At 56.4% G+C, this 96,483-nt stretch carries 87 protein-coding genes; 33 read left to right on the forward strand and 54 right to left on the reverse strand.

The window, feature by feature from the left end; genetic code table 11:
• Positions 1 to 99: 99 nt before the first annotated feature.
• The 5 genes from amtB to BEI65_RS04270 all read right to left on the reverse strand — a co-directional run bounded on the left by amtB (position 100) and on the right by BEI65_RS04270 (position 6,154).
• Positions 100 to 1,386 carry an ammonium transporter AmtB gene (gene amtB, locus BEI65_RS04250; protein WP_157765418.1) on the reverse strand — a complete coding sequence of 429 codons (1,287 nt, stop codon included), beginning with the start codon at positions 1,384 to 1,386 and terminating at the stop codon, positions 100 to 102.
• A gap of 36 nt (positions 1,387 to 1,422) precedes the next feature.
• A complete protein-coding gene (gene glnK / locus BEI65_RS04255) occupies positions 1,423 to 1,761 on the reverse strand; it encodes a P-II family nitrogen regulator (RefSeq protein ID WP_012005549.1) in 339 nt (112 codons plus the stop codon).
• A gap of 293 nt (positions 1,762 to 2,054) precedes the next feature.
• Positions 2,055 to 3,833, reverse strand: coding sequence for a multidrug efflux ABC transporter permease/ATP-binding subunit SmdB (gene smdB, locus BEI65_RS04260; RefSeq protein ID WP_099062274.1), 1,779 nt, complete (start codon positions 3,831 to 3,833; stop codon positions 2,055 to 2,057).
• On the reverse strand, positions 3,826 to 5,601 hold the full coding sequence (locus tag BEI65_RS04265) for a SmdA family multidrug ABC transporter permease/ATP-binding protein (protein WP_099062275.1): 1,776 nt from the start codon (positions 5,599 to 5,601) through the stop codon (positions 3,826 to 3,828). The genes smdB and BEI65_RS04265 overlap by 8 nt, the downstream gene beginning before the upstream one ends.
• A 91-nt stretch (positions 5,602 to 5,692) precedes the next feature.
• Positions 5,693 to 6,154: an Lrp/AsnC family transcriptional regulator gene (locus tag BEI65_RS04270; RefSeq protein WP_085115469.1), complete on the reverse strand. Its 462-nt coding sequence runs from the start codon at positions 6,152 to 6,154 to the stop codon at positions 5,693 to 5,695.
• 122 nt (positions 6,155 to 6,276) lie between these two features.
• Here BEI65_RS04270 and BEI65_RS04275 point away from each other — a divergent pair, with 122 nt between their 5' ends.
• On the forward strand, positions 6,277 to 7,317 hold the full coding sequence (locus tag BEI65_RS04275) for a PLP-dependent cysteine synthase family protein (RefSeq protein ID WP_085115535.1): 1,041 nt from the start codon (positions 6,277 to 6,279) through the stop codon (positions 7,315 to 7,317).
• A 60-nt stretch (positions 7,318 to 7,377) separates the two neighbouring features.
• On the opposite strand, the gene cof is transcribed toward BEI65_RS04275, so the two are convergent.
• Positions 7,378 to 8,202 (reverse strand): HMP-PP phosphatase, encoded by an 825-nt coding sequence (cof, locus tag BEI65_RS04280; protein WP_099062276.1) that lies wholly within the window; start codon positions 8,200 to 8,202, stop codon positions 7,378 to 7,380.
• 104 nt (positions 8,203 to 8,306) lie between these two features.
• On the opposite strand from cof, the gene BEI65_RS04285 reads away from it, so the two are divergent.
• Both BEI65_RS04285 and queC read left to right on the forward strand, forming a co-directional pair.
• Positions 8,307 to 10,034 (forward strand): SgrR family transcriptional regulator, encoded by a 1,728-nt coding sequence (locus tag BEI65_RS04285; protein ID WP_099062277.1) that lies wholly within the window; start codon positions 8,307 to 8,309, stop codon positions 10,032 to 10,034.
• 118 nt (positions 10,035 to 10,152) lie between these two features.
• Positions 10,153 to 10,851 (forward strand): 7-cyano-7-deazaguanine synthase QueC, encoded by a 699-nt coding sequence (gene queC / locus BEI65_RS04290; RefSeq protein ID WP_099062278.1) that lies wholly within the window; start codon positions 10,153 to 10,155, stop codon positions 10,849 to 10,851.
• Between the two features lie 35 nt (positions 10,852 to 10,886).
• On the opposite strand, the gene BEI65_RS04295 is transcribed toward queC, so the two are convergent.
• The 10 genes from BEI65_RS04295 to bolA form a co-directional block, all read right to left on the reverse strand.
• Positions 10,887 to 11,300: a thioesterase family protein gene (locus BEI65_RS04295; RefSeq protein ID WP_099062279.1), complete on the reverse strand. Its 414-nt coding sequence runs from the start codon at positions 11,298 to 11,300 to the stop codon at positions 10,887 to 10,889.
• A 155-nt stretch (positions 11,301 to 11,455) separates the two neighbouring features.
• Positions 11,456 to 11,839, reverse strand: a complete 384-nt coding sequence (locus BEI65_RS04300; RefSeq protein WP_099062280.1) for a ComEA family DNA-binding protein — start codon at positions 11,837 to 11,839, stop codon at positions 11,456 to 11,458.
• A gap of 139 nt (positions 11,840 to 11,978) precedes the next feature.
• Positions 11,979 to 13,865, reverse strand: coding sequence for a peptidylprolyl isomerase (gene ppiD, locus BEI65_RS04305; protein WP_099062281.1), 1,887 nt, complete (start codon positions 13,863 to 13,865; stop codon positions 11,979 to 11,981).
• 182 nt (positions 13,866 to 14,047) lie between these two features.
• Entirely contained in the window at positions 14,048 to 14,320 is a 273-nt protein-coding gene (hupB, locus tag BEI65_RS04310; protein ID WP_085115462.1) for a nucleoid-associated protein HU-beta, read from the reverse strand.
• Between the two features lie 215 nt (positions 14,321 to 14,535).
• The gene (gene lon, locus BEI65_RS04315) at positions 14,536 to 16,890 is read right to left on the reverse strand and encodes an endopeptidase La (protein ID WP_099062282.1); all 2,355 of its coding nucleotides are present in this window, start codon (positions 16,888 to 16,890) and stop codon (positions 14,536 to 14,538) included.
• A gap of 194 nt (positions 16,891 to 17,084) precedes the next feature.
• The gene (gene clpX / locus BEI65_RS04320) at positions 17,085 to 18,356 is read right to left on the reverse strand and encodes an ATP-dependent protease ATP-binding subunit ClpX (protein ID WP_085115460.1); all 1,272 of its coding nucleotides are present in this window, start codon (positions 18,354 to 18,356) and stop codon (positions 17,085 to 17,087) included.
• A gap of 162 nt (positions 18,357 to 18,518) precedes the next feature.
• Positions 18,519 to 19,142 carry an ATP-dependent Clp endopeptidase proteolytic subunit ClpP gene (clpP, locus tag BEI65_RS04325; RefSeq protein ID WP_012005535.1) on the reverse strand — a complete coding sequence of 208 codons (624 nt, stop codon included), beginning with the start codon at positions 19,140 to 19,142 and terminating at the stop codon, positions 18,519 to 18,521.
• Between the two features lie 561 nt (positions 19,143 to 19,703).
• Positions 19,704 to 21,008, reverse strand: coding sequence for a trigger factor (gene tig / locus BEI65_RS04335; protein ID WP_099062283.1), 1,305 nt, complete (start codon positions 21,006 to 21,008; stop codon positions 19,704 to 19,706).
• Between the two features lie 188 nt (positions 21,009 to 21,196).
• Positions 21,197 to 21,346, reverse strand: coding sequence for a hypothetical protein (locus BEI65_RS26945; protein WP_153857822.1), 150 nt, complete (start codon positions 21,344 to 21,346; stop codon positions 21,197 to 21,199).
• 28 nt (positions 21,347 to 21,374) lie between these two features.
• Complete coding sequence (gene bolA, locus BEI65_RS04345; RefSeq protein ID WP_099062284.1) at positions 21,375 to 21,689, reverse strand: transcriptional regulator BolA; 315 nt, start codon at positions 21,687 to 21,689, stop codon at positions 21,375 to 21,377.
• Positions 21,690 to 22,054: 365 nt separating this feature from the next.
• Between bolA and BEI65_RS04350 the strand changes: the two genes are divergently transcribed.
• The 8 genes from BEI65_RS04350 (at position 22,055) to BEI65_RS04385 (ending at position 30,969) form a co-directional block, all read left to right on the forward strand.
• The gene (locus tag BEI65_RS04350; RefSeq protein ID WP_099062285.1) at positions 22,055 to 22,633 is read left to right on the forward strand and encodes a lipoprotein; all 579 of its coding nucleotides are present in this window, start codon (positions 22,055 to 22,057) and stop codon (positions 22,631 to 22,633) included.
• Between the two features lie 53 nt (positions 22,634 to 22,686).
• Positions 22,687 to 24,165, forward strand: a complete 1,479-nt coding sequence (ampG, locus tag BEI65_RS04355; RefSeq protein ID WP_099062286.1) for a muropeptide MFS transporter AmpG — start codon at positions 22,687 to 22,689, stop codon at positions 24,163 to 24,165.
• A gap of 443 nt (positions 24,166 to 24,608) precedes the next feature.
• A complete protein-coding gene (gene cyoA / locus BEI65_RS04360; RefSeq protein ID WP_037424327.1) occupies positions 24,609 to 25,559 on the forward strand; it encodes a cytochrome o ubiquinol oxidase subunit II in 951 nt (316 codons plus the stop codon).
• Between the two features lie 4 nt (positions 25,560 to 25,563).
• Positions 25,564 to 27,555, forward strand: a complete 1,992-nt coding sequence (gene cyoB, locus BEI65_RS04365) for a cytochrome o ubiquinol oxidase subunit I (protein ID WP_085115455.1) — start codon at positions 25,564 to 25,566, stop codon at positions 27,553 to 27,555.
• The gene (locus BEI65_RS04370; RefSeq protein ID WP_012005528.1) at positions 27,545 to 28,162 is read left to right on the forward strand and encodes a cytochrome o ubiquinol oxidase subunit III; all 618 of its coding nucleotides are present in this window, start codon (positions 27,545 to 27,547) and stop codon (positions 28,160 to 28,162) included. The genes cyoB and BEI65_RS04370 overlap by 11 nt, the downstream gene beginning before the upstream one ends.
• Positions 28,159 to 28,497: a cytochrome o ubiquinol oxidase subunit IV gene (locus tag BEI65_RS04375; protein WP_012005527.1), complete on the forward strand. Its 339-nt coding sequence runs from the start codon at positions 28,159 to 28,161 to the stop codon at positions 28,495 to 28,497. The genes BEI65_RS04370 and BEI65_RS04375 overlap by 4 nt, the downstream gene beginning before the upstream one ends.
• 17 nt (positions 28,498 to 28,514) lie before the next feature.
• Entirely contained in the window at positions 28,515 to 29,405 is an 891-nt protein-coding gene (cyoE, locus tag BEI65_RS04380) for a heme o synthase (protein WP_012005526.1), read from the forward strand.
• A gap of 199 nt (positions 29,406 to 29,604) precedes the next feature.
• Positions 29,605 to 30,969 carry an MFS transporter gene (locus tag BEI65_RS04385; protein ID WP_099062335.1) on the forward strand — a complete coding sequence of 455 codons (1,365 nt, stop codon included), beginning with the start codon at positions 29,605 to 29,607 and terminating at the stop codon, positions 30,967 to 30,969.
• A 161-nt stretch (positions 30,970 to 31,130) separates the two neighbouring features.
• Here the strand turns inward: BEI65_RS04385 and BEI65_RS04390 are convergent, their stop codons facing one another.
• A complete protein-coding gene (locus BEI65_RS04390) occupies positions 31,131 to 31,622 on the reverse strand; it encodes a YajQ family cyclic di-GMP-binding protein (RefSeq protein WP_085115451.1) in 492 nt (163 codons plus the stop codon).
• A gap of 183 nt (positions 31,623 to 31,805) precedes the next feature.
• Between BEI65_RS04390 and panE the strand changes: the two genes are divergently transcribed.
• Positions 31,806 to 32,717: a 2-dehydropantoate 2-reductase gene (gene panE / locus BEI65_RS04395; RefSeq protein ID WP_099062287.1), complete on the forward strand. Its 912-nt coding sequence runs from the start codon at positions 31,806 to 31,808 to the stop codon at positions 32,715 to 32,717.
• Complete coding sequence (gene yajL, locus BEI65_RS04400; protein WP_099062288.1) at positions 32,680 to 33,270, forward strand: protein deglycase YajL; 591 nt, start codon at positions 32,680 to 32,682, stop codon at positions 33,268 to 33,270. Before panE ends, yajL begins: the two co-directional genes overlap by 38 nt.
• Positions 33,271 to 33,304: 34 nt before the next feature.
• Here the strand turns inward: yajL and thiI are convergent, their stop codons facing one another.
• Positions 33,305 to 34,753 (reverse strand): tRNA uracil 4-sulfurtransferase ThiI, encoded by a 1,449-nt coding sequence (gene thiI / locus BEI65_RS04405; RefSeq protein WP_099062289.1) that lies wholly within the window; start codon positions 34,751 to 34,753, stop codon positions 33,305 to 33,307.
• Between the two features lie 232 nt (positions 34,754 to 34,985).
• On the opposite strand from thiI, the gene xseB reads away from it, so the two are divergent.
• The 4 genes from xseB (at position 34,986) to BEI65_RS04425 (ending at position 39,157) form a co-directional block, all read left to right on the forward strand.
• Positions 34,986 to 35,249, forward strand: a complete 264-nt coding sequence (gene xseB, locus BEI65_RS04410) for an exodeoxyribonuclease VII small subunit (protein ID WP_099062290.1) — start codon at positions 34,986 to 34,988, stop codon at positions 35,247 to 35,249.
• A gap of 5 nt (positions 35,250 to 35,254) precedes the next feature.
• Complete coding sequence (gene ispA, locus BEI65_RS04415; protein ID WP_099062291.1) at positions 35,255 to 36,175, forward strand: (2E,6E)-farnesyl diphosphate synthase; 921 nt, start codon at positions 35,255 to 35,257, stop codon at positions 36,173 to 36,175.
• A 34-nt stretch (positions 36,176 to 36,209) separates the two neighbouring features.
• The gene (dxs, locus tag BEI65_RS04420) at positions 36,210 to 38,075 is read left to right on the forward strand and encodes a 1-deoxy-D-xylulose-5-phosphate synthase (protein WP_099062292.1); all 1,866 of its coding nucleotides are present in this window, start codon (positions 36,210 to 36,212) and stop codon (positions 38,073 to 38,075) included.
• Positions 38,076 to 38,182: 107 nt separating this feature from the next.
• Entirely contained in the window at positions 38,183 to 39,157 is a 975-nt protein-coding gene (locus BEI65_RS04425; RefSeq protein ID WP_099062293.1) for an aldo/keto reductase, read from the forward strand.
• A gap of 43 nt (positions 39,158 to 39,200) precedes the next feature.
• Here the strand turns inward: BEI65_RS04425 and pgpA are convergent, their stop codons facing one another.
• The 6 genes from pgpA to nrdR all read right to left on the reverse strand — a co-directional run bounded on the left by pgpA (position 39,201) and on the right by nrdR (position 43,329).
• On the reverse strand, positions 39,201 to 39,755 hold the full coding sequence (pgpA, locus tag BEI65_RS04430) for a phosphatidylglycerophosphatase A (RefSeq protein ID WP_198404400.1): 555 nt from the start codon (positions 39,753 to 39,755) through the stop codon (positions 39,201 to 39,203).
• Positions 39,697 to 40,680 (reverse strand): thiamine-phosphate kinase, encoded by a 984-nt coding sequence (gene thiL, locus BEI65_RS04435; RefSeq protein WP_099062295.1) that lies wholly within the window; start codon positions 40,678 to 40,680, stop codon positions 39,697 to 39,699. Before thiL ends, pgpA begins: the two co-directional genes overlap by 59 nt.
• Before the next feature lie 52 nt (positions 40,681 to 40,732).
• Positions 40,733 to 41,149 (reverse strand): transcription antitermination factor NusB, encoded by a 417-nt coding sequence (gene nusB, locus BEI65_RS04440; RefSeq protein ID WP_085115442.1) that lies wholly within the window; start codon positions 41,147 to 41,149, stop codon positions 40,733 to 40,735.
• 20 nt (positions 41,150 to 41,169) lie between these two features.
• A complete protein-coding gene (gene ribE, locus BEI65_RS04445) occupies positions 41,170 to 41,640 on the reverse strand; it encodes a 6,7-dimethyl-8-ribityllumazine synthase (RefSeq protein ID WP_099062296.1) in 471 nt (156 codons plus the stop codon).
• Positions 41,641 to 41,759: 119 nt separating this feature from the next.
• Positions 41,760 to 42,869: a bifunctional diaminohydroxyphosphoribosylaminopyrimidine deaminase/5-amino-6-(5-phosphoribosylamino)uracil reductase RibD gene (gene ribD / locus BEI65_RS04450; protein WP_099062297.1), complete on the reverse strand. Its 1,110-nt coding sequence runs from the start codon at positions 42,867 to 42,869 to the stop codon at positions 41,760 to 41,762.
• Positions 42,870 to 42,879: 10 nt separating this feature from the next.
• A complete protein-coding gene (nrdR, locus tag BEI65_RS04455) occupies positions 42,880 to 43,329 on the reverse strand; it encodes a transcriptional regulator NrdR (protein WP_004949256.1) in 450 nt (149 codons plus the stop codon).
• A 186-nt stretch (positions 43,330 to 43,515) separates the two neighbouring features.
• Between nrdR and BEI65_RS04460 the strand changes: the two genes are divergently transcribed.
• Positions 43,516 to 44,070, forward strand: coding sequence for a DUF3251 domain-containing protein (locus BEI65_RS04460; RefSeq protein ID WP_099062298.1), 555 nt, complete (start codon positions 43,516 to 43,518; stop codon positions 44,068 to 44,070).
• Positions 44,071 to 44,116: 46 nt separating this feature from the next.
• Here BEI65_RS04460 and ttrA read toward each other — a convergent pair whose 3' ends face one another.
• From ttrA to ttrB, 3 genes are read right to left on the reverse strand one after another with little or no spacing between them, the layout of a single operon-like run.
• Complete coding sequence (ttrA, locus tag BEI65_RS04465; protein ID WP_099062299.1) at positions 44,117 to 47,200, reverse strand: tetrathionate reductase subunit TtrA; 3,084 nt, start codon at positions 47,198 to 47,200, stop codon at positions 44,117 to 44,119.
• Positions 47,193 to 48,251 carry a tetrathionate reductase subunit TtrC gene (ttrC, locus tag BEI65_RS04470; protein WP_099062300.1) on the reverse strand — a complete coding sequence of 353 codons (1,059 nt, stop codon included), beginning with the start codon at positions 48,249 to 48,251 and terminating at the stop codon, positions 47,193 to 47,195. Before ttrC ends, ttrA begins: the two co-directional genes overlap by 8 nt.
• Positions 48,248 to 48,982, reverse strand: coding sequence for a tetrathionate reductase subunit TtrB (ttrB, locus tag BEI65_RS04475; protein WP_099062301.1), 735 nt, complete (start codon positions 48,980 to 48,982; stop codon positions 48,248 to 48,250). Before ttrB ends, ttrC begins: the two co-directional genes overlap by 4 nt.
• A 153-nt stretch (positions 48,983 to 49,135) precedes the next feature.
• Between ttrB and ttrS the strand changes: the two genes are divergently transcribed.
• Positions 49,136 to 50,893, forward strand: a complete 1,758-nt coding sequence (gene ttrS, locus BEI65_RS04480; protein ID WP_099062336.1) for a tetrathionate respiration histidine kinase TtrS — start codon at positions 49,136 to 49,138, stop codon at positions 50,891 to 50,893.
• Positions 50,868 to 51,488: a tetrathionate respiration response regulator TtrR gene (gene ttrR / locus BEI65_RS04485; protein WP_099062302.1), complete on the forward strand. Its 621-nt coding sequence runs from the start codon at positions 50,868 to 50,870 to the stop codon at positions 51,486 to 51,488. Before ttrS ends, ttrR begins: the two co-directional genes overlap by 26 nt.
• A 60-nt stretch (positions 51,489 to 51,548) precedes the next feature.
• Here ttrR and secF read toward each other — a convergent pair whose 3' ends face one another.
• The 5 genes from secF to queA all read right to left on the reverse strand — a co-directional run bounded on the left by secF (position 51,549) and on the right by queA (position 57,034).
• Entirely contained in the window at positions 51,549 to 52,517 is a 969-nt protein-coding gene (gene secF, locus BEI65_RS04490; RefSeq protein WP_099062303.1) for a protein translocase subunit SecF, read from the reverse strand.
• Positions 52,518 to 52,527: 10 nt separating this feature from the next.
• Positions 52,528 to 54,375: a protein translocase subunit SecD gene (gene secD / locus BEI65_RS04495; RefSeq protein WP_099062304.1), complete on the reverse strand. Its 1,848-nt coding sequence runs from the start codon at positions 54,373 to 54,375 to the stop codon at positions 52,528 to 52,530.
• Positions 54,376 to 54,400: 25 nt separating this feature from the next.
• Positions 54,401 to 54,733 carry a preprotein translocase subunit YajC gene (gene yajC / locus BEI65_RS04500; protein WP_012005503.1) on the reverse strand — a complete coding sequence of 111 codons (333 nt, stop codon included), beginning with the start codon at positions 54,731 to 54,733 and terminating at the stop codon, positions 54,401 to 54,403.
• Between the two features lie 33 nt (positions 54,734 to 54,766).
• Positions 54,767 to 55,891 carry a tRNA guanosine(34) transglycosylase Tgt gene (gene tgt, locus BEI65_RS04505; RefSeq protein ID WP_085115431.1) on the reverse strand — a complete coding sequence of 375 codons (1,125 nt, stop codon included), beginning with the start codon at positions 55,889 to 55,891 and terminating at the stop codon, positions 54,767 to 54,769.
• A gap of 72 nt (positions 55,892 to 55,963) precedes the next feature.
• A complete protein-coding gene (gene queA, locus BEI65_RS04510; protein ID WP_085115430.1) occupies positions 55,964 to 57,034 on the reverse strand; it encodes a tRNA preQ1(34) S-adenosylmethionine ribosyltransferase-isomerase QueA in 1,071 nt (356 codons plus the stop codon).
• 122 nt (positions 57,035 to 57,156) lie between these two features.
• Here queA and BEI65_RS04515 point away from each other — a divergent pair, with 122 nt between their 5' ends.
• The 3 genes from BEI65_RS04515 (at position 57,157) to ggt (ending at position 60,564) form a co-directional block, all read left to right on the forward strand.
• The gene (locus BEI65_RS04515; RefSeq protein ID WP_099062305.1) at positions 57,157 to 57,738 is read left to right on the forward strand and encodes an ACP phosphodiesterase; all 582 of its coding nucleotides are present in this window, start codon (positions 57,157 to 57,159) and stop codon (positions 57,736 to 57,738) included.
• A gap of 229 nt (positions 57,739 to 57,967) precedes the next feature.
• Positions 57,968 to 58,570 carry a peroxiredoxin C gene (locus BEI65_RS04520; protein WP_012005499.1) on the forward strand — a complete coding sequence of 201 codons (603 nt, stop codon included), beginning with the start codon at positions 57,968 to 57,970 and terminating at the stop codon, positions 58,568 to 58,570.
• A gap of 230 nt (positions 58,571 to 58,800) precedes the next feature.
• Positions 58,801 to 60,564 (forward strand): gamma-glutamyltransferase, encoded by a 1,764-nt coding sequence (ggt, locus tag BEI65_RS04525; protein WP_099062306.1) that lies wholly within the window; start codon positions 58,801 to 58,803, stop codon positions 60,562 to 60,564.
• A gap of 64 nt (positions 60,565 to 60,628) precedes the next feature.
• Here ggt and malZ read toward each other — a convergent pair whose 3' ends face one another.
• Positions 60,629 to 62,452 (reverse strand): maltodextrin glucosidase, encoded by a 1,824-nt coding sequence (gene malZ, locus BEI65_RS04530; protein WP_099062307.1) that lies wholly within the window; start codon positions 62,450 to 62,452, stop codon positions 60,629 to 60,631.
• 249 nt (positions 62,453 to 62,701) lie between these two features.
• Between malZ and BEI65_RS04540 the strand changes: the two genes are divergently transcribed.
• From BEI65_RS04540 to BEI65_RS04555, 4 genes are all read left to right on the forward strand, one after another.
• A complete protein-coding gene (locus BEI65_RS04540; protein WP_099062309.1) occupies positions 62,702 to 63,967 on the forward strand; it encodes a mechanosensitive ion channel family protein in 1,266 nt (421 codons plus the stop codon).
• Positions 63,968 to 64,098: 131 nt separating this feature from the next.
• Positions 64,099 to 64,362, forward strand: a complete 264-nt coding sequence (locus tag BEI65_RS04545) for a hypothetical protein (protein ID WP_099062310.1) — start codon at positions 64,099 to 64,101, stop codon at positions 64,360 to 64,362.
• A 91-nt stretch (positions 64,363 to 64,453) separates the two neighbouring features.
• Positions 64,454 to 64,732 (forward strand): type II toxin-antitoxin system RelE/ParE family toxin, encoded by a 279-nt coding sequence (locus tag BEI65_RS04550; RefSeq protein ID WP_099062311.1) that lies wholly within the window; start codon positions 64,454 to 64,456, stop codon positions 64,730 to 64,732.
• Complete coding sequence (locus BEI65_RS04555) at positions 64,732 to 65,019, forward strand: HigA family addiction module antitoxin (RefSeq protein ID WP_099062312.1); 288 nt, start codon at positions 64,732 to 64,734, stop codon at positions 65,017 to 65,019. The genes BEI65_RS04550 and BEI65_RS04555 overlap by 1 nt, the downstream gene beginning before the upstream one ends.
• Before the next feature lie 57 nt (positions 65,020 to 65,076).
• Here BEI65_RS04555 and proY read toward each other — a convergent pair whose 3' ends face one another.
• The 6 genes from proY to phoB form a co-directional block, all read right to left on the reverse strand.
• Positions 65,077 to 66,483: a proline-specific permease ProY gene (gene proY / locus BEI65_RS04560; RefSeq protein WP_099062313.1), complete on the reverse strand. Its 1,407-nt coding sequence runs from the start codon at positions 66,481 to 66,483 to the stop codon at positions 65,077 to 65,079.
• A 71-nt stretch (positions 66,484 to 66,554) separates the two neighbouring features.
• Positions 66,555 to 67,874: a branched-chain amino acid transport system II carrier protein gene (gene brnQ / locus BEI65_RS04565; RefSeq protein WP_099062314.1), complete on the reverse strand. Its 1,320-nt coding sequence runs from the start codon at positions 67,872 to 67,874 to the stop codon at positions 66,555 to 66,557.
• Positions 67,875 to 68,320: 446 nt separating this feature from the next.
• Positions 68,321 to 69,427, reverse strand: coding sequence for a cobalamin-independent methionine synthase II family protein (locus tag BEI65_RS04570; protein WP_099062315.1), 1,107 nt, complete (start codon positions 69,425 to 69,427; stop codon positions 68,321 to 68,323).
• 211 nt (positions 69,428 to 69,638) lie between these two features.
• Positions 69,639 to 70,577, reverse strand: a complete 939-nt coding sequence (locus BEI65_RS04575) for a PstS family phosphate ABC transporter substrate-binding protein (protein ID WP_099062316.1) — start codon at positions 70,575 to 70,577, stop codon at positions 69,639 to 69,641.
• A gap of 15 nt (positions 70,578 to 70,592) precedes the next feature.
• On the reverse strand, positions 70,593 to 71,909 hold the full coding sequence (phoR, locus tag BEI65_RS04580; RefSeq protein WP_085115417.1) for a phosphate regulon sensor histidine kinase PhoR: 1,317 nt from the start codon (positions 71,907 to 71,909) through the stop codon (positions 70,593 to 70,595).
• 24 nt (positions 71,910 to 71,933) lie between these two features.
• Positions 71,934 to 72,623 carry a phosphate response regulator transcription factor PhoB gene (gene phoB, locus BEI65_RS04585; protein WP_020825449.1) on the reverse strand — a complete coding sequence of 230 codons (690 nt, stop codon included), beginning with the start codon at positions 72,621 to 72,623 and terminating at the stop codon, positions 71,934 to 71,936.
• A 201-nt stretch (positions 72,624 to 72,824) separates the two neighbouring features.
• Here phoB and sbcD point away from each other — a divergent pair, with 201 nt between their 5' ends.
• From sbcD to licT, 3 genes are all read left to right on the forward strand, one after another.
• Positions 72,825 to 74,057: an exonuclease subunit SbcD gene (gene sbcD, locus BEI65_RS04590; RefSeq protein ID WP_099062317.1), complete on the forward strand. Its 1,233-nt coding sequence runs from the start codon at positions 72,825 to 72,827 to the stop codon at positions 74,055 to 74,057.
• Entirely contained in the window at positions 74,054 to 77,305 is a 3,252-nt protein-coding gene (sbcC, locus tag BEI65_RS04595) for an exonuclease subunit SbcC (RefSeq protein ID WP_099062318.1), read from the forward strand. The genes sbcD and sbcC overlap by 4 nt, the downstream gene beginning before the upstream one ends.
• Positions 77,306 to 77,505: 200 nt before the next feature.
• The gene (gene licT / locus BEI65_RS04600) at positions 77,506 to 78,348 is read left to right on the forward strand and encodes a BglG family transcription antiterminator LicT (protein ID WP_099062319.1); all 843 of its coding nucleotides are present in this window, start codon (positions 77,506 to 77,508) and stop codon (positions 78,346 to 78,348) included.
• Between the two features lie 2 nt (positions 78,349 to 78,350).
• On the opposite strand, the gene BEI65_RS04605 is transcribed toward licT, so the two are convergent.
• The 3 genes from BEI65_RS04605 to mak form a co-directional block, all read right to left on the reverse strand.
• Entirely contained in the window at positions 78,351 to 78,737 is a 387-nt protein-coding gene (locus tag BEI65_RS04605; RefSeq protein WP_085115413.1) for a type II toxin-antitoxin system VapC family toxin, read from the reverse strand.
• A complete protein-coding gene (locus tag BEI65_RS04610) occupies positions 78,734 to 78,967 on the reverse strand; it encodes a type II toxin-antitoxin system Phd/YefM family antitoxin (RefSeq protein ID WP_099062320.1) in 234 nt (77 codons plus the stop codon). Before BEI65_RS04610 ends, BEI65_RS04605 begins: the two co-directional genes overlap by 4 nt.
• Before the next feature lie 102 nt (positions 78,968 to 79,069).
• The gene (gene mak / locus BEI65_RS04615) at positions 79,070 to 79,978 is read right to left on the reverse strand and encodes a fructokinase (protein WP_099062321.1); all 909 of its coding nucleotides are present in this window, start codon (positions 79,976 to 79,978) and stop codon (positions 79,070 to 79,072) included.
• A 210-nt stretch (positions 79,979 to 80,188) separates the two neighbouring features.
• Here mak and BEI65_RS04620 point away from each other — a divergent pair, with 210 nt between their 5' ends.
• Positions 80,189 to 80,929: a response regulator gene (locus tag BEI65_RS04620; RefSeq protein WP_099062322.1), complete on the forward strand. Its 741-nt coding sequence runs from the start codon at positions 80,189 to 80,191 to the stop codon at positions 80,927 to 80,929.
• Here BEI65_RS04620 and BEI65_RS04625 read toward each other — a convergent pair.
• From BEI65_RS04625 to BEI65_RS04650, 6 genes are all read right to left on the reverse strand, one after another.
• A complete protein-coding gene (locus tag BEI65_RS04625) occupies positions 80,904 to 81,917 on the reverse strand; it encodes a carbohydrate kinase family protein (RefSeq protein WP_099062323.1) in 1,014 nt (337 codons plus the stop codon). The genes BEI65_RS04620 and BEI65_RS04625 overlap by 26 nt on opposite strands.
• On the reverse strand, positions 81,917 to 82,777 hold the full coding sequence (locus BEI65_RS04630; RefSeq protein WP_099062324.1) for a ketose 1,6-bisphosphate aldolase: 861 nt from the start codon (positions 82,775 to 82,777) through the stop codon (positions 81,917 to 81,919). Before BEI65_RS04630 ends, BEI65_RS04625 begins: the two co-directional genes overlap by 1 nt.
• An 11-nt stretch (positions 82,778 to 82,788) precedes the next feature.
• Positions 82,789 to 83,475, reverse strand: coding sequence for a D-lyxose/D-mannose family sugar isomerase (locus tag BEI65_RS04635; protein ID WP_099062325.1), 687 nt, complete (start codon positions 83,473 to 83,475; stop codon positions 82,789 to 82,791).
• Between the two features lie 61 nt (positions 83,476 to 83,536).
• A complete protein-coding gene (locus BEI65_RS04640) occupies positions 83,537 to 84,481 on the reverse strand; it encodes an ABC transporter substrate-binding protein (protein ID WP_085115406.1) in 945 nt (314 codons plus the stop codon).
• Positions 84,482 to 84,685: 204 nt separating this feature from the next.
• Positions 84,686 to 85,675, reverse strand: a complete 990-nt coding sequence (locus tag BEI65_RS04645; RefSeq protein WP_099062326.1) for a ribose ABC transporter permease — start codon at positions 85,673 to 85,675, stop codon at positions 84,686 to 84,688.
• Between the two features lie 28 nt (positions 85,676 to 85,703).
• Positions 85,704 to 87,224 carry a sugar ABC transporter ATP-binding protein gene (locus BEI65_RS04650; RefSeq protein ID WP_099062327.1) on the reverse strand — a complete coding sequence of 507 codons (1,521 nt, stop codon included), beginning with the start codon at positions 87,222 to 87,224 and terminating at the stop codon, positions 85,704 to 85,706.
• Between the two features lie 141 nt (positions 87,225 to 87,365).
• Here BEI65_RS04650 and BEI65_RS04655 point away from each other — a divergent pair, with 141 nt between their 5' ends.
• Entirely contained in the window at positions 87,366 to 89,978 is a 2,613-nt protein-coding gene (locus BEI65_RS04655; RefSeq protein ID WP_099062328.1) for an ATP-binding protein, read from the forward strand.
• Positions 89,979 to 90,066: 88 nt separating this feature from the next.
• Entirely contained in the window at positions 90,067 to 90,978 is a 912-nt protein-coding gene (gene rdgC / locus BEI65_RS04660; protein WP_012005468.1) for a recombination-associated protein RdgC, read from the forward strand.
• 92 nt (positions 90,979 to 91,070) lie between these two features.
• On the opposite strand, the gene BEI65_RS04665 is transcribed toward rdgC, so the two are convergent.
• From BEI65_RS04665 to BEI65_RS04690, 6 genes are all read right to left on the reverse strand, one after another.
• Positions 91,071 to 91,274, reverse strand: coding sequence for a hypothetical protein (locus BEI65_RS04665; RefSeq protein WP_099062329.1), 204 nt, complete (start codon positions 91,272 to 91,274; stop codon positions 91,071 to 91,073).
• A 417-nt stretch (positions 91,275 to 91,691) separates the two neighbouring features.
• Positions 91,692 to 91,982: a pyrimidine/purine nucleoside phosphorylase gene (gene ppnP / locus BEI65_RS04670; protein WP_099062330.1), complete on the reverse strand. Its 291-nt coding sequence runs from the start codon at positions 91,980 to 91,982 to the stop codon at positions 91,692 to 91,694.
• 212 nt (positions 91,983 to 92,194) lie between these two features.
• Positions 92,195 to 92,872, reverse strand: coding sequence for an AroM family protein (locus BEI65_RS04675; protein ID WP_099062331.1), 678 nt, complete (start codon positions 92,870 to 92,872; stop codon positions 92,195 to 92,197).
• 4 nt (positions 92,873 to 92,876) lie between these two features.
• Complete coding sequence (locus BEI65_RS04680; protein WP_099062332.1) at positions 92,877 to 93,806, reverse strand: DUF1177 domain-containing protein; 930 nt, start codon at positions 93,804 to 93,806, stop codon at positions 92,877 to 92,879.
• Positions 93,807 to 93,838: 32 nt separating this feature from the next.
• Positions 93,839 to 95,404 (reverse strand): OPT/YSL family transporter, encoded by a 1,566-nt coding sequence (locus BEI65_RS04685; protein ID WP_099062333.1) that lies wholly within the window; start codon positions 95,402 to 95,404, stop codon positions 93,839 to 93,841.
• Between the two features lie 195 nt (positions 95,405 to 95,599).
• Entirely contained in the window at positions 95,600 to 96,373 is a 774-nt protein-coding gene (locus BEI65_RS04690) for an IclR family transcriptional regulator (RefSeq protein ID WP_099062334.1), read from the reverse strand.
• Positions 96,374 to 96,483 lie beyond the last annotated feature (110 nt).

A 96,483-nucleotide genomic window follows, 5' to 3' on the forward strand; every position in this document is an offset into this window, starting at 1 on the left:
CTGGGGGTTTTCTGGGCACAAGAAAAAGGGCGATGTCTCCATCGCCCTTTCTATCATCATTATTTTTCGAATTATTTAGCGCACTGCCCTTCTTCAGGCCTATTGGTTATAGGCACTCTCGCCATGGCTGTTGACGTCCAGACCTTCGCGTTCCTGTTCTTCCGGTACGCGCAGACCAACGATGGCGCCCGCCACTTTGAAGGCAATGAAGGCGGCCACACCAGACCACACCAGCGTGGTTACCACACTTAACAGCTGGATCCACACCTGATGCCCCATGGTGACACCCTCAGCATACCCCGTGCCACCCAGTGAAGTGGAGGTGAATACCCCGGTCAGCAAGCAACCGACGATACCGCACACGCCATGTACACCGAACACGTCACAGGTATCATCTACCTTCAGCCATTTCTTCAGCGTAACCACGCCCCACAGACCGGCAATACCGCCAATCAGGCCGATAATCAACGCCCCGCCCACGCCCACGGTGCCTGCCGCCGGCGTGATGGCAACCAGCCCGGCGATCATGCCGGAACAGGCGCCCAACAGTGAAGGTTTGCCACGAACAATCCACTCGGCAAAGGTCCAGGAGAGGATAGCACCCGCAGTCGCCACCACGGTGTTCAGGAACGCCAGTGCCGCAATGCCGTTAGCCGCGCTGGCAGAACCGGCGTTAAAGCCAAACCAGCCAATGTACAGAATGGAAGCCCCGGTAAACACCATTGGCAGGTTGTGCGGTTTGAACGCTTCTTTACCGAAACCGGCCCGTTTGCCCAACAGGTAAGCCCCCACCAGACCGGCGCTTGCGGCGTTGATATGCACAACGGTGCCGCCGGCAAAGTCCAGCGCGCCATCAGCGGCCAGGAAGCCGCCGCCCCACACCATGTGGGCAATCGGCAGGTAAGAGATGGTGAACCAGATGGCCGCGAAGATCACCACCGCAGAGAAGCGGATGCGCTCGGCAAAACCGCCCACTACCAGTGCCACGGTAATACAGGCGAATGAACACTGGAAAGCCACGTGGATCATCTGGCTAAAGGTTCCGGTGACACTATCGATACCAATGCCTTTCAGCATCGCCGTCTGGAAACCGCCGAAGAACGCATTGCCTTCGCTGAAGGCCAGGCTGTAGCCATAAAGCACCCAGAGTACGCACACCAGTGCAAAGGTGACGGTCACCTGGGTCAACATGGAGAGCACGTTTTTGGAACGCAGCAAACCACCGTAAAACAACGCGACACCCGGCAGGGTCATGAACAGCACCAAAGCGGTGCAAATCATCATGAAGGCGTTATCCGCCTTGTCTGCGACCGCCGGAGCGGCCAGTGCCAAAGAAGGAACCATGGTTACCGTACTCAGGCCCAACATGGATAAAAGTTTTTTCATTATCAATCCATCCCCATTACTTTACTGAGCCAGTGATTACAGTGCTGCTTCGTCTGTTTCGCCGGTGCGAATGCGAATGACACGTTGCAATTCGGCAACGAAAATTTTGCCGTCACCGATTTTGCCGGTGTAGGCCGCTTTACTAATGACATCAACCACTTCATCTAACTGATCGTCAGCGATAGCGATGTCGATTTTTACTTTAGGTAAGAAGTTGACGCTGTATTCGGCTCCGCGATAGAGCTCAGCATGTCCCTTCTGGCGACCAAAGCCTTTTACTTCGCTTACGGTCAGCCCCTGAATACCTACAGAGGATAGGGCTTCACGCACGTCCTCCAGCTTGAATGGTTTAATCACCACGGTCACCAGCTTCATATTGCCCCTCCACGAATTAAGCCCAAACTCACCCCTGGTACGAGTCTTATAAAGCAAAGGCTATGCCACAAATGGTTTTGTACGCTAATTCAGCAAATTAACCGGCAGGACGGCAATCGGGTGCACTGCGATGAGCCAACGACGCGCTATCGCACAGGGAATTGATTAAATATTGCGCACTATTTTGGTGCGTGACGCGTCGAAAAAGTGCAGAGAAAGGGATTTAAAACGCGGCGATGCCAGTTTGTGGTGCGTGGTGGAAAAGAAAGAAGCCGCTAAAGCGGCCTCTGACATTATGCAGTTTGTGTTTCTTCGCGGTTTGCGGCAGCCAGCTCTTCACCCACCAGTTGCAGTTGATACATCTGGTAGTAACGCCCCTGCTGCGCCAGCAGTTGCTGATGGTTGCCCTGCTCGACCGCCTGACCCCGGTGCAACACCAGAATCGAATCGGCATCCACAATGGTCGACAAACGGTGAGCGATCACCACCAGCGTGGTGTGTTCGCGGATCAAACGCAGCGCCCGCTGAATCGCTTGTTCCGTGCCTGAGTCAATGTTGGCGGTGGCCTCATCGAGGATCAGGATCTGCGGTGCCTGTACCAGCACCCTGGCCATCGCCAATAGCTGCTTCTGGCCCACCGACAGATTATTGCCCTGTTCGCCCAGCCGGGTATGAATGCCCTGCGGGAAACTGCGCACCAACTCGGCCAGTTGTACCGTTTTCAATGCCTGCCAAACCGCCTCTTCGCTGATATTGCGTCCCAGCGTGACGTTGGCCAGCACTGACTCGGCGATCACCACCGGGTCCTGCTGCACCATCGCGACACCCTGGCGCAGAGTCCGGTGTGAAAGGCTGGCCAGGGGACGTCCGTCGAGACGCACTTCACCCTGATCAACCGGGTAATAGCCCATCAGCAGGTTGGCCAGCGTGCTCTTACCACTGCCGGTATGGCCGACCAGCGCCACAAAGCCACGCGAAGGGACCGACAGCGAAATATGCTGCAGTACCTTTTTGTCATCACGGTAGGCAAAACTCAGGTCGTCAATATCAATACGGCCGCTCTCCAGTGGGCGATCGTCCGCCCCGTAGCTCTGCTGTTTGCGATCCATCAGTTCGAAAATACGCTCACCGGCCACCACCGCCTGCTGCAGGATAGACTGCTGCGATGTCAGCTCAATCAGCGGCTCATTCAGACGGCCCAGATAGTTGATAAAGGCATACAGCACACCAACGCCGATCGCCCCCTCACCGCTGAAGCCGAACAACATCAGCAGACCGCACAGTACCAACGCCGAGAACAGGCTGAGCAGCGGGCGCAGCAGGAAACCGTCCAACCGCAGCGTCTGCATACGCGCGGTATAGTGTGAACGGCTGGCGGCGCTCATGCGCTCCCCGAAACGGATCTGCTGGCGGAACTGCTGGATCACGCCCATGCCGTTAATCACTTCGTTAAAGCCGTCGTTGATGTCCGCCAGATAGCTACGTACCCGGCGCACAATAGGGATGCTGTAGTACTGATAAATGCCCATCACCACAAATACCGCCGGGAAGATGCAGATCGCCACCAGCGCCATACGCCAGTCAAGGCTGAACATCGCCACCAGCATGGCACCAATCAGCGCCGCGCTTTTCAGCACCGTGGACACCACCATCACGTACAGATCTTTGATCACCTCGGTGTCATTGGTCACCCGCGAGATCAACTGCCCGACGGGTTGGGTATCAAAGGCGCTAAGTGGTTGGCGCAACGCAGCGTCCATCACGTCAGTTCGCAGACGTTGAACCACCCCGACCGCCGCCTGGTTGAACAACAACGCCTGAAAATAGTGCAGCGCCGCCGCCAACAGCTCCAGCAGGATATAGGCTGCTGCCAGCCCGCAGACGATAGTCAGCGGTAACTGGCCCTTGGCAACGTAGTTATCGATAAAATAACTGACCAGGATCGGCCCGGCGACTTCCGCCGCCGCGGCGACCCACAGCATCACTACCGCCAGCCCCAGCGGCTTTCGATACGGCGATCCATAAGCCAGCAAGCGCTTCAGCGTCGGCCACAGCTTTTGCATCTTATTCATTGGCTTCACTCTCCTCGCCGCTTTCCGGGGCCTCATCCAATGCCGCCTCCAGTTGCTGATAGCGATACATATCGCGATACCAGCCGGGTTGAGCGGCCAGGGACGCATGCTGGCCACGCTGTGCCACAGCGCCGTGCTGGATCACCAGAATTTCGCTGGCTTCGGTCAGTGCCGAAAGCCGGTGCGCGCTGATAATCACCGTGCGGTTTTGCCCCCAGCTGCGCAGGTTATGCAGGATCTGGTGTTCGGTACGGCCATCCACCGCCGACAACGCGTCGTCGAGGATCAGGATTTCTGCATCCAGTAACAGGGCGCGGGCAATGGAGATACGTTGCTTCTGCCCCCCAGAGAGCATCACGCCACGCTCGCCCACCTCGGTTTCATAACCCTGCGGCAGGCGCAAAATATCCTCATGCACACTGGCCAGGCGGGCCGCGCGCTCAATCTGTTCCTGCGTCGCCCCCGGATTTCCCAGCGCGATGTTGTTCGCCACGCTGTCCGAGAACAAGAACGGTGTCTGGCTGACCACGGACAGCCGTGAGCGCCAATCGTCGAGTTTGACCTGGGTCAACGGCAGTCCCTGATAGCTGATCTGGCCGTCATCAACATCGAACTGGCGCTGGATCAGTGACAGCAGCGTCGATTTACCGGCGCCGGTCGGGCCACACAGGCCAAGCATTTGCCCTGGTTCCAGCTTCAGCACCACATCATGCAGCGTCGGCTGACTATTGCCCGGGTAGTGGAATGCACGGATGTCGATCGCCAGATTGCCACGCCCGGCCGGCAGCGATTGCTCACCGTCGGTCACTGCCGGGGCTTCATCCAGCAGGCTGCGAATACGGCTATAGGCCGCGCTGCCGCGTTCAACGATATTGAACATCCAGGCCAGTGCCAGCATCGGCCAAATCATCAGGCCGAGGTACATCACGAAGCTGGTCAGTTGGCCCAGCGTCATGGTTCCGTTCACCACCATCCAACTGCCACCGCCGATCGCCAGCAGATTGGCGGTACCGATGGCGATATAAATCGTCGGGTCGAAACGAGCATCCACCCGCGCCACGTGCATGTTTTTGGCACCGGTCTGGGCAGCGACGTCGGCAAACTGATTAGACTGATGATCTTCCAGACCGAACGCCTTGATCATACGGATGCTGGTCATGCTTTCCTGCGCCTGATCGTTCAGGCTGGAGAACGCCGCCTGCGCCGATTTAAAACGCTGGTGTAACTGGTCGCCATAGTACTTGATAACGATCGCCATGATTGGCATCGGGATCAGCGACAGCAGGGTTAGCTGCCAACTAATTTGGGTGCTCATCACCACCAGCACCGCCAATCCCATCACCAGCGAATCCACCAGCGTCAGCACCCCTTCACCGGCAGCGAAAACCACCCGATCGACATCGTTGGTGGCTCGCGCCATCAGATCACCGGTACGGTGACGCAAATAGAAGGCCGGATTCTGACGGCTCAGCTGGCGGTAGAAGTTTTCACGTAGTTCGACGGCAAGCTGGTAGGACGCCCCAAACAACAGCACCCGCCACACATAGCGCAGCAGGTAGACAACCACGGCGGTGCCGAGCATCAACCCCAGCCATGCCATCAGCACGCCGCCGGACATCTGTTTTTCGGTGACGCCATCCACAATGATCCCCACCAGCTTGGGCGGCAACAGTTGCAGTATGGCAATGATGATCAGCAGCACCACCGCCCCGAGGTAGCGACGCCACTCGCGGCGGAAATACCAGCCGATTTGAGCAAATAGTCTCACGCAGTTTTATTCCAGGATGTAATGGTTTTGTCTCTTGTTCTGCCTCAGCAGAGTAGGATACCACCGTTACTTTGCCAATTTGGTGAACTTTTCACTCAGGAATCGGCAGTGCAGTGGTGTATTTGATTTTTTCCATTGCGAAGCTGGAAGTGACGTCGATCAGCCCTGGTACACCGTTCACCAGACGCTTGTAAAAGCTGTCGTAGCTCTTCATATCCGCCACTTCCACCTGCATCAGGTAATCGTACTCTCCGGCCATGCGATAGAACGCCAGCACCTCTGGCATCTGCTTGGTCAGTTGCACAAACTGTTGATACCACTCGCTGCTGTGCTGCTGGGTTTTGATCAGCACAAATGCCGTCAGGCCCAGGCCGAGCTTTTCGTTATCCAGCAGCGCGACTCGTCCCCGGATATAACCGTCTTCTTCCAGCCGCTTGAGCCTTTTCCAACAGGGTGTCGACGTCAGATTGACCGCATCGGCCAGCACCTGCAGCGGCTGCGTACAGTCCTGTTGCAGCATGCACAGTAATTTACGGTCTGTTTTATCTAGCATATCGTCAACCAGGAGAATAATTTTCTCTCATTAGGCGATTAAACAGGAAAAATGGCAATCCTTTTTTCCCCACAGCAGGCTATATTATGCATCAAACAAGCCCCCTATTCTGAGGCCAGATGATGACAAATTCTTGGGTAAAATATGCTATCGGCGAAATAGAAGCGGATTTTCAACGCTCCGCCGATACCCACCTGATCCGCCTGAACCTGCCGGAATTTCCCGGTATCTGCCTGTACCTGAAAGACGAAAGCACTCACCCGACCGGCAGCCTGAAGCACCGCTTGGCGCGTTCACTGTTCCTGTACGGCCTGTGTAACGGCTGGATCACCGAAAACACCACGATTATCGAGGCCTCCTCCGGCAGTACGGCGGTGTCCGAAGCCTACTTCGCCCGGTTGATTGGCCTGCCGTTTATTGCCGTAATGCCTTCCTGCACCGCACGCCGCAAGGTTGAGCAGATCGCGTTCTACGGCGGTCGTTGCCACTTCGTCGACCATGCGGCGCAGATTTACGCCGTCTCCGAACAGTTGGCTCAAGAGCTGAACGGCCACTATATGGATCAGTTCACCTACGCCGAGCGGGCAACCGACTGGCGCGGCAACAACAACATCGCCGACAGCATCTTCCGGCAGATGGCGCGTGAACCCTTCCCGGTGCCAAAACATATCGTGATGAGCGCCGGCACTGGCGGCACCTCCGCGACTCTGGGCCGCTATATCCGCTATCAGGGGCACGACACCCGCCTGACGGTGGTCGATCCGGAAAACTCGGTGTTCTATGATTGCTTCCACCAGCGCGACCGTACCCTTATCGGCAGTTGCGGCAGCCGTATCGAGGGCATTGGCCGCCCACGCGCCGAGCCCTCGTTTATCCCGTCGGTGGTCGACAGTATGATCCGCGTGCCTGATGCCGCCAGCGTCGCCACCATCCATTGGCTGGAGACAGTTCTCGGGCGCAAGGTGGGGGCCTCTACCGGCACCAACGTATGGGGCGCGCTGCAGTTAGCGAAGCAAATGCGGGAAAACGGCGAGCAGGGTTCCATCGTCACTCTGCTGTGCGACAGCGGTGAGCGCTACCTGGACACCTATTACAACCCAGAATGGGTCAGCAATAATATCGGTGATCTGACGCCGTATCTGGCGCAGCTGGCGGATTTGTAATCGGCAGGTTCAGACGAAAAAAAGCCGGGTAAGTCTTACCCGGCGGCTGCCAATAAAGCCTCATAATTCGGGGGAATAGGTGAGGTAAGGTGAACGCAGCCAATGTTGCAAATAGTGAGCCACCGCCTGCTGTTCGCAGTGACCGATAACCTGTAGCTGTGGCAACAGCGACTTCAACTGTGGCAGGGCATTGCCCATCACCACCCCGAGCCCTACCGCCGCCAGCATTTCCTTGTCGTTCATCGCATCACCAAACGCCATACAATCCGCCATCTCCAGCCCCAGATGGCGGCTCAGCATATTCAGCGCCGACCCCTTGTTGCAGCCCAGTGGCAACACTTCCAGGCATTCATAGGCCGAGAAACAAAGATCGACACGCGCAGCAAAGTGCTGACGCAGCTGCACCTGAAGTTTCAGCAATTCCTCGTGCGGACCAACAAAACAAACCTTGCTGTTGCCGAACGCCGGTAAACGCCGCAGTTCGGTAAGCTGGTAATGGAAGCCGCTCAGATGGTGGGCCAGCAACATTTCCTCCGGCAGCGCAAACCCGGTCATCCAGCCTTCATCACGGAAGACGTGCATGCTGGCGTCGGTTCGCCAGTGGGTATGCAGCACCTCTTCGGCAATATCGGCCGGCAAGTCGGTGGCGTGCAGTTGCTGCCCCTGATTGTCATAGACCCGCGTGCCGTTGCCGGTAATCAGGTAGCCCTGCAGGCCTAACTGCGCCATGATCGGCTGCGCATCAAGATAGTGCCGCCCGGTGGCGAAAGTGACGATCATCTCCCGCTCGAGGAGTTGCTTTAGCACCGCCAGAGTTTCCGGCCCGACCCGGTGATCCGGTGTCAACAACGTGCCGTCCATATCAAAAGCCGCCAGGCGATACATAAAGACCTCGTGAATGTGAACGCGATTACAGTCCCTGCAGTATGGGATGGTATTTGCGGAAGTAATAGTGAACAATTCTGGAAAACTGTTCCGGATTTACTGATATGCGCCTGACCCACCGCCTCAGCCAGTATCAACGCCTGTACCTGCAACTCGGGAGCGCACCGGTCGCCATCACCATTGGTGAGCTGGCAGCGATGTTCTATTGCAGCGAGCGCCACGCCCGCACTCTGGTACAACAACTGCAGGATCAGGGTTGGCTGAGCTGGCAGTCACAGCCCGGGCGCGGTAAACGTGCGCGTTTGCACTGCCTGAAAACGCCGGACGAGCTGCGGGCTGCCCATCTTCAAAGGCTGCTGCAGGAGGGCGATCATCAGGGTGCGCTGGAAATGGCGCAGTTGGATCCGCAACATTTACAGGAACTGCTTAGCCCACATCTTGGTGGTCAATGGCAAGCCGGCAGCCCAACGCTGCGTATCCCCTACTACCGCACGCTCGAATCGCTGGATCCGCTGACCCTTACCGGCCGCGCCGAACAGCATTTGGTTGCCACCCTGCATGCCGGGTTAACGCGGTTTATTACCGGTAATCCCGAGCCACAATCAGATCTGGCTCACCATTGGCAAATCAGCGATGACGGCCTGCGCTGGCAATTCTTTCTGCGCAGCCAACTACGCTGGCACAACGGTGAACCACTGACCGGCCAGCAACTGCTGCAAACGCTGGAAAAACTGCAGCAGCATCCTCGCAGTCAACCCAGCCTGGCCAACGTTGCCAGCCTCAGTCTGCCCCATCCGCTGTGCCTGCAGTTTGATTTGCAGCATCCGGACTACTGGCTGGCGCACCGGCTGGCGGAGTTGCCTTGCCTGCTGACCCACCCGGATGCTTCAGGCATGGGTGCCGGCCCGTTTAAATTGACGCTGAACCAACCGCACCTGGTCCGACTGGAGCAACACCCGTTTTACCATTTGCAGCATCCCTATCTGGAGAGCATTGAGTATTGGATCACTCCCGAACTGAATGTTGGCGATGCTTATACCAGTTGCCAGCATCCGGTACGCATTACCCTTGGTCAGCAGGAAGAGATGGCGTTGGCCCGCCCGGTACAGCGCAGCATGAGCCTGGGCTGGTGCTATCTGGCGGTGAATTTGAAGCACGGCGTACTCAGTGAAGCGCAGGGGAAAAAACTGCTGATGCTGATCCAGCGATCCGGTCTGCTGGCCAATCTGCCGGTGCCCAACAGCGTCATCACCCCCAGCCACGAAATGCTGCCCGGCTGGGCAATCCCACAGCATCAGGCCGACGAGGATATTGCCCTGCCCGCCAAATTGACGCTGTTGTATCGGCCACCGGTGGAGCTGGAAACGGTCACAGTGGCCTTGCAGCAACTGTTGGCGCAACATGGCTGCGAGCTGGAGCTACGCTACTACGCGGGCAAACGTTGGCAGAGTATCGAACAAATAGAACAGGCCGATCTGCTACTGGCGGATAACCTGATCGGGGAATCACCGGAAGCGACGCTGGAAAGCTGGCTGCGGCAGGATACGCTGTGGCGGGGTATCCTGCCCGACGCTCGCTGGCAGCATCAGCAACAAACGCTGCAACAGATCCAGCAGCTCCCGGCACAGCCGCCGCGATATCAGCAATTGAAAGACTATTATCAGCAACTGATGGCGGCAGCGATCATCACTCCGCTGTTTCACTATCAGTATCAAATCAGCGCGCCACCGCGCATTCATGGCGTTACCCTGACCGCCCACGGTTGGTTCGATTTCTGTCAGGCCTGGCTACCACCGCCGGTGGACACCATGGGATCCCCTGCGACAAACTAAGTCTGGCTGGCTCTGCGGTAACCAGACATTTCTGCTACCATTGTTGCCGCAACGCATTTTTATCCTACCGCCCGAATGTGTATCGGGTAAGGTCTCAGCAATAATTTGAGGTTATTTTATGAAGCGCGCGGTTGTCGTTTTCAGCGGTGGACAAGATTCCACGACCTGCTTGATTCAGGCATTGAAACAGTATGATGAAGTTCACTGCGTCACCTTTGACTACGGCCAGCGCCATCGCGCCGAGATTGAGGTGGCTCAGGAACTGTCGGTGGCCCTGGGAGCCAAGGCGCATAAGCTGCTGGACGTAGGCCTGCTCAATGAGCTGGCGATCAGCAGCCTGACCCGTGACAACATTCCGGTTCCCGCCTACGACAGCACGCAGAGCAATGGGTTACCGAGCACCTTTGTGCCAGGTCGCAACATTTTGTTCCTGACGCTGGCAGCGATTTATGCCTATCAGGTCGAAGCTGAAGCGGTGATCACCGGCGTCTGTGAGACTGACTTCTCCGGCTACCCTGACTGCCGTGACGAGTTTGTCAAAGCGCTGAACCAGGCAATAGTGCTGGGCATCGCCCGCGATATCCGCTTTGAAACGCCACTGATGTGGCTGAACAAGGCAGAAACCTGGGCACTGGCGGATTACTACCATCAGTTGGATCTGGTGCAACAGGACACCCTGACCTGCTACAACGGTATTAAGGGTGACGGCTGCGGTGAATGTGCGGCCTGTCATCTACGCGCCAACGGGCTGAAGCAGTACCAAATAAACAAAGCCGAAGTGATGGCGAGCCTGAAGCAAAAGACCGGTCTGGTCTGATTGAATAACGGCGGCACGGGCTGCCGCTCGTTGCTTTACTGATCTTCTGGCGGCGTGAGCACCTGCAGGTGTTCGCGCAGTTGTCCCTCAATCGGCAAGGCCCGTTGGGTTTTCAGATCGACACAAACGAAGGTCAGCAGCGCATCCGCCACCTGAGCCCCCGTGGCATCCTGCAATACCTTCTGGCTCAACACGCCACTTTTGCCGTTTAGCTGCACCATCTGGCTGTCAATACGTAGCTTGTCGCCCAATACTGCCGGGGTGCGATAGTTAATGTTGATGTTCACCACGATGAAAGCGATGTTATTTTCCGTAATCCAGCGGAAGCCTTCCTGATTCTCCAGCCAATCCCAACGCGCCTCTTCCAGAAACTCCAGATAGCGGGCGTTATTCACGTGCTGATAAACATCAAGATGATAACCACGAACTTTGATAAAAGTCTGGTGCATAGGAAACGGCCACTCCTGCCTGGTGATTACAGAAAGAAGGAGCCGCAAGCGACTCCTTCACCCATTTGGTCAAGATGCCAAACTGGTAAGACCTGTAAAATGTAGCAGAGGAAAAAGGGCTGCATTATCACTTTGCCACGCAGCCGTGATCGAAATCACATTTTGAGCCGCGTGCGATTCCTTTCAAACAGTGCAGGCCCAATGCCCGGTACTTCCTGAAGTTGCTCAATCTGCGTAAAGGGGCCGTTCTGCTCACGGTAGCGCACAATGCTCTCCGCTTTCTTCAACCCTACCCCTTTGAGCATGCTGGCCAGTTGTTCGGCATCGGCCTGATTGATACTGACCGACGCCTCATCATTGACAGCCGCTCCGGCCTCTGCACCTTGTCCTGCATTACCCGCCGGCACGGACAGCACCGGTTGCCCAGCCCCCACTTTCTCTTCCGCGGCCACCGATAGCCCGGCCAGGGAGAGCAGTGCTACGGTCAGCAACGCTTTGAAGCTGAAAGCCTTTACCGCTTTTATTTCTGTAAGTTGCATGCTGTGTCCTCCTTGTGTTTAACAGCAAGCTCACCTTGCCGCAGCGGGCAAACTTCAGCAATTGGCGGATTTCAGATATGGAAAAGGCCGCGAAAGCGGCCTTTGAGGATTACATTGCGTTGCAGAAAACTGCGGCGCTTTACTGAGGTTGCTGCTGCTCAGCGGCACCCATGGTGATCTTGGCTTCTTTTCGCAGGCTGGCCAGCAGAGAGTCAAAGGACACACCGGTCGAACCTTCTTCCATTTTGCTGACGAAGGTTTTCATTTCTTCTGCCGGCAAGGTGCCAGGGTTGACTGCATCCAGCGCAATCAGCACCACGTTGTCCTGACGATCCTGCGACATGCCATAAACCGGCTTGCCTTCCTGCGGATGCGGCAACGCGAACACGCTCTGCACCAACTGGCTGTCTTCCGGCGCACGAGCCATCTTCTGCACGCTGCCAAAGCTCAGACCGGCCGCTTTCATCGCCTCGTCGCCCTTACCCTGTTTCAGCTCAACCAGCAGTTTCTCGCCCTGCAGTTTCGCTTCCTGTTCCGCTTTGTTGCGTTTGACCAGCTCCGCCACGCGATCTTTCACCTGGTCGAAGGGTTCAATGCCTTCCGGCTTGTGGCCAGACACGCGGATCACGAAGGCACGGTCGCCATCAACGGTGATCACGTCGGAGTTGCTGCCCGGAGAACCGCCCTCGCCAATCAGTGTGCCGTCGAAAATCGACTGAATGACCGGTTTGAAGTTCAGCGCTGCCGGAATATTGTCGCGGGTAAACCAGTCGGTATGTGCCGCTTTCACACCAGCCGCTTCTTCGGCTGATGCCAGAGACTCGTTATCGCTGGTAGCCGCTTCACTGACCTTCTGCTGCAGCGCGTAATAAGCGTCTACGGCTTTCTCCTGCTTAACCTGCTTGGCGATGGCGTCACGCACTTCGCTCAACGGCTTCACTTTCTCCGGCTGAATGTCGTTCAGACGGATCACCAGATACCCCACTGAGGACTTCACGACGCCGGAAAGCTGGCCTTTTTCGGTCAGGTTAGCCTGCTTCAGTTCGTCTGCCGTGGTGTCCGGCTCCAGCCAACCCAGCTCACCGCCAGTACGGCGTGAGATGATGTCGGTAGATTTGTCTTTCGCCAGCGTGGCGAAATCGCCGCCTTTTTTCAGTTCGTCCAGTACCGCATTGGCTTCCGCCTCGGTTTTCAGCTGGATCACGCTGTAGTTCTTGCGCTCAGGCTGGCCGTAGCTGCTTTTGTGCTGGTCGTAGTAGGCGCTGATATCCGCATCGGCTACCGTTACCTTGTCCTGCATGGAAGCGGCATCCATTGGGATGTAGCTTACTTTGACCTGTTCTGGCGCAATGAAGCTGTTCTTGTTCTGGCTGTAGTAGTCTTTCAGCTCGTCGTCGGTCACGGTCTGCTTGGCCTGCAACGCTTTCAGATCCAGCGTAGCCAGACGCACATCGCGCTGTTGCAGCACCAGTGCCGTCATGTCCTGAGCTTCGGCAGGCAGAATGAAGCCTGAATCGCCAAAGGCCTGGATCACCTGCTGGTTAACCAGCTGCTGACGCATGGACTGCGCAAAGTTATCGGCGGTGTAACCCATGCGGCTAATCAGATCGAGATATTTGGCGTTATCGAACTGGCCGTCAGTCTGGAAGTAAGGCGCCTTGCGGATGGCGTCTTTTACCTGATCGTCGCTGACGCTCAGGCCTAATTTCTTGGCATATTGGTCCAGCAGCATGTTGTCGATCAACTGTGACAATGCCTGGTGGCGCATCTGCTGCATATAGCCTTCGTTGCCCGCCAGTGCAGAGAACTGGTCACCCAGCTGTTGCTGCATGCGGCTGCGTTCGCTTTGGAAAGCCTGTTCCAGCTGAGCGCGCTCGATCACCTGACCATTTACTTTCGCTGCATAATCGCCGGAACCGCCGATCAGGTAGTTACCCACCCCGGTCAAAATAAATGACAAGATGATCAGGGCCAGGATGATTTTGAGCACGACGTTATTAGCTGCCGCGCGTAAATTGTCCATCATAGTGTGACAACACTCCGCTGTGATGTGGATTAAAAACACCCTTGCGCAGGCGCGTTCCCTGCGACAAAAATAAAAAAAGCGCATCAATCTGATGCGCCTTATATCTTACCTTACCAGCACCGTTGCGTCAGGTGATTGTTTATTACAAAGCCCTGTAACGCTAAACGGTTAGACGCAAACAATCAGTTTACTGCGTCTTTCAGCGCTTTCCCTGCACGGAAGGCCGGAACTTTGGCTGCCGCGATGGCGATCTCTTTACCGGTTTGCGGATTACGGCCAGTACGGGCCGAACGCTCACGCACGGTGAAGGAACCGAAACCTACCAGGGCCACATCATCCCCTTCCTTCAAGGATTCAGTAACAGATGCAATCACTGCATCTAAAGCACGCCCAGCTGCCGCTTTGGAAATATCAGCACCTGCGGCAATTTTGTCGATCAGTTGTGACTTATTCACTCTATCATCCCCTCTAGAATTCAATCGTCGCACCGAAAAATCCCTACGGCGCGACAGCGCAGCTGTTATATCAATCCCATCGTGCCTTGGCAAGCCACCGAAAGCGTGACAAAACGCGGGCCGACAGCTGTCTAACTTAGCGGTACAAAAAAAGACTGGCAAGTCCGAATTGACTTGCCAGCATAAGTTTTATCAATGGTTTTTGCGATACGTCACTATTTTGCCGCTACCGGCAGTGCGCCGAAGGCCGGATTCAGCAACGCAAGGTCCAAAACTTCATCAATTCGTTGCACCGGATGAATATCCAGATCGGCGATAACATTCGCCGGGATCTCTTCCAGATCGCGCTTGTTCTCATACGGGATCAGCACGGTTTTGATACCGCCGCGATGGGCCGCCAGCAGTTTCTCTTTCAGGCCACCAATCGGCAGTACCTGACCACGCAGCGTGATCTCGCCGGTCATCGCCACATCGGCGCGAACCGGGTTGCCCGTCAGGCAGGAAACCAGCGCGGTACACATCGCAATACCGGCGCTCGGGCCATCCTTCGGTGTAGCGCCTTCCGGCACGTGCACGTGGATGTCACGCTTCTCGTAAAAATCAGGGTTAATCCCCAATTTATCCGCGCGCGCACGCACTACGGTCAGTGCAGCCTGAATCGACTCCTGCATCACTTCACCGAGCGAGCCGGTGTAGGTCAGCTTACCCTTGCCCTGTACGCAGGCGGTTTCGATGGTCAGCAGATCGCCACCCACTTCCGTCCACGCCAGGCCGGTAACCTCACCCACGCGGTTTTCGGTATCCGCACGGCCGTAGTCGACACGCTGTACGCCCAGGTAGTCTTTCAGGTTGTCGCCGTTGATCTCAATATGCTTGATCTTCTTGTCCATCAGCAGCGTTTTCACCGCTTTACGGCACAACTTGGAGATTTCACGCTCCAGGCTACGTACCCCAGCTTCACGGGTGTAGAAGCGGATAATGCCGGTGATGGCGCTATCGTCGACCGTCAGCTCACCTTTTTTCAGGGCGTTACGCTCAAGCTGCTTCGGCAACAGGTGCTGCTTGGCAATGTTAAGCTTCTCGTCCTCGGTGTATCCGGACAGGCGGATCACTTCCATACGGTCCAGCAGCGGCGCAGGAATGTTCATCGAGTTCGAGGTAGCCACGAACATCACGTCGGACAGATCGTAATCCACTTCCAGATAGTGATCGTTAAACGCCACGTTCTGTTCCGGATCCAGTACCTCAAGCAGTGCTGAGGCTGGGTCACCGCGCATGTCGGAAGACATCTTGTCGATCTCGTCCAGCAGGAACAGTGGGTTTTTCACCCCAACCTTGGCCATTTTCTGGATCAGCTTGCCCGGCATGGAACCGATATAGGTACGACGGTGACCGCGAATTTCCGCTTCGTCACGCACGCCACCCAACGCCATACGCACGTACTGGCGACCGGTCGCTTTGGCGATCGACTGACCCAGCGAGGTTTTACCTACGCCAGGAGGCCCTACCAGACACAGGATAGGCCCTTTGATTTTGCTGACGCGGCTCTGTACTGCGAGATACTCAAGAATACGGTCTTTGACGCGCTCCAGGCCGTAGTGATCGATATCGAGCACTTCCTGCGCCTTGAGCAGGTCTTTCTTAACCTTGCTGCGCGCATTCCACGGCACCTGCAGCATCCAGTCGATGTAGCCGCGTACCACGGTGGCTTCCGCAGACATTGGTGACATCATTTTCAGCTTTTGCAGTTCCGCTTCGGTTTTTTCACGCGCGTCTTTCGGCATTTTCGCCGCTTCGATCTTGCGCTTCAGCGCTTCATGCTCGTCTGGCGCATCGTCCATCTCGCCCAGTTCTTTCTGAATCGCCTTCATCTGCTCATTCAGATAGTACTCGCGCTGACTTTTTTCCATCTGTTTTTTGACGCGGTTACGGATGCGTTTTTCAACCTGCAGCAGGTCGATTTCCGATTCCATCATCGCCATCAGGTATTCAAGACGTTCAGTGATATCGAACATCTCCAGTACCGACTGCTTGTCGCTGAGTTTCAGCGGCATGTGCGCAGCGATGGTATCCGCCAGGCGTGCAGCATCGTCGATGCTGTTCAATGACGTCAGCACCTCCGGTGGAATTTTCTTGTTCAGTTTGATGTAGCCTTCAAACTGATTGATTGCAGTGCGCACCAGCACTTCTTGTTCACGCTCATCAATCGCAGGTGACTCAAGATATTCGGCCTGGGCAGCAAAATGCTCTCCGCTGTCGGAAAGCGTAGTAATACGCGCCCGCTGCAGACCTTCGACCAGCACTTTTACCGTGCCATCAGGCAATTTCAGCATTTGCAGGATCGACGCTACGGTGCCGACAGAGAACAAATCATTAATACCAGGTTCATCCGTTGAGGCCTCTTTCTGTGCCACCAGCATGATCTTCTTATCATGATCCATTGCTGCTTCGAGGCACCGAATTGATTTTTCCCGGCCAACAAATAACGGGATCACCATGTGCGGATAAACCACCACGTCGCGCAACGGCAAGACGGGGATTTCTATGCGTTCGGAACGCTCAGGGTTCATAGAGCTCTCTCTTAAGTTTAACTTCCGCCAGGTTGAGGGGGAATCTCATGAGACGCAAGCATCAAACGTTTCATAAAATCTGGTTAATGAGTATATGGGGATGAATCTCTTACATTCAACGGCAGAATGCAGGAAATAAAAATGGGGGATAAAATCCCCCATTTTGACATTAACTTTCTGGTTTGACTGGCGAATTATTCGCCTGAAGCCTGTGCTTCCGGTTTACCGTAAATCAGCAAGGGTTTGGACTGGCCGGCGATGACCGACTCGTCGATCACCACTTTGTCGACGCTGTCCATTGATGGCAGGTCGTACATGGTGTCCAGCAGCGCGGCTTCCACGATGGAACGCAGACCGCGAGCACCGGTTTTACGCTTCATGGCCTTCTTGGCGATGGCGTTCAGTGCTTCTTCACGGAATTCCAGTTCCACACCTTCCAGATTGAACAATGCCTGATACTGTTTGGTCAGGGCATTTTTCGGCTCTTTCAGGATCTGGATCAGCGCATCTTCGCTCAGCTCACTCAGCGTAGCCACCACCGGCAGACGACCGATGAACTCAGGGATCAGACCAAACTTGATCAGATCTTCCGGCTCGGCCTGCAGCAGCAGTTCGCCTTCGGTCGCTTTCTCAGCCTCACCCTTCACGGTGGCGCCAAAACCAATACCGGAACCGGTATTCACGCGCTGACCGATCACCTTATCCAGGCCGGCAAAGGCGCCGCCACAGATAAACAGGATTTTCGAGGTATCAACCTGCAGGAATTCCTGCTGCGGATGCTTACGGCCGCCCTGCGGCGGAACGGCGGCAATGGTGCCTTCGATCAGCTTCAACAGCGCCTGCTGCACGCCTTCACCCGAAACGTCACGGGTAATCGACGGGTTGTCTGACTTACGAGAAATCTTATCGATTTCATCGATGTAGACGATGCCGCGCTGAGCTTTCTGCACGTCGTAGTCACACTTCTGCAGCAGCTTCTGGATAATGTTTTCCACGTCCTCACCCACATAACCGGCTTCGGTCAGCGTGGTGGCATCGGCCATGGTGAAAGGCACATCCAGGAAGCGTGCCAGCGTTTCCGCCAGCAGGGTTTTACCGCTACCGGTAGGACCAATCAGCAGAATGTTGCTTTTGCCCAACTCGATACCGTTGCTGGTATCGCCGTTGCGCAGGCGTTTGTAGTGGTTATACACCGCGACTGCCAGCACTTTTTTCGCCGGTTCCTGACCGATGACGTAGTCATCCAGGTGATGGCGGATCTCGTGCGGCGTCGGCAGCGCACTGCGCTCACGATGCGGTGAAACTTCTTTAATCTCTTCGCGAATAATGTCGTTACACAGGTCAACACATTCATCGCAGATATACACTGACGGACCGGCAATCAGCTTACGCACTTCATGCTGGCTTTTGCCGCAGAAAGAGCAGTACAGCAGCTTTCCTGAACCGTCTTTGCGCTTATCTGTCATCAGTAAACCTCTTCTTTAGTCTTTGTCCCGCAGGAAAATCACGGCGGCCGTGCGCCCCGAATTCATACCGGGAATGCCGATAATGCTCACCAGAGCGAGCCACGCCCGCTCTGATTACTATAGTCTATCGGCTCGCACAATTATCTCGCCAGCCGCGTGGTGTTACTTGCGGTGCGTCAGAATACCGTCAACCAGACCATATTCTACCGCTTCTTCCGCGGTCATAAAGCGATCGCGCTCGGTATCGCGTTCGATCTGCTCCAGTGTCTGGCCGGTGTGTTCTGCCATCAGCTCATTCATACGCGCCTTCACCTTCAGGATTTCACGCGCATGGATTTCGATATCCGTCGCCTGGCCCTGATAACCGCCCAGCGGCTGGTGGATCATCACGCGTGAATTCGGCAGACAGAAGCGCTTGCCCTTGGCACCGGCAGTCAGCAGGAAGGAGCCCATCGAGCACGCCTGACCCATACAAATGGTGCTGACGTCCGGCTTGATGAACTTCATGGTGTCATAGATTGACATGCCTGCGGTGATCACGCCACCCGGGGAGTTAATGTAGAGGAAAATGTCTTTTTCCGGGCTTTCTGCTTCGAGGAACAGCATCTGCGCCACAATCAGGTTGGCCATGTGATCTTCGACCTGGCCGGTCAGGAAAATAATGCGCTCTTTCAGCAGGCGGGAATAAATGTCGTAAGAACGCTCCCCGCGTGAAGTCTGCTCTACCACCATCGGCACCAGGGCCATGTTAGGTGCAAATTGATCTCGTTCGCCACTGTATGACATTACCGTCTCCTAATAGAAATTGCCTTGGCGGCCAGGGTTACACCCTATTACACCGATTCTACTTGAGAACGGTCATGATGACTATGCTCAAGCATTCGACCCACGCCACACGTACCCGACGGTTTTTTTATCCCGCGCACTCTGGCAAACAGCCTATACCCGTCATCTTTCAAGTCGCAGCGTTGTTACCTGCACTCGCTCACCCCAGTAACTTACTCGAGTAAGCGCCTGGGGATGAGCGAGCTGGGCGCCTAGCTGCAACTTGAAAGCTATAGGGTATATATATACATTTTACAGATTGGGGCCACTGTCAGAATTTCAAGCCCGGCGGCGTATTTTTAGCGGTTATCCTGCACACCTTCGCTGCGGGTGATAACCATCATGCCAGACTGTTGCAAGATCAACAGTGTAAATATAGTGCATATTGTCACGCTTAACCTGAGATTAATCAGCAACGTGGCAAAAAGAAAAGCCCGCAACCGAAGGTTACGGGCTTTTTTAACGCCGGGACCGACCAGGCGGCCCCGAGAGCGCAACACGTTGCGCCCTGGCGTACAGACATTACGCCTGTTGAGTCTGGTTCATCAGCTCGCTGAAGGTAGTGGCTTTCTCAGTCACTTTCGCTTTTGCCAGCAGGGCTTCAACCGCTTGTTCTTCCAGAGCAACGTTGCGCATGTTGTTCATCAGCTCTTTGTTTTTGCTGTAGAACTCAACAACTTCACTTGGATCTTCGTAAGCGGAAGCCATTTCTTCGATCAGCGTTTTAACGCGATCTTCGTCAGCTTTCAGATCGTTGGTGCTGATCACTTCGCCCAGCAGCAGACCGACAACGACGCGACGCTTAGCCTGCTCTTCGAACAGTTCGCGTGGCAGTTCCAGCGCTTGCTTCTCGTTGCCGCCGAAACGCTGTGCAGCCTGACGGCGCAGAACGTCAACTTCGCCGTCGATCAGCGCAGCAGGAACGTCGATTTCGTTAGCGCTGACCAGGCCGTCGATTGCCTGAGTCTTGATGCGGTTACGCACTGCGCCTTTCAGCTCGCGCTCCATGTTTTTACGCACTTCAGCACGCAGGCCTTCGGTAGAACCATCAGCCACGCCGAAACGTTTGATGAATTCTTCAGTCAGCTCTGGCAGTTCACGCTCTTCAACTTTCTTCAGAACGATGTCGAACTTAGCCGCTTTGCCCTTCAGATTTTCAGCGTGATAATCTTCTGGGAAGTTAACGTCGATAGCGAATTCTTCACCGGCTTTATGACCGACCAGACCTTCTTCGAAGCCTGGGATCATGCGGCCCTGGCCCATGGCCAGTACGAAATCAGAGGCTTTGCCGCCTTCGAATTCTTCACCGTCGATAGAGCCTGAGAAGTCAACGGTCACGCGGTCTTCAGCCTGAGCTGCGCGGTCGGTCTCTTTCCAGGTCGCCTGCTGCTTGCGCAGGGTGTCCAGCATGGTATCAACGTCAGCGTCGTTAACTTCAACCACTGGCTTCTCAACTTCGATGCCATCCAGGCCTTTCAGCTCAACTTCCGGATACACTTCGAACTCGACGGTGAAAGTGAAATCTTCACCTTCTTTGTACTCGCCCGGCACGTAGTTTGGTGCGCCAGCCGGATTGATCTTTTCTTTGATGATCGCATCAACGAAGCTGCGTTGCATCGCATCGCCCAGTACGTCCTGACGAACGGAAGCGCCATAACGTTGCTCAACGATGTTCATCGGTACATGGCCTTTACGGAAGCCATCGATACGAACGCTTTTTGCAGCGTTGATCAGCTCTTTTTTAATAGCCTGCTTGATTGTATCAGCGGGTACAGTAATAGAGAGACGGCGCCCAAGGCCTTGAGTGGTTTCTACTGAAACTTGCATCTTGTTACCTCAAAAAAATCACAGTGCTCGGTCAACTCCGTTCCAAGAACCAGGACGGCTACATTACAGAACCGAGTTTCCTGATGACAGAAGCGTCCCGAAACCATTCCGGAAAAATAAGACGCGACATTATAGCGGCGCATGCGGAGCGAGTCGAGGAAAGCAAGGCGGCGGCGGCGCGCTAAAACTCACACTTTTGCCGATTTGATCGCCAAAAGGCCGCCGAAGCCGACCCGGCCTTGGCTGCATTGCGCATCGGCTGTGTCGTCGTCAAAAACAGAAACGGCCCGCAGGCCGTTCCAAAATTCGTCTGTAGTAATACCCCAAATCGTGGTCAAAGTTCCACTGATACCGCAAATTTAGCCGTCAGGCCAGGGTACCGGCCCCACGACAAGGGGGAGAAACCGGCACGGTATCCTGCAACCCTTCCCACTCTTTCAGGGTATAGGTGTGCAGTGCCAGCGCATGCACGCCATCGGATAACTCTTCCGACAGAACGCCGTAAATCGAGCGATGCCGCGTCAAGAAACGTTCGCCGACGAAGCGATCGCTGACCAACACCACCTTGAAATGGCTTTCTGAGCCCGCCGGAACGTTATGACGATAGCTTTCATCAACGACTTCCAGATACGCGGGCTCAAATGCCGCCCTTAACTTTGCTTCTATTTGCTCGCGAATCATAGGATCTCCTTACTACACCGGCAGAGGACCGTCCCCATCTATTTCAATATTAGCCGCTTTCTTCCCGTTTAGACCATTCCTCAGCTAAATTTCTCTTCTTTGCGGGTAAAAAACGGCCAACATCCGCCGTCGCTTGAGGTTTTTCTGATTGAGACGGTCAAAAAAGCATGTTTTTATCAACGGCAGGTAAAAATTTGTCACTCCGGTGCGTTCTGCGCTTCCTCCGGCCGGCGGCGATGCTATGATGTCGACAATTTGTTGTTGGCTATCCCGCTCTGATTATTACAGAAAGCTTGCTCAAATCGGCCTCTCTGTCATGGGCTGTTTGCGTCGGCTTAAAATCCATCGAGAATGAGACAGTAACTATGTTAAAGAAACTTTGCCTTCCACTGTTGGCCGCACTGCTGCTGGCTGGCTGTGCTACCAGCAGCAACACCCTGAACGTCACGCCAAAGATCGTCTTGCCACAACAGGATCCGACGCTGCAAGGTGTGACCATCAGCATTAACGGTGCGGATCAGCGCCAGGACCAGGCACTGGCGAAAGTGAACCGCGACGGTCAGTTGGTGACCCTTACCCCATCCCGCGATCTGCGCTTCCTGCTGCAGGAAGTGCTGGAGAAACAAATGGGCGCGCGCGGCTATATGATCGGTGCTGACGGTGCCGTTGACCTGCAAATTGTGGTCAATAACCTGTATGCGGACGTCTCCGAAGGCAACCTGCGCTACAACATCACCACCAAGGCCGATATCTCTATCACCGCCCAGGCGAAGAACGGCAACAAGCAGGTGAAAAACTACCGCTCAACCTATAACGTGCAGGGCGCCTTCACGGCGACCAACGAGAAAATCACCAACGCGGTCAACACCGTGCTCGGCGACGTCATTGCCGATATGGCGCAAGACACCAGCGTCAACGATTTTATCAAGCAAAACGCGCGTTAAGCCACGAACGCCTTGTGCCGCCCGGACAGTCGGGCGGTGCAGACAGGGAACTCATGTCGAAAAACTATCTGAATATCTTCACCCAGCGTAACTCCGCCATCCTCCTGCTGCTGGGCTTTGCGTCGGGTCTGCCGTTGGCATTGACCTCCGGCACGCTGCAAGCCTGGATGACCGTCGAAAACATCGATCTGAAAACCATCGGCATCTTTTCGCTGGTCGGTCAGGCCTATGTGTTCAAATTCCTGTGGTCACCCTTTATGGATCGCTACACCCCGCCATTCCTTGGGCGGCGGCGCGGCTGGTTGCTGATCAGCCAACTGCTGCTGGTGGTGTCGATTGTGGCAATGGGCTTTATGCAACCGGCACAGCATCTATGGTGGTTGGCAGCACTGGCGGTACTGGTGGCGTTCTGTTCTGCGTCGCAGGATATTGTTTTCGACGCCTATAAAACCGATCTGTTGAGCGCTGAAGAACGTGGCACTGGCGCTGCAGTCTCGGTTCTGGGTTATCGGCTGGCGATGCTGGTGTCCGGCGGGCTGGCACTGTGGCTGGCGGATCGCTATTTCGGCTGGCAGTCTACCTACTGGCTGATGGCCGGGCTGATGCTGATCGGTATCGTCGCCACCCTACTGGCACCGGAGCCGGACAACAGCATTCCTGCGCCGCGCACCATGGAGGAGGCAGTCGTCGCCCCGCTGCGTGATTTCTTCGCACGTAACAACGCCTGGCTGATCCTACTGCTGATCGTGATGTACAAGATGGGCGATGCCTTTGCCGGTAGCCTGAGTACCACCTTCCTGATCCGCGGTGTCGGCTTCGATGCCGGGGAAGTCGGGCTGGTGAACAAAACCCTCGGCCTGTTCGCCACCATCGTCGGTGCACTGTTTGGCGGCATGCTGATGCAGCGCCTTAGCCTGTTCCGTGCCCTGATGCTGTTTGGCATCCTGCAGGCGGTTTCCAATCTCGGTTACTGGATACTGGCGGTCACCGATAAAAACATCATGACCATGGGCAGTGCGATCTTCCTGGAAAACCTGTGCGGCGGCATGGGTACCGCCGCCTTCGTCGCGCTGCTGATGACGCTGTGCAACCGGTCATTTTCCGCCACTCAGTTTGCCCTGCTGTCAGCACTGTCGGCGGTCGGTCGCGTCTATGTTGGCCCCATTGCTGGCTGGTTTGTCGAAGCACACGGCTGGCCGCTGTTCTATCTATTCTCGATCGCCGCGGCCTTGCCCGGCCTGCTGTTGCTGCGCCTGTGCCGACAGACGCTGGAATACACGCAGCGCACCGATAACTTCATGCCACGCACTGAATTTCGCCAGTTTTACCGCTGGGCGCTACGCATGCTGACCCTGGGTTGTTCACTGCTGGGGCTGTGGCTGATTCTGCTGATCACCAACGCGCTCGACTGGAGTGCCTTGCCGAACCTGGCCGATCGGTTGTTGCAGTTGGGTGCCGCGCTAAGTCTGGTCGGTATTGTGATGGGCAGTTTGCTGGACTATCTGGCACTGCGCCGCACTAAACTTGCCTGATATCGTCGGCCGGTGATCACACCGGTCGGCAAAAATGCATCAGCGTGATGAGTTTATTTCGGATAAAAGAACATAAATGGCGGAGGAATTATTTTTTTATCCGACTAAGGCACTCGGAAATAAAATTAAATTCACTTTAAATACACAATTATTTTACATTAAATAAACCTTTCCTGCGTATTTAAAAACGACAGCTAAATCTGCCAAACTCAGCATACCTTTAGTTTTCCTTAACATAGAGTCTGCTCGCCACGATTCAGCGAGCCAACGCTTTGTTGCCATTAGTAAATTGTCACGCAACGTGACATCTGTGACCCCCTTAACAGAAAGTGTCAACAAGGCGCTGACACTCCCTTAAGCATGTTTACAGTACTGCAACCTTCCCGTAAAATGCCCGCACACATGAAACGACAATATAGAGCCTTTGTAATTGGGGTCGTTAGATGAGACTTAAGAAATACAATAAAAGTATTGGGATGTTGTCATTAATTGCTTCCACTGTAATGCTCAGCGGTTGCAATATGGTATTGATGAATCCCAAAGGAGCAATTGGTGTTGAGCAACGGACACTGATTATCACTGCAATCGCCTTGATGTTGATCGTGGTGGTACCAGTCATCTTTATGGCGTTCGCCTTTGCCTGGAAGTACCGTGCTTCCAACAAAGATGCCAAATACAGTCCGAACTGGTCACACTCCAACAAAATCGAAGCGGTCGTCTGGACCATTCCTATCATTATCATCGCCATCCTTGGCACCATTACCTGGAAGACTACCCACGAGCTGGATCCGTTCAAGCCGATTGTCACTGACAAGAAGCCGATGACGATCGAAGTGGTGTCGCTTGACTGGAAATGGCTGTTTATCTACCCGGAACAAGGCATCGCAACGGTTAATGAACTGGCTTTCCCGAAAGATGTTCCAGTTGAATTCAAAATCACCTCTAACTCGGTAATGAACTCGTTCTTTATTCCTCAGTTAGGTGGGCAGATTTATGCGATGGCCGGGATGCAGACCAAACTGCACCTGATCGGCAATGAAGCCGGCAAATACGACGGTATTTCCAGCAGCTTCAGCGGTCGCGGGTTCTCCGGCATGAAATTCACCGCCATTGTCACCCCAACCGAAGGCGACTTCGATCAGTGGGTTGCCAAGGTGAAAGCATCGTCGACTAACCTTAACGCCACCAGCGACTTTAACAAACTGGCAGAGCCGAGTGAAAATAACCCGGTCGAGTACTTCTCCAGTGTCAAACCTAATTTGTTCAAAGAAACTATTGGCAAATTCATGGGCGATATGAACATGCACAAGGGCGCTACCACGCACGAAGGTATGGATATGAGCCAGGGTATGGACATGGGTGAACATGCTGCTCACGCCGGAGCCGAGGAATAAACTGATGTTGGGAAAATTAACGATTGATGCGGTTCCGTACCACGAACCGATCATCATGGTCACCGTTGCTGCAATTGTTATCGGGGGCCTGGCTCTGCTGGCGCTGATAACCTATTTCGGCAAGTGGAAATGGCTATGGAGCGATTGGCTGACTTCGGTCGACCATAAAAAAATTGGTATCATGTACATCATCGTGGCAATGGTTATGTTGCTGCGTGGTTTTGCCGATGCCATCATGATGCGTAGCCAGCAGGCGCTTGCGTCCGCCGGCGAGGCCGGATTCCTGCCGCCGCACCACTACGACCAGATCTTTACCGCCCACGGCGTAATCATGATCTTCTTCATGGCGATGCCTTTCGTGGTCGGCCTGATGAACGTGGTTGTACCCTTGCAAATCGGTGCACGTGACGTTGCCTTCCCGTTCCTGAACTCCCTGAGTTTCTGGTTCTTCGTGGTAGGTGTCGTACTGATCAACATCTCTCTGGGTGTCGGTGAGTTTGCGCAGACCGGTTGGTTGGCGTATCCGCCGCTGTCGGGCAAGGAATACAGTCCTGGCGTCGGGGTCGATTACTGGATCTGGAGTCTGCAGATTTCCGGTCTGGGTACCCTGTTGACCGGTGTGAACTTCTTCGCCACCATCATGAAGATGCGTGCTCCTGGCATGCCTCTGATGAAGATGCCGGTGTTCACCTGGGCGGCGCTGTGTACTAACGTCCTGATCATCGTTTCTTTCCCAATTCTGACTGTTACCATCGCGTTGCTGACCCTGGATCGCTACCTGGGCTTCCATTTCTTTACCAATGATATGGGCGGCAACATGATGATGTACATCAACCTGATTTGGGCCTGGGGTCACCCAGAGGTGTATATCCTGGTTCTGCCAGTGTTTGGTGTGTTCTCTGAAGTCACCGCGACCTTCTCAAGAAAACGCCTGTTCGGCTATACCTCACTGGTATGGGCAACCATCGCGATTACCGTTCTGTCGTTCATCGTATGGCTGCACCACTTCTTTACCATGGGGTCGGGCGCGAACGTTAACGCCTTCTTCGGTATCGCCACCATGATCATTTCCATCCCTACCGGGGTGAAAATCTTCAACTGGCTGTTCACCATGTACCAGGGCCGCATTCAGCTCAACTCCGCAATGCTGTGGACCATCGGCTTTATCATCACCTTCTCCGTGGGTGGGATGACCGGCGTTCTGCTGGCAGTACCGGGCGCGAACTTCGTGCTGCACAACAGTCTGTTCCTGATTGCCCACTTCCATAACGTGATTATCGGTGGTGTGGTGTTTGGTTGCTTCGCCGGCCTGACCTACTGGTTCCCTAAATCCTTCGGCTTCACGCTGAACGAAACCTGGGGTATCCGTGCGTTCTGGTTCTGGATCATCGGTTTCTTCGTGGCCTTTATGCCACTGTATGCTCTGGGCTTTATGGGTATGACTCGTCGTATCAGCCAGAACATCAACCCAGAGTTCCACCCACTGCTGCTGGTAGCGGCTGGCGGCGCGGCTCTGATTGCCTGCGGTATCCTGTGCCAACTGATTCAGATCTACGTCAGTGTGCGTGACCGTGAGCAGAACCGTGATCTGACCGGTGACCCATGGGGCGCTCGTACTCTGGAGTGGTCTACTTCGTCTCCACCGCCGTTCTATAACTTTGCCGTAGTGCCACAGATTCATGACCGTGATGAATTCTGGGACATGAAAGAAAAAGGCAACGCTTATAAGAAACCGGCGAAATACGAACCGATTCATATGCCGAAAAATACCGGTGCCGGTGTGATTATTGCTGGCTTCAGCCTGGTATTTGGTTTCGCGATGATCTGGGACATCTGGTGGATGGCGATCGCTGCCTTCGTAGGTATGATCGTGACCTGGATTGCCAAGAGCTTCGATCAAGATGTTGATTACTATGTGCAGGTTGATGAAATCGAGCGCATTGAAAACCAACACTATGAACAAATCAGCAAAGCAGGCGTGAAACATGTCAACTGATACTCTGACTAACCATGATGCAGCCCATGCAGAGCATGGGCACCACGACGCAGGAGAGACCAAAGTCTTCGGATTCTGGATCTACCTGATGAGCGACTGTATTTTGTTTGCGAGCTTGTTCGCGACTTATGCAGTACTGGTGAACGGGACCGCTGGCGGTCCCTCTGGCAAAGACATCTTCGATCTGAAGTTTGTTCTGGTTGAGACCTTCCTGCTGTTGTTCAGCTCCATCACCTACGGTATGGCGATGATCGGCATGAACAAAGGCAAGGTTGGCAGCGTGAATACCTGGCTGTTCCTGACCTTCCTGTTTGGTCTGGGCTTCGTAGCGATGGAAATCTATGAGTTCCATCACCTGATCGTTGAAGGCTATGGCCCGGATCGCAGCGCGTTCCTGTCAGGCTTCTTCGCACTGGTTGCTACCCACGGTCTGCACGTGACTACCGGTCTGGTTTGGATCGTTATCATGATGATTCAGGTCAGCAAGCGCGGCCTGACTTCAACCAATAAAACCCGTCTGATGTGCCTGAGCCTGTTCTGGCACTTCCTGGACGTGGTTTGGATCTGCGTATTCACCGTTGTTTACCTGCTGGGGGTTATGTCATGAGTCATTCATCCCATGAAACTTCTCACGGCGGCGCAAGCCACGGTAGCGTCAAGACCTATCTGATCGGCTTTATTTTGTCGATCATCCTGACGGTGATTCCATTTGCGATGGTGATGAGCGGCACCGCCTCTCATTCAACTATCCTGGCGGTTGTAGTCGGCATGGCGGTCATTCAGGTGGTTGTTCACCTGATTTACTTCCTGCACATGAATACCTCATCGGAAGAGCGCTGGAACCTGGTGGCATTGCTGTTCACCGCTATGATCATCGGTATCGTTGTTGTGGGTTCACTCTGGATTATGTACAACCTCAACATCAATATGATGGTCGATTAAGAGCAGAGCTGGACGTGATGATTAAGCAATACCTGCAAGTAACTAAACCAGGAATTATTTTCGGCAATTTAATTTCTGTCGTCGGGGGATTCCTGCTCGCCTCTAAAGGGAGCATCGACTATCCCCTGTTTCTCGCCACCCTGGTGGGTGTCTCGTTGGTTGTCGCTTCGGGCTGTGTATTTAACAACTACATTGACCGCGACATCGACAAGAAAATGGAGAGAACGAAGAATCGGGTGCTGGTTAAGGGCCTGATCGCGCCGAGTGTAAGCCTGGTTTACGCTACCGCTCTGGGTATTGCGGGCTTTGCGTTGCTGTATATCGGCGCCAACCCGCTGGCCATGTGGCTGGCGGTGATGGGCTTTGTGGTTTATGTCGGCGTCTACAGCCTGTACATGAAACGCCACTCGGTCTATGGCACGCTGATCGGCAGCTTGTCGGGCGCTGCGCCACCGGTTATCGGTTATTGCGCAGTCACCAACGAGTTCGATGCCGGTGCGTTGATCCTGCTGGCTATCTTTAGCCTGTGGCAGATGCCGCATTCCTATGCGATTGCCATCTTCCGCTTTAAAGATTACCAGGCAGCCAACATTCCGGTCCTGCCGGTTGTGAAAGGCATTTCGGTGGCGAAGAACCACATCACGGTCTACATTGTGGCGTTTATGATTGCCACCCTGATGTTGACCCTGGGCGGCTACGCCGGCTACAAATACCTGATTGTCGCTGCGGCGGTAAGCGTATGGTGGCTGGGCATGGCGCTGCGTGGTTACAAAACCGAAAATGACAGCGTCTGGGCACGTAAGCTGTTTGTGTTCTCGATTGTTGCCATCACTTCGCTGAGCGTAATGATGTCTATCGACTTCAGTGCGACAGCCGCACCGGAAGCGCTGATGACGTACGTCTGGTAAGCCAAATCGTCTGTGAATGGGCCGCTTTCGCGGCCCATTTTATTTGTCTCGCCAAAAAGCCGACGAACTGTAATATCTGTTAAACAACATTAGATTTACCCCCCCTGCCCTTCACACTAAAATGACGCAGCTTTGACAGAAGCTATCCCCTCAGGCGTATCACCGATAGCCTGACGGAATGGCTTTTAATGAGGTTTTAATGAACGATAATGCAATGACCCCACTGGAACGACGAGCGACCTGGGGATTAGGAACCGTATTCTCACTGCGCATGCTGGGCATGTTTATGGTGCTGCCGGTACTGACCACCTACGGTATGGCGTTGAACGGCGCCAGCGAAACGCTGATCGGTATCGCCATCGGTATTTATGGCCTGGCGCAGGCGATATTCCAGATCCCCTTCGGCCTGATCTCCGATCGTATCGGCCGCAAGCCGCTGATTGTCGGCGGCCTGCTGATCTTTGCGCTGGGTAGCGTGATTGCCGCCGCGACCGACTCCATCTGGGGCGTGATCCTCGGCCGGGCATTACAGGGCTCCGGCGCTATTGCCGCGGCGGTGATGGCGCTGCTGTCCGACCTGACCCGCGAACAGAACCGCACCAAGGCGATGGCGTTTATCGGCGTCAGCTTCGGTATTACCTTCGCCATTGCCATGGTGGTGGGCCCGATCGTCACTCACGCCTTTGGCCTGCATGCGCTGTTTTGGATGATTGCGGTACTGGCATTGGCCGGCATCGTGATCACTCTGGCGGTAGTCCCTTCCGCCAGCCACCACGTGCTGAACCGTGAATCCAGCATCGTACGCGGCAGCTTCAGCAAGGTGTTGAGCAATTCCCGCCTGCTAAAGCTGAATTTCGGCATCATGTGTCTGCATATCCTGCTGATGTCCAGCTTCGTGGCGTTGCCGCTGGCGATGGAGAAAGCCGGTTTGGCCCCGAGCGAGCACTGGATTATCTATCTGGTCACTATGCTGGTTTCTTTTGCCGCCGTGGTGCCGTTTATCATTTATGCCGAGAAAAAACGCCGTATGAAGCAGGTCTTTATGGGTTGCGTAGCGGTGTTATTCTGCGCTGAGGTGCTGTTGTGGCTATCTGGCGCACACCTGTGGGGCATCATTGCCGGCGTGCAGCTGTTCTTTATGGCGTTTAACGTGATGGAAGCAATACTGCCTTCGCTGATCAGTAAAGAGTCTCCGGCCGGCTACAAAGGGACGGCGATGGGGGTTTACTCCACCAGTCAGTTTATCGGCGTGGCGATCGGCGGCAGCCTGGGTGGCTTGCTGTATGGCCTGCAGGGGGCAGGACTGGTGTTTATCGCCGGGGCGGTATTAGCTGCCGTTTGGTTCCTGGTCAGCAGCACCATGCAAGAACCGCCTTACGTCAGCAGCCTGCGTATTACGCTGTCGGAACTGGCGGTGAAAGATTCGGCGTTGGAAAGCCGCCTGAAAGCCCAGCCGGGCGTGGCAGAAGCGATAGTGGTGCCGGAAGAGCGCAGTGCCTACGTCAAGGTCGATACCAAACAAACCAACCGCGGCCAATTGGAAGCGCTGGTGAATTCACTGTAAAGAAAAGGGCCAGCAAGCTGGCCCACGTTTGATAACAAAGTTGTTTTTAGCCCGCGATACCCGGGCCTAGCGCACCGAGGGGCGCTCCGGCAACTAAAGTTGCTACGACCCCTTCGGCACGCTCTCCCTAATAACTGGCTTTGTCAGTAGTTAGATAAACCTTAATCGCGGAAGTTCTTGAACTGGAAAGGCTGTCCCAGATCGGCACCGCGCACCAGCGCCATCACGCCCTGCAGATCGTCGCGTGACTTGCCGGTTACCCGCACTTCATCACCCTGAATCTGTACCTGGACCTTCAGCTTGCTGTCTTTGATCAGCTTGACGAGTTTCTTCGCCTGGGCACTTTCAATCCCCTGCTTCAGCTTGGCATCCACACTGTAGGTTTTACCGCTGTGAGTCAGTTCGTCCGGGATCTCGAGCGCGCTGCCTTCAATGCTGCGTTTGCTGAGTTTTTCACGCAGAATATCGAGCAACTGCTGCACCTGGAAATCAGACTCACTGGCGACTTTAATGCTTTCGTCTTTTTCGTTCAGCTCAAAACTGGCCGGCACGTTACGGAAATCCCAACGGGTGCCAAGATCGCGCGTGGCGTTCTCGACGGCGTTACGCACTTCCTGCATATCAATTTCGGAAACAATGTCGAAAGATGGCATACTTCTTCCTCCTGAATGAGAGCCTAATGCGATAGGCGATTTCGATGCCGAGCATGATAACCGCTTTAGCGCCGCAGGCAAAATCTGCTGAAGCTACCGGCGAATAAGCCGTCGAACAGCAGAAAAGTCTATAATTATAAGACCGTCATTGAGCGATATTCCCGTTACCCCCCAGGAGTCTGGATGAAAATAACTATTCTTGGTTGCGGTGCGCTCGGACAACTGTGGCTCTCCCGGCTTTATCAGCAGGGTCACGATGTTCAGGGATGGCTACGAGTGCCACAGCCCTTCTGCGCAGTGAACGTGATTGAGCCGGAAGGCGCTTCATTCAACCGTAATTTGCCCACCAACGATCCCGAACATTTAGCCCAGAGCGAACTGCTGCTGGTCACGTTGAAGGCCTGGCAGGTGTCCAGCGCGGTCAGCACGCTGCTGCCAAAGCTGAACCCGCGTTGCGCCATCCTGCTGCTGCACAACGGCATGGGCACCCAGGATGAACTGCCGCCGAACAACCAACCGATACTGCAGGGTACTACCACCCATGCGGCGCGCCATGACGGCAGCACTATTATCCATGTCGCCGGTGGCACCACCCATATCGGCCCGACCTCCCCGGCGGCGCAATCCCTTAGCCACCTGGCGGAAGTGCTGCATCAGGCCCTGCCTGACGTCGCCTGGCACAACAACATTGCCTCGGCGAACTGGCGCAAGCTGGCGGTCAACTGCGTGATCAACCCACTAACGGCGCTGTATAATTGCCGTAATGGTGATTTACAACGCTATCCGGAGCAAATCGAGACCCTCTGCCGCGAGGTCGCCAGCATCATGGAAATGGAGGGCTACCACACCTCATGCGAAGGCTTGCAGCAATATGTCATGGAGGTGATCCAAAGCACCGCAGACAACGTCTCTTCGATGCTGCAGGACATCCGCACCCAGCGGCACACCGAGATCGACTACATTACCGGCTACCTGCTGCGCCGCGCGCGTAGCCACGGCGTGACTCTGCCAGAGAACGCACGACTGTTTGAATTGATTAAGCGAAAGGAAAATGAATATGAGCGTATCGGCGCTGGTCTGCCTGGCACCTGGTAGCGAAGAAACCGAAGCCGTCACCACCATCGATCTGCTGGTACGGGCCGGTGTCAAAGTCACCACTGCCAGCGTGGCCGGCGATGGCGACCGGACTATAGTCTGTTCACGCGGGGTAAAGCTGCTGGCCGACGCGCCGCTGGTGTCGATTGTGGACGATCATTTTGACGCCATCGTGCTGCCCGGCGGTCTGAAAGGCGCCGAGTGCTTCCGTGACAGCCCGCTGCTGGTGGAGAAAGTACGTCAGATGCACCTGCAGGGCAATATCGTCGCCGCCATCTGCGCAGCACCGGCGCTGGTGCTACAACACCACGATCTGTTCCCCATCGGCAATATGACCGGGTTCCCGGGGCTGAAAGAACAGATCCCGGCCGACAAATGGATAGAAAAACGTGTGGTGTTTGATCCGCGCGTTAACCTGCTCACCAGCCAGGGGCCGGGAACCTCGATGGAGTTTGCGCTGAAGCTGATTGATTTGCTGCTGGGTAAAGCCAAAGCGGCGGAGATCGCCGCTCAGTTGGTGTTGATACCGGGAATGTACGATTTCCGCGATTAAATCACGGGGGCGGCAGATGCGCCCCCTGAATGACTTACGGGCGGTAAACCTTCACGTTGGTGAAGCCCTGCTCCAGCAAATATAGCGCCTGCAGGCGGCTCATCACGCCACGCTCACAGTACAGCAGGTAGGTTTTGCTCTGATCCAAATCGCCAAACTGGCTGCTGAGCTTGTAGAACGGCAGCGGTTTCACCTCAACCTGCTCCAGCTTCAGCGGCTTGTCTTCCTGCTCATCGTTAGAACGAATATCCAGGATCACCTGATCAGCGTCAAACTCTGCCACGGTTTCCACTTCGGCAACCTGCTCCTGCGCCTGTTCGGCGATGGTGCGGATATCCACGTTCTTGGCTTCGCTAACCACGCGATCAAGAATGCTGAAATCAAAGTGCCCTTCTTCCTCTTCGATCTTGGCTTTAATCGCCTTCACCGTCGGGCTTTTTGAGATCACGCCGCAGTATTCCGGCATGGTCTTGGCAAAGTCTTCGGTGCCAATCTCACGCGCCACTTTGATGATGTGCTCTTTGTCGTGAGAGATCAGCGGACGCAGGATCAGCGTATCGGACGCGTTGTCGATCAAGCGCAGGTTAGTCAGCGTCTGGCTGGAGACCTGCCCCAACGCCTCACCGGTCACCAGTGCCTGCACGCCATAACGTTCGGCTATCTGTGAAGCGGCACGTACCATCATGCGTTTAAGCACCACGCCCATCTGACCGTCTTCGACCTTTTCCAGGATCTCGCCAACCACAGGTTCAAAATCGATAGCGATAAAGCGCACCTTGTGCGAACTGGCAAAGCGGTTCCACAGGTAATGAGCCACCTGCCGCACGCCAATTTCATGCGCGGCACCGCCCAGATTAAAGAAGCAATAATGCACGCGGCAACCACGACGCATCAGCATATAGCTGGAAACGCCCGAGTCGAAACCACCGGAAATCAGCGACAGCACGTCTTCCTGAGTCCCGACCGGATAACCGCCGATGCCTTCACGGCGAGCTTTAACCAGCATCAACTTGTCGTCTTCGATCTCCAGATTGACCGTCACCTGCGGATGCGACAGCTTAACGCGAGCGCTGGCAATGTGCTGGTTCAGACCGCCGCCAACGTAACGTTCTACGTCCTGCGAATTGAAGTCCTGCTTGCCGCGGCGCTTAACGCGCACGCAGAAGGTTTTGCCTTCCAGTTGCTCGCGATAGGCTTCCAGCGTCTGCTCAAAAATGTGGTGCATATCGGTATAGTCGCGATCTTCCACTTCCAGGATGTGGTGAATGCCAGGAATGCGCGTCAGCGCATCGGCAATCACAGGCCGCTGGTTTTCATCTTTGGCGCGAACTTCGATATGATCCCAGTGACGGACAACCGCCAGTGTTTCATCATACTGCTTCAGGACGTTGCGAATACTGGTCGAGAGGATCTTGATAAAGCGCAAGCGCACAGATTGGCTCTTGATGGTGATTTCCGGGAACAATTTAATGATAAACTTCATGGCGGTCTTTATTGTCAGAATTACGAGGGAAAAGGATTTACAATGTATATGCGATTGATAAAACCAACGGGGTTGCCGAATGTTTTATCAATCGCATTTGCGGCGCAGAGTATACCACTATCTGGTGGGGCTCGGTGCACAAAACCACACAGGTACGCCATGATTTGCTAATCAAGATCCGCTAGGATAGGCTCTGGCGTCACTGTTCACATGATGATGTAAAAAGAAAATTATGCCAAAAAAACCTGCACAATCAGACAGTACAGAGCAAAGCGTCAGCTTTGAAAACTCCCTCAGCGAGTTGGAAAACATCGTGACGCGTCTGGAATCGGGTGAGCTACCGCTGGAAGACGCGCTGAATGAATTCGAACGCGGCGTACAGTTGGCGCGTCAGGGCCAGCAGAAATTGCAGCAGGCGGAGCAACGCGTACAGATTTTGCTTAACGACAGCGCCGATGATGCCGCGCTGGCGCCTTTCACACCGGATGCCGAGTAATTACCATGTCCGAAACTGTCCAACAGACCGCTTTTTCTGACCAGTTGCAGGCCTTGCGCCAGCGGGCCGACCGCACGCTGCTGGATTTTATCGCGCCGCTGCCGTTCAACGATGGCAATATGGTGGCGGCAATGCGTCACGGCGCTGTGCTGGGCGGTAAACGCCTGCGTCCGTTCCTGGTGTACACCACCGGGCAGATGTTTGGCGTATCACTGAATAATTTGGATGCGCCCGCCGCTGCGGTAGAATGCATTCACGCCTATTCACTGATCCATGACGACTTGCCGGCCATGGACGACGACGACCTGCGTCGCGGTCAGCCGACCTGCCACATCAAATTTGGTGAGGCCAACGCCATTTTGGCCGGCGATGCACTGCAGACGCTGGCATTTTCCATTCTGGCCGATGCCGAGATGCCCGACGTGGCGCTGCGCGATCGGCTGGCGATGGTCTCTGAACTGGCAACCGCCAGCGGTGTTGCCGGCATGTGTGGCGGCCAGTCGTTGGATCTCGAAGCTGAGGGCCAGCAGATTGGTCTGGAAGCGCTGGAGCAGATCCATCGCCATAAGACTGGCGCGTTAATTCGCGCAGCCGTTCGTCTGGGAGCGTTAGCCGCCGGTGAACCTGGCCGTGCCGCACTGGTGCAGCTTGACCGCTACGCCGCCGCGATTGGCCTGGCGTTCCAGGTGCAGGATGATATTTTGGACGTGGTCGGCGAAACCGAAAAAATCGGTAAACGCCAGGGGGCGGACCAGCAACACGGAAAGAGTACCTATCCAGCTTTGCTCGGGCTTGACAGCGCGAAAGCAAAAGCGTGGGATCTCTATCAGGAAGCTTTAGCTGCATTAGACACTTTGGCAGCACAATCTTATAACACAGCGCCATTGCAAGCGTTAGCCAGCTTCATTATTGAACGCGACAATTAACGTGTGACGTTAACTCCTCTGATATGAGTATCGAATGAGTCTTGATATAGCCAAATACCCGACCCTGGCGCTAGCGGAAAATCCCGATGAACTCCGTTCGCTGCCAAAAGAGAGCCTACCGAAGCTGTGTGACGAACTTCGGCAATACCTGCTGGACAGCGTTAGCCGCTCCAGCGGCCACTTTGCCTCCGGGCTGGGTACCGTCGAACTGACGGTGGCGTTGCACTATGTGTACCAAACCCCCTTCGATCATCTGGTCTGGGACGTTGGCCACCAGGCTTACCCGCATAAAATCCTGACCGGGCGTCGCGATAAAATCGCCACCATTCGCCAAAAAAATGGCCTGCACCCTTTCCCGTGGCGTGCGGAAAGTGAATATGACGTTCTGTCGGTTGGCCACTCATCCACCTCGATCAGCGCCGGTCTCGGCATGGCCGTAGCCGCAGCGCGTGAAGGCAAAAATCGCCGCACGGTCTGCGTGATTGGCGATGGCGCCATCACCGCCGGTATGGCGTTTGAAGCCATGAACCACGCCGGTGACATCGATCCGGATATGCTGGTGGTGCTGAACGATAACGAAATGTCGATTTCGGAAAACGTCGGCGCGCTGAACAACCATCTGGCGCAGCTGCTGTCCGGCAAGCTCTACTCCACCCTGCGTGAGGGCGGTAAAAAAGTATTGTCCGGCCTGCCGCCAATCAAAGAGTTGGTCAAGCGCACCGAAGAGCACCTGAAAGGCATGGTGGTACCGGGCACGCTGTTCGAAGAGCTGGGCTTTAACTACATCGGTCCGGTCGACGGCCACGATGTCCAGGGGCTGGTCGCCACGCTGAAAAATATGCGTGACTTGAAAGGCCCGCAACTGCTGCACATCATGACCAAAAAAGGCCGTGGTTACGCCCCGGCGGAAAAAGACCCGATCAGCTTCCACGCGGTGCCGAAATTCGATCCGGCCAGCGGTACCCTGCCGAAAAGCGCCGGTGGCCTGCCGACCTATTCAAAAATCTTTGGCGACTGGCTGTGTGAAACCGCCGCCAAAGACAGCTCGCTGATGGCCATCACCCCGGCCATGCGTGAAGGCTCGGGCATGGTGCAGTTCTCCCGTGACTATCCACAGCAGTATTTTGACGTGGCGATTGCCGAACAGCATGCGGTGACCTTCGCCGCCGGCCTGGCGATTGGTGGCTACAAGCCGGTGGTGGCAATTTACTCCACCTTCCTGCAGCGCGCTTACGATCAGTTGATCCACGACGTCGCCATTCAAAAACTGCCGGTGATGTTTGCCATCGATCGCGGCGGTATTGTCGGCGCTGACGGCCAGACTCACCAGGGAGCCTTCGATCTGTCATTCATGCGTTGCATCCCAACCATGGTGATCATGACGCCAAGCGATGAGAACGAGTGCCGCCAAATGCTGTACACCGGCTATCACTATAACGAAGGCCCAAGCGCCGTACGCTATCCGCGTGGTAACGGTACCGGAGCGTCGCTGGAACCTCTCAGCGCGCTGCCGATCGGCAAAGGCGTTGTTCGTCGTGAAGGCGAAAAGCTGGCGATCCTGAACTTCGGCACGCTGTTGCCGGAAGCCGCGCAGGTAGCAGAAAACCTCAACGCCACGCTGGTGGATATGCGCTTCGTGAAGCCACTGGATGAACAGTTGGTACTTGAACTGGCAGCCAGCCACGGCACGCTGGTCACGCTGGAAGAAAACGCCATTATGGGGGGGGCCGGCAGTGGTGTGAACGAGCTGCTGATGGCCAAACGCCGCGTAGTTCCGGTGTTGAATATTGGCCTGCCGGACTACTTTGTCTCCCAGGGTAGCCAGGAAGAAGTCCGTAGCGATCTGGGTCTGGACGCTGCCGGTATACAACGGCAAATTGAGACCTGGCTGGCGCAATAATCCTCGCGCCGGGTTGATCAACGCCTCCGCTTTGCGGGGGCGTTTTTGTTTCTGCCGTCCGAAAATCCGCTACAGTTAAAGTTCTGTGCTGACACCGGGAGGCAAGCATGAAGTATCTGAAATTGGGTAACACCGACCTGAACGTCTCACGCATCTGTCTGGGCTGTATGACCTACGGTGAACCCAGCCGTGGCAACCATGCCTGGACGTTACCGGAGGAAAGCAGCCGACCACTGCTGAAACAGGCGCTGGATGCCGGTATCAACTTCTTCGACACCGCCAACAGCTACTCAGATGGCAGCAGTGAGGAGATCGTCGGCCGGGCACTGCGCGATTATGCCCGCCGCGACCAGGTGGTGATCGCTACCAAAGTCTATTTCCCCCTGAGCAATCTGGAACGCGGCCTGTCGCGCGCCAAAATCATGCAGTCCATCGACGACAGCCTGCGCCGCCTGGGCACCGATTACGTTGACCTGCTGCAGATCCACCGCTGGGATTATGAAACGCCGCTGGAGGAAACACTGGAAGCGCTGCATGAGGTGGTGAAAGCCGGTAAGGCACGCTACATCGGCGCATCCTCAATGTACGCATGGCAGTTCGCCAAGGCGCTGTACACCGCCGATCTGCACGGTTGGACGCGCTTCGTCAGCATGCAGGACCAGTATAACCTGATCCAGCGTGAAGAGGAGCGGGAAATGCTGCCACTGTGTGCCGCCGAGGGCATTGCGGTGCTGCCGTGGAGCCCGCTGGCACGGGGTCGATTAACCCGCCCCTGGGGCGAAACGACCGCGCGGCTGGTCTCCGATCAGGTCGGTAAAAATCTGTACGATGAAACCGAAGGCATCGATGCCATCATTGCCGAACGCGTGGCCAGTATTGCTGAAGAACGCGGTGTGACGCGTGCGCAAGTCGCACTGGCGTGGCTGTTGAGCAAGCCGGTTGTCAGCGCACCGATTATCGGCGCATCACGCCATGATCATCTGGAAGACGCCGTCGCCGCCGTCGATCTTGAGTTAACACCGGAAGAGATTGCCGAGCTGGAAACGGCTTATGTACCGCACCATGTGACAGGATTTGAATAACGCAGAGGGTTCAAGGGCGTAGCATTGAACTACGCCCTCAAGATCAGAGCAACCCAAGCGGCCAGTGGTGGCCAATCAGGTAGATAATACCGGCGGAAAACACCCCGGCGACAATGTCGTCGACCATGATCCCCATGCCGCCGTGCACGTTGCGATCAAACCAGCGGATTGGCCATGGCTTCCAGATATCCAAAACACGGAAAATCACGAAGCCCGCCGCAACCCACTGCCAGTCATTGACCGGCAGAGCCATCAGCGTGATCCACATACCGACAAATTCGTCCCAGACGATGCTGCCGTGGTCGTGTACCTTCATGTCTTTGGCGGTCTGGTGGCACAGGTAGACGCCAATGCAGATGCTGAACATCACCAACAGCGAATACAGTTGCCATGGCAATTGGATCAGCAGCAGCCAGAACGGGATCGCCGCCAATGACCCCATGGTGCCCGGCATCACCGGCGACAAACCGCTACCGAAGCCGGTGGCCAACAGGTGCCACGGATTGCTCATCCGCAAGCGGCGTTTAGCTTCATCCATGTTACGCCTGCCCTTCACTGAAATGATCGAACCCCTGCCATGGCAGTTCCACCACTTCATCGTTGCGGTAGAACTTGATGCCTTCGGACAGCGGGCCAATTTGGCCGATGCAAGTGTAGTCAGCGCCCAGATGGCTCAACGCCACTTCCAGCGCGCCGCGGTTGATTTCCGGCACGGTGAAGCACAGTTCGTAATCCTCACCGCCGGTCAACGCCCAGCGCAGTGCCTGATCAGCGTCCGTATGGCTGCTTAACGCCTGCGACAACGGCAGCTCATCCAGATTGATGCGCGCCCCGCAATCAGAAGCTTTCAGCACGTGCTTCAGATCGGAAATCAGGCCATCCGAAATATCAATCGCCGAACTGGCCAGATCGCGCAACGCCTGCCCTTGCAACACCCGTGGCTGCGGCCGCAGATGGCGACCAAGCAGGTAATTGCGTGCTTCGGTATCTGTCACCTGCAAACGGTCCTGCAGCACAGCCAGGCCCGCGGCGCTGTCACCCAGCGTACCTGTGGTGTAGATCCAGTCACCGATGCGCGCGCCGCTGCGGGTCAATGCCCGACCGGCCGGGATCAGGCCGTGAATGGTTAACGTCATGCTTAACGGACCGCGAGTAGTATCGCCGCCAATCAACTGCATGCCGTAATAATTAAGTTGTTCGAACAGGCTGTCGCTGAACGCCTTCAGCCAGGGCTCATTCACGTCCGGCAGGGTTAGTGCCAATGAAAGCCAGGCGGGATCGGCGCCCATGGCCGCCAGGTCGCTCAGGTTAACTGCCAGTGCTTTGTAGCCGAGATCGGCGGGATCGATATCCGCCAAGAAGTGAACGCCCGAAACGAGAGTGTCGGTACTGACGGCCAAAAGCTGTTTTTCTGCCACTGTCAGAAGTGCGCAGTCATCTCCAATGCCCAACTGTACATCCCGGCGCAGACTCTTAAACCGGTCAAAATAGCGGGCAATGAGGTCAAATTCGCCACATGCCATGGTCGATATTCCAATAGAAGAAATTAAGGCCGGGGATACCGGCCTTAATTTTTTATTTTTTCTTGCGGATGCTTGGTGCCACTTTATCCAGCACGCCATTCACAAACTTGTGGCTGTCTTCAGCGCCGAAGGTTTTCGCCAGCTCGATCGCTTCGTTGATTGCCACCTTGTAAGGTACATCCTCACGCATTTTCAGCTCGTACAGCGCAATGCGCAGAACGGCCCTTTCTACCTGGCCCAGCTCTTCGAGCTGACGCGACAGGACAGGTGCCATCAGGCTATCCAGCAGACCTGCATTCACCGCCACGCCGGACAGCAGCTCCCGAAAATAGGCGATGTCTGCATCTTTGACATCTTGCTCCGACAGGAACTGGTGTTCAACATCGGCAATGTCATTTTTAGACAACTGCCAAGAGTAAAGCGCTTGAACAGCGCACTCACGAGCGCGGCGACGAGCAGCAGGTTTCACGGAATTCCCCTTAACTAAATTCAGGCTTTAATAGCTTTGATAACATTAATCATTTCAAGTGCGGTCAGAGCCGCTTCAGCGCCTTTGTTGCCTGCTTTGGTGCCGGCACGCTCGATAGCCTGTTCGATGCTTTCGGTCGTCAGCACGCCAAAGGCAACCGGGATTTCAGTGTTCAGAGAAACACTGCCCAGGCCGGAGCTGGCTTCGCCCGCGACAAATTCGAAGTGCGCGGTGCCCCCACGGATAACCGTGCCCAGTGCGATCACTGCATCGTATTTGCCGGTGTTAGCCAGCACGCGTGCAGTCAACGGCAACTCGTAAGCGCCCGGGACCCAGACAACGGTGATGTTGTCGTCAGCAACCTGACCAATGCGCTTCAGTGCGTCGATGGCACCTTGCAACAGGCTGTCATTGATGAAATTGTTAAAACGTGCAATTGCAATCGCCACACGGGCATTTGGAGTAGCAACAACACCTTCGATAACTTTCATGGGCTTTCCTTAAAAATGGGTTCAATACCCCGCAGGGGGGCGGATTCTATCACATTCTTTATCAGCCTGCGCGGGCGGTTTTGTAAAACGACAACCGTCCCGGCAAGCGGACGTTACATTCAGTATTTTGCCTTCAATCGCAGCCGTAAATCAGGGCCGATTTGCCGTACTTCGCTGAAGACGAACTCCGGTGTATCAGCCAAGCGCTCGAGGCCCGGCAGGTGACACAGGCCGCGGCCATTATCTCCCAACAATTTTGGCGCGATATACAAAATGAGCTCATCGACCAACCCGGCCTGCAGCAAGGCACCGGCCAACTGCGCGCCGGCCTCGACCCAAATGGAATTCACCTGACGTTTCGCCAGTTGCATCATCATCACCACCAGATCGACCCCACCTCCGTGCGCCGGGAAGGTCAGTTGCTCGACATCCTGCGGCCAAGTTTGCCGATCCGGCTGCAGGCGTGCCAGCCAGGTAGGCCCTGGCTGTTGCACCACCCGATGCTGCGGGGTGACACGATTTTGGCTATCCAGAATAATACGCAGCGGTTGACGCAGGTTTTCACGCGGGTAAATGCTTTGCGTCTCGGCGTCCAGCTCATCCCAACGCACCGTCAGTGACGGATCGTCCGCCAGCACGGTAGCGCTGGTGCTGAGGATCGCGGCGCTTTGCGCCCGCAGGCGCTGTACATCCTGACGCGCCTGCGGTGAGGTGATCCATTGGCTTTCGCCGGAAGCCATCGCCGTGCGGCCATCCAGTGAAGCGCCGAGCTTGAGTTGTACATAAGGAAAGCCGGTGCGCATCCGTTTGAGGAAACCCAGATTCACCGCTTCGGCCTCCGCCAGCATAAAACCGTGGCGGACATCCAACCCCGCCTGCTGCAATTTGTACAGCCCACGACCGGCAACTTCCGGGTTGGGATCCTGCATCGCCGCCACAACCCGGGCTACGCCGGCAGCCACCAGCGCATCGGCACAGGGTGGCGTGCGGCCATGATGGCTGCAGGGTTCCAGCGTGACATAAGCGGTGGCACCCCGCGCCTTTTCGCCCGCCATGCGCAGCGCATGCACTTCCGCATGGGGTTCACCGGCGCGCAGATGGTAACCTTCTCCGACGATTTCGCCATCGCGCACGATAACGCAGCCGACATTGGGATTCGGTGCGGTAGTGAAACGGCCCAATCGCGCCAGTTCAAAAGCACGTGCCATATACAATTCGTCGTTATGCATCAAAGGTCCCTTAGTCCTGCAGACGGGCGATCTCTTCGCCGAATTCACGGATATCTTCAAAGCTGCGGTAGACCGAAGCAAAGCGAATATAGGCCACTTTATCCAACTTTTTCAACGCGTCCATCACCAGGTTGCCGACCAGTTTAGTCGGCACTTCACGCTCGCCGGTGGCGCGCAGCTGGGATTTAATGTGGTTGATCGCGTTCTCCACGTCGTCAGAGCTGACCGGGCGTTTTTCCAACGCCTTCAGCATGCCGCGACGCAGCTTGTCTTCGTTGAAAGGCTCACGGACTTCGTCGCTTTTGATTACCCGCGGCATCACCAGCTCAGCCACTTCAAAAGTGGTGAAGCGTTCATTACAAACCAAACATTGGCGGCGACGGCGCACCTGCGAACCATCACCCACCAGGCGGGAATCAATGACTTTGGTATCAACGGCGGCGCAGAAAGGGCAATGCATAACACGTCCTGATAAACGTTTTCATAGTTAAGAACAGTTTACCCCGAAGTGCGGTTACAACAAAGGCCGTCGGTTATTTGTTGCGAAGACCCGTTATCAACGGCGGTCAAAACGAGGGTTAACATGACTTTCCCGGCCAGGCGGACTAAGCTGATAACAGGAGAAGTTGAATAGGAAATCCCCGCCATGACAACCCGTTACCCCAAGATTTTCCTGCTCGGCACGCTGGTGCTGCTGGCAGGCTGCGCACAAACTCGCGAAGTGCCAAAACTGCATAATCAGGTGGTTGCACTGAATCAGCAATTAACCACCCTGACTAACCAGGCCACGGCGCTGGAACAGCAAAACCAGTTGAACCAAAACTCCACCAGCGGCGTTTACCTGCTGCCGGCGGCCAATAACGGCGCTCGCCTGCACAGCAGTCTCGGTGAACTGAGCGTGTCACTCAGCCACGTGAAGAGCGAGGCTAACGGCACCCAGGCCATGCTGCACGTCCGCACGCTTTCGCAGGCGTCGCTGCCGGCATTCAAGGCCACAGTGGAATGGGGCCAACTGGATGCGGCCACCGGCAAGCCACTGACGGCCGATGCGCTTTCTCAGCCGATCGCCAGTGCGGACTCGCTGCTACCCAAAACGGAGCACAGTTTTGAGCTGCGTTTCAGTGGCCTGACGCCAGATCAACTGGGCTATGTTCGACTGCACAGCGTAGAACCCACTGCAGCGGCAGCCGCAGCAAACTAACCAGGCCCGGCCCACACTCAACCCTTCGCGAGAGTGGGCCATCAGCTTAACCCAGCCGTTGCAGCCTGGCCGGTAGCCCCTGGCGCACCGCCGCCCCGCTGACCCAGTCAAGCCAGCTATTGCTGATTTCTCTGGTCGGATCGGGCAACCCGAGATCGTTTAAGTTGATACCGGAGGCAATGCGCGCATCGGCTGCCAGCGGCTGACCATCCAGCATATGCGTTCGCGCCCCCATCTCGCGATGACCATAACCATGCTCGATAGCAATCACGCCGGGCATCACGCCATCCAGCAAGCTGATCTGCGCCTCAACGCTGCCGCCCGGGGTCTGCAACCGCACCCGATCGCCATGCTGTAGAGCATAACGCTCAGCATCGGCCGGATTAAGCGCCACCAGATTGACCGGCTTCACCGCGCGCAGACGATCGATCGGCGCCGTTGAACTGCTCATCAGGTGCGACTTAAACGACATCAGGCGGAACGGCCATGCCTCCTCTGGATAGTGTTCCCCAACGTCGGACCCGTCGGCAAAGCGTGGCGGATAATAGGTCGGACAGCCGCTATAACGTTCTCCGGTCATCGCATGGCGATGGCGCGCCACCTCTTCGTTCCAGATATTCAGCCCTTTCTTCCACTGCGGCCCGGTTTCATTTCCTCGCCAGCCCTGTTCATAAGGCGCGAAACGTCCACCACGCGCCAGCATATAGCCGACCCGCAACCGCTCATCCGTTTTCAAGACCCTATCCAGCGCCGGTTGCAGGCGATCCACCCCGGTCAGCCGCAGCTCGCTTTCCGTCGCTTCCGGCAATGGCTCACTGGCAAAGGCCACGTTGGCCGCAGCACGCAGATAATAATCTTCGGCGTTGTGCAAGCCGCAGGCATTCCCCTGCGCATCCTGCAAGGCGGCATCGCCAAACCCCGGCAACTGCATCGCCTTCGACAACGCAATAACAAAGCTTTCCAGTGCCACCGGCTGACCGTCCGCCGTGGTCGCAGTCCGCGACGGAACCACTGGCCAGCGTGCAGTGCTTGCCCGCACCATCACGCCGGACCAGGGCGCGGTAAAGCCCCAGCTCTCGAAGTTATGGGTGTCCGGCACGATATAATCCGCCAGGGCGCTGGTTTCGTTAATAAAAGCGTCGATCGCGATAAACAACGGTAATTGGCGGGGATCTTTCAGCCGGCTTTCAACCACCTCGCGCAGACCGGCAACGCCGTACAGCGGGTTGCCCATATGGCTGATCCAGGCCTTCAGCGGGTAGGGGTATCCCATCAGCGCCGGAGCCAGTTGCTCGGTGAATTGCCCCGCGACAAACGGGTACCAGGGCCCGCGCGCCGGATAAGGTTTTTCACCTTGCTCAAGTTTGCGACGATATTCGTCCGACTGCTCGTATGCCTGTTTGCTGCGCGAAAGCACCAGTCCTTTCGGTTTCACCATGCCGGGGAAGCTCTTCAGGTTATAGCGAGGCCCATCGGCAAACTCTTTGAACTTACCGCCACCGACCGAGACGCCGCCCTTAAGGTTCAGGTTACCGATCAGCGCATTGAGCATCATCACCGCCCAACTGTTATAGAAGCCATTGCCGCTCATCATGCCGCCATGGGCGATCACCGCCGCTTGCCGCTGATAGGAAGTAAACTCCCTGGCCAGCGCGGCAATGGTCTCGGCACTGACGCCACAGCGGGTACTGTACTCAGCCAGCGTGAAGCGCTCAGCCGCCCGCTGCAGACAGAGAAAGCTCGAACGAACCTGGACCTGTGAACCGTCGGCCAGCCGCAGCTGTTGCTCCACCCGCAACGCGCCCTGTAGCGCCTGGTTGGCCGACACCGGTTCAGCCCGCTGCGTATCCCAGACCAAAGGCGGGCTTTCGGCCTCTCCGGTTGTGCCGCCGTCCAAATGTACCTGACGCAAAAACTGGCCGCACAACGGATGATCGTCATTCATCACCACCAGATGTGTGGCATTGGTCCAGCTCTTTTCACCGGCCGCCTGCATGGCCGTCTCGCCGGGCAGCGCCAGGTAGTCAGCGTTATAACGCTCCTGCTCGATGATCCAACGGATCATGCCCATCACCAGCGCGGAATCGGTACCCGGCAACACCGGGACCCAACGGTTGTGATCGTTGGCCAGCGTGGTGGTTAATGGCAATGCCGGGGCCACTACCACGTAACGGAATTCATCGCGCAGACGGGCGTTGGCCAACTGACGCCCCTGGCGTTTGAATGGGTTGCCGGACTGCGCCGGCGAGGTACCGAGAAACAGTCCAAAGCGTAAATGGTCCCAATCCGGTTTAACATGCGCATTGGTTTCCAAATCGCCCATTAATGCCCCGGAGCCCGCCCGGTAAGCCAGCCCGCAATAAGCGCCATGATGGCCGAAGTTACGTGTCCCAAAGGCGTTTTGCGCAAACCGTTTGATAAAAGCGTCCCGCCCTTCATCACCGGCGTTGGTGACCAGCAACTGATTGGCCTTTGGCCCCAGCGAAGGTTGCTCAGGATCGAGCGGCGTTTCGAGATCGCGGATCGCTCGCAGCCCCTCAACCTGCCCCTCGCCAAACAGATCGCCGCCCTCGACCACTTCGTGGATCAACTGTTCAAAACTGATGCGCTGCCACTGCCCGCTGCCGCGTGGCCCTACCCGCTTCATCGGTTCCAGCACGCGATAGGGGCTGGTCAGCCCTTCCAGCAAGGTCGCGCCACGGGCGCAGGCGGTGGAACGCTGTTCAAGACCTTCATCGCCCCCCAGACGGTTGAGTGCATCACTCACCGGTAAAGAGTAGGGAAAGTGGTGGTCGTGAGACAGCGGATGATAAGGGTTGCCCGCCACGCGCAAGATCTGATTGCTGTCGCGATCCACCCTGACCCGCAGGCCGCAAAGCGTCCAGCAGCCAAAACATTGGGTCATGGACACCGCCTGCTGTGGATTGGCCTGCCAGCCATCCGGGTGCCGACGGCCTTCTGTCGGTAACGAGTTGGCGCTGATCCGATCGAGCGTCAGTTTGCCGCTGCTGCCGTCGCGCAGGCCGGTAAACACTTTCTGCACCATCTCACTGTAACTGGCACCAAACAGGGTCAATCCGCCCAGCGCGAGCCCACCCTTCAACCACTGACGCCGCGTTGACTTAGCCATAGTATTTTTTCTCCATCAGCCCATGCTGTAGTTCACGAATTCCAATGATTAAAGCTATCCACAAGCCCAGGGTGCCCAAGATCGCCAATAGCCCTTCGCTGCCGAGGGGTAACACATAAGGATTGGTCAATACGTTGAACTTGGGCAGCGTCTGGGTTTGCATCAGCAACATCCAGCGCACGCCCCAGCACAGCAGCAGCGCTGCGGCACACTGCACCCGTAGCCCATTCGAGCCCAACGCCTGAGTGCGTGCTCGCCATGCCAGCGCCACCAGCAACAGGGTCAAGCCGAGCAAGGCGATACCTGCCCAGAGCCAGACGGCCCCCTGAGTCGCCAACGAGTGCAATGCGACGGAAGACCTGCTGCCATCCAGCCACCAGCCAAGAGCCGAGAGACACAGCAACAGCAGGCTGATGACCTGATAGCGAGCCAGGCGCGGCTGCCATTGCGGCTCCTGACGCAGCCAATAAGCCAACAGCGGCGCAACGGCCTGGATAGCGGTCAGTAACAATAGCCAGGGTAACCAGAGGCTGTACCACAGCGGCTGCGCCCGCAGCACCGAAACCTCACGCCCGGTATAGAGCAGGATGCTGAACGCCGAAAACAAAGTGGCCAATGCCACCCCGCGCAACCATTTATCTTCACGCCATGCCGGCCGGAACTGTAGCCAACGAGCCCACAACGGCAGGCTTTTCGTGCGCAGTTGCCCCCGTAACAGCAGGACGAAATAGCTGACCACCAGCAGGGTAAACAGCGGTAAAAACAGTGAGCCGAGCGACATCCACGACCAGGGGGTAAAGTAGGCGTAGAAATGCCAGATGCGAGCGGGCTGATGTAAATCTGCGCTCAGGGCCATCGGTGCCACGGTGCCGCTCACCAGCGCCAACGAGACGGCGGCCAGTTCCAGCCGTGACGTATTCTGCGGATCGCGCCAGCGCAGCCAAACGGCAATCATGATGCTGCCGCAGGCCAGACCGATAAAGAAAAAATACTGCACCGCCCAGGGCAACCAGGCGATCTCCTGCGGGCGGGCCATAATTTCGCGGATCATGGGTGTACCTCCTGCCACAGCGCCGGTTGTCCCCGGACGTGACTGACAAAAGCCTCATCCAGCCCCAGATAGAACACCTGAGGGTGGGTTCCCTGTTCGGGTTTCAATACCTTGAGCTGCGCCTGATGCTCATCCAAAGCACGCCTTAATGCACCTTGCCGATCGTTGAGATCGCCGATCATCCGGGCGCCACCAACACAGGATTCAACACAGGCGGGCAGCAGCCCGGCATCCAGCCGGTGCACGCAGAAAGTGCATTTGTCGGCGGTCTGGGTTTCGTGGTTGATAAACCGCGCCTCATAAGGGCAGGCCTGCACGCAATAGGCGCAGCCGACGCAGCGGGTGTTGTCGATCACCACGATGCCGTCCTGACGCTGAAAAGTCGCCTGCACCGGGCAGACCGGCACGCAGGGTGGATTGTCACAGTGGTTGCACAGCCGGGGTAACAACACGTTGGTGGTCGAATCCTGTCCCGTCAGGCTGACCTGATATTGCTGTACACTGGTACGGAATTGCCCCTGTGGCAGCCGGTTTTCCACCGCGCAGCTGACCGTACAAGCCTGACAACCGATGCAACGACGCAGGTCGATCAACATCGCCATGCGCTTTTTGCTGTCACCTTCTCGCCGGGCGGGTTGCAACTGCCACCCTGACTGCGCCAATGGCACCAAAGCGGCACCGGCGGTCAGCGCACCGAGTCGTTGTAAAAACTGCCGTTTCCCACTGTCCATTGATTTCTCCCAATAAGTATCCGCCGGGGAACTGATACAAAGGAGTGTAAAAACGACGACCGACCGCCAATATTGTGGTTTACCACATTCCCGGCGGCGGCTTGATCCAGGACAATTCAACCCGGTGATGTGGATCATAAAAGCGGAGACGATGTGAAAAGAGCAGTGCTAATTCTGTTGCTGGGCGGTTGGTTAAACACGGCCTGGGCAGGACAATGGACCATCGCGGTGCTGGCGCTGCGCGGCGATGCCCATGCACTGGCCCAGTGGCAACCCCTCGTCGACCACCTCAATCGCCAGTTTCCCGACGACCATTTCCAACTGTCGCCGCTCAGCCTGACCGGCATGGATGACGCGGTCCGTAACCAACGCGTGGATTTTTTGCTCACCAACCCGGCGCAATATGTTCAGTTGGATAACCGCTACCCGTTGCGCTGGCTGGTTTCACTGCGATCCGCCCAACAGCCGCAACAGGCCTCAGGCAACGTGGTCGGCAGCGTCATACTGGTGCGCCACGACAGTCCCATTACCACGGCCAGCCAGCTACTCGGTAAAAAGGTCGGTGCCGTCGCCGCTGACGCCTTTGGCGGCTACCTGCTGGGGTATAAAGAACTGCTTGGTGCCGGCCTGCAGCCGGAGAAAGACCTGCAACTGCACTTCAGCGGTTATCCGGCGGATGCCCTGCTTTATCAGTTGCGCGATCGGGCGCTGGATGCGGTGATAGTACCGGTTTGTCTGTTGGAGAAAATGCAGGCGGAAGGCTTGCTACAGGCCAGCGATTACCGCGCCCTGTTGGCGAAGCACAGTGACCAGCGCTGCCTGACCAGCACCGAGCTGTATCCCAATTGGTCATTTGCCGCCTTAAACCACGTCCCGGACCGGCTGGCAGATGAGTTAACCCGCCAGTTACTGCAGATGAAGGCTCCCGGCCTGCCGGTTTGGGGCGCCCCGGCGTCATCCCGCCAGGTTAATCAATTACTGAGCGATTTAAATATCCACCCGACCCAGCGATCGCTCTGGCAAGACGTATTCCTTTGGGCGCAGCAACACCGGTTGTTGCTCGGTGCCATCTTCGGCGGAATGCTGCTGCTTGGCGCTAACCATCTGTGGATTGGTCATCTGGTCCGCCGTCGCGGACGTCAGCTCGAACAGATGCATCAGACGCTACGCGCCAGGGAAACGGCTCTGGCCAAGGCGCAACGCCTCAGTACCCTGGGGGAGATGGCTTCCGGCTTTGCTCATGAGCTCAACCAACCGCTGGCGGCGATCCGGCATTATGCGGAGGGCTGCCGTATTCGTCTTGAGCGCAGCGATCGACAGCATGAACTGCTGCCGATCCTCGAACAGATTGGTCAGCAGGCGCAGCGTGGCGCGGAAAGCATTGTCAATTTACGCCGCTGGGCCAGCAAGGCTCCGCACCATGAAAACGCGCAGCCCCTGTTATTGCGACCGCTGGTGGAACACCTGGTTAAACTGATGCAGATAGAACAACAGTATCCGCAGTGCCAGATAACCCTGGCTATCCCGGACCAAAGTCAGTTGTATAGCCAGACCACGTTATTGGAGCAGGTGCTCGCCAATTTGCTGAGTAACAGTCTGCAAGCGGGTGCCCTACACATCACCCTGCGGCTGGAAACCGACTCCCATCAGCAACGGCTGATGGTTGAAGATGACGGCGGCGGTCTGAGCATCGAACAACTGACACTGCCGTTCGTGCCGTTTCGCAGCAGCAAGCAGGAAGGCCTCGGCCTGGGGCTGGTGATCTGCCAGCGGCTGCTGAAAAACCAGGGGGGTGAACTGACACTGGAAAATTACTTTTCCACCACTCAACGACAGGGGCTGCGCGTGACTCTGCACTTCCCCGTGATCCAAAAGGAAACCCGCCATGGCGCTAATACATCTGGTCGATGACGACTTAGCCGTCACCGACGCCTGTCGTTTCTTACTCGAGGGACTTAACTATCGGGTGCAGATTTGGCACGACAGCCAAAGGTTCGTCGATCAAGTCAGTCTTTATCAATGCGGTGTGGTGATGCTGGATATTCGGATGCCGGGAATGGACGGACAACAGGTTCATCAGCAACTGCGCCGACAGGAAAGTACGCTGGCGGTGGTGATTGTCACCGGTCACGGCGATATTGCCATGGCCGTGGCAGAGATGAAGCTGGGAGCCGTGGATTTCTTGCAAAAACCTATTGCCGCCGCGCCGCTGATCGAAGCATTGGAGCGCGGGATCGCCCACTCTCAATGCCGGCTGGAACGCTACCAACTGCAACAGCGTTTCAGTGCGCTGACGCCGCGTGAACGCGAGATAGCCCGCGCCGTGGCCGCCGGAATGACCAATAAGCTGATTGCCGATCGTCACTTCATTGCGGTGCGTACCGTTGAGGTACATCGGGCCAGAGTGATGGAAAAAATGCAGGCCGCCAGCCTGGCGGAGCTGGTGAACTCACTCAACCAATTGACGTTAACCGAGCGCCCGGAGAACGGAGTCAGCCGCCTATAGGCAAAAAAAATGCCGGTCGGGATAAACCGACCGGCATGATATTTTCAACTCACGGGCAAATCACGGCATAATCGAAGGCTGATCTGCGCCCTCTTTTTCCACTTTCTGCTGCAGCATGTGTTCGCGTTTCATACCCAGTTTCAACGCTAGCGCGGACGCCACGTAGATAGAAGATATGGTACCGATAGACACACCAATCAGCATAGCCAGAGAGAAGCCGTGCAGCATTGCGCCGCCGAAGATGTACAGCATCAGAACCACCATCAGGGTGGTACCGGAAGTCATCAAGGTACGGCTCAGCGTCTGGGTCAACGACACGTTCATGATTTCGTAAGGCGTCCCGCGGCGGATCTTGCGGAAGTTCTCACGAATACGGTCGGAAACCACGATGCTGTCGTTCAACGAGTAACCAATAACCGACATCAATGATGCGACGATGGTCAGGTCAATCTCGATACGGAACAACGACAGCACGCCCATGGTGATAATCACGTCGTGCGCCAACGCGATAACCGCCCCCAGCGCCAGGCGCCATTCGAAGCGGAAACCGACGTAGATCAGAATACAGATCAACGCCACCAGCAGCGCCATGCCGCCGTTTTGCGCCAGTTCGGTGCCCACGCTCGGGCCGACGAACTCAATCCTCTTCACGGTGGCGTTTTTATCCACCGAGTCGTTGATCACGCCGATCACTTTGTTACCCAGTTCCTGGCCTGCGGTGCCGATCGCCGGTGGCATACGCACCATCACGTCACGGCTGCTGCCAAAGTTCTGAATAACCGGGTCCTGGAACCCGGCTTTTTCCAGCGTATCGCGCATCAGATCGAGGTTGGCCGGTTGTTCCAGGCTGATTTCAATGACGGTACCGCCAGTGAAGTCCAGACCCCAGTTAAAACCACGCACCGACATAATGGCGATTGACGCGATCAGCAGCACCAGCGAGATGCCGAAGGCCACGTAATCCCAGCGCATAAAGTCATAGACTTTACGGCCGTAGTTGAGTTGTTCAACAGTATAATCCTGTGCCACAACGCACTCCTCAGATAGACAGCTTGTTAATGCGTTTGCCGCCGTAAAGCAGGTTGACGATGGCACGGGTACCGACAATCGCGGTGAACATGGACGTCGCCACACCGATTGCGGTGGTAATCGCAAAGCCTTTAATCGAACCGGTGCCCACTGCGTACAGAATAATCGCGGTGATCAGGGTGGTGATGTTGGCATCAACGATACTGGAGAACGCGCCTTTATAGCCTTCATGGATCGCCTGCTGAACGGAACGTCCGTTCTTCAGCTCTTCCTTGATACGTTCATTGATCAGTACGTTGGCGTCGACCGCCACCGCCAGCGTCAGCACGATACCGGCAATACCCGGCATGGTCAGCGTCGCCCCCGGCAGCAGGGACATCACGCCGACAATCAGCACCAGGTTGGCGACCAGCGCCGTGGTCGCGATCATGCCGAACTTACGGTACCAAACCACCATAAACACGATGGATGCCACCAGGCCCCACAGGCAGGCTTCCAGACCTTGGGTGATGTTCTGTTGTCCCAGGGTCGGACCGATAGTACGCTCTTCCACGATCTGGATAGGCGCAATCAGCGCACCGGCGCGCAGCAGCAACGAGAGCTGGCGTGCTTCGTTCGGGTTGCCGATACCGGTAATACGGAAGCTGTTGCCCAGACGCGACTGAATGTTCGCCACGTTGATCACTTCTTCCTGTTTCACCAGGACTGCACGGCCGTTAGCGTCTTTCTTGCCGCTGTCCTTGTACTCCACAAACAGGGTCGCCATCGGCTTGCCGATATTGTCCTTGGTGAAGTTGGACATTGCGGTACCGCCGGCACTGTCCAGCGAGATATTAACCTGCGGCTGGTTATATTCGTCGGTGCTGGAGGTGGAGTCGGTAATGTGGTCACCGGTCAGGATCACTCGCTTGTACAGCACAACCGGCTGGCCTTCACGGGTGTCTTTTACTTCGGAGTCGCCCGGCACGCGGCCGTTGGCTGCCGCAGTGGTATCCGCGTTGGTGTTAACCAAACGGAATTCCAGAGTCGCAGTGGCACCCAGGATCTCTTTGGCGCGTGCGGTATCCTGAATACCCGGCAGTTCGACCACGATGCGGTCAGAACCCTGGCGTTGTACCAGCGGTTCGGCAACGCCGAGCTGGTTAACGCGGTTACGCAGGATAGTGATGTTCTGCTGCACCGCATACTCACGCGCTTCGCTCAGGCGGGCATCCGTCAAGCTGGCTTTCAAAGTATTGGTGCCATTGGCCGAGAGCACCATATCGCGCTGGCGCGAGCTGATGTAGCTGATGGCCTGATCGCGGGCAGCATCGTCACGGAAACGCACTTCCACGCCGTTGTTGTCCAGCTTGCGGATAGACGCATAAGGAATGCCCTTTTCACGCAGTTCACTGCGCAGGGTGTCCATGGTCTGTTCCTGCAGCTTGCTCAGTGCAGTGTCCATGTCCACTTCCATCAGGAAGTGCACACCGCCACGCAGGTCCAGACCGAGTTTCATCGGTTCGGCGCCCAGCATGGCCAACCAGGTCGGCGTTGCCGGGGCCAGGTTCAGTGCCACCACGAACTTGTCGCCCAGTTCTGCCATCAAGGCTTCACGGGCGCGCAGCTGAATATCAGGATTGCTAAAGCGAGCCAGGATGGCGCCATTTTCCAGCGCAATCGACTTGCTCGCGATCTTGTCTTTTTCTAATACGGTACGGACTTGGTCCAGCGTAGTTTCACTGGCGGCGACACCGCGCGCGCCAGTGATTTGTACAGCCGGATCCTCACCATAGAGGTTGGGAAGCGCATAAAGCAGACCGACGAGGATCACGACGATCAGCATCAGATACTTCCACAAAGGATAACGGTTTAGCACGGCAATTCCCTTCGGGAAAACAAAATTACAGGGCCTTCATGGTACCTTTCGGCAGAACGGCCGCCACGAAGTCACGCTTGATCATCACTTCCGTGGTGTCGTTCAGCGCAATAGCGATAATGCCGGTGTCAGCCACTTTGGTCACGCGGCCAATCAGGCCACCGGTGGTCAGCACTTCATCACCCTTGCCGATCGAGTCCATCAGTTTCTTGTGCTCTTTAGCGCGTTTCTGCTGTGGACGCAGGATCATGAAATAGAAAATCAGGCCAAAAACCACCAGCATAATGATCAGAGAGTACGGGCTTCCCTGAGACGGAGCTCCTGCGGATGCGACGGCGTCAGAAATGAAAAAGCTCATTGAAATTCCCTCATTAAGTTATCAATTATTAATTCAAGCGTTTAAAGGTGGAATCGGTTTACCGATCCGACCGTAGAAATCCGCAACAAACAGCTCTAATTTACCCTGTTCAATGGCCTCGCGTAAACCCGCCATCAGGCGTTGGTAGTGACGCAGGTTATGAATGGTGTTCAATCGGGCACCCAGTATTTCGTTGCAACGATCGAGATGATGCAAGTAGGCGCGGCTGTAATTGCGACACGTGTAGCAATCACAGTCTTTATCCAGCGGAGAAGTATCATCCTTGTGCTTGGCATTACGGATTTTTACCACACCGTCAGTCACGAACAGATGACCGTTACGGGCATTACGCGTTGGCATCACGCAGTCGAACATATCGATACCGCGACGCACGCCTTCAACCAGATCTTCCGGTTTGCCCACGCCCATCAGGTAGCGTGGCTTATCTTCCGGAATTTGCGGGCAAACATGTTCAAGAATGCGATGCATATCCTCTTTTGGCTCACCGACTGCCAAGCCGCCCACAGCGTAACCATCAAAACCGATATCCACCAGCCCTTTTACTGATACATCACGTAAATCTTCGTAAACACCGCCCTGAATAATGCCGAATAAAGCGTTCTTGTTATTCAGTTCGTCAAAACGCTGACGGCTGCGCTGCGCCCAGCGCAGGGACATTTCCATCGAGCTCTTGGCGTAGTCCCAGTCTGCCGGGTACGGCGTACATTCGTCGAAGATCATGACGATGTCGGAACCCAGGTCATACTGGATTTCCATCGATTTTTCCGGGCTGAGGAACACTTTATCGCCGTTAATCGGATTACGGAAATGAACGCCTTCTTCTTTAATCTTGCGCATCGCGCCCAGGCTGAACACCTGGAAGCCGCCGGAGTCGGTGAGGATCGGGCCATGCCACTGCATGAAATCATGCAGATCGCCATGCAGCTTCATGATCTCCTGCCCTGGGCGCAGCCACAGGTGGAAGGTGTTGCCCAGCAGGATCTGCGCACCGGTCTCTTTCACTTCTTCCGGCGTCATGCCCTTTACCGTACCGTAGGTGCCGACCGGCATAAAGGCCGGGGTTTCCACCACGCCACGTTCAAAGATCAGGCGGCCACGGCGAGCGCGGCCATCGGTTGTGTCTAATTCGTACTTCACAAAGCCTCCAGCATCAGAGAAACAGTCTGATGTCGTTAAAACAGGGTTGCGCCAGATGCGCAGCCCAGGAAATCAGGCGCCTACGGATTCTTGCTCCGCCTGCGGGTTACGGCTGATGAACATCGCATCGCCATAGCTAAAGAAACGGTACTGCTCGGCCACCGCCTGCTGATAGGCATGCATGGTGTTTTTATAACCGGCAAAAGCGGAAACCAACATAATCAGCGTCGACTCCGGCAGGTGGAAATTGGTCACCAGCGCGTCGATCACCTGATAGTGGTAACCCGGGAAAATAAAGATGCTGGTATCGCCGAAGAACGGGGCAATTAATGCCTCTTTGCTGGCGTTGGCGGCGCTTTCCAGCGATCGCACCGAGGTGGTGCCTACTGCCACCACACGTTTACCACGCGCTTTACAGGCTAAAACTGCGTCAACCACGTCCTGCGGCACCTCTGCATATTCGGCATGCATGACGTGTTCTTCGATAGTTTCCACCCGCACCGGCTGGAAGGTGCCCGCGCCCACGTGCAGGGTGACAAATGCCATCTCAATGCCCTTCTCACGCAGCGCAGCCAACAGCGGCTCATCGAAGTGCAGCCCGGCGGTCGGTGCCGCCACAGCGCCCGGTTTCTCGCTGTAGACCGTTTGATAAAGCTCACGGTCGGCATCTTCGTCCGGACGGTCGATATACGGTGGCAGCGGCATATGGCCGACGGCATTAAGGATAGTGAAGACGTCGCGCTCATCGTTAAAGCGCAGTTCGAACAGCGTATCGTGGCGCGCGACCATAGTCGCGGCGATGCTTTCGTCGTCGCCCAACAGTAAGTCGGTGCCCGGCTTGGGAGCCTTCGAGGCGCGTACATGCGCCAGCACCCGGTGGTCGTCCAGCACCCGCTCGACCAGAACTTCAATCTTGCCGCCGCTGACCTTGCGGCCAAACATGCGCGCCGGGATCACCCGGGTGTTGTTGAACACCAGCAGATCGCCGGCTTCCAGGTTATCCAGCAGATCGGTGAATACGCCATGCTTAAGCTCCCCGCTCGGCCCGTCCAACTGCAGCAAGCGACAAGCGCTGCGCTCAGGTTGAGGGTAGTGGGCAATCAGGGACTCGGGAAGTTCAAACGAAAAATCGGCGACGCGCATGGCTCTATTCACTTCTTCAATATAGGACGGGTTGGTAAAAAACAGGCGGCCTAGTCTAAAGCTGCGGGCGGTCAGCGGCAAGAAATAAGGAGGATTTGCATGACTTCAGGTATAGTTGCCGGATGAATTTTCTCGCTCATCTCCATTTAGCCTCACTGGCGGAAAGCTCGTTGTTGGGCAATCTGTTGGCCGACTTCGTGCGCGGCAACCCCGCAGGCGAGTACGATCCCGCCGTGGTGGCCGGCATTATGATGCACCGCCGCATCGATGTTCTGACCGACAGTCTGCCGCAGGTAAAGGCCTGCCGCGCGTATTTCTCTGATGAGCACCGGCGCGTGGCCCCCATCACGCTGGACGTGGTGTGGGATCACTTCCTGGCACGCCATTGGCAGCAACTGGAGCCCTCTCTCAGCCTGCAGGGGTTTACCCAGCACGCCCGCAGCCAGATCGTGCCGCATTTAGCGCTGACGCCACCGCGTTTTCAGAATTTGAACGGCTATTTATGGCCGGAACGCTGGCTGGAGCGCTACGCCGAGCTGCCGTTTATCGGCAACGTGCTGGCAGGCATGGCCAGCCGTCGTCCGCGCCTTGCCGCACTGGCCGGTTCTTTCGCCGACGTGGAACGCAACTATCATCAGCTTGAAACACAATTCTGGCAGTTTTACCCGCAGATGATGGAGCAGGCCAAAGACAAGAAGCTGTAAGGTCAAGCCAAAGCCATTGAAAATGCGATGCTTTACAAGAAATTGCTTTTTAAGCCTTGCCCTTTTATGGGAAAAGGTTATTTTTAAAGACTGCTAAATTTAATCACCGACTTTGATAGGTGAAAGCTATCTCATTGATTGGTCTTTTACCCTTTCTTCACCAAGTCGTGGCCCCTATACTGGCCCTTGCTTTTACATCAACCCCTTAACACCTATTACAGGAGTAATTATGGTCCTGGTAACTCGTCAAGCCCCTGACTTCACTGCAGCTGCCGTACTCGGCAGTGGCGAAATCGTAGAAAACTTCAACTTCAAGAAGCACCTGAACGGCAAACCAGCCGTACTGTTCTTCTGGCCGATGGACTTCACCTTCGTATGTCCTTCTGAGCTGATCGCTTTCGATCACCGCTATGAAGAATTCCAGAAGCGTGGCGTTGAAGTGGTTGGCGTTTCATTCGACTCAGAATTTGTCCACAACGCATGGCGTAAAACCCCAGTCGAGAATGGCGGCATCGGGGAAGTGAAATACGCAATGGTTGCTGACATCAAGCGTGAAATTCAGAAAGCTTACGGCATCGAGCACCCAGAAGCAGGCGTTGCCCTGCGTGGTTCTTTCCTGATCGACAAAGACGGTGTGGTTCGCGCTCAGGTTGTTAACGACCTGCCAATCGGCCGTAACATCGACGAAATGATCCGTACCGTTGACGCGCTGCAATTCCACGAGCAACACGGCGAAGTTTGCCCGGCTCAGTGGGAAAAAGGCAAAGCAGGTATGGGCGCATCTCCGGACGGCGTAGCTAAGTACCTGTCTGAGAACGCTTCCAAGCTGTAATTTCAGCCTGCAAGTGTATCAACCGGCCCTCGCGGCCGGTTTTTTTTTGCCCTTTTTTAGGGCAGCCGCCTCCATTGTGTGCTTCATTTCCTTGTTTCCGCTCACATTTACCCGGCTGTTCTCCGCGCTATCCCTGAACTCTGACTAGTATCAATAACGCTGGCCCGCTCTTTGCACAGCTGGAGAGGCAAGCCAAACACAATAAGAAAACTGACAGGGTAGGAATAACTATGTTTTTACAAAAATGGAGCAAACCGCTGACCATGGCGGCGCTGCTGGTCAGCAGCAGCCTGTATGCCGCATCCAATCCGGCGGTCGAAGCCAAAAACGGCATGGTAGTGACATCGCAACATCTGGCCTCGCAGGTCGGCGTGGATATATTGAAACTGGGCGGCAATGCAATTGATGCCGCCGTAGCCGTCGGCTATGCGCAGGCAGTAGTTAACCCTTGCTGCGGCAACATTGGCGGCGGTGGTTTTATGACGGTGCACCTGGCCGACGGCACCGACACCTTTATCAACTTCCGTGAAACCGCGCCGGCAGCGGCCAGTGCCAATATGTATCTGGATGCCGCAGGCAACGTGAAGAAAGGCGCCAGCCTGTACGGCTATCTGGCTGCAGGCGTGCCGGGCACCGTGTTGGGCATGGAAACCGCACGCAAAAAATACGGCAAACTGAGCCGCGAGCAGGTGATGGAGCCGGCAATCAAACTGGCACGCGAGGGCTTTGTTTTGACCCGTGCCGATACCGATATCCTCGATACCACCATCGCGCGCTTTAAACAGGATCCAGAATCTGCCCGGATCTTCCTGCGCCCGGACGGCACGCCGTTGCAGCCGGGCGATCGCCTGGTGCAGAGCGACCTGGCCAATACGCTGGAGGCCATCGCCAAAGACGGCCCGGATGCCTTCTATAAAGGCAAAATTCCACAGGCGGTTGAGGCTGCCGCCAAACAGGGCGGCGGCATCCTGACCGCAGCCGATTTCGCCAATTACAAAGTCACCGAAACCCCACCGATTACCTGCAGCTATCGCGGTTATAAATTTGTTTCGGCCCCGCCACCCAGCTCCGGCGGCGTGACGCTGTGCGAAATCCTCAACGTGGTTGAAGGTTATGATCTAAAAAACATGGGCTTTAATTCGGCGGCGGCCATCCACACCATGACCGAAGCCATGCGCCACGCCTATATGGACCGTAATACCTACCTCGGCGACCCGGAGTTCATCAAGAACCCGATCGACAGGCTGGTCAGCAAGAGCTATGCCGAAGAGATCCGCAAGAAAATCGTTGCGGACAAGGCCACGCCGTCTGAGAACGTGCAGCCCGGCATGGAACCCCACGAGAAGCCGGAAACCACCCACTACTCGATTGTCGATCATCAGGGTAATGCCGTCTCCACCACCTATACCGTCAACGGTCGTTTTGGCGCGGTAGTGATCGCCCCAGGCACAGGTTTCTTCCTCAACGATGAAATGGACGACTTTACCGTCAAAGTGGGTGAGAAAAACCTCTACGGGCTGGTGCAGGGAACCGCCAACAGCATTGCCCCCGGTAAGCGCCCACTATCGTCAATGAGCCCGACACTGGTGACCAAAGACAATAAAATCTTTATGGTACTCGGCTCGCCGGGCGGGTCACGCATCATCACCATCACGCTGCAGACCGCACTGAACGTGATCGACCACGGCATGGCACCGCAGGAAGCTGTCGATGCGCCGCGCATTCACCATCAATGGCTGCCGGATGAGGTTTACTACGAACAGCGCGGGGTTTCTGCCGATACGCTGAAAATCCTCAGCGGTATGGGTTACAAAATGGTTGAACAAACCCCCTGGGGCGCAGCCGAACTGATTCTGGTTGGCCTGCCAGGTGCGGCAGGCGTCAGCCCGGCTAACTCAGGCAATGACTCTGCGGTGTCCGGCAAGGTGCGCGAAGGCTACCTGTACGGTGCCAACGACGTTCGTCGTCCGGCCGGTTCCGCCGTAGGTTATTGATCTGACTGGGCGTGTGAACGCCCACTAACTTATCCAGGGGCCGGAAAATCGGCCCCTGTCAGCCTTACCCTACCCGCCGCCACAGGCTCACCGATTCCTCGCCCAACTGCAGCGAGATCGCGCTCAGCTCATTATTCAACTCACCGTCCCCTTCCAGACGTTGCCATTGGCCTGCCGCCAGCAGCGGGCTGTGCGGCAACGTCACTTTGCCGCTCCCGCCACGTTGTAACGCCACCAACACCTGTTCCTGCTGATAGAGACGCACAAATATCAGTGTTTCTGCCGCAGCATACAGCACCTGACAGCCGCCGCGACGCAGTGCCAGACTCTGTTTACGCAGTGCTGCCATGCGCTGGCACAGGGCCAACAGGCTGTGATCCCACTGGCTTTCGTCCCACGGGAAAGGCTTGCGGCAGAACGGATCGTTGGCACCATCCAGGCCAATCTCGTCGCCGTAATATAAGCAAGGCACACCGATCCAGCTCATCAGCCACACCGCCGCCATGCGCATCCGCGCCTGATTGCCCTGCAGCAGTGTCAGAAAGCGCGCAGTGTCATGACTGTCCAGCTGGTTGAACTGAATCAACTGGCGGCCATGCGGCAACCCGGCCCGGTAGTCGTCCATCCATTGGGCACAGTCCGCCGCATCCATCTGCACCGGGTGGTGCGCCACGTCCAGCCCGGCGAGGAATCCCCGCACCGGCAGAGCGAAGCCCATGTAGTTCATCGCGGCATCTTCCACACCGGCATGCAGCCAACGACGCGCATCGCCAAAATGCTCGCCCAGCACGTAAGCCTGCGGGTTTTCCTGTTTAACCGCCTGATAAATGCCCGCCAGATGTTGCAGGTTGCCGGTGGCGCCGCCGTTTTCACCCAGCATATGCACCACGTCCAGCCGCCAACCGTCAATGCTGTACGGCGGCCGCAGCCAGTGACGCACCACGCTACCGTCGCCGCGATAAATCGCCTCTGCCACCTGCGGCTCGGCAAAATTGAGCTTTGGCAGGCTGGCATTGCCCTTCCAGTCGAGCGCGCGGCCATCGGGGTAGAAATTGAACCAGCCGCGGTACGGTGAATCCGGGTGATGGCAAGCACCGTTATCACCTTGCTGGTGGCGGTCAAACCACGGATGCGAATCACCGGTATGGTTAAACACCCCATCCAGCACCAGTTTCATTCCCACCTTGTGAGTACTCACTCGCAAACGCTGCAGGGCGGCGTTACCGCCGAGATAGGGATCGACCTGGTAATAGTCTTCGGTATCGTATTTATGCACGCTGGGTGCGGTAAAAATCGGATTCAGATACAGCGCCGTCACGCCCAGCTGCTGTAGATAAGGCAGTTTTTGGCTAATCCCCTCCAAATCGCCACCGTAGAAGGTGGACGCGGCATCGTGGTCTTCCAGCGGATGCTGCCAATCGTGGCGCACTACATCGCAACCGGCCGCATGATGACGATAGCTGCCGCTCTGAATGCCATGTTCCCCCCCGCTACTGGCAAAGCGATCGGGGAAAATTTGATAGAAAACCTGATCCGCCACCCAGGCTGGGCTGCTGTCGGGCATATCGACAGCAAACTGTGTCAGTTGCCCCGGCGGCGTCACCGACCAGCCCTGGGGGCCGAACCATTGCTGACGATCGGCCCAAACCAGCTTGAAGCAGTAACGGCGGGTCGGCTCGCCCTCATTCAGCGTCAGGCTGGCCTGATAGCGATGCAGCCCGTCAATCTGCTGCACTTTCATCGTCAGCAGCCATTCTTCGTTATCCGGTTCGGCACGTAAAAATACCCGTTCGGGTAAATCATCCCCCTGTAACCACAGCGTGATATCAAGGCGCTGCCCCTTCTTCACCACGAAGGGCGGGACCGGTTGGTGCCAGGCGTTAAGCATGACTTTCCTCCTGCTGTACAAAACGAAATCGACGACGTTATTCAATGCCACGAACAATGCCACGTTGAGTGCCAGTCCCCCTCCTCTCTGGCCGGTAAACTCGGGGAGGAGCCGGGGGGTGGAGATAGTCAGTCAGCGGCAAGCCTATGTAAAAAAGGGTAAAAAGACGCACATTATGGCCCGCAGCCATTAGGCTAACCTGTTTTGAGTGTATTGGATATTTTTTGCACATTTTTTAAAGGAGCGGCAATGCAACAACAGATAACCCTGTGGCTGGAGAAGTTCGGGCTGGAATTTAGCGGGGTGATGTCCCTGCTGATGGTGCTGGGACTGATCGTCCTGATTTCTGTGGTGATCCATCTGGTGCTGCACCGCGTGGTACTGAAGGCGATCCAGCGCCGTGGTCAGCAATCGCAGCGCGTATGGCAACAGGCAATCACCCAGTACAAGCTGTTCCAGCGCATGGCGCTGTTACTGCAAGGGGTGATCATTAATCTGCAGGCGGTGCTGTGGTTGCACGCCGGCGGTCAAACCCAGGCAATTATCGTCACCGCCGCCCAGGTGTGGATCATGGGCTTCGCCCTGCTGTCGTTGTTTTCCCTGCTGGATACGTTGTTGGCGATGCTGCGCCAAAGCCCGATTTCAAACCAGTTGCCGTTGCGCGGGATTTTTCAGGGACTGAAGCTGGTCGCGGCCATTCTGATTGGCATCATGATCGTCTCCCTGCTGATGGGTAAGTCACCCCTGCTGCTGCTCAGCGGTCTGGGGGCGATGACCGCCGTGCTGATGTTGGTGTTTAAAGATCCGATCCTCGGTCTGGTGGCCGGCATTCAGCTTTCCGCCAACGATATGCTGACCATTGGCGACTGGCTGGAGATGCCGAAATACGGCGCGGACGGTGCGGTCACCGACATCGGCCTGACCACGGTAAAAGTACGCAACTGGGATAATACCGTCACCACCATCCCGACCTACGCGCTGATCTCCGACTCCTTTAAGAACTGGCGCTCAATGTCCGAATCCGGCGGACGTCGCATCAAGCGCAGCATCAATATCGACACCACCAGCGTGCATTTCTTGTCGGATGAAGAGCAGCAACGGCTGAACCGCAACCCGCTGCTGCAACGCTATCTGAACGATAAAACGCAGGAGTTAAGCCAACATAACCAGCAGATTGCCGTCGATCTCAGTTCCCCCCTCAACGGCCGCCGCCTGACCAACCTCGGTACGTTGCGCGCTTATCTGGTGGCGTATCTGCGCGCCCACCCGAATATTCATCAGAATATGACGCTGATGGTGCGCCAGCTGGCACCGCTGCCGGAAGGATTGCCACTGGAGATTTACGCCTTCACCAACACCACGGTCTGGGCTGAATACGAAAGTATTCAATCGGATATTTTTGACCATATTCTGGCGGTGATTAATGAATTCGATCTGCGGGTGCACCAAACGCCAACCGGCAACGACATGCGCAGCATGCTTAGCCAAATGCGACAAACGGCGGAGATTTCCTGACGCAGGCTGACGTAACTGTTTCAGCCGGTAATGACTATCAACCCAGAGGCAACGGATGTCTCGGCCCGCTTTTCTTTCGGCCTAAAAACAGCGTTAATGCATTGATTATCGCTCGCTGAAGGAAAAGAGGATTGCTGAAACCATTACGCCACCGGCTGTTCGCCCTGTTGGCCGCCCTGATGTTTGTCGGCTGCTTGCACAATGCTTCTGTGGACGAAAGCCGTATGAGCCAAACCTTGCAGCCGGCACTGAGTACCCTGAGCCGCAACATGCAGGATATCCGCGAGATGCTGGCGCGCGCAGCAGGTGAAGAAAAGGAAGATCAGTTGAATGACGGCAGCCTGCGTATCGAAGCCCGAGCCTCCGGCGACGATGAACCCGAGGAAAAACGTTAAACGAAAGAGGTTACAAAACAGTCAAACTCATTGCGTCATACGCGGCACAGAACTATGATGCGTATAGCGCAACACCCAAGGAGCCTTCAGGATGATAAAAAGCTTCAGACATAAAGGACTAAAGAAATTTTTTGAAACCGGTTCAACGGCGGGTATCGATACCAAACAGGCGAAAAAAATCAGCCTCCGTTTGAGCGTGCTGGACCTGGCCAAGGAAATCAATGATGTAGATCTCCCTGGTTTCTTTTTGCATTCGTTAACAGGCGATCGAAGCGGGCTCTGGTCAATAACTGTAACCGGTAACTGGCGAATCACTTTTGAGCTGACAGAGGGTGACGTCTATATCGTTAACTATGAGGATTACCATTAATGACTCAAATGTTTAACCCGCCGCATCCCGGAGAGCTGATAAAAGAAACCATGGAGACATTAAAGCTCAGCGCTCGTGGTCTGGCTAAAGCGCTGGACGTAGCGCCATCAACGGTACAGCGCCTTATTACCGGCAAATCAGATATTTCCCCAGAGATGGCTATCCGTTTGTCGATAGTCATTGGCAGTTCAGAACGGGTATGGATGGGAATGCAGGATGCTTACGACCTTTGGCACGCCAGGCAAACTATCGATGTATCAAAACTACGTAAGCTGGATTTTGCGTAACGGGCACGATTGAACTTACGATAAAAAAACACCGGCGCATGGCCGGTGTTTTTATTTTTAATCCTGCTGCTGCGCCAGCACCGCCAGCTTCTTCTGGTGGTTAAGCTTGAAGTAGTAACCCGCCAGCAACACCACGACCCAGACCAGACCGGCGTACAGTGATACGCGGGTGGTTGGGAAGTAGCCAATCAGACCGATGATAAACACCAGGAAGATGATCGCCACCACCGAGGTAAATACGCCGCCGCGCAGCGGGAAGGCCAGGTTTTTCACCTGCTCTTTGCTCAGGCTGCGACGGAAGGCAATCTGTGAGAACAGGATCATGATCCATACCCACACGGTGGCGAAGGTCGCCAGAGACGCAATCACCAGGAACACGTTTTCCGGCATGATGTAGTTGAGATACACCGCCAGCAGCAGTGCCAGCATCATCACCACTACCGTGACCCACGGAATACCGCGTTTGGAGACCTTGCTGAATATCTTCGGCGCGTGGCCCTGTTCGGCCATGCCGTGCAGCATGCGGCCAACGCCAAATACATCGCTGTTAATCGCGGACAGTGACGCGGTAATCACCACAAAGTTAAGGATACCCGCCGCCACGGTAATGCCCATGTGCTGGAAGGTCAGCACGAACGGACTGCCGCTGGTGCCCACCTGGTTCCACGGGTAAATCGACATGATGACGAACAGCGTACCGACGTAGAACACCAGGATACGCCAGGGTACTGAGTTGATGGCCTTGGGAATCGAGGTTTTCGGATCCTTGGCTTCGCCGGCGGTGATGCCGATAATTTCGATACCGCCGTAGGCAAACATCACCAACTGCAGCGACAGGATCATGCCAATAAAGCCGTTACTGAAGAAGCCGCCGTTAGACCACAGGTTATGGATACCGGTCGGCTGACCGCCGTTGCCAATCCCCCAAATGATGATGCCGATACCGGCAGCAATCATGATGATGATGGTGGCCACTTTAAAGAATGAGAACCAGAACTCCAGCTCACCGAACACCTTCACGCTCATCAGGTTGATGGCACCAATCACCAGCACCACGCTCAGCACCCAAATCCAGTGCGGTACCTCAGGGAACCAGACGCCCATATAGATACCAAAGGCGGTCACGTCGGCAATGGCGACAATCAGGATCTCAAAACAGTAGGTCCAGCCGGTGATATAGCCGGCCATCGGCCCAAGGTAGTCCTGCGCGTAGCGTGAAAACGAACTGGCCTGCGGGTTGTTGACCGACATCTCGCCCAGCGCACGCATGATGATAAAGGCGACGATGCCGCCAATCAGGTACGCCAGCAAAACGCTTGGGCCGGCCATTTTAATCGCGTCCGCCGAGCCGTAGAACAGACCGGTGCCGATAGCCGAACCCAGAGCCATAAAGCGAATGTGACGCGTGCTGAGACCGCGTTTCAGCTTATTGGCCGCGGGGGCGGCGGGTGACTGTTGTTGCATGAAAATAACCCGTGGTTTTTAAACGTAAAAAAGCCACGGACAAGTCCGTGGCCCAAAATTTAGCCGGGGAATCAGGAGTGCGCGGTCACTTCGGAGCGCGTACAAACCCGGTCATAAATCGCGACCAGCACCAGCATCAACAGCGACGGCGGCAACCATGCCAGCCCCTGATCCGCCAATGGCAGGTGATTGGTCCACTCCGGCAAGAAGTGCTGGAAGGTAGACGCTTTCACCGCGTCAAGGATACCAAACAACAGGCTGACTAACATCACCGGCGCAATGATACGCGGTGCGCTGTTCCACCAACGCAGGGTGAAGCTCAGCACCACCAGCACGATACACGGCGGATAAATCGCGGTCAGCACCGGGATGGAGATCTGGATCAGATGGCTCAGGCCCAGGTTGGAAACCAGCATCGAGAACAGCCCCAGAATGAACACCAGCGTCTTGTAAGAGAACGGCAGGTATTGGGCAAAGAACTCGGCACAGGCGCAAGTCAGGCCGACCGCAGTTACCATACAGGCGATGAAGATCAGCGCCGCCAGGAAGAAGCTGCCCAGCCCACCGAAGGTATTCTGTACGTAAGCATGCAGGATCACCGCGCCATTGGTTGCATCAGGCACCAATACGCCGCTGCCGGAACCCAGCTTGAACAGGCTCAGGTAAACCAGCGTCAGGCCCACACCGGCGATCAATCCCGCCAGAATGGTATAACGCGTCAGCAATTTGGCATCTTTCACGCCACGGGAACGCGCGGCGTTAACAATGACGATGCCGAATACCAGCGCGCCCAGCGTATCCATGGTCAGATAGCCGTTAACGAAGCCGGTAGAGAATGGAACGTTCTGATAAACCTCGGTCGCCGGAATTGGCGTACCTGCAGGCCAGGCCAGCGCGGCGATGCCGAGCGCGCCCAGCGCAACAATTTTCAGCGGTGCCAATACGTGGCCCACGGTATCGAGCAGGCGGCCCGGATACAGAGAAATGGCGATCACCAGGGCGAAGTACACCAGGCTGTAAATAAACAGCGGCATGGCGCCATCACCGGTCAGCGGTGCAATCCCCACTTCGAAGGAGACGGTCGCGGTACGCGGGGTAGCGAACAGCGGGCCAACAGCCAGATAACAGACGGTCGCCAGCAGCAGACCGGCGCGGCGGCCAATCGGCGTGCTCAGGGCGTCAATACCGCCACCGACGCGTGCCAGCGCAATCACGGTCATCACCGGCAGACCGACGGCGGTGATCAGGAAGCCGATAGCTGCGGTCCAGACGTGATCACCGGACTGTAAACCGACCATCGGCGGGAAAATGATATTCCCGGCGCCGACGAATAAGGCAAAGGTCATAAAACCCAATGCGATAATATCTTTTGACGTTAAACGATGACTCATACGATGTCGTGTTGCCTGTTCAAATGAAAAAAAGTGCCCGATACGTGGTGGCGTTATGCCCCACCCGGTTGCCGGCTTGCCATTTCATCGCGAGACCAATAAGAGCAGAAAACGCATAACGTCCGGCGTTTTGTCCTTATTCGAAAGTGACCACTCATGATGATGGGCAGAGTTTTAAGAGTTATAAATGGAGGTTTAGTCCGACAACGGAGGCTAAGTTAAACGTTTATAGCGTTGAAAGGCAAGGCGCATGACAAAAAGCAGAGTTATAGACCAGATAATCTTTCGGGGCCAGTCGATCATAGTGGCTATCAATAAATATACAATACATGATTTGTATCATTTTTGAGCGACACATTCACAAAACGTGAAGCCTAAGGCGAATGACCGCGCGAAAACGCCAATAAACAGCCAATTTCCGCGCGCTCTGGGCGGGATTTTCGCCGTTACCAAACCTGTCGGGCGATGTTCACCACGCTTTGCAGTTTATTCCACTGCTGTGATTCACTCAGGCTGTTGCCCTCTTCGGTCGAGGCAAAACCGCACTGGGTGCTGAGGCAAAGTTGGCGGCGATCGACAAATTGCGCAGCCTCCTCAAGACGCTGTTTCACCTGTTCAGGATTTTCCAGCTCGCCGTTTTTGGTGGTGATCAACCCCAGCACCACCTGCTGTTTACCCGGTTTGATAAAACGTAACGGCTCGAACCCGCCGGAGCGCTCATTGTCGTACTCCAGGAAGAAGGCATCGATATTCACCTGACCAAACAAGATCTCCGCCACCGGCTCATAGCCGCCTTCGGAGATCCAGGTGGAACGGAAATTGCCGCGGCAAACGTGTAAACCAATGATCAGATCGTCCGGCTTGTCGGCGATCGCTGCATTCAACACATCCGCGTAAATACGCGCCAGACGATCCGGATCTTCTCCGCGCTCGCGGATCTGCCGCCGTTGATCGTCCGAGCACAGATAGGCCCAAACGGTGTCATCCAGTTGCAGGTAGCGGCAGCCGGCGTCATAAAACGCCTTGATCGCGTCGCGGTAGGTCTGCGCCAGATCGTCAAAATAGGCGTTCAGATCCGGGTAAACCTGGCTGTCTATGGCCTTGCGCCCGCCGCGAAAGTGCAGCACGCTCGGGCTGGGAATGGTCATTTTCGGCACCGCATCACCGGCGGTCGCCTTCAGGAAACGAAAATCTGCCAGCATCGGGTGCTGCGGGTTAAAACCCAGCTTGCCGACCACCTTGATACTGCGCGCCCGGGTTTGCACGCCGTTGAACTGGATCCCCTGCTCCGCGTCATAACCCTCCACGCCGTCCAGCCCTTCCAGAAAATCAAAATGCCACCACGCCCGACGAAATTCGCCGTCGGTCACCACCGCCAGGCCAAGATCTTTCTGTTTGGCCACCGCCAGACGGATCTGCTCGTCTTCAACCGCACGCAGTTGGTCAGCATTAATTTCATCCCGCTGGAACTGTTGGCGAGCAGTTTTCAGCGCCTCAGGGCGCAACAGGCTGCCGACAACGTCAGCGTGAAAAGCGTGATTGCAATCGCACATATTTATGACTCCCGGTGGCAGGCAAAAGATCGGGCCTTTGCCTCAGTAATTTACGGTGTGAACTATTACGCTGGGTTACAATAGACATCCAGACGTCTAGAAATCCAATAAACAGCATGCTGTCATATCGACTGCCGGGCAGCAATAGAAGAAATTTCATCGGTAGTGAGAGAAATTCATGTTGGGCGCGTGGCCGCACCCCGGGAGAAGTTTATTTCAGGCCTAATGCCAGGCGGGTTTTCTTCAGGGTGGCCGACGGCAGCGGCAGATAGCCGTCGTGGTTCACCAGGTTTTGTCCGGTATCGGACAGCACGCGATCGAGAAATGCGGCGGTCAGCGGCTCCAACGGCTGGTTGGGGGCTTTGTTGATGTAAATGTACAGATAGCGTGACAACGGGTAGCTGCCGTTGCGCACGTTGGTGTCGTTGGGGATAACATAGTTTTCGCCGGACTCCGCCAGGGGCAACAGCCGCACGCCGCTGGCACGAAAACCGATGCTGGCGTAGCCGATACTGTTCAACGAACCGGCCACCGCCTGTACCACCGAGGCCGAGCCGGGCAATTCATTGACCCGTGGCATAAAGTCACCACCACACAGCGCACGCAGTTTGAAATAGCCGTAGGTACCGGAGGCCGAATTGCGACCAAAGCGCTGCAGAGTGCGCTGCTGCCAATCGCCGCTCAGCCCCAGTTCTCCCCAGCGCGTCAACGGTCGGTTTTCGCCACAGCGTAGAGTCGCGGAGAAAATCCGGTCAAGCTGTTGCAAGTTAAGACCACGCAGCGGATTGTCCTGATGCACCAGCACCACCAGCGCATCCACAGCAACCGGTACTGCCAGCGGTGCATAGCCATAACGGTGTTCGAAAGCCGACACCTCCGCCGCTTTCATCGGGCGGCTCATGGGGCCAAGCTGCGCGGCACCTGCCGCCAATGCGGTAGGCGCGGTCGAGGAACCTGCTGCCTGGATCTGCAAATTAACGTTGGGGTAATGCTGACTGAAGTCCTGCGCCCACAGCGCCATCAGATTGGCCAGCGTATCGGAACCGACGCTCGACAGGTTGCCGGACAGCATGCCATCCGGCTGCGCTAACGCGCCACGGCTCGCCAGCAGCGCCAGGCAAAGCAACAGCCCTCGGGTCATTCGGTTCATACCAGCCTCTCCGCGTTAATTTTTCACCGCATTCTCTGACAAAGCTGCGGGAACAATCAACCGGTTAGGCAAGGTAAAGATGAATCGGGTGCCGATGCCCTGCTCACTGAGGATCTCCAGCCGCGCGTCGTGGTGGCTGAGAGCATGCTTGACGATCGCCAGCCCCAACCCACTGCCGCCGGTCTGGCGTGAACGGGCCTTATCGACGCGATAGAAGCGTTCGGTCAGGCGCGGAATATGCTCGGCAGCGATGCCCGGCCCATTATCACTGACCTGGAACTGCGCTCCATTTGGCGTCTGCTGCCAGCTCACCTCAATATTGGTGCCGTTCGGCGTATGATTGACGGCGTTATACACCAGGTTTGATACCGCACTGCGCAGTTGGTCGTCGTTACCGAAGACCTTGAGCTGCTCGTTCACCCGGAAAGTAATCTCATGGTTGCCCCCGCTCAGCGACTGAGCTTCGCGTTGCAGCACCCGTAGCATCAGCGGGATATCGACCCGTTCGTTCATTTCGACATTAGGCGCTGCCTCAATCCGCGACAGCGTCAGCAACTGCTTGACCAGCCCGTCCATTCGTCGGGTCTGCTCCTGCATGGTGCCCAGCGCCTTGCCGCGCAGCGAGCCATCCAGCTCTTCGTCGCTCATCATCTCCAGATAGCCCTGCAACACCGTCAACGGAGTGCGAAGCTCGTGGCTGACGTTAGCGAAGAAGTTGCGTCGCGCACCTTCCAGTTGGCGCATCTGGGTGACATCACGCGCCACCATCAGCAACTGCCCTTCGGAATAAGGCATCACACGAAATTCGACGTAATGTTCATTGTTCAACTGCAAGGTTAACGGCCGGGAGAACTCCTGCTGTTGTAGATAGTGGCTGAACTCCGGGTAACGCAGCAGGTTAAGGATGTGCTGACCATTGTCTTCCGGCCAGCGGAAACCCAACAGATGCTGCGCCAAACCGTTACACCAGAAGATATTGCCTTCGACGGTGGTCATCACCACCGCATCGGGCAGCGATTCCGCTCCGCTGCGGAAACGTTTGATCAACAGCGCCAGCTCACGACGCCGGCGACGGTTGCGCTGCTGCATCTGGTACAGGCCGTAAAACAGCGGTTCCCAGCTCCAGCGGCCAGGGGGTGGCGTCATGCTGCGATCAACCCACAGCCAGTGGGAAAGTTTGAGTTGGTTGTAGAAATTCCATACCAGCGCCGCCAGCACGGAGGCCAGCAGCAGCCAGGGCAGATAGCCGAAAATCAGCCCCAGCAGTAAGGCAGGCAGGCAGAAAAGGGCCAGCTCCAGGGCCAGCCTCTTCCAGGATAGACGTTCTAGCACGGCATATTCTCCAGCGCGGCGCGATCAGTAGCGCGTTGAGAATCGGTAGCCGGTGCCCCGAACGGTTTGAACCATTTTGTCATGACCACTGGTCTCTAACGCCTTACGGAGTCGACGGATATGCACGTCAACGGTGCGGTCTTCCACATAAACGTTAGTGCCCCAGACGTGATTAAGCAACTGCTCGCGGCTATAAACACGCTCAGGATGGGTCATAAAGAAGTGCAGTAATTTGAACTCGGTCGGCCCCATATCCAGCGCCTGTTCGTTGGCCATCACCCGGTGTGAAGAAGGATCCAGGCTCAGCCCTTGCATTTCAATCACTTCTTCCACCGCCATCGGTGAAATACGGCGCATGACCGCCTTGATGCGTGCCACCAGTTCCTTTGGCGAGAAGGGCTTGGTGATGTAATCATCCGCCCCGACTTCCAGACCACGTACCCGGTCTTCTTCTTCACCGCGGGCAGTCAGCATCATCACCGGAATATCTCGGGTCAGCGCTTCACGCTTCATATGTTTGATAAACTGAATGCCGGAGCCTCCGGGTAACATCCAGTCGAGCAACACTAAATCAGGGAACGGCTCAGACAGGCGCGTCACTGCGCTGTCATAATCCTCAGCTTCCAACGGTTGGTAACCATTCTGTTCCAACACAAAGCACACCATCTCACGGATCGGCGCTTCGTCTTCCACCACCAGTATGCGTCTTGCCATCGTCAATCCTGCCAATGTGTTAGCGATCACAGTTGATTGCGGTCGCCATTATGCGTCAGTTTTGTGACAGATTTATGAAATAAATAGCCATGAAAAAACCTGCCTGTTGTAGGCAGTAAGCATAGCGATTATTTCTAGTCACGCAGAAACATCATATTCCCTTTATAATCCCTGCCATTACTCTATCGCCCTGGGAGTGTCATGCGCCTGATCCACACCTCTGACTGGCATCTTGGCCAGTATTTTTTCACCAAAAGCCGCGCCGCCGAACATCAGGCTTTTCTGCGCTGGCTGATCGAGCAGATCGAACAACAGCAGGTGGATGCGCTGATCGTCGCCGGGGATCTGTTCGATACCGGCTCGCCGCCAAGTTATGCCCGCGAGCTGTATAACCGTTTTGTAGTCGAGCTGCAGCGCACCGGCTGCCAATTGGTTGTGTTGGGCGGCAATCACGACTCTGTGGCAACCTTAAATGAATCGCGTGAATTGCTTTCCTGCCTGAATACCACCGTGATTGCCAACGCACAGAGCGAAACCGAACAGCAAATCCTGGTGCTGAATCAGCGCGACGGCCAGCCGGGCGCGGTGCTGTGCGCCATCCCGTTCCTGCGCCCGCGCGATTTGCTCACCAGCCGCGCCGGGGAATCCGGGGTACAAAAACAGCAGGCGCTGCAAGAGGCCATCGCCGACCATTATCAAACGCTGTATCAGGCGGCCTGTGCACGCCGTGACGCGCTGGGCTTGCCCCTGCCGATTGTTGCCACCGGCCACCTGACCACCGTGGGCGTCACCACCTCCGACTCGGTGCGCGATATCTATATTGGTACGCTGGACGCCTTTCCGGCGCAGGCCTTCCCACCGGCCGACTACATCGCGCTGGGGCATATTCACCGTGCACAAAACGTCGCCAAATCCGAACATATTCGCTACAGCGGCTCGCCGATCCCCCTCAGTTTTGACGAGTTGGGCAAGGCCAAAAGCGTGTTTATGGTGGATTTCAGCGCGGGTGCCCTGCAACAGGTCAGCGCGCTGGAGATCCCCAGCTTCCAGCCCATGCAGCTTATCAAGGGCGATTTGGCGCAGATCGAGCAACAATTGCGGCAGTTCGCCGATTATCAGGGTGAATTACCGGTGTGGCTGGATATCGAAGTGGCAACGCAGGATTACCTTAGCGACATTCAGCGCCGCATCCAGCTCCTGGCCGATCAGCTGCCGGTAGAAGTGGTGCTGTTGCGCCGCAGCAAAGAACAACGCCGCCAGGCGATTGAACAGCAGGACAAAGAAACGCTAAACGAACTGAGTGTTAATGAGGTGTTCGAGCGGCGACTGGCGCAGGAGCCTGAAATGGCTGAAGAACGTCGGCAGCGAATGAGCCAAATGTTCCAGCAGGTGGTCGCGGCCGTTCAGCATAACGACCAGGAGCCGAGCCAATGAAAATTCTCAGCCTGAGATTAAAAAACCTCAATTCATTGCAGGGCGAATGGAAGATCGACTTCACCGCTGAACCCTTTGCCAGTAATGGGTTGTTCGCCATCACCGGGCCCACCGGCGCGGGCAAAACTACCCTGCTGGATGCCATCTGCCTGGCGTTGTACCACCAAACGCCGCGCCTTAACGTCACGCCAAGCCAAAACGAGCTGATGACGCGCCACACCGCCGAATCGCTGGCTGAGGTCGAATTTGAAGTTAAAGGCGTCGGCTACCGTGCTTTCTGGAGCCAACGACGCGCCAAAAATGCCCCGGACGGCAATTTGCAGGCACCAAAGGTCGAACTGGCGCTGCGTGAAGACGGCAAGATCCTGGCAGACAAAGTGCGCGACAAGCTGGATATGACCGCCGCGATCACCGGCTTGGATTTCGGCCGCTTTACCAAATCGATGATGCTGTCCCAGGGGCAGTTCGCCGCCTTCCTCAATGCCGACGCCAACGATCGCGCCGAACTACTGGAAGAACTGACCGGCACCGAGATCTACGGCCAGCTTTCCGAGCGGGTTTTCGAACAGCATAAGCAGGCCAAGGCCGACCTGGATGCACTGCACCAACGCGCCAGCGGCATTGAACTGCTGAATGACGAACAGCGTCAGCAACTGGAAAATCAGTTGGTTGAGCTGGGGACGCAGGAAAATACCCTTAGCGGACAGACCCGCCAGCAGCAGCAGGCGCTGAACTGGTTACAGCAGTGGCAACAGACGCAGCACAAGCAGCAGGAATACCAACGCCAGTTGAGCGCTGCACAGCAGGAACAGGCCGCGGCCGAACCGCAACTGCAGCAGTTAGCGCGCAGCGAACCGGCAGAAAAACTGCGACCGCTGCTTAACGAACGTAACCGCTGCCGCCACGATCAACAGGCGCTGCAACAGCAGGTCGCCCAGTTGACGCAGCAGCAGGCGCAACAGCTTGCCCAGATGGCGCCGTTGCAACAGGCGGTAGAACAAGCGCGCGCGCAACTGCAGGCGCATGTTGAATACCAGCAGACTCAGCAGCGTGTGATCGACGAGCAAGTGGTTCCGCTGGATAACCAGATCGCCCAGTGGCAAAAAACCCAGGCCGAACTGCAACAGGCCTGCACTAACGCCATCCAGCAATACGCACTGCAAAAAGCGGAGCTGGAAAAGCTCGAGCTTCAGCGAGCCCAGTTAACCGCACAGGCCGGACAGCATCAGGAAAAGCTTAACGGCCTCACCGCCGCGCTGGCAACGCAGCAACAGCGGCAAAATGCGCTGGAAGCCCAGTCCCCGTTGGCGGCGCTGCGTCAGCGTCAGACCGAATTGGCCGAGCTGCGTCCGGTGCGCCAGCAGTTATTCACCCTCTCCTCGCTGTTCAGTCAGGTCAGCGAGCGGCTGGAGCAACAGCGTAAAGAATTTGCCGCCCGGCAGATGCAACTCGGCAACCATGAAAAACAGCTCGAAGAGACGCGGCAGCAGTATAAACAACAAAAAGCCCACCAGTTGGACGTGGAGAAAGCCCTCGAGCTGGAACAGCGCATTGTCAGCCTGGAGGCCGAACGCGCTCGTCTGCAAACCGGTGAACCCTGTCCGCTGTGCGGTTCCAGCAGTCATCCGGCCATTGAGCAGTATCAGGCGGTAAAACCTTCTGAAACCGCATTACGCCTGGCCCAGATGCGCGTTACAACCGAGGCTTTGTATACTCAGGGCACCGAGTTGCGCACCCGTTGCGAAAGCCTGAAAGAACAGCAACAACGCCAACAGCAACTCATCGCGCAAGACGAGCAGCAGCTGGCCGCACACCTGCAGCAGTGGCAAACACTCAGCACACCGCTGGCGTTTGATTTTGCCCTGCAGGATGCCGAACGTCTGAGCCAGTGGCTGAACGCCTGCGACAGTGAAGAACGTCTGGGTCAGGCTGCTCTGCTGCAACACGAGCAGGCGTCGCGCGCCGTGCAACAGGCCAAAGACCAATTGGCCGCACTGCAAACACAACAGCAGCAGGCGCAACAAGATAAGGCGCGGCTGGACGAGCGTTTCACCCTGCTGGAGAAAAGCCACACCGAAGCCCAGTTGCAACAGCAGCGCTTGCAGCAGCAGTGGCAGGAAGGTGAACAAGCCCTCGGTGAGCAGCGTGCACAGCGGCTGGCCCTGTTTGGTGAACAGCAAATCACGCAGGTACGCGAACAGTTACGCGCCCGCCAGACGGCCTGTGAGCAGGCCAGCCAGCAGGCGGCCGAACAATGGCAGAAAGCCCAGGAGCAACGCGATCGTCTGAGCGGCCAGTTGGCCGTACTACAGCAGCAACTGCGGCAACAGACCGAACGGCTGCAGCAGGCAGAGCAAGAGTGGCTACAGGCGCTGGCCGCTAGTGAATTCAGCGACGAGGCCGCCTTTAGCGCCGCGCTGTTGGATGACCACCAGCGCCAGCAATTGCAACAGCGTAAAGAGCAGTTGCAACAGCGTCAGGTTGAAGCCAGCGCCCTGCTGGCCCAGGCCACAGACAGCCTGCAGCAGCACCAACAACAGCGCCCCGAAGGGCTGGATGAGAGTCAGGTCGATCCCCAGACCCTGAGCCAAAGTCTGGAAGCGCTGGCACAGCAGTTAAAAACCCTGCAGCTACGCCAGGGTGAGGTGCGCAATCAGTTAGAAAGCGATGCCGCACGCCGCATCAATCAGCAGTCGCTGTTTGAACAAATCAGTCAAAGCCAGAGCCAGTACGACGACTGGAGCTATCTCAACCAGCTCATCGGCTCCAAAGAGGGCGATAAATTCCGCAAGTTTGCCCAGGGGCTGACGCTCGATCACCTGGTGTATCTGGCGAATAACCAGCTTGGGCGGCTGCATGGGCGCTACCTGCTGCAACGCAAAACCAGCGACGCGCTGGAGCTGCAGGTGGTGGATACCTGGCAGGCGGATGCGCTGCGCGATACCCGCACCCTGTCCGGCGGTGAAAGCTTCCTGGTGAGCCTGGCGCTGGCATTGGCGCTGTCCGATCTGGTCAGCCACAAGACCAGCATCGACTCGCTGTTCCTCGACGAAGGCTTTGGCACGCTGGATGCAGAAACCCTGGATACCGCGCTGGACGCCCTCGACAGCCTGAACGCCTCCGGGAAAACCATTGGCGTGATCAGCCACGTTGAAGCCATGAAAGAACGCATTCCGGTGCAGATTAAGGTGAAAAAGGTTAACGGCCTCGGCATCAGCCGGCTGGAGCCGCAGTTCCGCCTGGAATAATGCTGCACTGACTAAGAAATGTGACCGCGGCGGCAGTCCGCGCTCAAAAGCATTGAGCCACTACGGACAAAGGTTATGATGCGGCTGATAACAGGATTGTTACTGTAGATATCCAAATACAGGCAAAACCTGACGTACGGGATCGCTCCTGTGCGTCAGGTTTTTTCGTTTTCAGCATGCTGAAACATCCGGGAATAGCCATGAAGATCGAAAAAATACTCAATAATAACGTGGTGATTACGCTGGACGATCGTCAGGAAGAAACGGTCGTCATGGGGAAAGGTATTGGTTTTAAAAAGAAGGCTGGCGATCCGCTGGACGAAAGCCTGATCGAGAAGATCTTCACCCTGAACGGCAGCGAAATGGCCGAGCGCTTTAAAACGCTGCTGTCAGAGATCCCGTTGGCCTGCGTGACCACCGCCGACAAGATCATCACCCTTGCCCGCCAGCGTCTGCCGGGTAAGTTGCACAACATCGTCTATATCACGCTGACCGATCATATCCACTTTGCGCTGCAGCGCCACGCGCAAGGACTGGACATTAAAAACGTGCTGCTGTGGGAAATCAAAAAACTCTACCCGGCGGAGTTTGCCGTCGGGCTGGAAGCGCTGGCGCTGATCGCTCAACGACTGGGCACCGCCCTGCCGGAAGATGAGGCCGGGTTTATCGCTCTGCACCTGGTCAACGCCCAACTGAATGACGAAATGCACAACACCCTGCACATCACCCGGGTGATGCAGGAGATCCTGAACATCGTCAAATATCACTTCCGTTTTGACTACAACGAAGAAGCCCTGAGCTATCACCGTTTTGTCACCCATCTGAAGTTCTTTGCGCAGCGCCTGCTGGGGAAAAACTACGTCGACAGCGACGACGATTCGCTCTATCAGGTAGTGAAAGAAAAGTACCGCGAGTCCTTCGCCTGCTCAGGCAAGATTAACCAACACATCGAAAAAAATTACCAGCACCAGCTCACCAGCGAAGAAATGATGTTCCTGACTATTCATATCGAACGGGTACGCAGCGAGAGCGAAGTGAAATAGATCTAGCGCCGGGCGTCAAACACCCGGATGCCATACTGCGGGAAAGCGGCATCGGCGGAAATCAACGTCAGCCCTTCGGCCTGCGCCTGGGCGATCAGCATGCGATCAAAAGGATCCTGATGATGCGGCGGCAATTGGCCCGCCTGCTGACCATGAAAGGCGGCCATCGGCAACGGCAGAAAATCTTCGGCATCAATTACCTCGAAAATGTCCTCCGGCAGCGCCAGCTTGCCCAACGCCCGCTTAATCGAAATCTCCCAAATGCTGGCCGCGCTGACGTACACCACATTACCGGGATCGGCGATCTGCCTTCTGGCGTTCTCCCCCAGGCTGGCGTCATCGATCAGCCACCACAGCAACGCATGGGTATCCAGCAGCAGACGTTTCATTCATCGCCCTCAAACAGCGCGGTGATATCTGCATCGCCATCATTAAAATTGTCCGGCACGGTAAACTTGCCCTTGGCGGCACCAGGCTTACGGGTTTGCCCCTTGATGGCCATCAGTTGAACATACGGCTTCCCTGCTTTCGCTATAATCACGGTCTCTCCCTGTGCGGCTTTATCCGCCAGTTGGCTCAGGTTGGATTTGGCTTCGTGCATATTGGCCTGGATAGGCATACGCGATCTCCTTAGCTAAGTTAGCTAAAGCATAGAGGGGAGTCTAATTTTTGTACAGAGAATTGATTAAAGCGCGAGCGGGCCCGCGCTTTTTTGCAACAGTTACAGCTGTGGCCACAACCAGGCCGCGCCGCGCACGCCGCTGGAGTCGCCGTGGACAGCCTTGCGGATCGGGGTTTCACATTCGCCGCCGAATACCCAAGATTTCACTAACTGCGGCACCCGCTGATACAGACGATCCACATTGCTCATCCCGCCGCCCAACACCACCACGTCCGGATCAAAAATATTGATCACGTGCGCCAGCGACTTCGCCAACCGCAGCTCGTAACGGCTGATGGCTTGCTCCGCCAACCTGTCCCCTTGCTCCACCAACGTCATGATTTCATGCCCTTTCAGCGGGTTGCCGCTCAAACGTGCATAGTCGGTGGCAAAACCGGTACCGGAGATAAAGGTTTCAATGCAGCCCTGCTTCCCACAGTAACAAGGGACCTCTGCGCGAAAACGCAGCTCGTCCTCATCCAACCACGGCAGCGGGTTATGCCCCCACTCGCCAGAGATCCCATTCCCGCCCGAGTGTGCCTGGCCGTTGATCGCCACTCCAGCACCGCAGCCGGTGCCGATAATCACCGCAAACACGGTTTGCTTGCTGGCGGCAGCGCCATCGGTGGCTTCCGATACCGCCAGACAGTTGGCATCGTTGGCAATACGGACTTCACGCGCCAGCATCGCTGACAGGTCTTTATCCAGCGGTTGGCCGTTGAGCCACACCGAGTTGGCGTTTTTGACCAGCCCGGTATAGGGCGACAGCGTGCCGGGAATGCCCACGCCGACCGAGCCCTGCTGGCCGGTATTTTCTTCTGCCAACTTCACCAGACCGGTAATCGCATCCAGCGTTTGCTGGTAGTCATGGCGCGGCGTGGCGATGCGATGGCGGAACAGTTCCTGCCCATCGTTAGCCAACGCGATCACTTCAATTTTGGTGCCACCCAGGTCGATACCAATGCGCACGATTTTTCTCCTCAATGCACCACAACGTTGCCACAGCCTAATATATTCAGTTACCAGGATCACTCAATCAGCGCCGAGTGTGACGGTGATGGCAATTTCCGCATCAGATCCACACCGACTACCGCTTATTAATTAGCCATCGGGTACACTGCAGTTAGCCAGTTAACTTATTGATAACATTTTCCGCATCATAAAATCCGGAGAGCAGCGATGAAACCTGCCATATTGATTGTCGATGACGACCCCGCTATCTGTCATCTGCTCTGCGACGTGCTCAATGAGCACGTATTTACCGTGCATGCCTGCCACCGGGGCAGCGAGGCGCTGGCACTACTCAACCAGCAGCCGGACATTGCGCTGGTGCTGCTTGATCTGATCCTGCCGGACACCAACGGCCTGCTGGTGTTGCAGCAGATCCACCGGCTGCGCCCGGATCTGCCGGTGGTGATGCTGACCGGCCTGGGCTCCGAGTCCGACGTGGTGGTCGGTCTGGAGATGGGGGCCGACGACTACATCGCCAAACCCTTTAACCCACGCGTAGTGGTCGCCCGCGCCAAGGCGGTATTACGTCGTACCGGTGCCTTGGCGCTGGAACCGGCCGCCGCCGGTCACAACAAACCCGAAGGCTGGCAGTTTAACGGCTGGTGCCTGGATACTGCCCGCTGCACCTTGCACAACCCACAGCGACAACCGGTCGATCTGACCCAGGGCGAATACGGCCTGCTGCTGGCGCTGGTGCAACATGCGCGCAAAGTACTGACCCGCGACCGCCTGTTGGAACTAACCCACAGCGAAACGCTGGAGGTGTTCGATCGCACCATCGACGTGCTGATCATGCGGTTACGACGCAAGATCGAGAGCAATCCACATCAGCCCGAATTGATCCGTACCATTCGCGGGCTGGGCTATGTTTTTGCCGCCGACGTCAGCCAACCGGTGGCTGTCGCCTGATATAATCCTGCAGTTCCGGCAAGGATCGTGCGCCATCGATCGCGTTGGCGCACAGTAAATTGAACCGCGCACAGGCATGTGCCAACTGCAACGTCACTACCAACGGCCAGTCTTCATGGCTGGCGTACAACACACCGGCGCAGAAAGCATCCCCGGCACCGACGCTGCCGACAATTTCGCTTTCACTGACACGCCAAGACGGCTGCCAGCACGCCTCTCCCCCTTGCTCGACACCGTATGCGCCTTCCGGGCAGTGGATCACCACTCGTCGCCGCACACCGGCCTGCAATAACTGTTCTGCCGCCTCGGCCATCAACTGCGGTTGCACCTCACCATTAGCCGCACGCAATGCCAGCCCGGTAAACTCACCGGCCTCCAGTTCGTTGATCACCAGATAATCCAGCCAGCGCAGTGCCGGTAACACCAGCGGGCGATAGCGTGGATCCCCCTGGCGCGACACCAGATCCAATGAAGTCTGGTAACCGCGCTGCTGCATATGTGCCAGCAGGCGGGCACTGCGAGTGCCGAATTCCTCATCCGGGCGATCCAGGCTGTCGAGCAGCAGCAGATAACCCAGATGGAAAATTTTATGCTCGCTGTCCAGTCCGTCAAAATCGGCCAGATCCAGACACCGATTGGCGCCCGGTGCGTGAAAAAACGTCCGTTGCCCGCCCGGTTCGGTCATCACCTGCGACATGGCGGTCATTGCCGTTTCGCTGCGCCGCACCAGGTCACTGTCGACCCGATGCTGAGCCAGCATCTGCAGGATGTAGTCACCATCCGCATCGCAGCCGATCAACCCGAGCGCCGCCAGCGGCAACCCGGTCTCCATGCGTGCCAATGTCAGCAGCACATTCAGTGGGGCACCGCCGGTGGCGCGTTGGCTGTGTTCAATCTCCACCAACCAGCCCGGCTGGGGCCAGTGAGCAATTTGATGCACATGATCCACCAGTATATTGCCGGCCGAAACAATGCCACGCCGGCTCATCACAACCGTCCGGCGCTGCCGAAAATATGCATCTGCTGCTGCACCACTTCGCTGATCGACTGCTCCACCGCCAGCAGCACTTCGGCAAATTCATCGTAAATCGCGTGGCGCTGCGTGATGCGCTGTTCAACCGCCCCCAGCGCTGCCTGCGACATGCCGGTATAGAAGTTGATTTTGTGAATGCCCAGGCCGATCGCACGTTTGAAATCGGCATCGCTGATGCCGGATCCGCCGTGCAGCACCAGCGGGATACCGGCCTGCTGCTGGATCGCCGCCAGCCGCTCAAAATCGAGCTTCGGCTCGCCTTTGTATTTGCCATGTGCATTGCCAATCGCCACCGCCAGCGCATCAATGCCGGTCAATTCGACAAACTCGCGCGCCCGCTGCGGATCGGTAAATTTGTTGCTGTCCGCCTCACCGTACAGCGCACCCCCTTCGTCACCGCCGACCGCCCCCAGTTCCGCCTCCACCGAGACGCCGACCGCGTGGCACATGCGTACCACTTCCTGCGTCTGACGTACGTTCTCTTCGTAGCTCAGGCCGGAGCCGTCGAACATCACCGAACTGAACCCCAGTCGCAGCACCTGCACCACCGCTTCGAAATGCAGGCCGTGATCCAGGTTCAACACCACCGGAATATCGTGCTGCGCCACTTCGCTTTTAATCGCCGCCACCAGGGATTCCAGCGAGACGTACTTAAAGTGCACTTCGGCAATATTGATAATAAAGGGCGATCGCGCCGCCTGCGCCGCGGCAAACAAGGCACGCAGAAAGTGGCTGTCGAGCACGTTGAACGCGCCCAGCGCATAACCGTGTTGACGAGCCTGCGCCAACCCCTGCGCCAGTGAAATCAATGCCATGCTGGTTCTCCTTAAGCGATAAAGCGCAAGTATTCGTGACACAGCAACCACTGCGGCGGCTGGTCTTCTTCAAGCTGGCTAAAACGACTGAGCGGCAGCAGGAAACGGTTGTCGTTGTCGTCATCGTTCACCGTCGACACTTCGCCCACCAATACGTCACCAAACCCCTCCTCGCCCCAGAAGCTGTGATAGATACCCGGCGTCAGGCAGATGCTTTCTCCCGGTGCCAGCCGCAGGCGCGAACCGGGGGCGTGGGTCTGTCGGCAGCCATCCAGCGTCACGGTCACCGCGCTATCGGCCAGCCCTTCCCGAAGGTCTGCGTTATACAGCTCGACGATCAGGTTGCCGCCACCACGGTTGATAATGTCTTCCCGCTTGCGCCAGTGGAAATGCATCGGCGTCACCTGCGCTTCGCGACAATGCATGATTTTCTCCGCGTAGCCTTTGGCGTAGGGTTGACCGCCGGGTGAACCGTTGCGCAGGGTAAATAGCGTTAACCCTTTGCGGGCAAAATCGTTGTCGCCAAATGCCGTGACGTCCCAACCCAGTTTCAGGTCAAACACTTCCTGCCACGGCTGGCGATCGAGCTGCTGCCAGACCGCTGGGCTAAAATGGGCAAACGGCGGCAGATGGACGTCGAAGCGGGCAAAAAAATGCTGGGTTTGCTGCAGGATTTGGTTCACGGCGGAACGGTTCATGGTGCCTCCGGAAGCGATAAGGAATGAGGGGCCCGATCGGGCAGGCCCCGCCGATAACAGGTTATTTCACCGTCCAGCCTTTGTAGCTGCCGATATTGTTTTTATCGATCATGGTTACCGGGATCAGTACCGGGCCGGTTGGCGCGGGTTTACCCTGCAGAATGTCGTAACCGATCTCGACCGCCTTGGCCGCCATCACCTGAGGATCCTGTGCCGGCGTCGCGACAAACAGCGATTTTCCGCCGCGCTTGAGCGCCTCTTCACCGTCCGGCGATCCATCTACGCCAACAATAAAGAATTCGCTGCGCTGCGCCTGCTTGGCGGCCAGATCGGCACCGATCGCCGTAGGATCGTTAATCGCGAACACCCCGTCGATCTTCGGATTGGCCGCCAACAGCGCGGTCATGATCTCCAGCCCACCTTCACGGCTGCCCTTGGCGTTTTGGTTATAAGACAGCAGTTTGATCTCCGGGTGTTTCTTCAGCTCGGTCATACAGCCTTCTACCCGGTTTTGCACGGCAGACACCGGCGGCCCGTTGATGATCACCACGTTGCCTTTCTCTTTCAGACGATCGCTGATGTATTTACAGGCCATCGCCCCGGCCTGGGTGTTGTCCGAGGTGATCGTGGCATCGGCCCCTTCGGCCGCCACGTCAACCGCCACCACCACGATACCGGCATCCTTGGCGCGTTTTACCGCCGGGCCGATGCCCTTGGAGTCTGCGGCGTTCAGGATGATCATATCGACCTTGGCAGCGATAAAGTTGTCGATCTGCGCCACCTGCTGGCCAAGATCGTAACCGCTCGACACCAGCGTCACGTTGACCTTGTCGCCGGCCAACTCACGCGCTTTCATTTCTGCACCCTTGGTGATCTGGACAAAGAACGGGTTGGCCAAATCGCCTACCGTCACCCCAATCGATTTCAACTCTTTTGCCTGCACCAACGAGGCACTGCCGAGCGCGGCGGTAACCAGTAAAGCAGTAATCAATGGCTTGAAACGCATAGTGTTTTCCTCATTATTTTCCGATCTACGAAAAATCTGCCCCGGTGGGCGCCAACCAACCTTTCTTTATCACCCAACCTACCCTATGGATTTCAAGTTGCAGCCAGGCGGCCAGCTAGTTCATCCCCAGGCGCTTACTTGAGTAAGTAGCTGGGGTGGGCTAGTGCAGGTAACAACGCTGCGGCTTGAAAGACGACGGGTAAGTTAGTGCTGGTAATTGCGGGTGCGGTACTTGTCTATCAGCACAGCTATGATGATCACCGCCCCTTTGATCACCAATTGCCAGAAGTATGAGACGCCCATCAGCGTCATGCCGTTGTTCAGGGTGGCGATAATCAGCGCCCCCACCAGCGTGCCGGTAATGGTGCCAATGCCGCCGACAAAGCTGGTGCCGCCCAGGATCACCGCAGCGATCGCGTCCAGCTCATAGCCCATGCCAAGGTTGCCGTTGGCGCTGTACAAGCGTGAGGCACTCATTATCCCCCCCAGCCCTGACAGCAAACCGCTCATGCCGTAGACGAACAGCAGTACCGCACCGACCTTGATCCCGGTCAGGCGCGCCGCCTGGATATTACCGCCCACCGCGTAGATATGGACGCCCAGGGTGGTGCGGCGCAGGATGAACCAGCACAGTGCGATCACCGCGAAGGCGATAATCACCAGCCAGGGGATCGGCCCCAGATAAGAGTTGCCGATCCATTCAAAACTGATATCGGAATTGATGATGGTGGTACCGTCGGCCAGCAAGTAAGCCGCACCGCGCAGGGCGGTATAGGTCCCCAGCGTGACAATAAACGGCGGCAGCCCGGCGTAAGCCACCAGAAAACCGTTAAACAGCCCCATGCCCAAACCGGCCAGCAGCGCCAGTGGGATCGACAACCCGGCCAGGCCCGGCATCAGTGAGACCGCCATCGCCACCACCGCGGTGGTACCCAGCATCGAGCCCACCGAGAGATCGATACCGCCGGTCAGGATGATGAAGGTCATACCCGCCGCCAATACGATGTTAATCGACGCCTGCCGGGCAATATTCAGCAGGTTGGCGTCGGTAAAGAAATTGGGCGCGACAAAGCCGAAAACCGCGACGATCAGGATCAAGATCGGCAAGATCCCGACGGTTTGCATCATATCGCCCAAAAATGCCCGTTTCAGCGTCGGATTTTTTGCGGCCGGTGGCAGCGGATTTGAAGTCATGACAGGCTCCTTGAGCGTAGGGATAGAATTATTCATGGCTGGCCGCCTTCAGGACAGGTTCGACGCCGGTAGCCAGCGTCATAATGCTCTCCTGACTGATCTCGCCGCCGCTCAGCTCCCCGGCAATGCTGCCTTCGTGCATCACGTAGACCCGGTCACTCATGCCGACCACCTCGGGCAGTTCACTGGATATCATCAGGATCGCCACTCCCTGCTGCGCCATCTGGCTCATAATGCGGTAAATTTCGCTTTTGGCGCCGACGTCAACGCCGCGTGTCGGTTCATCGAGGATCAGAATTCGCGGGCCGATCGCCACCCAGCGTGAAATCAGCAGCTTTTGCTGGTTGCCGCCGGACAGCCCACCGGCCCGTACCTGAGCATGCGGCACGCGGATATTCAGCAGGCCGATGGCATCGCTGGAAATACGCTGTGCCTTGCGGCGATTAAGCAGGCCATAGCGCCCGTCGCGCTCCAGCGTCGCCATAACGATATTTTCATGCGCCGCCAGATCGAGGAACAAGCCCTGCTCTTTGCGGTTTTCGGTGAGAAAACCGATGCCCAGCGCAATGGCGTCGCGCGGTGAATGGATATTGGCCGGTTTGCCGTCAATTTCTACCGTACCGCCGATCGGCTTGCGCACGCCGAAAATCAACTGCGCCAGTTCGGAACGCCCTGCCCCCACCAGCCCGGCAAGACCGACGATCTCTCCGGCTCGGACCTGCAGGCTGACCGGTTTCACTTTCTTGCCGTCGGTCAGCCCGTGTAGCGTCAGGCGCGGCTCACCCACGGCAATACCTTGTTCCTTGTTGAACAAATCGCTCAGTGGACGGCCCACCATCATGCGCACCAATTCGCTGGCCGACAGTTTGTCGCGCATCAGGCTACCGACGTACTGGCCGTCGCGCAGCACGCTAACGCGATCCGACAGCTCGTACACTTCCGCCATGCGGTGGCTGATGTAAATGATCGCCATTCCCTCATCGCGCAGACGTTTGATCAACTCAAACAGCCGATGCGTCTCACGCGAAGAGAGTGCCGCCGTCGGTTCGTCCATCACCAGAATACGGCTGTTGCGGTGCAGCGCGCGGGCGATTTCCACCTGCTGCTGTTCGGCGATGGTTAATTTCATCACCCGATCGCCGGCGCTGAACTGCGCGCCCAAACGATCGATCACCTTCTGTGCTTCCAGCAACATCTGCTGGCGCTTCACCAGGCCACCGCGCTGGATCTCGCTGCCCAGAAAAATGTTTTCCGCCACCGTCAGATTCGGCGCCAGATTCATTTCCTGATAAATCAGCGTGATGCCTGCTGCCAGGGCATCTTTTGGCCCTTTAATGGCAAACGGCTGCCCATCGATAAAAATTTCCCCGCTGCTGGCGATATAAGCGCCGGCCAATATTTTCATTAACGTGCTTTTACCCGCGCCGTTTTCACCCATCAGCGCGTGGATCTCACCGCTATAAACCGTCAGGTTGACGCCTTTCAGCGCATAGAACTGACCAAAACTCTTGGCGATGTTGTGCATTTCCAGAATCGGGGTTGCGCTCATCGTCATACCTCAGGTTGCGGTTCGGATTGAGTGCAGTTAACCACGCATAAATAAATGCAAAATGTCAGCGGCCGTTCATCTTTGTCATATTGTTAATGGAACGAGGATTTATACTGCGAACAGTCAGTTACGGGGGATACGATGCGCAGACTGCCTTTCCTTGCCGGTGCACGTGGGCGCCTGCTGATGTTCAACCTGTTGGTGGTGGCGGTGACGCTGATGGTCAGCGGCGTGGCGATCGTCGGTTTTAACCATGCGGGCAAACTGCAGGAACAGGTGCAGGCGCAGACGCTGAAAGAAATGAACGGCAGCATGGCGCTGAGCCGGGATACTTCGAACGTGGCGACCGCCGCCATCCGGCTTTCGCAGGTGGTGGGCGCGCTGGAGTACCAGAGCGAATCGGCCCGCCTGAAGCAGACCCAGTTGGCGCTGCAGGCCTCGCTCAGCCAATTGGCGGACGCTCCGTTGGCACACAGCGAGCCGGAACTGGTCCAGCGCATCATCAGCCGCAGCAACGCGCTGGAAACCAGCGTGACCCGTATGCTGGATCTCGGCCATGCGCGGCATCTGCAACGCAATATCCTGCTCAGCGGGCTGTATCAGTCACAGAGCACACTGCGGCATATCGCCAGCCTCAATCAGCGTAATAACCTGGACCAGCCTTCGCTGCCGCTGCTGAGCCAGATCGACCGACTGCTGGCGATCGCCATTCAAACCCCAACACCCAAGGCCGCCGCCCAACAGCTCGACAGCGTGATGGCCTACTGGCCGCAGCGCAGCCCGGATGCCCTGGTAGACGAGAAAATGCGGCAGTTTCGCGACAGTGAGCAGCGCCTGCTGCCCGAAACGCTGGAGCTGGAGCAAAGCGATCTGGCGCTGGCCTATTACACCTACCATATCAAAGCCCTGGTGGCGATGCTCAACGACGACATCAACCTTTACGTGCAGAAGGTGGCGGACGAGTCGGAGCTGCGCACCCACCAAACGCATCGTGAGCTCAGCTCCATCAGCTGGTTTATCGGCCTGTTCGCACTGTTGGCGCTGGTGATTACCGGCTTCGCCGGGCTGTATATCTACCGCAACCTCGGTTCGAACCTGACGGCGATCGCCGGTGCCATGACGCGGCTGGCGCGCGGTGAACGTGACGTCAGCGTACCGGCGTTGCAACGGCGTGACGAACTGGGCGAATTGGCGCGGGCATTCAACGTCTTTGCGCGTAATACTGCCTCGCTGGAACAGACCTCCCGCCTGCTGAAAGAGAAAAGCACCCAACTTGAAACCACCTTTTTGGCGATGCGCGACGGCTTTGCGCTGTTCGATAACGACGGCCAATTGGTGGTGTGGAACCCGCAGTATCCGTTGTTGCTGGGGCTCAACGAACACCAGTTACACCGTGGTCAGCACTACCGTGAGTTGCTGCAACACGTGACGCCACCGGCGGGCCAGCGTTGGGAAGCGGTACTGGCTAACCTGTCCAGCGAACTGCCGCAGCCACAGGAGCTGCGCCTGAGCGATGGCCGCACCGTCGAACTGCGCTTCAGCCCGGTGCCTAACCGTGGGGTGGTCAACGTGGTGCTGGAACGCACCGAACGCAAGGCGCTGGAAGAGGCGCTGCTGCACAGCCAAAAAATGAAGGCGGTCGGCCAGCTCACCGGCGGTCTGGCGCATGATTTTAACAACCTGCTGGCGGTGATCATCGGCAGCCTGGAACTGACCACCCAACAGACTCAGGATGCGCAGACCGAGCAGCGCATCGCCCGCGCGCTGAAGGCCGCCGAACGCGGTGCACAGCTTACCCAGCGGTTACTGGCCTTCTCGCGTAAACAGGCACTGCACCCGCAGGCCGTCACGCTGCAGTCACTGGTGGAGAATCTGCAGGAGCTGCTGCGTCACTCTCTGCCTACCACGCTGTCGCTGAGCATTGAGTCTCAGCGGCCCGGCTGGCCGGCGTGGGTCGATGCCAATCAGTTGGAAAACGCACTGATCAACCTGGTGGTCAACGCCCGGGATGCCATGGAAGGCCGTAGCGGCGTAGTGAAGATCCGCATCTACAACCAGCGGGTACAACGCAGCGGCGGCAAAAAGCAGGACATGGTGGCGCTGGAGGTGATCGACACCGGCTGCGGCATGTCGGAAGAGGTGAAGGCACAGGTGTTCGAGCCTTTCTTCACCACCAAGGCCGTCGGCAGTGGCAGCGGGCTGGGGTTGTCGATGGTGTACGGCTTTGTCCGCCAGTCCGGCGGTCGGGTGCAGATTGAGACCGCTCCGGGCGAAGGTACGCTGGTGCGTCTGCAACTGCCGCGAGCCCCTACGCCGGCCGTCGCGCAAGCGCCAACACTGCCGCCAGAGGAAAACGACGGCACCGACAATCTGGTGGTAGTGCTGGAAGATGAAAACGACGTGCGTCATACGCTGTGTGAGCACCTGCACCAGCTCGGCTACCTGACGCTGGACTGCGCGGAGAGCCATGAGGCGCTGACCCTGCTGCGCCAGACGCCGGATATTGGGGTATTGATCAGCGATCTGATGTTGCCGGGTGAACTGGATGGCGTGCAGGTGATTGGCCTGGCGCGAGAGATTAATCCGCATATCACCGCGCTGCTGATCAGCGGTCAGGATATACGCCGCCACCACGAAGACACACTGCCCAATGTGGAACTGCTGCGCAAGCCTTTCAGCCAGCGGCAACTGGCGCTGGCACTGCAACGGGCACGCCATTCAAACGCGGCCGGCGACGCAATTAGGAGGGAATGAGGCGATTTTTCGCCTCTGATTCGTTATTATGCCGCCCTGCTTTTGATGAATCAGCGTGCCAGACGCACGCCCAGCCAGGGATAACATTATGCTGTGGTTTAAGAATTTGATGGTTTACCGTTTGAGCCGCGAAGTGGCGTTAAACGCGGATGAAATGGAAAAACAGCTCAGCGCTTTTGCTTTCACCCCGTGCGGCAGCCAGGACATGGCGAAGACCGGCTGGGTTTCCCCGATGGGCTCACACAGCGAGTCACTGACGCATGCGGTTAACGGCCAGATCGTTATCTGCGCGCGCAAGGAAGAAAAAATCCTGCCGTCGCCGGTCATCAAACAAGAGTTGCAGGCCAAGATTGAACGCCTGGAAGGCGAACAGCACCGCAAGCTGAAGAAAACCGAGAAAGATGCGCTGAAAGATGAAGTGCTGCACAGCCTGTTGCCACGCGCCTTCAGCCGCTTTAACCAGACCTTTATGTGGATCGACACGGTAAACGACCTGATCATGGTTGATGCCGCCAGCGCCAAACGCGCGGAAGACACTCTGGCGCTGCTGCGCAAGAGCCTGGGTTCACTGCCGGTGGTGCCGTTGACCATGGAAAGCCCAATCGAACTGACGCTGACCGAATGGGTGCGTTCCGGCGAACTGCCGGCCGGATTTATCATTCAGGACGAAGCGGAGTTGAAAGCAATTCTGGAAGACGGCGGCGTGATCCGCTGCAAGAAACAGAACCTGATCAGCGATGAGATTGCGGTGCATATCGAAGCCGGCAAGCTGGTGACCAAGCTGGCAGTGGACTGGCAAGAGCGTATTCAGCTGGTGCTGGCAGACGACGGCTCACTGAAGCGTTTGAAATTTGCCGATACGCTGCGTGAACAGAATGACGATATCGATCGTGATGATTTCGCCCAGCGTTTTGACGCCGACTTTATCCTGATGACCAGCGAACTGGCGGCGTTAATCAAAAACACCATCGAAGCCTTGGGTGGCGAAGCCCAACGTTAATCCTGCCTGAAAATACCAAGGGCTCTGCATGCAGAGCCCTCAGACATTTGCGACCTGGGATATTGGGTACAACGTGGTGCTGAACCCCAGGGTTATTCTTCATCTTTTATTTTTAGAACATACTTTTTCCAGAAGCGGCTGGAAAGAAATGCATAAATCAATGTGAAGATAATAGACGCTAAAAAAGCTTTGATTAACGAGCTTGGGAAGGAAAGTTCTCTTATGTGTACGATTAAGTAGGTTGAAAAAGAAACTCCTGAAACGAACATTAATCGTTTTATTCTTTCCTGTTTCACAACTCACTCCTTTTGCTTAAGCGGAGATATTGCAATCTCTGAGTTTGATGGCAAAGTTGCCTTTGAACCCGAGATACTCGGGCCTAGCGCACCGAGGGGCACTCCGGCGGGCAAGCCGCTACGACCCCTTCGGCACGCTCTCCCTAATAACAAGCTTTGACAGTAGTCTGAGAGATTGTAATCTATCCTCCTGCATCATAAACAATTCCTTTTCATGATTTAATTAGTATAAATATGAAATTATTTTTAATGCTATTTATAAATGGTCTCAATACGTGTTGAGAAAAGATAATTAAAAACGGCTAGCAGTTATTCAGAAAATAGCATTGGCGGGAAAATAGAATGGTTTTCCTGGCCTGAAATATGGCACCAAGGGCTCTGCATGCAGAGCCCTGATTTATCACCAAAGGGTGAAAATTATTTACTTAAGTAACGGCACAGGTAGGCGGTAGCGTCAGCCACCTGCAGGTTGAACTCACTGTGGGCCGGCACGAAGAATTTCTCACCCGGCATAAACACCTGCCAGTCCGGCGAGCCCGGCAGCAACACTTTCAACGCTCCGGTAATCACGGTCATTTCTTCCGGCTGGGCGGTGGTAAAGGTGTACTCTCCCTCTTCCATAACACCGACGCTGGTAAGGCCGATGCTGCTACTATCGAAACCGATAGACTTCACTTTTCCGGCAAAATACTCGTTCACTTTCAGCATAGACTGACACCCGCGTAATCAACTTTATGGGAAATCCATATTGGGGGATTGCGGTTGATCTGTCACTGGTTTTTCTCACGAAATGCGATCGTGGCGCAGAGTAAAACTCTGCCGAGCAGTTGACCGTCAGCCCGCCGTTCTGGATCCACGGCCAAAAACACGCAGCGGCGCCCCCGACGGACCGCGAGATAAGATTTTATTAGCTTTTTTAATCAGTCTATTAGCTCTGCAGCCAGCTTGGCCACCAGCGCGTTGGACAACAGCACCGGTATTTCAAGCCGTGCCTGCAGGAAATCACGATGCTGGCGGTGATAACCGATACAGTCGAGCACCACTACCTGCGCCCCCTGCCGCTGCAGCTCGCACGCGGCCAACTCCAGTACCGCGTCATCCGCCAGATAAGGGCTGGCAACGGCGAAACAGGGCGGCGTCGCCAGTAACTGCCACTTGCCCGCCTGCTGGCTGATTTGCTCCGCCACCGGCACCACAATACCGACCCGATGCTGGCTGACAATGGCAGAAATCAGCGGTGGAATAATGCGATCCGGCTCCAATAACAGCGCCTGTTCTGCATGCAAGTGACCAAACTCCCCGGTGCACAACAGCAGGATCACCTCGCAACCCTCCGCTTCCAGCACATTGATTTTCTGCTGCAACCCCTGCTCAACCCGCGAGGCCGCCAATCTCACCTGTGTGCCGTCCAGCAGGCGTGAAACCAACACCTTCTCTCCGGCCTGCGGTGCGTAACCTTCGTCAATCTGGCGGGTATTCAGCCCGTCCAGCAACCCAACGTGCCTCACCTGCTCCGCGGGCAGATAGGCAGACAGCAACGGCATGATGTCGTTGCGCGGCGCCTGGCCGATAGTCAGCGTGGCAAATGAGGCATTCATCCGGTTATTTCCTTTTTTGCAGGTGGCTCAGGCTGCCGTACAGCGCCAGCAGCTGCGCATATTCGTCGACCTGATAAAAATGACAGGTACCGCGCCCGAACTCTTTCGCCACTTCCACCGCAAACTTAACGGTTAGCGCAATATCCACTTCATGGCTGGCACCGGTACCGCAGCCCGGCACCACCGACTCGGTACAAATCGCCACGCCAACCACCGGTGCAGAGGTCGCGGTAGAAGGCTGCAGAATGCTGTTCAGATGATGCACCCCGTTGCCGTACGGCGTAATGTCCTGGGTGGTGATCGGGAAGGTCACCGCCGGGCGACCGCTGGTCATCTCCATAATCCGCAGCAGATCTTCCGCCACCCGCAGGATGTAGCCTTCCTTCACCGTCGGTGACAACGCATAACCTTTGTGGTTGATGATGCGATTGCCCTTGGTGGTGTCGATGGACAAAATCGCATCGACCTCCGCCACCACTTCATTATCGTTCATCGTCACGTCATCGATCGGTGAATCCATAAAATCGACCGGATCGTGCGGACGAGTGGGCGCATCTGGACAAATATGGGTGGTGATGATCACATCGCCCGCCAGCACATCGCCCTTGCGCTGCATTTCCGCCAGTTTCAGTGCACTGGCAATCGCAGCGATCGCCCCGTCGCCGTCGGATACCAGGCCAATACGCGTTGGCCGCGCACCGATGCCGCCCAATCGGCCGATGATGCCCAACGTCGGCGCATCGCCACCCTGGCTTTTACCGGCGCTGCCGGGGATCTCAATGCGCACGAAGTCGGTCGCACCTTTCGGCCCGCTGGCGCGCAGCGTGCTGGCCCGGATGCCGGGATACGACGTGAACAGATCGACGACCTCCTGACCGCTCGCGTAAGCACTATCAATTAATTCAAAGACCTGCAGCGTTTGTTGCAAACTCATAATGGGTTGACCTCACAATTTAACCGGATGGGTTATTTCCCTTTGCTGGAAAAAATGGAATTGAAGAAGCTGTACAGCGCGTCACCGGCGATAAAACCGGCTGCCATGATCTCCATCGGCGTGCGGCCCTTGTCACCCCAGCGGCGAATAATCAGGATGCGCAGCGCAATACCGACGAGCACGGCCCAACCCGCCAACGCGTTATTGATCAACAGGCCGGTGGCCAACAGCACACCGAGCTGACGCTTGGGTCCGCCAATCCACTGTACGATGGCACCGGGGATCGCCCAGATCAGCAGGCTGTAGGCAATGCCCGGCTGGGCCCCCGCCTCGATGGTTTTGGCATACACCCGTGCAACCGGCGGGATCAGATCCTGCAGGAAGTAGCTGGTGTAAGCGAAGTACACCACCGGGATGGCGACGACAAAGGCGATCAATGCGGCAAACAACTGAATGCGACGTCCCAGCAGCTCCTGCTGCAGGTCTTTGCCGTAGCCGCGCAGAATGAAGCCGGCTTTCAGATCAAAACCCATGTCGGCGAATGCCGGGCCGGTGGCGGCGGTAAACCCGGTCAGCACGCACAGCGCCAACGGTGGGAAACCAATCAGAATGCCGATAATCAGGGTAATCAGCGCCACCGCAAAGGCCGGAAACCAGCCGGAATGCATCGCGGCAATGCCGACGATCAACTCATGCACGAAGGCGGCAAACGCGGCGTAAATCACAAACAACACCAGCATGCCCAGCGACATCTCGCTGTACAGCCCAGCGGCCAATGCCAGCAGCGCCGCAATAACGATATAGCCCACCGCGCCCAACCCCAGCGCCTTGCGGACTTCGCTGTCGTCCCGGCTGAAACCGGCGGTGTCCGTGTGTTTGCTGCGGATCACCTGCACCACCTGGATCAACGCCACCAGCCCGGCACCGACCATCACTCCGTGAGGGATGAAATTCGCATTGATGTCGAAACCCGCCATCGGTTCTGCGTAGGCTCGCAACAACAGGCCAACACCAAACATACCCAATGCCCAGATATTGCCGATAAACGCGGTACCAAACGCCGCCATCGGGATTTTAAGCATCGAACCGGCGATACCTACCGCCACGCCTACCACCAACAGCCAGGCCTGTTTACCGCCCCGGTCACCGGCCTTAATGGCTTCCGCCGCCGCGACGCCCGGTGGCCAGGCATTGGCCGCAGGAAAGATTTTGGTGTCAAACATGCGATACAGCAGGTAGGCGTCCAGCAACATCGCCGCAGCCACCCCGCAAAACATCGGCAGGATCAGCTGCGGTTGCCCCATCACATAAGGCACGGCAATCGGCATCAGCAATGAGTTGGCAGCGCCAAAGGTAGCGGAAGAGATCACCGTCTGCGCCAGGTTTTGCGTATGCACCGAGCGGTAACGCTGGAACATTTGCAGCGGAATACGCGCCAACAACATGGCGAGTAACGCGCCAATGATCGACGTGTTGGGCGTAACCCCCAGCGTGGTGATCAACTGCACGCCGATAATTGCGCCGACGATGGACAGCAGCACCATCACCAGCAGGGTGCCAATATCTTTCAACGGATTGATGCTGCTATTTGGTTTCATCGTTTTAATTTCCCTGAATATTCCCTGGCGTTTGACCACGTTAATTTCGGCATAAAGCGGCCATCGCAGTTCCAAATATTGGAACTGCGAATGAAATTAAAGAGTTATTACCCATAACGCTAAGTGAGATAATTAAGAAATTCCCTGGTGTTGGTTTTCTTTAATTATCGGGTGCTGACGAACTGTTTCGGTGTGTTATTTGATCTGTTGCCAATAATCATCACCGAGTTTTTCCGCCAATTGCCGGGATACTGTCATTAATGCCTCCAGCACGCCGGGTGAATACGGCTGTTCTTCCGCCTGCGTGGGGAAAGACAAGCACAGACCGACCGTTTCATTACGGTGTTTGTTAGTCACCGCAGTCGCCAGCGAACTGATGCCTTGCAGGGTTTCGTTGCGCGCCAGGGACCAGCCCTGCCGCCGGATCTGCGCCAGCTTATTCAATAACGCCTCCAGCGTTTGCGGAGCGTTAGGTGAAGCCGCACGGTAGCCGGCCGTAAAACGCGCTATCACCTGTTCATCGCTGTCACGCGCCAATATCGCCCGGCCCACCGAGGTTTCCGCCACCGGTGAACGGCTGCCTGCCGGCGTCACCACCTGGAGGAAATGGCGGCCAGGGAACATGCGCATCACCATGATTTCCTGCGCCTCCAGCACCGAGACATAACCCGTGCAGTGGGTCTGTTGACTGAGCTGCACCATGTTGGCTGCCACGCTGTCGACCAACGGCGTCGACAGATAGTGACTGGAGACTGATAACAACAAACGGCCAATTTTATACAGCTTGCTGTCAGCATCCCGTTCCAGCATGCCCTGGATTTCCATAGTCTGCAGCAGGCGTGATGCGGTGCTTTTTGGCAACGCCAATTGATTCACCACATCACTGAATGAAATACCGGACTGACCGTGCATCATTCGCTGTTGTGAAAATAACTTTAATACCGCAGCAGCATTTTCCAGTGTTGTCATGATGCGCCTTGTTCCACTATATGGAACTTAGTTCCTGTTTGATAATAAGAAACTAAAACTCGTACAACTTATCGTCAAGCAGTTTATTTTGGCTTTGTTGAATAAATCAG

Origin of the sequence: Serratia sp. BW106 (assembly GCF_002607755.1) — a bacterium.
Taxonomy (GTDB): domain Bacteria; phylum Pseudomonadota; class Gammaproteobacteria; order Enterobacterales; family Enterobacteriaceae; genus Serratia; species Serratia proteamaculans.

Bases quoted from the DNA above. Each gene is read 5' to 3' on its own strand.
- proY (WP_099062313.1), bottom strand. From the start codon at position 66,483: ATGCAACAACAGTCACCCGCCGCCCCCGCGGCCAATAAGCTGAAACGC.
- glnK (WP_012005549.1), bottom strand. From the start codon at position 1,761: ATGAAGCTGGTGACCGTGGTGATTAAACCATTCAAGCTGGAGGACGTG.
- BEI65_RS04390 (WP_085115451.1), bottom strand. From the start codon at position 31,622: ATGCCATCTTTCGACATTGTTTCCGAAATTGATATGCAGGAAGTGCGT.
- BEI65_RS04270 (WP_085115469.1), bottom strand. From the start codon at position 6,154: ATGCTAGATAAAACAGACCGTAAATTACTGTGCATGCTGCAACAGGAC.
- BEI65_RS04555 (WP_099062312.1), top strand. From the start codon at position 64,732: ATGACTCAAATGTTTAACCCGCCGCATCCCGGAGAGCTGATAAAAGAA.
- phoB (WP_020825449.1), bottom strand. From the start codon at position 72,623: ATGGCAAGACGCATACTGGTGGTGGAAGACGAAGCGCCGATCCGTGAG.
- ttrB (WP_099062301.1), bottom strand. From the start codon at position 48,982: ATGGACAGTGGGAAACGGCAGTTTTTACAACGACTCGGTGCGCTGACC.
- BEI65_RS04575 (WP_099062316.1), bottom strand. From the start codon at position 70,577: ATGAACCGAATGACCCGAGGGCTGTTGCTTTGCCTGGCGCTGCTGGCG.
- BEI65_RS04605 (WP_085115413.1), bottom strand. From the start codon at position 78,737: ATGAAACGTCTGCTGCTGGATACCCATGCGTTGCTGTGGTGGCTGATC.
- BEI65_RS04540 (WP_099062309.1), top strand. From the start codon at position 62,702: ATGCAACAACAGATAACCCTGTGGCTGGAGAAGTTCGGGCTGGAATTT.
- BEI65_RS04640 (WP_085115406.1), bottom strand. From the start codon at position 84,481: ATGCGTTTCAAGCCATTGATTACTGCTTTACTGGTTACCGCCGCGCTC.
- BEI65_RS04350 (WP_099062285.1), top strand. From the start codon at position 22,055: ATGTTAAAGAAACTTTGCCTTCCACTGTTGGCCGCACTGCTGCTGGCT.
- pgpA (WP_198404400.1), bottom strand. From the start codon at position 39,755: ATGAAGTGGTGGAACTGCCATGGCAGGGGTTCGATCATTTCAGTGAAG.
- yajL (WP_099062288.1), top strand. From the start codon at position 32,680: ATGAGCGTATCGGCGCTGGTCTGCCTGGCACCTGGTAGCGAAGAAACC.
- BEI65_RS04620 (WP_099062322.1), top strand. From the start codon at position 80,189: ATGAAACCTGCCATATTGATTGTCGATGACGACCCCGCTATCTGTCAT.
- BEI65_RS04370 (WP_012005528.1), top strand. From the start codon at position 27,545: ATGTCAACTGATACTCTGACTAACCATGATGCAGCCCATGCAGAGCAT.
- nrdR (WP_004949256.1), bottom strand. From the start codon at position 43,329: ATGCATTGCCCTTTCTGCGCCGCCGTTGATACCAAAGTCATTGATTCC.
- BEI65_RS04275 (WP_085115535.1), top strand. From the start codon at position 6,277: ATGACAAATTCTTGGGTAAAATATGCTATCGGCGAAATAGAAGCGGAT.
- BEI65_RS04300 (WP_099062280.1), bottom strand. From the start codon at position 11,839: ATGCAACTTACAGAAATAAAAGCGGTAAAGGCTTTCAGCTTCAAAGCG.
- clpP (WP_012005535.1), bottom strand. From the start codon at position 19,142: ATGTCATACAGTGGCGAACGAGATCAATTTGCACCTAACATGGCCCTG.
- BEI65_RS04520 (WP_012005499.1), top strand. From the start codon at position 57,968: ATGGTCCTGGTAACTCGTCAAGCCCCTGACTTCACTGCAGCTGCCGTA.
- BEI65_RS04645 (WP_099062326.1), bottom strand. From the start codon at position 85,675: ATGACTTCAAATCCGCTGCCACCGGCCGCAAAAAATCCGACGCTGAAA.
- BEI65_RS04680 (WP_099062332.1), bottom strand. From the start codon at position 93,806: ATGAGTTTGCAACAAACGCTGCAGGTCTTTGAATTAATTGATAGTGCT.
- cof (WP_099062276.1), bottom strand. From the start codon at position 8,202: ATGTATCGCCTGGCGGCTTTTGATATGGACGGCACGTTGTTGACACCG.
- BEI65_RS04425 (WP_099062293.1), top strand. From the start codon at position 38,183: ATGAAGTATCTGAAATTGGGTAACACCGACCTGAACGTCTCACGCATC.
- queC (WP_099062278.1), top strand. From the start codon at position 10,153: ATGAAGCGCGCGGTTGTCGTTTTCAGCGGTGGACAAGATTCCACGACC.
- BEI65_RS04650 (WP_099062327.1), bottom strand. From the start codon at position 87,224: ATGAGCGCAACCCCGATTCTGGAAATGCACAACATCGCCAAGAGTTTT.
- BEI65_RS04685 (WP_099062333.1), bottom strand. From the start codon at position 95,404: ATGAAACCAAATAGCAGCATCAATCCGTTGAAAGATATTGGCACCCTG.
- BEI65_RS04635 (WP_099062325.1), bottom strand. From the start codon at position 83,475: ATGAACCGTTCCGCCGTGAACCAAATCCTGCAGCAAACCCAGCATTTT.
- ppnP (WP_099062330.1), bottom strand. From the start codon at position 91,982: ATGCTGAAAGTGAACGAGTATTTTGCCGGAAAAGTGAAGTCTATCGGT.
- xseB (WP_099062290.1), top strand. From the start codon at position 34,986: ATGCCAAAAAAACCTGCACAATCAGACAGTACAGAGCAAAGCGTCAGC.
- BEI65_RS04570 (WP_099062315.1), bottom strand. From the start codon at position 69,427: ATGTGCGATTGCAATCACGCTTTTCACGCTGACGTTGTCGGCAGCCTG.
- smdB (WP_099062274.1), bottom strand. From the start codon at position 3,833: ATGAATAAGATGCAAAAGCTGTGGCCGACGCTGAAGCGCTTGCTGGCT.
- cyoE (WP_012005526.1), top strand. From the start codon at position 28,515: ATGATTAAGCAATACCTGCAAGTAACTAAACCAGGAATTATTTTCGGC.
- BEI65_RS04550 (WP_099062311.1), top strand. From the start codon at position 64,454: ATGATAAAAAGCTTCAGACATAAAGGACTAAAGAAATTTTTTGAAACC.
- yajC (WP_012005503.1), bottom strand. From the start codon at position 54,733: ATGAGCTTTTTCATTTCTGACGCCGTCGCATCCGCAGGAGCTCCGTCT.
- cyoB (WP_085115455.1), top strand. From the start codon at position 25,564: ATGTTGGGAAAATTAACGATTGATGCGGTTCCGTACCACGAACCGATC.
- BEI65_RS04285 (WP_099062277.1), top strand. From the start codon at position 8,307: ATGCGCCTGACCCACCGCCTCAGCCAGTATCAACGCCTGTACCTGCAA.
- BEI65_RS04375 (WP_012005527.1), top strand. From the start codon at position 28,159: ATGAGTCATTCATCCCATGAAACTTCTCACGGCGGCGCAAGCCACGGT.
- tig (WP_099062283.1), bottom strand. From the start codon at position 21,008: ATGCAAGTTTCAGTAGAAACCACTCAAGGCCTTGGGCGCCGTCTCTCT.
- bolA (WP_099062284.1), bottom strand. From the start codon at position 21,689: ATGATTCGCGAGCAAATAGAAGCAAAGTTAAGGGCGGCATTTGAGCCC.
- malZ (WP_099062307.1), bottom strand. From the start codon at position 62,452: ATGCTTAACGCCTGGCACCAACCGGTCCCGCCCTTCGTGGTGAAGAAG.
- BEI65_RS04610 (WP_099062320.1), bottom strand. From the start codon at position 78,967: ATGCCTATCCAGGCCAATATGCACGAAGCCAAATCCAACCTGAGCCAA.
- amtB (WP_157765418.1), bottom strand. From the start codon at position 1,386: ATGAAAAAACTTTTATCCATGTTGGGCCTGAGTACGGTAACCATGGTT.
- ttrA (WP_099062299.1), bottom strand. From the start codon at position 47,200: ATGGCTAAGTCAACGCGGCGTCAGTGGTTGAAGGGTGGGCTCGCGCTG.
- brnQ (WP_099062314.1), bottom strand. From the start codon at position 67,874: ATGAGTCATCGTTTAACGTCAAAAGATATTATCGCATTGGGTTTTATG.
- panE (WP_099062287.1), top strand. From the start codon at position 31,806: ATGAAAATAACTATTCTTGGTTGCGGTGCGCTCGGACAACTGTGGCTC.
- sbcC (WP_099062318.1), top strand. From the start codon at position 74,054: ATGAAAATTCTCAGCCTGAGATTAAAAAACCTCAATTCATTGCAGGGC.
- BEI65_RS04295 (WP_099062279.1), bottom strand. From the start codon at position 11,300: ATGCACCAGACTTTTATCAAAGTTCGTGGTTATCATCTTGATGTTTAT.
- sbcD (WP_099062317.1), top strand. From the start codon at position 72,825: ATGCGCCTGATCCACACCTCTGACTGGCATCTTGGCCAGTATTTTTTC.
- BEI65_RS04385 (WP_099062335.1), top strand. From the start codon at position 29,605: ATGAACGATAATGCAATGACCCCACTGGAACGACGAGCGACCTGGGGA.
- thiL (WP_099062295.1), bottom strand. From the start codon at position 40,680: ATGGCATGTGGCGAATTTGACCTCATTGCCCGCTATTTTGACCGGTTT.
- ribD (WP_099062297.1), bottom strand. From the start codon at position 42,869: ATGCATAACGACGAATTGTATATGGCACGTGCTTTTGAACTGGCGCGA.
- ggt (WP_099062306.1), top strand. From the start codon at position 58,801: ATGTTTTTACAAAAATGGAGCAAACCGCTGACCATGGCGGCGCTGCTG.
- queA (WP_085115430.1), bottom strand. From the start codon at position 57,034: ATGCGCGTCGCCGATTTTTCGTTTGAACTTCCCGAGTCCCTGATTGCC.
- dxs (WP_099062292.1), top strand. From the start codon at position 36,210: ATGAGTCTTGATATAGCCAAATACCCGACCCTGGCGCTAGCGGAAAAT.
- rdgC (WP_012005468.1), top strand. From the start codon at position 90,067: ATGCTGTGGTTTAAGAATTTGATGGTTTACCGTTTGAGCCGCGAAGTG.
- cyoA (WP_037424327.1), top strand. From the start codon at position 24,609: ATGAGACTTAAGAAATACAATAAAAGTATTGGGATGTTGTCATTAATT.
- BEI65_RS04630 (WP_099062324.1), bottom strand. From the start codon at position 82,777: ATGGCATTGATTTCACTGGCGCAGGGGTTGGCGCAGGCTCGTCAACAC.
- BEI65_RS04515 (WP_099062305.1), top strand. From the start codon at position 57,157: ATGAATTTTCTCGCTCATCTCCATTTAGCCTCACTGGCGGAAAGCTCG.
- lon (WP_099062282.1), bottom strand. From the start codon at position 16,890: ATGAACCCTGAGCGTTCCGAACGCATAGAAATCCCCGTCTTGCCGTTG.
- BEI65_RS04690 (WP_099062334.1), bottom strand. From the start codon at position 96,373: ATGACAACACTGGAAAATGCTGCTGCGGTATTAAAGTTATTTTCACAA.
- BEI65_RS04460 (WP_099062298.1), top strand. From the start codon at position 43,516: ATGACAACCCGTTACCCCAAGATTTTCCTGCTCGGCACGCTGGTGCTG.
- ttrC (WP_099062300.1), bottom strand. From the start codon at position 48,251: ATGATCCGCGAAATTATGGCCCGCCCGCAGGAGATCGCCTGGTTGCCC.
- ampG (WP_099062286.1), top strand. From the start codon at position 22,687: ATGTCGAAAAACTATCTGAATATCTTCACCCAGCGTAACTCCGCCATC.
- BEI65_RS04625 (WP_099062323.1), bottom strand. From the start codon at position 81,917: ATGAGCCGGCGTGGCATTGTTTCGGCCGGCAATATACTGGTGGATCAT.
- clpX (WP_085115460.1), bottom strand. From the start codon at position 18,356: ATGACAGATAAGCGCAAAGACGGTTCAGGAAAGCTGCTGTACTGCTCT.
- licT (WP_099062319.1), top strand. From the start codon at position 77,506: ATGAAGATCGAAAAAATACTCAATAATAACGTGGTGATTACGCTGGAC.
- BEI65_RS04655 (WP_099062328.1), top strand. From the start codon at position 87,366: ATGCGCAGACTGCCTTTCCTTGCCGGTGCACGTGGGCGCCTGCTGATG.
- ttrR (WP_099062302.1), top strand. From the start codon at position 50,868: ATGGCGCTAATACATCTGGTCGATGACGACTTAGCCGTCACCGACGCC.
- ispA (WP_099062291.1), top strand. From the start codon at position 35,255: ATGTCCGAAACTGTCCAACAGACCGCTTTTTCTGACCAGTTGCAGGCC.
- BEI65_RS04675 (WP_099062331.1), bottom strand. From the start codon at position 92,872: ATGAATGCCTCATTTGCCACGCTGACTATCGGCCAGGCGCCGCGCAAC.
- ppiD (WP_099062281.1), bottom strand. From the start codon at position 13,865: ATGATGGACAATTTACGCGCGGCAGCTAATAACGTCGTGCTCAAAATC.
- thiI (WP_099062289.1), bottom strand. From the start codon at position 34,753: ATGAAGTTTATCATTAAATTGTTCCCGGAAATCACCATCAAGAGCCAA.
- ribE (WP_099062296.1), bottom strand. From the start codon at position 41,640: ATGAAAGTTATCGAAGGTGTTGTTGCTACTCCAAATGCCCGTGTGGCG.